This window comes from Pseudomonas sp. FW305-20 (assembly GCF_058788075.1).
Genome location: NZ_JBYTAJ010000017.1, coordinates 1 through 115343, shown reverse-complemented (window position 1 = coordinate 115343; position 115343 = coordinate 1). Strand labels below are relative to the sequence as shown.

Here is a 115343-nt window from a genome sequence, read left to right as displayed (position 1 = left end):
AGGCTGTTGCGCAGTTCGTCAACGCTGAACATCAACAAGCTGGTCGCGGCATCTTCGACAGTCCATTTCAGCTGCGTAACCTTGGCGACGTCGAGCGTCGAAAGCGCGGGATGCGAATAGAAACGACTGTGCAAGACATGCTTGTCGGGGATCACCTTGTGATGGGAAGTCATGCTGACCGGGTGCCCGGTCAGGTCGGTGAGCACAAACCGCTGATCGTTTCGCTGAAGGATATAGCCGTAATAACCGCGGTTACGGTGGCGGCCGATTCGCTCATGGGCATAACGAGCGGCATCGTCCGCCGAAAGAAACGCCCTTTCCAATATGTTCAGTGCCGATCCCGCCGACTGGGTCGGCGCGAGTTGTTGGGGTTGTTCGTCCATGCAGTGGAACTCCATTGAGTCATTCAAGGGTGATCCCCACTCTCGCACCGCAACGCATTGCCCAGGCGGTACATAGTTACTACTTCGTGCGCTCGGCACCACTTGGACGCATCGCCGTGCCCGCGAGCGTTTTTATGCCCGTTCACGGTGCAACAAGTACCTGCACCGAACGTTCTCGCCCTTGCGCAAAAGCACTTCAGGTCTTAGGCACAGCCCTTGCTAAAGACCCTTTAGTAGTCCGCATCTGCCAACCAAGAAAACTCATAAGTTCATGGAGATCGCACAATGAAGCGTCGCAGTTTGATCAAGGCTTTCACACTCTCGGCAAGCATTGCCGCGATGGGCATGACCTGGAGCATCCAGGCTGCCGAGACCATCAAGGTCGGTATTCTGCATTCGTTGTCCGGGACCATGGCGATCTCCGAAACCTCGCTCAAAGACATGGCGCTGATGACCATCAATGAGATCAACGCCAAGGGCGGCGTGAACGGCAAGATGCTGGAACCGGTGGTCGTCGACCCTGCATCGAACTGGCCGCTGTTCGCCGAAAAGGGTCGGCAGTTGCTGACCCAGGACAAAGTCGCCGTGGTGTTCGGCTGCTGGACGTCGGTGTCGCGCAAATCGGTGTTGCCGGTGTTCGAAGAGCTCAATGGCCTGCTGTTCTACCCGGTGCAGTACGAAGGTGAAGAGATGTCGCCAAACGTGTTCTACACCGGCGCCGCGCCGAACCAGCAAGCGATCCCGGCGGTGGAATACCTGATGAGCGAAGAAGGCGGCAGCGCCAAGCGCTACTTCCTGTTGGGCACCGACTATGTCTACCCGCGCACCACCAACAAAATCCTGCGCTCGTTCCTGCACTCCAAAGGTGTGGCCGACAAGGACATCGAAGAGGTCTACACCCCGTTCGGCCACAGCGACTATCAAACCATCGTGGCCAACATCAAGAAATTCTCGGCCGGTGGCAAGACTGCGGTCATCTCCACCGTCAACGGCGACTCCAACGTGCCGTTCTATAAAGAGTTGGCCAACCAGGGCCTGAAAGCGACTGACGTTCCGGTTGTAGCGTTCTCGGTCGGCGAAGAAGAACTGCGCGGCATCGACACCAAACCGCTGGTGGGCAACCTCGCGGCCTGGAACTACTTCGAGTCGGTCGAGAACCCGACGAACAAGAAATTCGTCGCCGACTGGAAAGCCTACGCCAAGAAACACAACCTGCCGGGCGCCGACAAAGCGGTGACCAACGACCCGATGGAAGCCACGTACGTGGGCATCCACATGTGGGCGCAAGCGGCCGAGAAAGCCAAGTCCACCGACGTCAACAAAGTCCGCGAAGCCCTCGCCGGCCAGACCTTTGCCGCGCCGTCGGGTTACACGCTGACCATGGACAAGACCAACCACCACCTGCACAAACCGGTGATGATCGGCGAGATTCAGGCCGACGGTCAGTTCAACGTGGTGTGGCAGACCGAAGGACCGATCCGTGCTCAACCGTGGAGCCCGTTCATCCAGGGTAACGACAAGAAGCCCGATTATGCGGTGAAGAGCAACTAAGCCACCCCGCACAGCCTGATCGTTCCCACGCTCTGCGTGGGAATGCAGCCAGGGACGCTCCGCGTCCCAAAAGCGGACGCGGAGCGTCCGGTGAGGCATTCCCACGCGGAGCGTGGGAACGATCAATACGCAAGGCCAATGACATGCCCACTGCCCTTTACCGTTTCATCCTCGCCATCGCGCTGTTATTGCCGATGGCCGCGCATTCTGGCGACGCCGAAGACTTCGTCGTCGCCAATCCCATGCAGCAAGCCAGGCTTCTGGAAGCCTGGGCCGCGCGGCCCGATGCCGCCCGTATCGAGCTGATCAACGCCCTGCAACAAGGCGAGTTGACGGTCGATGGCCAACCAAAAACCCTGCGCCTGAACAATCGCCTGCGGGGTCTTATCGATACCGCGCTGGCCAGCCATCAATTGCTCGCCGCCGACGCCAAAATCCGTCTGGCCGCCGCGCAGCAATTGCAGAAAAGCGCCAAACCGGCGCAGTTGAAATTCCTCGACCAGCAACTGGCTGGCGAAAAAGATGAAACCGTACACGCCGCGTTGAGCCTGGCCCTGGCCAATCTGCAACTGGTGGACACCGACCCGGCCGTACGCCTCGCCGCGGTGCGTCTGCTGGGTGAAACCGGCGATCCGCTGGCTCGCACCCGCCTCGAAGGCTTGCTCCAGCCCGGTGTCGAAGCCGATGCCAATGTGCGCACCGCTGCCGAAACCAGCCTGGCCCAGGTCAAACGCAAACTGCTGATCGGCGAGATGCTTGGGCAGGCCTTCAGTGGCATGTCCCTGGGTTCGATTCTGCTGCTGGCGGCGTTAGGTCTTGCAATCACCTTCGGCCTGCTCGGCGTGATCAACATGGCCCACGGCGAGATGTTGATGCTCGGCGCGTACTCGACGTATGTGGTGCAGTTGATGTTCCAGCGCTTCGCCCCGCAAGCCATCGAGTTCTACCCGCTGATCGCGTTGCCGGTGGCGTTTTTCGTCACCGCCGCCATCGGTATGGCGCTGGAGCGCACGGTGATTCGTCACCTCTACGGCCGCCCATTGGAAACTTTGCTGGCCACCTGGGGCATCAGCCTGATGCTGATTCAGCTGGTGCGACTGCTGTTCGGCGCGCAGAACGTTGAAGTCGCGAACCCGGCCTGGTTGTCAGGCGGGATTCAGGTGTTGCCGAATCTGGTGCTGCCGTACAACCGCATCGTGATCATCGCCTTTGCGCTGTTTGTGGTGGTGCTGACCTGGCTGCTGCTGAACAAGACGCGCCTGGGCTTGAACGTGCGCGCCGTCACCCAGAACCGCAACATGGCCGCCTGCTGTGGCGTGCCGACCGGGCGCGTGGACATGCTCGCCTTCGGCCTCGGCTCGGGCATCGCTGGCCTTGGTGGCGTAGCCCTCAGCCAGATCGGCAACGTCGGCCCGGACCTCGGCCAGAGCTACATCATCGACTCGTTCCTGGTGGTGGTGCTCGGTGGCGTCGGTCAATTGGCCGGTAGCGTGCTGGCGGCGTTCGGCCTCGGTATCGCCAACAAGATTCTCGAACCGCAGATCGGTGCCGTGCTCGGCAAGATCCTGATCCTCGCGCTGATCATTCTGTTCATACAGAAACGTCCGCAAGGCCTCTTCGCACTGAAAGGACGGGTGATCGACTGATGAATCAGCCCCTGCTCGTTACCGCAACACAAAAAGCCGGCCCCAAAGTCACGATCGCTGTTGGCGCGGTGATCCTCGCTCTGTTGCTGGCGTTGCCGCTGCTGTCGTTGTTGTCGCCGGACAGCACGTTTCACGTCTCGGCCTACACGCTGACGCTGGTGGGCAAGATTCTGTGCTACGCCATCGTCGCCCTCGCGCTGGATCTGGTCTGGGGATACGCCGGCCTGTTGTCCCTTGGTCACGGCTTGTTCTTTGCTCTTGGCGGTTATGCGATGGGCATGTACCTGATGCGCCAGGCTTCGGGCGATGGCTTGCCAGCGTTCATGACCTTTCTGTCGTGGACTGAATTGCCGTGGTACTGGACCGGCACCAGCAGCTTCCTCTGGTCGATGTGCCTGGTGGTGCTGGCGCCGGGGTTGCTGGCGCTGGTGTTCGGTTTCTTCGCCTTCCGTTCGCGGATCAAGGGCGTGTATTTCTCGATCATGACCCAGGCCCTGACCTTCGCCGGGATGCTCCTGTTCTTCCGCAACGAAACCGGGTTTGGCGGCAACAACGGCTTCACCAATTTCCGCACCATTCTGGGCTTCGGCATCACGGAACCGGGGACTCGCGCGGTGCTGTTTTTCGCCACGGTGGTGTTGCTGGTGGCGAGCCTGTTCATCGGCTGGCGTCTGGCGCAGAGCAAGTTCGGCCGGGTGTTGACCGCCCTGCGCGATGCGGAAAACCGCTTGATGTTCTGCGGCTACGATCCACGCGGTTTCAAGTTGTTTGTCTGGGTGTTGAGCGCGGTGTTGTGCGGCCTGGCCGGCGCGCTGTATGTGCCGCAAGTCGGGATCATCAACCCGAGTGAAATGTCGCCGACCAACTCCATCGAGGCCGCCGTGTGGGTGGCGCTGGGTGGTCGCGGCACGCTGATCGGCCCGCTGCTCGGCGCCGGGGTGGTCAACGGGATGAAGAGCTGGTTCACCGTGGCGTTCCCGGAATACTGGCTGTTCTTCCTTGGCGCATTGTTCATCGTCGTGACCCTGTACCTGCCCAAAGGCGTGATCGGTCTGCTGAAAAAAAGGGGTGAACAATGAGAGTCACTGCAACGGCTGAATTCATGCTCGAACCGGCGTTTTTTCCACCACTGGAACCCAACCGGGACGCCGGCAGCAGCCGCGATGCCATCGGCCTCGGCCAGCGCGCCGGCCCCGGCCTGAACACGCGCCATGGCACGATCCTGACCCTGGAAGACATCAGCGTCAGCTTCGATGGCTTCAAGGCGCTGAACGCTCTGAACCTGTACATCGGCGTCGGCGAACTGCGCTGCATCATCGGCCCCAACGGCGCGGGCAAGACCACGCTGATGGACGTGATCACCGGCAAGACCCGGCCCAGCCACGGCAAGGCCTGGTTCGGTGAAACCCTCGACCTGACGCAAATGAGCGAAGTGCAAATCGCCCAGGCCGGCATTGGCCGCAAGTTCCAGAAGCCGACGGTGTTCGAAGCCTTGAGCGTTTTTGAAAACCTGGAGCTAGCGCAGAAAACCGACAAATCGGTGTGGGCCAGCCTGCGGGCGCGCCTGAGTGGCGAACAGAAAGATCGCATCAGCGAAGTGCTGGACACCATTCGCCTGACCACCTCGGTCAACCGCCCGGCGGGCTTGTTGTCCCACGGTCAGAAGCAGTTTCTGGAAATCGGCATGTTGCTGATGCAGGACCCGCAACTGCTACTGCTCGATGAGCCGGTGGCGGGCATGACCGACGCCGAAACCGAATTCACCGCCGAACTGTTCAAGAGCCTGGCCGGCAAGCATTCGCTGATGGTGGTGGAACACGACATGGGCTTCGTCGGCTCCATCGCCGACCACGTCACCGTGTTGCACCAGGGCAGCGTGCTGGCCGAAGGGTCGCTGGAGCAGGTGCAGGACAACGAGCGCGTGATCGAGGTGTACCTCGGCCGCTGAGAGCTGTGGAGATGATCGTTCCCACGCTCTGCGTGGGAATGCCGCCGGGGACGCTCCGCGTCCCGCTGACAATGCAGGGCTCAAGTCCTGCGCACGGGTGACGCGGAGCGTCACGGGATGCATTCCCACGCAGAGCGTGGGAACGATCACTGGGGGAGGAATTTGAAAATGCTGCAAGTCGACAAGCTGCACCAGTTTTACGGCGGTAGCCACATCCTGCGGGGTCTGACGTTTGAGGTGAAAGTCGGTGAGGTCACTTGCCTGCTCGGACGCAACGGTGTGGGCAAGACCACCCTGCTCAAGTGCCTGATGGGTTTGTTGCCGGCCAAAGAAGGCGCGGTGAACTGGGAAGGCAAAACGATCACCGCGTTCAAGCCACACCAGCGGGTTCACGCCGGGATCGCTTACGTGCCTCAGGGCCGGGAAATATTCGGCCGGCTGACCGTGGAAGAAAACCTGTTGATGGGCCTGTCGCGATTTCCCGGTGCTGAAGCCAAGGAAGTCCCGGCGTTCATCTACGAGCTGTTTCCGGTGCTGCTGCAGATGAAACAGCGTCGCGGCGGTGACTTGTCCGGTGGCCAGCAGCAGCAATTGGCGATCGGCCGAGCGTTGGCCAGCCGTCCTCGCCTACTGATTCTCGACGAGCCCACCGAAGGCATCCAGCCCTCGGTGATCAAGGAAATCGGCGCGGTGATCAAGAAGCTCGCCGCCCGTGGCGACATGGCAATTTTGCTGGTGGAACAGTTCTACGATTTCGCCGCCGAACTCGCCGATCAGTACCTGGTGATGTCCCGGGGTGAGATCGTGCAGCAAGGTCGCGGAGAAAACATGGAAGCCGAAGGTGTGCGTGGCCTGGTTACGATCTAATCTGAAGCGTCCTGACGATAAATAGAAACTATGAATTCACCTCTCCCCACTGCCCTGTTCACCCCCAGCTGGCACGCTGAGCTGGAACTCGGCTACGCCCGATTCGGCGACAGCACGCGCCCGGTTCAGCGCTGGCACAAAGGCCCGCTGCGGGTGCAGAAACATCTGTATGCCGAAGGGCCCGAGGTTTGCCAGCACATCATCGTGCACCCGCCGGGCGGGATTGCCGGCGGCGATCGGCTGGATATCTCGGCCAGTGTCGGCCGCGATGCCTGGGCGCAAATCACCAGCCCCGGCGCGGCCAAGTGGTATCGCGCGGCGGGGCCCGCTTATCAGAAGCTCGACTTGAAAGTAGCCGCCGGCGCGACACTGGAGTGGCTGCCCCAGGAAACCATTATCTTCAGCGCCGCCCAGGCTGAGCTCAACACTTCGATTGATCTGGAGGGCGATGCGCGGTTGTTTTACTGGGACGTCGTGGCGTTGGGCCGGCCGGCCAGCGGCGAACGTTTCGACCTCGGGCATTTTCAGGCGCACCTGGACATCCGCCGCGACGGTCAGTTGCTCTGGCATGAACGCCAGCGCATTGTCGGGGCTGATGGTTTGCTTGATTCGCCGATTGGCCTGGATGGACAACCGGTGTTTGCGACCCTGTTGGTGACTGGCGACATCGATAGCGATTTGCTGGAGAAATGCCGCTCGCTGCCCCATGACGTGCGCGGAGACCTGACCCAGTTGCCCGGACTTTTAGTCGCCCGCTGCCTGGCCGGTGAAGCGTTGTTGGCCAGGGGGTGGTTGATCGATTTGTGGCGATTGCTCAGGCCTGCGTTGCTCGGCCGCGAAGCCGTCCCCCCCAGAATATGGAGCACCTGAATTGCTTTTCTGTGGGAGCGAGCCTGCTCGCGATGGCGGTCTCAAAGCCAACATCTTCACTGGATGTGACGACCTCATCGCGAGCAGGCTCGCTCCCACAGGGGTTTTGTGTTTACAGATCCGAATACCTTTTTTATCTGCCGATATGGATTCCAAACGATGGACCTGACCCCACGCGAAAAAGACAAGCTGTTGATTTTCACCGCCGGCCTCGTGGCCGAGCGGCGTTTGGCGCGCGGCGTGAAACTCAACTACCCGGAAGCCATGGCCTACATTTCCGCTGCGCTGCTCGAAGGCGCGCGCGACGGCCGGACCGTGGCCGAACTGATGCACTACGGCACCACCCTGCTCAGTCGTGAACAAGTGATGGAAGGCATCCCGGAAATGATCCCGGAGATCCAGGTCGAAGCGACCTTTCCCGACGGCACCAAACTGGTCACCGTCCACCAACCGATCGCCTGAGGCCGCGCCATGACTTTCCACATCCGCGATGCAGCGCACGCCGACTTGCCGGCGATCCGCGACATCTACAACGACGCGGTGCTCAACACCACGGCCATCTGGAACGAACAGGCCGTGGATTTGGCTAACCGTCAGGCCTGGTTCAGCGCCCGCCAAGACCAGGGCTACCCGATTCTGGTGATTGCCGACGGCGATAACACGGTGCTGGGCTACGCTTCATTCGGTGACTGGCGGCCGTTCGACGGGTTCCGCCATACCGTCGAGCATTCGGTTTACGTGCGCAACGACCAGCGAGGCAATGGTCTCGGCCCGCAATTGATGACCGCGTTGATCGAACGCGCCAAAGGCTGCGACAAACATGTGATGGTCGCCGCCATCGAAAGCGGTAACGCCGCTTCTATTCGCCTGCATGAACGAGCCGGTTTCGTGACGACCGGCCAGATGCCCCAGGTGGGCACCAAGTTCGGTCGCTGGCTGGACCTGACTTTTATGCAACTGACCCTCAATCCTGGCGCGGAGCCGCCGACTGCCAACAAGGAGTAATTTGCCATGAACGCCGCCCAACTGCGCCGCGTCAATGTTGAAAGCTTTGCGCACTACCGTCAGGGTTTGATTGATCTGCTGCTCGACGCCGTCGGCTATGGCGCCAGCGTCGGGTTCATGGCCGATCTGGACGCCACCCAGGCCCGAGCCTGGTTCGATGAGGTCCAGGAGAACCTGAACAAGGGCAACGTGCTGCTGTGGGTGGTGGTCAAGGACGAACAGGTACAGGCCAGCGTGCAGCTGACCCTGTGCCAGAAAGCCAACGGCCTGAACCGCGCTGAAGTGCAAAAACTGTTGGTACGTGAACACGCGCGTCGCCGCGGTCTGGGCCAACAGTTGATGAGTGCTTTGGAACAAGCTGCCCTTCAGCACAAGCGCGGCATGCTCTACCTCGACACTGAGGCCGGCTCCCCTGCCGAAGACTTCTACAAAGCCCTGGGTTACACCCGCGCCGGCGAAATCCCCGACTATGCCTGCGACCCGAGCGGTCGCTATAAACCGACCGCCTTCTACTACAAGATTCTCCAAGGAGCCCATTGATGATTCCCGGTGAGTACCAGATCCAGCCCGGTGACATCGAACTCAACGTAGGCCGCCGCACCCTCAGCCTGAAGGTGGCCAACAGCGGCGACCGGCCGATCCAGGTCGGCTCGCATTACCACTTTTTCGAAACCAACGATGCGCTGACGTTCGACCGCGCCGCCAGCCGCGGCATGCGCCTGAACATCCCCGCCGGCACCGCCGTGCGCTTCGAGCCGGGGCAGAGCCGGGAGGTCGAGTTGGTAGAGCTGGCCGGGCATCGGCGGGTGTTCGGGTTTGCCGGGCGGATCATGGGTGATCTCGACTGACTGATCGTTCCCACGCTCCGCGTGGGAATGCATCCCGTGACGCTCCGCGTCACATAACGGCGGACGCAGAGCGTCCATGGCGGCATTCCCACGCAGAGCGTGGGAACGATCAATGAAGGAACTGCAATGAAGATTTCCCGTCAGGCCTACGCCGACATGTTCGGCCCCACCGTCGGCGACAAGGTCCGTCTGGCCGATACCGAGCTGTGGATCGAAGTCGAGAAAGACTTCACCACCTACGGTGAAGAAGTGAAGTTCGGCGGCGGCAAAGTCATCCGCGACGGCCAGGGTCAAAGCCAATTGCTCGCCGCAGAGGTCGTCGACACGCTGATCACCAACGCGCTGATCATCGACCACTGGGGCATCGTCAAGGCCGATGTCGGCCTCAAGGACGGGCGCATCGCCGCCATCGGCAAGGCCGGCAACCCGGACATCCAGCCGAACGTGACCATCGCAGTCGGTGCCAGCACCGAAGTCATCGCCGGTGAAGGAATGATCCTCACCGCGGGCGGCATCGACACGCACATCCACTTCATCTGCCCGCAGCAGATCGAAGAAGCCTTGATGAGCGGCGTCACCACCATGATCGGCGGCGGCACCGGCCCGGCCACGGGCACCAACGCCACCACCTGCACGTCCGGACCGTGGCACTTGGCGCGCATGCTCCAGGCCGCCGATGCGTTCCCGATGAACATCGGTCTCACCGGCAAGGGCAACGCCAGCCTGCCGGAGCCGTTGATCGAGCAGGTCAAGGCCGGCGCCATCGGCCTGAAGTTGCACGAGGATTGGGGCACCACCCCGGCGAGCATCGACAACTGCCTGACCGTCGCTGACCAGTACGATGTACAAGTGGCGATTCACACCGACACCCTCAACGAATCCGGTTTCGTCGAAACCACCCTCGCCGCGTTCAAGGGCCGCACCATCCACACCTACCACACCGAGGGTGCGGGCGGCGGTCATGCGCCGGACATCATCAAGGCCTGCGGCTTTGCCAACGTGCTGCCGAGTTCCACCAACCCGACCCGGCCGTTCACCCGCAACACCATCGACGAACACCTCGACATGCTGATGGTCTGCCATCACCTGGACCCAAGCATTGCCGAAGACGTGGCCTTCGCCGAAAGCCGCATCCGTCGCGAAACCATCGCCGCCGAAGACATCCTCCACGACCTCGGTGCGTTCTCGATGATCAGCTCCGACAGCCAGGCCATGGGCCGGGTTGGCGAAGTGATCACACGCACCTGGCAGACCGCCGACAAGATGAAAAAACAGCGCGGCCCGTTGCCCGGTGATGGCGAAGGCAACGACAACTTCCGCGCCAAACGCTACATCGCCAAGTACACGATCAACCCGGCAATCACCCACGGCATCAGCCATGAAGTGGGCTCGGTGGAAGTGGGCAAATGGGCCGATCTGGTGCTCTGGCGTCCAGCATTTTTCGGCGTCAAACCGACGCTGATCCTCAAGGGTGGCGCCATCGCCGCCAGCCTGATGGGCGATGCGAACGCGTCGATCCCCACACCGCAACCGGTGCACTACCGCCCGATGTTCGCCAGCTACGGCGGCTCCTTGCATGCCACCAGCCTGACCTTCATCAGCCAGGCGGCACAGGACGCCGGATTGCCCGAAGCGCTGGGTTTGAAGAAGAAAATCGCCGTGGTCAAAGGCTGTCGCGAGGTGCAGAAAACCGACCTGATCCACAACGATTACCTGCCGAACATCGACGTCGATCCGCAGACTTATCAGGTCAAGGCCGACGGGTTTCTGCTGTGGTGTGAACCGGCGGATGTGCTGCCGATGGCGCAGCGCTATTTCCTGTTCTGAAGGTTCAAGGCACAAAAAAAACCCTGAGTGCGTCAACACACACTCAGGGTTCTTCTGTTGTATCACCCGTTCCTTGAAGCGGGGTTTCAGCCAGGTCAGCTATTGGTGTCCACAGTAAAGAGCGGAGGTTCAACCCGCTGCAGTTTTGCCCGGTCCATGGCTTGCTGGGTCAGTTGTTTGAGAAGGGTTTCACGCGCCTCCTTGATCAGGTCAAGCTCGGCGGCAAACGCTTCATCGGTCACGACTTGCCCCGGCGCAAAGGCACTTTCAGGTTTACCGAGTTCGGCGGCCAGTATCCTTATTTCTTCCTTCAGCTTCTCTCGCTCTTCCAGGGTCAGGTCCGTGCGGGAGGCTCGTTCGTCAAGAGCAACCTTGAACTCGGTCGTGGCTACCGTCTTGCGATCAAACGCCCTGAAACGTGCGCGATTCGAACGCTGCACATAGGTCCGCCAAAATGGCTGCTCGGCAATCGAATCACGCAGCAGATCGCCCTCCTCCAGCCCCAAGATCCGCTGGTAGGCGTTTTCGATCATTTCGCCGGTAACGCCCGCGATCTGGCGAAACTGCATTCCACGCGCCTGCCAGGGCAGGTCAAGCCGTTCTGCCAGGTCCGTCATGAACGCGAGGTGAACCTCGACCTCGTCAATGGTCCCGCTGACATTGCCTTCAGCGTCGACGCGTCGAAAACGTTCACCCGCGGCCTCGCGGTCGATGATATGGCGACGGGCGATTCGCTCGACTTCATCCAGGCGGCTCTTACCCCTGGCCAACTCGATCAACTGCGCTTCAGTCAAACTGGGGTTGCCCAATTCAAGGGCTTCCTGGACCAGCACATCTACCCCCAGAACGTTGAATAGCTGGGTCGCGCCATCCACGCATTGGCTGCGCGCCGTGGCTTCGGTGAAAAACTTCGTGCGCAGTTCAGCGTCCTTGGCCATGGTCTCGATCATCCGCCACATCTTGGCTGTCAGATCGGTTCGATAGGCGCCACCAGCGGTGAAGTCCGCCGATTGGGTCAGTCGCCTGATCTCGTCGAAGAAACCGGCCGAGTTGAACTCGTCTTCAAGCGCATCCCAGAGCTTTTGTTTCTCTACCCACTCGTCAAAGGTAATACCTTGTTGCCAGTTCAGGGTGTCACGCACGCCCCGTGGAGGATAAGGGCGCTCAGGATCCAGCCCCGCTGACCTGATGTAATCCTTGAGCAGCTCCAGGTTTTCCGGTGACATAAAGGGCGGTTGGCGGCTGAGCAACGTACGTGCCAGCAACTCCGCATCGGCCGAACCTGGCGTGACTTCGGGTATGTGTGTGAGCAGGTTGCGCTGCAGGTCCAGATGGATATGCCGGGGGCGCGGAAGGTCGAACAGCCCTGGTGGCCAGGTGGTCGCTCCGGTGTCGTACAGAAGCAGTGTGTGCAGGTCGGGCATGCGACCGATGTTCGGCAGCAGACTCAACGGATTGCCGGCCAGCCCCAGGGTTTGCAGCTTCGTGCAGCGGCTTAGCATTTCGACATCGGCAGGCGTCAATACAATCCGGTTCGCCGAGAGTTCGAGGAAATTGAGGTGCGGCATGTCGGCGATGTGTCGCGGCAAAGTGGTCAGTTTATTGCGACCAAGGTCCAGGGCACGCACCTTGCGAAACGGTTTTAGAAAGGACTGTTCCGCATCGGTAATACCGGCGTTATATAGTTTCAGGTACGTGACATGGTCGAAATTGCCCTCCAGCGCCGGCATTTTTTTGAAATGCAGGTTCAACGGAAAGCTGCTCAGGTCGAGCTTCTGCCCAACCACATTGCCGAACGAGTCAAACTGTTTTGGCCCGGTACGCTGCCAGCACTGCCTGATTTTTCGGGCGAATTGATTCCTGGCATTCCACTCCCCGACGCCACTGGGACTCAAACGAAAATCCCGGGTCGGCGAATTCACCCACCGCTTCAGCGTTGTATTCAACCGTTCGAATTCAAGTTCAAGCTCTTCGAGCTGCATGTCGACCGGAATCCCTTGTTGGTTGAAACGCTCCAGCAACGCAGTGGATTCTTCCTCCGTGAAAGCGGGGTAGAGCTTTCTGATCCGCGCCTGCGAACTTTGCTCCCCAGGCCCGCCAGCGAGTTCACGCAAATACCCCAACATGCCGCCTGGCAAGCGCATGGCTTGCGAGTCGTACACCGGTTTACGAATCGGCTGCTCAAGCAGGATCGGTTCGAATTGCTCGTGGCTGAGTGGTGAACGCCGTACCGCATCCTTGAGCCGTGCACTTTCGTGAATGTCATAACCCAATGCGTTGCGTTCGGGATCCGGCAGGGCATGCAACACCGAGGCGTAGAGGTCGTCGGTACCGTGCAGGTGCTGATCATTCGCGTCACGCGCCTGATAACGACCACCCTCATCCAGCACCAGTACTTTGCGGATCGGCGCATCCGCCGCCCCTGCGCTTGCGAGCAGATCCCCGGAAAATCCCAAATGACGGATTTCGATCCGGACTTGCGTCGACCATCCGGGCAGGCTGGCCAGCGTGGCCAGTTCGAGCCGGCGAGTATCGGTACTTTCCAGTTCATCGAGGTAGAGCCCTTCATACGCCCGGTTCAAGCGCACGCGCTCCTGCGCCCGGCGTGCCTGCTGGCGCAAACGCAGCGGCAGGCGCTGTTTCCCGGCCAGGTGTTGCAGGTCGGTGGGCTCGGCGCTATCGAGTAATTCTTGCGCCACGCTGGCGGGCAGTTGCGGGGAATCGTCCACCAGCAAACGCACCTGCGCGCTGTCGGACACATTGCGGCTCTTGTATAGCGCGTCAAACAGGCGCTTGTGTTGTTTGCGCGCCTGCATGGCCAATCGGCTGCGCAACGCGTCGATCCGTGAGGGCGTGTCATTGGCAACCTGTGCGCCAAGCATTTCCCGCAGTTCGGTCGGGCTCAGGGATTCAATCACTCGCTCAGGCAGTTTCCCGGCCACCACCTCCGAGCGGCTGATTTTGATGGTCTGCGGCTCAGCGGCCATGCTGTTGCCATGTTTGACGGATGCCCCGGTGCGATCATCGCCTTCGAACACCTCCAGGGCTCGGGACTCCGGCCAGCGTGGCAGCTCGACCAGAGTCGCCGGCAGAAAACCGGACATTTCCTCCGGCACCTGATTCGACAGGATTTGCTCGGGATAGCGTTGCGCGTCGGCGTAGGTATTGAAGCGCTTGAGGGTGTCGCGCAGCAGCGCCGGCGGTGTTTCATGCTCGGCATGCAACCGGCGCAACACGCCCTCTTCAACGCCGCTCACCTTCTGGATTTTGGCCAGGGTAGCGGCCGAGTAATCCTCCATAGAGTCGTCCAGTCGACGCATCAGGCGAGTCGTGTCCCAGCCCAGCGGTTGCTCGGTTTCGGCTTTCCAGGCACCGGCGCCGTTATGCTCCACCACAGGCTGATAGGCGTTGGGCCGGGTCGGATGTTGCAGGCGATGCTCGCCCGTCGCCGGGTCCTGGCGCACCTGGTAATGCTTTTGTTCCAGGCGCAGCCATTGCTGATCGTTGTGCTTATACAGCCCCACGTCATCGGGTTTGGCCTCGGTCGGCAGCGTCAGCGGGTGCTCGTACGGGGTCAGGTCCGGCCTCCACAGGCGGGTCTTGCCCGTGGGCAGTTCCACCGGTTTGAGGTTGTCGATCAGCGGACTGGGTTTGACCGGGATCCGGGCCGCCTGCGGGATGACGTGCCCGGCGCTCATCAGGGCCAGTTGCGCAAAGTTGATGATCACTCCGTTGATGTGCGCCGACGCCTCGTCGCGGTCGCCCTTGCTCCAGTCTTCGATGCCTTCCAGCAGCTCGGCGGCCATCTGCGCCACCATCAGCGCCAGCATGGCTTCGCCCAGCCCCGGCACCAGCATCGCGGCAAAGTTGAAGACGTTCCAGCCGATGTCCAGATAGCTGCTCAGGCGCTTCCAGCGCGTGGTGGCGTCTTCATCGCCGGTCGGGACGGCAATCGCGCGCGCGTCGCTAAGTGCCTTGTCGCGCTTGAGTCGATACAGCTGCGGCCACAGCTCGCCCGTCAGCCGGTTGGTAATCGGCTCGGCATTCGGGTTCTCCACCGCGGTTTCCCGCCACCAGGGCCCCATGTCCAGCGGTTCGCGCTGCTGCCAGGTGATCCGGCTCAGACGCTCGCGGACCCGGGCAAAGAACCGGCCCTGGTCCTTGTGCGCGACGAAGCGGCTGAAGAATGCCTGATAGTCCGGCTCGCGCAGTTGGCGGATCAGCGTTTTCATGAAGTCCGCCAGCGAGGCGTACTCTTTCAGCGGGTGCTGCGGGTCGTCCGGCATATAGGCAATCACCGGGCCGCTCAAGCGGCTTTGCCGGTAGATGTCGCGCTGGCGCAGCATCTCTTCGCTGACCCCGGTCGGGCCATTGGCGAAAAAAGCCTGCAGCAATTTGAACTTGTCCAGGTCGAGGCCCGGTGACATCGTCGACAACACGCTCGACCAGTCGAGCCAGGAGGCCCGCGCATCAGGGGCCAGGGCCTCCACCGCCGCCTGGATCATGCCCGCATCGCCCTCGGCGCTGAACAACACCACACCGTGCAACTTGAACCCCATCAGCGACAACCGATGCGGGTGCAGCGGTCGCCGATGAAACCGGATATCGCTTGTATGCTCGCGGACCTGGCGCAACACCCCGTAGGCGTTGGAGCTGATGTCGTCTTTCAGCAGGGCGATCAGCGAGGCCAGTTCGAACGCCGCTTTTTCACTGGCGGCGCCATGCTGTTCCAAGGTTTGCCTTTTCTGCGCATCGGCGGGCAGCAGCCGGGCTTGCAGATGGGCTTGATACTGCCCGCCGAGGTCCAGCCGACGACACAGCGCGGCGATTTTACTCACCGTCATCGCGGGTATCAGCGACGGTTCTCCCCTGAAGTTGCTGCGATAGACCCCGGAGCCGGTCCGGAAATAATCGGCGGCGGTTTCCGGCTCTTCGAAGTTATGCAGCGCCGCGTCCAGGAGGCTGGACTCGCGCAGATGGCTGGCGCCGCGATCGATACCGAAGATGATCCGGTCCGGCACATACAGCTTAAGGGTCAGTTGGCTGACGTCCTCATGGCTGTTGAAGTTCGAACTCATCGACAAGGACAGCAAGGGTTTGGCAAAGGCCCTGATGTCCTGTTGCAGGTCTTGCAACGGTGCATCCACCAACCGCTGCAACAACCAGCGCTTGTCGAGCAATTCCTTGAGGTATTGCCGGTCGATTGCGGAAGCTTTGAGGTACCAGCCCGGTGTCGGGACCGTGGTGCTGGTGAGCAACGACATCCTCACCGGCGGGGTCGCTGTTATAGCGGGAGGAAGTGCCTGAACGATACGTTCATAATGAACACCGTTGTTGTTCGCCGGTAATACTGGCGAACTTGAAACATCGTTAACATCCTGTAACTCATCCATAGACTGACAATCCAAGACAACTTGAAAAGCCCTCAGCTTAAATCCTGCGCAATAAAACAAAAGACTAAAAATCCGCTAAATTTTGCGGGCAGTAGTTGAATAATCATTCGAACATTAAAGAGATGGATATATATAAATACCACCACACCTTGCCGATACATCAACTACCAGAGTATCAATCTCAAAAAGGCCAGATCTTTTGATGTTGAACTACTCGATCACCAACCGGGCCAACCGCTGCTTGAGCATGCGGTTCTCGGCCCGCAGTTGCTGGACCTCTTCCAGCAGGTCCAGCGCCAGGGCGACGCCTTCCCATTCCAGCTCAAGGTCGCGCCGCAGCTTGGCGGCACGTTTGGCCAGCACCAACTCATAATCGGTGAAACGCCAATCCTTGGGCTGCTTGCCCTGAGGTTCGAGGATGCCGTGCTCGACGATTTCGATCACGTAGACGTCCGGCAGGTCGGTCGCCTCGCAGAATTCTGCCAGGTCCAGTTGAACGATCAGGGGGTTGCTCATGATGGGCTACTCCGTCTCTTGGATCAGAAGTTTTCTCTGGGGTTGAAAGCCGCTTTTTTCGCCAGTTCCTGCCACAGCGCCTTGACCTCGTCGTCCGAGGTTTTAGGCATGACTGCCTTGAGCTGTACAAACAGATAACCGCGATGACCGGCCTTGTTCAGCAAACCGTGGCCCTTGGCGCGCATGCGCTGGCCGTTCTGGCTGCCGGCCGGGATCTTGAGGTTGATCTTGCCTGTCAGGGTAGGCACTGCCACCTCAGTCCCTAATGCCAACTCCCACGGCGCCAGCGGCAAGGTAATGATCAGGTTCTCGCCTTCGACGTCGAACTTGGGGTGCGGCGCAAAGCGAATGATCAGGAACAAGTCGCCATTGGCCCCGCCACCCGTGCCCGGAGCCCCCTGGCCCTTGAGGCGGATGCGCTCGCCGTCGGCCACGCCGGCCGGGATCTTCACGTTCAGGCTTTTGCTGGTGTTGCTGACATGCTGGCCGGCAGCGTTGTACTGCGGCACCTGGAAGGTGACCTTCTTCGATTCGCTCGAAAGGGTTTCTTCCAGGAAAATCCCGAGTTCCATTTCCACGTCTTGCCCTCGACGCCCGGCGCTACGGCCCGACTGTCCACCACCAAAACCAGGGCCACGGTTGCCGAAGATCGAACTGAAGAAGTCCGAAAAATCGCCCGTGTCCTGACCACCACCGAAACCACCTGCGCCACGCCCCTGCCAACCCGGCGGGCCCTGGAACGGTTGGCCGTGCTGGCCGTATTTGCGCAAGTCGTCGTATTCGGCGCGCTTGTCGGCGCTTTTCAGCGCTTCATAGGCTTCCGAGGCGTCCTTGAATTTGGACTCGGCGTCCTTTTCCTTGCTGACATCCGGGTGATATTTACGCGCCAGCTTACGATAGGCGGCCTTGATCGTCTTATCGTCCGCGGTCGGTTCCACACCGAGAATCTTGTAATAGTCTTTGAAGTCCATCTAAGGATCACCATCCGTTATCGATATCGCGCCACTACCGGCAGCATGCGCTCTTTGGCAGCCGCCAGGTTGATCGATCTCAAGGTGGCAGCGCATCAGAAGTTTTTCGGCAGCAGTGGGCGGTTCTTGCGACCGTCCGAGGGCTGCCAGGGCCAATGCAGACAAGTTTGGGGCATCTGGCCGTCTTATCAAGGCGCTAATCGCTGAGATTTAGCGGATAGTCGGCCTTCGAATCTGCGCCGCACTGACATACACTGCGCGGCCGTTTTTTAACCGGAACTCGATAGACATGAAAAACGCATCTCCAGCCCGTGCCTGTGGTATCGACTTCGGCACGTCCAACTCCACCGTCGGCTGGCTGCGCCCCGGCATGGAAACGCTGATCGCGCTGGAGGACGACAAGATCACCCTGCCTTCGGTGGTCTTCTTCAACATGGAAGAACGCCGCCCGGTGTACGGCCGCCTCGCGCTGCACGAGTACCTGGAAGGTTATGAAGGCCGGCTGATGCGCTCGCTCAAGAGCCTGCTGGGCTCCAAGCTGATCAAGCACGACACCAGCGTCCTCGGCACGGCAATGCCGTTCAAGGATTTGCTTGGGCTGTTTATCGGCCAACTGAAGAAGCGCGCCGAAACCGCCGCCGGTCGCGAGTTCGATGAAGTGGTGCTCGGTCGTCCGGTGTTTTTCGTCGATGACGATGAATTGGCCGACCAGGAAGCCGAAAACACCTTGGTGGACGTGGCCCGCGCCATCGGCTTCAAGGATGTTTCGTTCCAGTACGAACCGATTGCGGCAGCCTTCGACTATGAGTCGACCATCGAAAAAGAAGAGCTGGTGCTAATCGTCGACATCGGCGGTGGTACCTCGGACTTTTCGCTGGTGCGCCTGTCCCCTGAGCGCCGTACCCACGACAACCGTCACGATGACATCCTCGCTACCGGCGGCGTGCACATCGGCGGGACCGATTTCGACAAGCAGCTGAGCCTGCAAGGCCTGATGCCGCTGTTCGGCTATGGCAGCCGGATGAAGAGCGGCGCCTATATGCCGACCAGCCACCACATGAACCTGGCGACCTGGCACACCATCAACTCGGTGTACTCGCAAAAGTCGACCCTGGCGCTGGGCAGCATGCGTTACGACATCGAAGACACCGGCGGCATCGATCGCCTGTTCAAGCTGATCGACCAGCGCGCCGGCCATTGGCTGGCCATGGAAGTGGAAGAAACCAAGATCCAGCTGACCCACGCCGACAGCCGCCATGTGCCGCTGGACCGCATCGAACCGGGGTTGAGCGTGGAACTGAGCCGGGCACTGTTCGAATCGGCCATCGACAACCTGCTTGAGCGCGTGCGTAACAGCGTGACCCAGCTGTTGAACGACGCCAATGTACGAGTCGATCAGGTCGATACGGTGTTTTTCACCGGCGGTTCGAGCGGTATTCCGGCACTGCGCAACAGCGTCTCGGCGATGTTGCCGAACGCGCGGCATGTGGAAGGGAACATCTTCGGCAGCATCGGCAGTGGCTTGGCGATTGAAGCGATGAAGCGCTACGGCACGATGGACTGACCCAATACCCTGTGGCGAGGGGGCTTGCCCCCGTTGGGTCGCGAAGCGCCCCCCTTAGCCCAAAAGAAGGACTGCTGCGCAGTCCAACGGGGGCAAGCCCCCTCGCCACAGTAGATCAGTAGCGGATCAAACCATCCCCACCTGCTTCAACTCACTCTTCAGGTACGCGTAATAAATCGGCCCTGCCACCACCCCCGGCAGGCCGAACGCGGCCTCGAACACCAGCATCGCCAGCAGCAACTCCCACGACTTGGCACTGATCTGCCCGCCAACGATGCGCGCGTTGAGAAAGTATTCGAGCTTGTGGATAACAATCAGGTACCCCAACGCCGCCACGGCCACCCAGATCGACAGCGACAGACCGACGATGGTGATCAGGGTGTTCGACATCAGGTTGCCGATCACCGGCAACAAGCCGAGCAGGAACGTCAGCACGATCAGGGTTTTGGTCAGCGGCAGCTTGATCCCGAACATCGGCAGGACCACTGCCAGGAAAATCCCGGTGAAGAAGGTGTTGAGCAGGGAAATCTTGATCTGGGCGAACACGATGTTGCGAAACGCCTGGACCAGCAGGTGCAAGCGGTCGAACAGCGCAGCAGCCAATGGTTTGCGCTTGGTCACGTCCGGCACGCGCTGCAAGGCAATGATCGCCCCCAGCACCATGCCGATCAGCAGCGTCACAAACATGTGCGCCGCATCCTTGCCCACCAGTTGCAAATCGCTGAGATGCTTGCTGACCCATTCGCCAATCGCCACGCGGAACTCGGCGGCGCTGGCGGGCAGATAGGCGTCGATGAACGGCGGCAGTTGCCCGCGTGCCCGATCAACCACGACCATGAATTTGTCGAGAGAAGCGCCGGGATTTTCCGCTTCATGCAGCAGAAAGCTGAAGGCACCGGCAAAGATCAGCGTCAACACACTGACCACTAGCGTCCCCAACAACGCCACCGCCAGCCAGCGCGCACGCCGACCTTCAATCAGCCGCTGCAATTGCGGTGTGAGCATGTTGACCAGTTCGAACACCAACAGGCCGGCCAGCAAACTCGGCAGTAATCGCAGCGGGATCACCAGCAACAAACCGCCGAAAATGATGACCCAACTGATGGCTTGCAAGACTTGGCGTTGAGAAAACGTTGGCATACAGCCTCAAAACGAACGGCGTAAAAGGATTGGCAGTCTGCCAGCGTTCCGGTGCAAGCACTAGGGATTGTGCAGGTTGGCCTAAGTGGGGGCACTGGCGGTTTTTTTCAGTGCCCTTGCCGGCCTCATCGCGAGCAAGCTCGCTCCCACAATGGATCTGTGCCCGCAGGACAAATGTGGGAGTGAGCCTGCTCGCGATGAGGCCCTCCCAGCCCCCACAACTTGCGGCCCAATGATTATTTTTTCTTCAGGCATTCGCTCATGAAGGCTTTACGCGCATCGCCTTTCAACGCCTGAGTGGCCGCATCGGCATTACAGGTTTTCATCTTCTCTTGCTGAGGGGTAAGGGGTTTGGCGGCATCGGCGGCGGGCGCCGCTTTGAGGCAATTGCTCATGAAAGCTTTGCGTTCGTCTCCCTTGAGGCTTTTCGCGGTAGCGTCAGCATTGCAGGTGGTCATCTTGTTCTGTTGCTCGGTGGCGGCAAAGCCCTGGGCGCAGAACAGCAGACCGATCATCAACAAAGGGACACGCAACATCTTCATGGAGTTTTCTCCTTGTTGCCGCGCCGACGAGCACGGCCTCGCTCAGGAGTGTAGACAACACCTGTTACACCTTCCTGGCCTCAAGGTGACTGCGTCGATACTGTTCCGGCGTGCACTGCGCCTGGCGTTGAAACATCGCGATAAACGCAGAGCCAGTGCTGTAGCCCATGTCGAATGCGATCTCCTGAATGCTGCGGTGACTGTCCAGCGCTTCGATCGCCGCCAGAAACCGCAGCCGCTGCCGCCACTCGCCAAAACTCATGCCCAACTCACGCACGAACCGCCGCGCCAGGGTGCGTTCGCTGACATGGATCTGCGCGGCCCACTCCGCCAAAGGTCGGTTATCACCGGGCTCGGCCTGCAAGGCTTCGAGTATCCCGAACAAGCCAGGGCTGCTGGCGTAGGGCAAATAACACTCCTGCACTGGCGCCTGCTGCAGTTGGTCCACCAACACCTGGGCCAGACGTTGGTCGGCTTCGCGCTCGGGAATCTTCACATCGCGGCTGGCGAAGTCTTTGAGGATCGCTTTAAGGATGTCGCTGATGGCCAGGGTGCAGGCCTGTTGCGGCAGGTCGTGGCACATCGGCGGAGCCAGGCAGACCGCGCGATAGTTGATCGGCTGATGGCTATAGAAGCTGTGTTCGGTCTGTGGCGGCACCCACACCGCGTATTGCGGCGGTGACATGAAACGGCTGCCACCGATTTCCATGTGCAATACGCCGTGGGCCGAATACTCCAGCGTGCCCCATGGATGACGGTGCGCCGAGGCATAACGATGCGCATCAAAGTCGGCGTAACGGAAGTACACCGGGGCAGGCAGTTCGCTGAAGTCGAGCAGATCGATGTGTTTACTGTTCATGCTGTCCGTCATCAGGGGCAGGTTGTCTGGATCGAAGTATAGACTTGTATCCAGACAGGTGATAATCACCCCTCATTAACGCTCTGGTTTTCTCTGATGCAATACGCTTATCCCCTGCTGGCCATTTTCATTTGGGCCGGCAACACCGTGATCACCAAGATGTCGGCCGGGGCGATCTTCCCCGCCGAGATCGGCTTCTACCGCTGGCTGCTTGCCGGACTGCTGTTCACCCCCTTCATGCTCAAACCGGTGATCGCCCATTGGCCAGCGATCCGCCCGAACCTGGGCAAGATCTTTGTCCTCGGCGTGCTCGGCATGGCGGTTTACCAAAGCCTGGCGTACTTCGCGGCGAGCCTGACCTCGGCCACCAACATGGGCATCATCCTGTCGCTGATGCCTCTGATGTCGCTGGCCATGGCGATCATTAGCCTCGGCCAGCGCCTGACCGTCGGCGCACTGGCCGGTGCGGTGCTGTCGTTCGCAGGGGTATTGGTGGTCGTCTCGTCCGGCAGCCTGGGTGCGTTGCTCGAACACGGGGTGAACCTGGGTGACGCGATGATGCTGATCGCCACCCTGGCCTACGCGATCTACAGCACGCTGCTGAAAAAGTGGCAGCTGCGTTTGCCGCCGCTGGTGTTGCTGTACTTGCAGGTATGGGTCGCGGTGGTGGTGCTGTTTCCGCTGTTTGTCGCCTCGCCGAAAATTGGCCCGACCTTGCAGAACATTCCGCTGGTGCTTTACGCCTGCCTGCTGGCCTCGATGGTTGCACCGCTGGCATGGATGCAGGCCGTGATCCGCCTGGGGCCGAGCCGGACCACGCTGTTTTTCAATCTGCTACCGTTGATTACTGCGCTAATTGCGGCGGTGGTGCTGCATGAGCAGTTGGCGATGTATCACCTGGTGGGCGGGATGTTGACGTTGGGTGGGGTGATTCTTTCGGAGCGCTGGACCACGGTTCTTGGCCGCGCCTAATCCTTTGTGGCGAGGGAGCTTGCTCCCGCTCGAGCGCGAAGCGGTCGCAATTCGGGGCCGCTTCGCAGCCCAACGGGACGGTGCGGCGTTCCGACAAGCCCCCTCACCACAGGGGTCTAAACCCCAGCCGCTTTCAGCCGCGCCGCATGCTCGACAAACAACCGCACCGGCTCAGCCCCTTTGCCCACCAAACCCAGCGACTGATTGACGATATCGAAGTGATCCATCGGGTACTCATCGCCAATCACCGTCCCCAGATGGGAGCTGTAGCGCCCGACCATCCCGTCGCAATGCCCGACCTCTCGAACGAAGGTCCTGGCAAACAACCGACAACTGCGGTTGGTCCCATCAAACCGGTTTCGCCCGCCATCGGTCTTGCCCGGCTGCAAGGTCCCGGACCAGGAGTAATACCGCACGCCATTGACCTCTTCCGGCCCATGCCCACCCCAGGTTTCAGGCAGGCCCTGTGGATAACGCTGATTGAACAGCGCCACCCCTTCGCTCGTCAGGGAATGATGGGAGGCAGGGATATCCACCGGCAATTTCGGTCCGCGATACCCGGTTTCCAGCAGGCACATCAACGCACTGATCCAGCGCAGCAAAACGCTGAGCAAACGCCCCTTGGCACTGTCTCCCGGATAGTGTTTGTGCAGGTAATCCGCCAGTTCCGAACCGTGATTGGGCCCGGCCACCGACGTCACCGACGCCACCTGATCCGGACGCTTGGCAGCGGCGTAACGGGCGGTGAGCGAGCCTTGGCTATGGCCGATCAGGTTGACTTTCTCGGCCCCGGTTTCCCGCAGGATTTCCTCGATCCGCGCCAGCAGCTGCTCTCCACGCACCTCGCTGGAATTGAGCGGCGAGACCTGTACCGCAAACACCGTCGCCCCACCCCGGCGCAGCGCAGAAATGATCCCGTACCAATACGGATAGATCAGCAGACGGATAAACCCGAGCATTCCCGGGACCAGCACCAACGGATAACGCGTGGCGGAACCTTGCGACATGGGCGAACGTCCTTGTGATCGGTGAGGTGAAGCAAGGCTTGAATGCAAGACATCAGCCAAGCATCGGCATTGAAGATGACAACTCGACGACCAGTCTATGACATCCCGCCCTACTTGAGCCCCACCACCCCCGCAACGATCAATCCGACCGATACCAGTTTGACCGCCGTCAGGCTTTCACCGAGCAACGCAAACCCGAGAAACACCGTGCCCAGCGAGCCGATGGCGGTCCAGATCGGGTAAGCGATGCTCACCGGCAACTCGCGCATGGCCAGGGTCAGGAAGTAGATCCCGCCCACCGCGGCCACCACGGTGATCATCGACGGCCAGAGCCGGGTGAAGCCCTCGGCGTACTTCATGCCCATGGCAAAGGTGACTTCGAAGCCGGCGGCGATCAGCAAAAACAGCCAGGCCATCTAGAACACCCTGGCCAACGCCAGCAAGCGCTGCTCGGCCTCGGCGGCGGAGATCCGAAAGGTGCGTTCCTCGGACTCTTCGCCTTCGGCGGCCACGACCGTGATGTCGGTGATGCCGATGAAGCCCAACGCCGTTCGCAACAACGGATCGGCATGGTTCATCGCCTCAAGTGCTCCACCGGGCCCGAAACCGAACCCACCGCGACTGGTAATGATCAACGCCTTTTTGCCCTGCACCAGCGGCTCGTATTGAGCGACGCCATTGTCCAGGGTGTGATTGAAGGTCAGCCCCAGCCGCACAATCTGATCGATCCAGGCCTTGAGGCCGCTGGGCACGCTGAAGTTGTGCATCGGCGTGGAAATCACCAACAAATCGTGACCGAGTAACTCGCCCACCAGTTCATCGCTGAACGCCAGGTCGGCCTGCATCGACAGTGGTCGCGCATCGGGCTCGGGGTAAAACGCGGCGGCCACAAACGCCTCGTTGACCGGCGGAATCAACGCCCGACCGACTTCGCGACGGGTCAGGTGCGACTGCGGATTGGCCGCCTGCCAGGCTGAAAGGAACACCTCGGCCAAGCGCCGGGAGTGAGAACGCTCGCCACGGGGGCTGGCATGTACGGCAAGAATTGTGCTCATCTGTATCTCCTGAAGAACTAAACTCAAACTGCTGGTGACTTGCAGCTTGAAGCGCATCGCAGTCTTTCTTCAAATGAGAAAAAATCAGTTTGGATGAATTGATTTCATCCATGGAGCTTTCAAATGTTTGCCTCGCTGCCGCTGACCGCCTTGCGCGCCTTTGAATCCGCCTCGCGCCTGCTGAGCTTCAAGGCGGCCGCCGAAGAACTCGCGGTGACGCCGACGGCGGTTTCCCATCAGATCCGTTCGCTGGAGACCTGGCTCGGCGTGCCGCTGTTCGAGCGACTGCCGCGGCAAGTGCGCCTGACGGACTGCGGTGAACGGCTGTTCCACAGCTTGCACGGTGCCTTGCTGGAAGTGGCGCAAAGTGTCGATACCTTGCGCCCGCAACGTAGCGGCGCGAGCCTGACAATCTCCACCACCGCCGCTTTCGCCGCGTTGTGGCTGGTGCCACGACTGGGCCGGTTCTACGCCCGGCACCCGAACATCAGCCTGCGGCTCGACACCCATTGTGAAGTCATCGATCTGCATCAGGACGCCAGCGTCGATCTGGTGGTGCGCTACAGCCTCGATGACTACCCGAACCTTTATGGGCTGTGCCTGTTCGACGAATCCTTCGGCGTCTATGGCTCGCCGGAGCAAGTCGCCTTGGCCGCCAGCCGGGCGCCGACGCTGATCAGCGTGCGCTGGCACAACTCCAAGCTGTACGCTCACGGCTGGGAGGCCTGGTGCGCAAAATCCGGCGAAAACTGGCTTGCCGGGCAACCCGCGGTTCGCGAATACGACGAAGAGCACTACGCCCTGCAAGCGGCAATTGCCGGGCAAGGCCTGGTGCTGGCGAGCAATATTCTGGTGTCCGAGAGCGTGGCCAATGGTTTGCTGGTGGCTTACAAGGGTGAAGTTCAGGTCGATGGCGCCGGTTACGCTGCACTGTGCGTGCCGGGGCGCGAACGGCACCCACCGGTGCGGGCATTTTTTGCCTGGTTGCAGGAAGAAGCAGCGTTGTCAGGGTTATTGCCAAGGTCGCAGCTTTCGGCAACTGACTGATCGCTCCCACGCTCTGCGTGGGAATGCAGCCCGGGACGCTCTGCGTCCCATAAAGGCCGAACGTGGAGCGTCCGTAGAGGCATTCCCACGCAGAGCGTGGGAACGATCTGTGGCTACCGGGTGGGTTTGACGGTGACCGGCGCCTTGCCGGCCTTCATCTGTTCCAGCAACGGCGCGCACTGGTTCGGTTCGCCAGCGCTCGGCGCTATCAGCGCCAGCAAGCCCGCCGCCGGCGCGGCAAGCACACCCAACGCCACCATTCCGGCCCCCCGCAGCATGAGCGGTACAGCCTTCACACCGGCATCAGGCTTGATGAACTTGCCCCGCACATACAGTGGGGAACGCAGCGAAATCACGCGCCAGCCCTTGGATTCCGGGGTGATGGTCAGGTCCAGTTGCTCAGTCGCCATGTTGGCGGTGCCATCAATGTAGACGATCGCGTTTTCGGTATCGAAGACGAACAGGCGCGTAGTCGCCAGACCCGCCTGGATGTCGAAGTCGGCGGCAGCGCAGTTGATCTTCACTTCCTTGTCGCCAAAGATCTTGCCGACCACATAGTTGCCGACGTTCAGCCCGGCCAGCTCCATCAACTCACGGCTGATGGCCCCATCGTTAATCAGCAACTTCAGATTGCCATTGGCAGTGCCCAGCAGTTTTGCCACCGAGTTGCCGCGACCGGTGATGTCGGCGTCACCGTTGAGCTCGCCGAAACTGGTTTTCATCAGCTCAAAGGTCGGGAACAACTGCTTGAGTTTGAACTTGCGTGCGGTGAGTTTGGCGCGGCCTTCCAACGGTTCGGTTCGGCCATTGAGGCGAATCTGAGCGTCCAGGTTGCCGCCGGCCACGCCGAAGCGCAGGGGTTCCAGGCTGAGTACGCCGTCAGTCAGTATCAGATGAGTGTAGAGATCGTTGAACGGCAGTTTTTCGCTGTGGACGATGCGCTTGCCGGTGAACTCGACGTCCGCGTCCATAACCCGCCAGCGCTCGGTTTTGAACTCTTCGACCGGCAACACCTTGTCGGTCGGCTGCTTGCTTTCGCCGCCACGAGCCTTTTGTTCGGCGTTGGAATCGGCACCGATCAGCGGGGCGAGGTCGGCAAACAGCAATTGGTTGGAAACCAGCGATCCACTCAGTTTCGGGCGCGGCTGACTGGCGACATACACCAGGCTGCCATGGATATCGCTCTGACCGATCTTGCCGTTGAATTCTTCGTAACGAAACACTGCACCGCCCGCTTCCTGCAACTTGGCGATCAAGTGCCCGTCAGTTTCGTACGGCGGTGTGTCCGGCAGGGTTACGCCGATCAGCGGGTAGAGATTGCCCAGGCTGGTACCCGCCAGTTTCAGGCGCAAATCCAGGGCGCCGAGGTTCAGTGGATCGGTGAGGGTGCCCGCCAGTTCCACGCGGGTGTCAGCGATTTTCACCTGTGCCTGAAGCGGGAGCGGTCTGGACGCATCCTGCAACGCCAGCAAGCCGCCGACCTTGCCTTCGCCCGCGAGTGTCTGGCCGTGGTACTGACCTTTGACCTTCAGCGCGAACGCGTAATCCTGCGGCGCGGCGCCCTTTTCCGCGGCGGTTTTCGCGGCTTTGTCACCGACGATGTCACTGAACGGAATCGGTTTACCCAGCGGGTCGATGATCAAGTTGAGCTGAGTCTTGAGGTTCTGGTCGTCGAGGATGACATGGCCTTTGTCGAAGCCGATCGCACCGATGTCCACCACCCAGTTTGAAGGCTCGGCGTTCGGGTCCTTGGGGTCGAACTTGAAGGTCCAGTTAGCACGACCGTCGGCCAGGCGCTGGAGGTCGGCATTCGGTTCGGTCAGGTCAATGCGCGGAATGACCAGGCGCTGCGCCAGCAAGGCCAGGGGCGAGATGCGCAGCTCGACGCGTTTGAGGGTGACCATCTGCGGTTTCTTCGACCAGTCCGGGTTACCCAGGCTCAAGTCTTGCGCCACGACATGCGGCCACGGCACCCAGGCGCGCCAGCCTCCCTCCTCGGGCTCACGCTGCCAGATCACCGCCAGGTTGCCGTTGATGGCGAACGGGCGGTGCAGCTCTTCGGAAACCTTGGCGTTAAGCGATGGTTTGATCCGGTTCCAATCGAAGAACGCAATGATCACAACCAATGCAGCCAGCAGGACAACAAGGCTGGCGAGGGTCCAGATAAATGCTTTACGAGTGCGCGTCATTGCACAGGGCTCCTGATACGACTGAGCGCCCTGACTGCGACGCACGTTTGAAACGTTAGGCCAGAACCGGCCTGCCGTTGAGTTTAGGACTTGGAAATGGTGCGCAGGTTTAACCGAAATTCCGCTTAACGTTCAAATAATCGGTCGGCGAGAGGATGCGCCCCGAGTCCAGCGTTACCGGCCCCGCACTTTTGCAATGCGCAGGTGAGTGGAAAATACCCATCCCAGCGCAAAAACATCCGCCGGAAACGCCCGATTTAGAGCTGTCTCACGGAACAATCAATTCCGTTGATTATTACCATTGCGTTTATGAACTTTTGTATCGACTTATCGAGAGTAGCATTGCCCTCGTACCCACTTTACCGCCCTCCTACGGAGCACCCGATCATGAAACGCCAATTACTGCTTAGCCTTACCCTCTCGATGCTGGCCAGCACTGCTTTCGCCCTGCCAGCGGCTGACCAAGCAACCCCACAAGTCAAATCCACCCACTCGGTGTTCAGCCAAACCGTTGCCGAAGGTGGCAATGATCGCCTGAAAGAAAAAGGCCTGATCACCCAGGATGGCTCGGACCGCACTCCACAAGGCCAGACCCTGGCTGCTGATGGTTCCGACCGTACCCCACAAGGCCAAACCCTCGCTGCTGACGGTTCCGATCGTACTCCACAAGGTCAGACCCTGGCTGCTGACGGTTCCGATCGCACTCCACAAGGTCAAACCCTTGCTGCTGACGGTTCCGATCGCACTCCACAAGGCCAGACCCTGGCGGCTGACGGTTCCGACCGCACTCCACAAGGTCAAACCCTGGCCGAAGGTGGTGGTGACCGTGTCATCGAACGCAACAGCGCCTTGAGCTGAGCCCATGGCGGCCCTGAAAAAAAGCCCAATCCCCGGATTGGGCTTTTGACGTTATAGAGGCCTCACTTCCCCGCTTGATTCCCTGATAGTCATTCGACGCCGGCAAAGCCGATTTGCTAGAGTGCGCCGCTGTCTTATCCAGAAAACACCCTTGCGATGCTGCCCCGCGCCGAACAGAAACAACAGACCCGCAACGCCCTGATGGACGCTGCCCGCCACTTGATGGAATGCGGCCGAGGATTCGGCAGCCTGAGCCTGCGCGAAGTCGCCAGAACCGCCGGCATCGTGCCCACCGGTTTCTACCGGCATTTTGCCGATATGGATGAACTGGGCCTGGTGCTGGTAAGTGAAGTCGGCCAGACCTTCCGCGAAACCATTCGCCTGGTGCGCCACAACGAGTTCGTCATGGGCGGCATCATCGACGCCTCGGTGCGGATCTTTCTCGACGTGGTCAGCGCCAATCGCTCGCAGTTCCTGTTCCTCGCTCGCGAGCAGTACGGCGGTTCGCTGCCCGTGCGCCAGGCCATTGGCCGATTGCGTGAAGACATCAGCTCGGACCTGGCGGCCGACTTGTCCTTGATGCCGAAGCTGCAACACCTGGACCTCGCCGGCCTGAGTGTCATGGCTGACCTGATTGTCAAAAGCGTGTTCGCGACCTTGCCGGACATCATTGATCCGCCTGCCGAGGCGCTGCCCGAACATCTGACCCCGCAGGCAAAAATCACCCAGCAGTTGCGCTTTATCTTTATCGGCCTCAAACACTGGCAAGGCCTCGGCAGCACCGAGTAAATACCCCCCTGTGGGAGTGAGCCTGCTCGCGATAGCGTCGCAACAGTCAACACTTGATGTGACTGATACTCCGCCATCGCGAGCAGGCTCGCTCCCACATTGGTGCGCGAAAACCCCGCACGCACCAACATGATCCAAAATTCTGAAACATCCACTGAGCTCCGACAGGCATTTCCTACGCATCACCCGATTGGCAAGCCCCTTGCTCTAGCCTAAGCATTGTCCATTGCTGGAAGCCTTCCGATGTTGGTGATTCATCGCAGAATCGACCCTCAACCCGTCTGGGCCGCCGAGTTGCACCTCAACTTCGAAGCCCGGAGCAAAAGCCGTTTGCGCTGTTTCAGTGCCGAGGGTGAAGACGTCGGGCTGTTTTTGGAGCGCGGTCAGCCGCCGCTGCATGACGGTGAATGCCTGCAAGCCGAAGACGGGCGCATCGTGCGCATCTGCGCCCGGGCCGAACAACTGCTGCACGTCACCTGCGCCAATGCTTTCGAACTGACTCGCGCCGCCTATCACCTCGGCAACCGCCACGTCGCCCTGCAAGTTGGCGATGGCTGGTTGCGCCTGCTCGACGACTACGTACTCAAGGCCATGCTCGAGCAGCTTGATGCCAAGGTCGAGAACATCGAAGCGCCGTTCCAGCCGGAACACGGTGCTTATGGCGGCGGCCACCACCATTCCCGTCACGGCGATGAAGACTTCAACTACCCGCCGAAATTGCATCAGTTCGGCGTGCGGCTATGAACCCAGCCTGGGCGTTGTTGCGCCTGGCCAGTCCGCAGTTGCCGATTGGCGGTTACAGCTATTCCCAAGGTCTGGAAATGACGGTGGATAACGGCCGAGTGAATGATCCTGACAGCGCACGTCGCTGGATCAGTGATCAGTTGCTGCTGAACCTGGCGCGTTTCGAAGCGCCGTTGTTGCTCGCCCATTGCGTGGCCGCAGCGGAAGAAAACTGGGGCGAACTGCTGCAACGCTGCGAAGAGCATCGCGCCAGCCGGGAAACCCGCGAGCTGCATCAGGAAAGCCGGCAAATGGGCTATTCCTTGCAGCAACTGCTCAACGGTTTGCCAGAACTCGATGCGCCCGCCCGTGCTTTTCTCGAACAACGTCCAGAACCGCACCTGGCCCTCGGCTGGGCACTGGCCGCTCGCGCCTGGAATATCAGCCCGCAAGACGCCCTGGCCGCATGGCTCTGGAGCTGGCTGGAAAACCAACTGGCAGTACTGATGAAAACCCTGCCGCTGGGCCAGCAAGCCGCGCAACGCCTGACCAGCGAACTGCTGCCGCTGCTGCAACAAGCCCAGCAGAACGCCAGCCGAATCAACCCCGAACACTGTGGCAGCGCCGCTTTCGGCCTGTCCCTGGCGTGCATGGCCCATGAGCGCCAGTACAGCCGTCTATTCCGTTCCTAGGGCCTGTAATTTTGGCCCTGTTATTTTGGAGAAGCACATGAACACACAACCTCTGCGCGTCGGCATCGGCGGCCCGGTCGGTTCCGGCAAAACCGCTTTGACGTTGGCCCTGTGCCTGGCGCTGCGCGACCGCTACAACCTGGCGGTGGTCACCAACGACATCTACACCCGCGAAGACGCCGACTTCCTGGTGCGCAACGAAGCCCTGGCGCCGGAGCGAATCATCGGCGTGGAAACCGGCGGCTGCCCGCACACGGCGATTCGCGAAGACGCCTCGATCAACCTCGAAGCCGTGGACCAATTGAACCGCCGCTTTCCGGGGCTTGACCTGATCCTTGTGGAGTCCGGTGGTGACAACCTGTCCGCCACCTTCAGCCCGGAACTGTCCGACCTGACCATCTACGTGATCGACGTCTCGGCCGGCGACAAGCTGCCGCGCAAGGGTGGGCCAGGGATCTGCAAATCGGATCTGCTGGTGATCAACAAAATCGACCTCGCGCCCTTGGTGGGTGCGTCGCTGGAGCTGATGGACAGCGATACCAAACGCATGCGCAACGGCAAACCGTTCGTTTTCAGCAACCAGAAAACCGGACTCGGCCTGGAAGAAATCATCGCCTTCATCGAACGCCAGGGCCTGCTGATAGCGGCGTGAACACGATCAACTTTTATCAACAAGGAAGCTTATCCATGACACTTAAACGCATTCTGGGCGCCATGGCCCTGCTGCTGGCCCCAGCCATCGCCTTCGCCCACCCGGGGCATGACGATAATGGTTTGATCGCCGGGATCAGCCACCCGATCGGCGGCCTCGACCACTTGTTGGCGATGCTTGCAGTCGGTTTGTGGGCGGCACAACAGAAAGGCGCTGCACGCTGGGCGCTGCCATGCACGTTCGTCGGCATCATGCTGATCGGCGGGTTGCTGGGGTTTGAAGGTCTGAACCTGCCAGCACTTGAGAGCGGCATTGCGGCGTCGGTGCTGGCGCTGGGTCTGGCGGTGGCTTTGGCCGTGCGTCCGCCGTTGAGCCTCGCCGTTGCGGCAACCGCTTTGTTTGCGCTGTTCCATGGGGTGGCGCACGGACTGGAGTTGCCGCAGATGTCGAGCCCTTGGCCGTACGCGGCGGGTTTTGTAGCAGCGACGGCTGCGTTGCATGGATTGGGTTACGCCGTAGTGCGGGTGTTGCCGCAAGCGGCGGCGCCGTTGGTTCGGTTGGCGGGAGCGGCTTCGGCGGCGACTGGCGTGTGGTTGCTGGCGGGCTGATTTCTTTATCGCCTGTGATGGCTTCATCGCGAGCAGGCTCGCCCCCACATTTGTTCTGTGTGCACAGTTCTAGTGTGGGAGCGGCGGTGCGACGATTCGACTTGCTCGCGAAGGCGGCCTGACAAACACCGCTTCTCTCAGGCCTGCTAACATGTCGCGCATTCAACCCTGCCGTGACGACGCCAGCCAATGCCGCCTGTTTCCCGCTCCGCCTCCCAGCCTGAATTGACCGCTCTGTTTGCCTCGGTGCAACAGCACTTTTTGGACGTGATCGTGCCGCTCTGGCAAGGGCCCGGCTGGAATGCCGACATGGCGCTGCCCTATGAAGCGCTGGACGCCGAGCATCAACCCTTGCAGCCCCAACGCTACCGGGCCATGGCCTGCGCGCGTCAGCTCTATCTGTTTTCCAGCCTGATCGGCCAGGTACCGGCCGCCGAAGAGCGCGCCGCAGCGCTGTTCCGCTCCTTGCAGCAGTATTTCCACGATGCCGAGCATGGCGGCTGGTTCTACAGCGTCGATCCGCAAGGTGCGCCGCTGGATCAGCGCAAAGACCTCTACACCCACGCGTTCATTCTGTTCGCCTGCGCCCATTACTGGGACAAAGTCCGCGAGCCACGGGTGGAATCGGTGCTCAACGCCGCATTGGAAGTGGTTGCGCAGCGCTTTGCCACGGGCGACGGCCTGTATGAAGCCAGCCTCGACCGCGACTGGTCCTCGCTAAAATCCGGCCCACTGCAAAATCCCCTGATGCACCTGGCTGAAGCCTTCCTCGCCACGCTGTCGGTACGCGATGACGTCGCAGTGCAACACGCGCTGGTCGAGTTATGCACAGCCCTGCAGCAACGCTTTATCGATCCGCAATACGGTGTGTTGATGGAACAGCCGTTGGAGGCTGTGGATAACTGGTTTGAACCAGGGCATCAGTTCGAATGGTATTTCCTCCTGGAATCGTCGCCGTTGCTGCGCGGCTCGGCACTGCACACGTCACTGGAACGCGCGTTCGCGTTCACTGAACAACGGGGCGTCGATCCACAGACCGGTGCTGTTCGGGCGATGCTCAAACCGGGTGGCCCTACGAAAGACGCCACCCAACGAATCTGGGCTCAAGCCGAATACCTGCGGGCGCTGACCTTGCGGCCTAATAGCGAGGACGCGGTACTGCGCCAACTGCGGGCGTTGCAGCAGCGTTTCCTGCATTCGGGCGGCTGGTATGAGTGCAGGGATCAGAACGGTGACGTGAGCCGACAGGACATGCCGTCGACCACGCCTTATCACTTGGCGACTTGTTATCGCAGCTTGGTCGACTATCTCGGTTGACTGCTCGCGAAGGACCTCAAAGAGGTCACCGACTGATCACGCAATCCATTTTCGATCACCGGTAAAGCTGATGGTCAGCCATCGCGCCGCATCCGGCTTGCCGAGCTTCGCGGAAATCTCCTCCCGCAGGCTGTCCAGCTGTCCCACGCTGTTCAGCGGATACTCCACCGGCAATACCACATGAATCTCGATAAAACGGGCGCGCCCGTGCTTCTGCACGTAGGAAACGTAGTCGTCGAAGCCATGCTCAAGTTTCGCCGCGTCCATCACTTGGCGCACCTTGTCGTCCAGTTGATCCGGCGCAATCCCCAGCACGTCGCGCAAGGCCGGGCCGAGGATTTTGAAGGCCGGTGCAAGCATGCTCAGGGCTAAAAGAATCAGGATCAGCGGGTCGACGTACACCGCCCACTGGCCATAACCCTGCGCCTTGAGCAGCAGCGCGGCGAGAAAACTCACCAGCAAGCCCACCGACAGCATCGCGTCCACCAGCCAGCTGATGTTGTCGAACTGGATCAGCGTTGATTTGAGCCGCCGATTACGGTGGCGGATGTAGAAGAAATACGCGAACTCGACAACGGTAAACACCGCCGCGTAGATGATCACCAGTCCAAGTTCAATCTCGCGTCCGCCGTTGATGATGCCGAACACACCGTTGAGAAAGGCATAGATCGCAATCAAGAACAGAAAGCTGCCTTCGATCAGCAGCACCATCGGCTCCAGGTGCCAGAAGCCGAACTGGAAACGCTGGTTGCTTTCCTTGGCGATCAGCTTGGCGGTGATCAGCATCAGGACTTTGATAAAGGTCGCGATCAACGAAAAAAAGCCATCGAACAGGATGGATTGGGCACCCGAAACAAAACCGGTGACGATCCCGGCAATCGCCACGGCGAGCATCAGGAGGGTCGATTGTTTGAGCAGCGACTGCTCACCTCGGTTACTCACATAACCTCCTCTGAAAACCTTGAAACCGCGGGGTGCGGTGGGGTTATTGGACGAGGAGTCTAGCTTATGTGTTGTTTTGCCTGTGCCGGCCTCTTCGCGAGCAAGCCCGCTCTCACACTGGAATGCGTTCCCTGTGGGTTCAAAATGCGTTCCCTGTGGGAGTGAGCCTGCTCGCGATTGGCCGTTACGCGGTCTTACGCCTTGGCATTACGCTCAATGGCAAACCCGCTCCACGTCTGGCTCACCGGCATCAGCTCAAGGCTGTTGATGTTGATGTGAGCCGGGGCATTGAGCACCCAGAAAATGGTGTCGGCGATGTCTTGCGGCTGGATCGGCTCGGCACCTGCGTAAGTCGCGTTGTAGCGCTCCTGGTCACCGGCGAAACGCACCAGCGAAAACTCGCTTTCGCACAGGCCCGGTTCGATGTTGCTGACCCGCACGCCCGTACCTTGCAGGTCGCAGCGCAGGTTCAGGGAGAACTGTTTGACGAATGCCTTGCTCGCGCCATACACATGGCTGCCCGGGTACGGGTAGTTGCCGGCGATGGAGCCGAGGTTGACGATGCCGGCACCGCGACCGTGAGCAATCAGGCGGGGCAACAACAGACGAGTGCTGTACATCAGGCCTTTGATGTTGGTGTCGACCATGGTGTCCCAGTCGTCGAGGTCGCACTTGGGCGCCGGGTCAACACCCAGGGCCAGGCCAGCGTTGTTGATCAGCCCGCGCAGTTTGGCGAAGGACGGCGGCAGGTTGGCAATCGCCTCCTCCATGGCCTTGCGATCACGCACGTCGAGCACCAGGCCATGGACCTCGGTCTGCTTCGACAACTCGGCGCACAACGCATTGAGGCGCTCTTCACGACGGCCGGTCAGCACCAGTTTCCAGCCGGCTTCGGCAAAACGACGGGCGCAGGCTTCACCAAAACCGGAGGTCGCGCCGGTAATAAACAGGGTGTTGGACATCGTGTTCTCCTTGCTTCGGCTGATCGGCAGCCACGGGAATAGAAAATCAGCAGCCAGCATGCCCGGCCTTGCCCACAGCAGCAACTACCGCAGAAGCTGTACAAAAAACGATCAAACGTCGCAGCGCCTTACCGGCCGTGGCTTCCAGCCATGTGCGCGCACCTTATCCACAGGCCGGTCCACAGTTTCCGGGGGCAAGTGAAAAAGCTGAAAGCCGCTGTGCACAAGGCTTTGCGGGCAAATTGGAAATTTATTTGCTTGACCGTGGAACGCGCGGTGTGTAGCCCATGGCATTTTGCACGATTGACCGGTCATACCGACGATGGCGCCAAGCCAGTAACTACGGCCTTCAGCCGAGTCTTTCCAGAGTTTAACCACAGACTTATCCACAGGCAGCCTGGCCCGGTTTCAGCCCGGTTTCATCGCCAACAAAAAGGTTGACAAAGCCCGCTCGACGCCGCTTAAAAACCCCTGATCAAAAAACAACCACAACTCTGCAAGCCACGGTTTCAAAGGCTTTCAGCCAGCTACTCCCACGTTATTCACAGCCAGCTCCACAGCAAACGGGGACAAGTCAAAACCGTGACAAAACAACTATTTGCAGCGGCTTTATGTCGCGGTTTCAGAGCTTGTGAATATTGTTTTCCACAATTTCCCGAAAGCACACAGAGACACCTGTGGAAGATCCCTGTGGGAGTGAGCCTGCTCGCGATAGCGATAGGTCAGTCGACGTTGAAGTGACTGATCCACCGCTATCGCGAGCAGGCTCACTCCCACATTGATTTGTGATGTTTTGAAGGTGTAAAAAAGCCCCGGCGATTGCGCGCCGGGGCTTGGTGCTACAACAGCGAACTCAGTGCCCGCCGAGATAGGCGTTGCGCACTTCCTCGTTAACCAGCAGCTCCTTGCCGGTGCCCGTGAGGCGGATCTCACCGTTGACCATCACGTACGCCCGATCGGACAGTTTGAGGGCGTGGTTGGCGTTCTGCTCCACCAGGAAGATGGTCATGCCGGTTTTCGCCAGCTCCCGCAGGGTCGCGAAGATCTGTTTCACCACAATCGGCGCCAGACCCAGGCTCGGCTCATCGAGCAACAGCAGTTTCGGCCGGCTCATCAACGCTCGTGCGATGGCGAGCATTTGCTGCTCGCCGCCGGACATGGTCATCGCCCGCTGATTGCGCCGCTCTTCGAGTCGCGGGAACAACTCGAACATGCGTTGCATGTCTTCCTTGGCGTACTTGTCACCGATAGGAATGGTGCCCATTTGCAGGTTTTCCTCGACAGTCATGTCAGGGAATACCCGCCGGCCTTCCGGCGATTGAGCGATGCCGTTGGACGCGATGTAGTGGGACGACTTGTGGGTGATATCCACACCCTGATAAATGATCTGCCCGTCCGCCGCCCGCGGTTGACCAAAAATCGACATCAGCAGCGTCGACTTGCCGGCGCCGTTGGAGCCGATCAGGCTGACCGTTTCACCTTCATTGATGTGCAGCGAGACATTCTTCAGAGCCTGGATCGGCCCGTAAAACACATCCAGATCCTTCAGTTCGAGGATGGGTTGGCTCATAGCACCACTTCCTCTTCATCGGCGCCCAGATAGGCCGCAATCACTTTCGGATCGTTACGAATCGCATCAGGCCCGCCCTCGGCGATGACGATGCCGTGGTCCAGCACCACGATGTGGTCGGAAATGCTCATTACCATGCCCATGTCGTGTTCGATCAGCACCACGGTCAGATCGTGCTCGTCGCGCAGCAGCCGGATCATCGCGCTCAGCGCTTCGGTTTCCTGAGGGTTGAGGCCGGCAGCCGGTTCGTCAAGACAGATGATCTGCGGCCGGGTGCACATGGCCCGGGCGATTTCCAGACGACGTTGCTGACCGTAGGACAATTCACCGGCCAGACGGTTGGCGCAGTCCACCAGATCCACCACTTCCAGCCAGTAGAACGCATGGTCCAGCGCATCGCTTTCGGCCTTGCGATACCCCTTGGTGTTGAGAATGCCGGCCAGCAGGTTGCGGTTGACCCACATGTGCTGGGCCACCAGCAGGTTTTCCAGCACCGACATTTCCTTGAACAGGCGAATGTTCTGGAACGTCCGCGCCAGGCCGGCCCGGTTCACCAGGTGGGTGCCGCCGAACATCTTGTAGAACATCCGACTGGCGAAGGATTTCGGCGAAACGAAATCGACCGGTTTGAACGATTCGCCCAGCAGCTTGATGACGTTGGTCTGCTCGCCGCGGATGTTGAGTTCGATCTTGCCGCCCGAGGCCTTGTAGAACCCGGTCAGGCAGTTGAACACGGTGGTCTTGCCAGCGCCGTTGGGGCCGATCAGGGCGAAGATCGAGTTGCGCTTGACCTTCAGGCTGACATCGTTCAACGCCTTGATGCCGCCGAAGTGCATCATCAGCTTCTCGACCGAAAGTACGACTTCGCTCATGGCGCTACTCCTTTACGCGGGGTCACACCGGTACGGCTGATCCGAATCAGGCCGCGCGGTCGCCAGATCATCATCAACACCATCAGGATGCCGAACAGCAGCACGCGGTATTCCGCGAACCCCCGCAGCAGTTCCGGGGCGACGGTCAGCACGAAAGCCGCAATCACCACACCGATGGTCGAGCCCATCCCGCCGAGTACCACGATGGCGAGGATCAATGCCGATTCGAAGAAGGTGAACGAGGTCGGGTTGACGAAACCTTGATAGGTGGCGAAGAACACGCCAGCCAGACCGGCCGTCGAGGCACCGATGGTGAACGCCGAAAGCTTGACCAGTACGTGGTTCAGGCCCATGGAGCGGCAAGCGATTTCGTCTTCACGCAAGGCTTCCCAGGCGCGACCAACCGGCATCTTGACAAGACGATGCTTGATGTACAGCACGGCCAGTACCACCAGGAACAACACCGCGTAGATGAAGTAGTACTTCACGTCCGGGTTATAGGCGATACCGAAAAACTCATGGAACGGAACCCCACCCTCCTTCGCCCGTTTACCGAACTCGAGGCCGAAGAACGTTGGCAATGGAGCCGCCATGCCATTCGGGCCGCCAGTCAGGGACAGCCAGTTATTGAGGATCAACCGGATGATTTCACCGAAGCCCAGGGTCACGATCGCCAGATAGTCCCCGTGCAGGCGCAGCACCGGAAAACCGAGGATGCAACCAGCAAGTCCCGCGGTGATCGCCGCCAGCGGCAGCACCGTCCAGAAGCCCAGACCGAGGTATTGGTAACCGAGCGCCAGGCCGTAGGCACCGATGGCGTAGAACGCCACGTAACCCAGGTCGAGCAGACCGGCCAGACCGACCACGATGTTCAGCCCCAGGCCCAGCAGCACGTAGATCAGCCCGAGGATGACCACGCCCAGCAGGTAGGAGTTGGAGAAAAACGGGAACACCACGGCAATGACGATCACTAGCGGGATGATCCAGCGCAACCGGGTTTTGTAATCAGGCGGCAGTACATGAACCCCGGAGCCGGTGCTTTCAAAGCCTTCGAGAATTCTCAGGCCCTTGGGGGTTTGCAGGAACAGGCTCAAGGCAAAGCGGCCGGCCATGACGATGGCGACAATCCATGCCACCCGGGTCGTTTCCAGGTTGAAGCCGTAGCCGTCGAGGACCACGCCGACAATCGGGCCGAACACAATCAGGGCGACAAGGCCGGCAAGAATCGCGTCAACCAGGCTTCTTTTGAGATCAATGGTTTTTTTAGTGGTTGAAGACATCGCTTACACCTTCGACACAAGAGGACGGCCGAGCAGGCCTTGGGGCCGAAAGACCAGAACGAGAACGAGCAGCGAGAAGCTGAAAACGTCTTTGTAGTCCGAGTTCACCAGACCAGAGAACAGCGATTCGGAAATCCCCAGAATGATCCCGCCGAGCATGGCACCAGGTAATGAGCCGATTCCGCCGAGTACCGCTGCGGTGAACGCTTTGATCCCGATGATGAAGCCCGCGTAGAAGTCGAATGTGCCGTAGTTCATGGTGATCAGCACGCCGGCCAGGGCCGCCATCGCTGCACCGATGATGAACACGTAGGAAATCACCCGATCGGTGTTGATCCCCAGAATCGAGGCCATCTTGCGATCTTGCTGAGTGGCGCGGCACATGCGGCCGAGCTTGGTGTACTTGATGATGTAGGTCAGCAGGGCCATCCCGGCAAACGCTGCGACCAGAATGAAGATCTTGGTGTAGGTCAACTGCACAAAACCTGTACCGATTTCGACGCGCCAGGCCCCCGTGAGCAAGGTGGGAACACCTTGTTGCTTCGCGCCCTGGGCGATCTGTGCATAGTTTTGCAGGATCAGCGAAATGCCGATGGCGCTGATCAGCGGTGCCAGTCGGGTGGAGTTACGCAGGGGTTTATAGGCAACCCGTTCGATGACCCAGCCATACACCGCCGTGACGATGATGGTGAAGATCAGTGTGCCAAGCATCAGCAGAGGGAAGGATTCAATACCGAAGTATGCCAGCAGAGCCAGACTGATCGCCGCGAGGTAAGCAGAGATCATGTAAACCTCGCCGTGGGCGAAGTTGATCATGCCGATGATGCCATAGACCATTGTGTAGCCGATGGCGATCAGGCCATAGACCGACCCGAGGGTCAGACCGTTGACCAGTTGCTGCAGGAAAATACCATCCATAACGCAATCTCACGCATTTGAGAGACTGCACAGAAGCCGGATGCGACGGACCGGGGTTCAGCCACCGGCGCAACACGGTTGTGTGCAGCTCTACGAGAAAAGACAGGTACTGCACGGACATGTTGATTGATGGCCCGGCGCACGAGGGGCCGAGCCATCAGCAGTTCATATCACTTCTGTTTTTCCAGTTGGTGGTATTTGCCGTCCTTGTCCCACTGGTAAACCACGTAGTCGGAGACTTTCAGGTCGCCCTTGGCGTCCCAGGTCTTCTCGCCCATCACGGTTTTGACCGGGTTCTTCTTCAGCCACGCGGCAGCCTCTTCGCCCTTGTTGGACTTGGCGCCATTGAAAGCAGCTGCCAGGGTCTGAACCGAAGCGTAGGCGTACAAGGTGTAGCCTTCAGGTTCGGTGCCTTTCTTGCGGAACTCGTCCACTACGGTCTTGCTGTCTGGCAGCAGTCGCGGGTCGGCGCCGAAAGTCATCAGCACGCCGTCGACGAATTGCGGACCGCCAGCAGTGGTCACCAGTTCATCGGTCACGATGCCATCATCGGACATGAACTTGACGTCTTTGAGGCCTTGTTCACGAAGTTGACGAACCAGAGGACCGGCTTCCGGGTGCAGACCACCGAAATAGACGACGTCGGCACCAGCGCCGCGGATTTTGGTCACGATGGTGCTGAAGTCTTTTTCACCACGAGTCAGGCCTTCGTACAGCACCGGCTTCACGCCGCGTTTTTCCAGCTGGGCCTTGGTAGCGTCCGCCAGGCCTTGGCCGTAGGTGTCCTTGTCATGCAGGACAACGACTTTTTTGCCCTTGAGCACATCGACGATGTAATCACCGGCCACGATGCCTTGCTGGTCGTCACGCCCGCACATACGGAACATGGCGCTCAGGCCACGCTCGGTAACGGCCGGGTTGGTGGAGCCTGGAGTGATCGCGATGATGCCCGCTTCGTCGTAGATCTCCGAAGCCGGGATGGTCGAGGAGGAGCAGAAGTGACCGACTACCCCAGCGACTTTCTGGTTGGTCAGGTCCTTGGCGACCGTCACAGCCTGTTTCGGTTCGCAGGCGTCATCGCCTTTGACCAGTACGATTTTTTCCCCGTTTACGCCGCCCGCTGCGTTGACCGCATCGGCCGCAGCCTGTGCACCCTTCATGTACTGCTCGCCAAATGCCGCGTTGGCGCCTGTCATCGGTCCCGCCACACCGATTTTCACATCAGCCTGTGCAAACGCAGAAACACCCAACGCAGTTGCCACTGCGAGGGCCAAAAAGCCTTTTTTGTAAAACGTCTGGGACATGAGGTGGTGCTCCAAGGGTTTTTTTTAGTTGGCACTGCGACTTCCTGAATGCTCAGAGCAAGGGCCGTGCCATCGGTTTTTTATTCTGAAAAAAGTCGCTGCTTTATTGTTATTTCGACTGTTTCGATCCCATTTTCATTGGGCGTGCAACCGTCTAAACCGCGGAAGGTGAAACCATTTATTTTTAAAGGCGCAACCCGAGCGCGCCATCATTGCAACCGCGGCGCCAAACGACGTGCAACCAGCCTGTAACAACGTGCGTCACCGAAGTGCACACTGCTGGTGCGCAACTGCTACAACCCGCACCTTTTACAGGCTAGCCGCTGCGCGAAAAAGCGCCGCTTTCAGCAACAAATTTCAACAATCAAATAACGATCCGCAAGCACTGGCCTGCGTGATACAGCGAGAATCCGGCCTCGTACAGGCAGCTGCGCAATCCCACACCGGCCAATGGCTGCATGGGCGCGAAGGGAATCGGCAGCGCCTGAGGATTCCCGTGACACAGATAATCGGCAAAGGCTTTGCCGACGACAGTGCCAGTCGTGACGCCCCGGCCGTTGTAACCGGTGACTGCCACTAAACCGGGCGCCGGCTCGAACAAACGCATCAAATGATCGGGGGTAAAGGCAATGCAACCGGTCCAGGTGCACTCCCATTCCACCGGTTTGAGGTAAGGGAAATAGTGCTGCTGAACCCGATCGGCCCAGGCTTTGAGAAACCAGGTTGGTTTCTGATTGCCATTACCGAGACTGCCGAGCAGCAGACGACCGTCCTTGTCGCGACGAACACTGCTGAGAACCTGGCGGGTGTCCCAGGAACCCTGGCCACCGGGGAGAATTTGCTGCGCCGCCTCTTCGGTCAGTGGGACCGAGGCCACTTGATAGTAATAGCCGGGGAAGAAGTTACGCCGCAATTCCGTCCAGTCACCTTCGGTGTAGGCGTTGGAGGCAATCACGACTTGCTCGGCAAGCACCGAACCCTGAGCGGTTTGTACCGACCAGCGCTGGCCCTGGCGTTCGAGCCGGGTTACCGGGGAATGATCGAACAACTGACCGCCCAGACCGATGGCCGCTTTGGCCAGCCCCGTCGTGTAAGCCATTGGGTTGATCGTGCCGGCTCGACGATCGAGCAACGCAGCGGCGATCTTTTTGGTGCCCGTTGCTTGTTCGCAGGCTTGACCGGTCAGCAGTTCCACCGGCGCGCCGCGACGTTTCCATTGTTCTTCACGACTGCGCAAGTCCGCTTCGCCACGGGCGTTGTGCGCCATGTGCAGCGTGCCTTCGCGACGCAGCTGGCAATCGATGTTGTACTTGTCCACAAGGCTGAACACCAGGGACGGTGCCGCACCGAGCATGCGATTGAGCTGACTGCCGACCGCTTCGCCAAATCCGGCTTCGATCTCGTCCGGTGGAATCCACATCCCGGCGTTGACCAGCCCGACGTTGCGCCCCGATCCGCCATGACCGGCGCGATGGGCTTCCAGCACACAGACGCTTTTGCCTTTTTCCAGCAGATGCACCGCCGCCGACAGACCGGTAAAACCAGCGCCGATGACGCAGACATCCACCGTCACCTCCCCCTTGAGCGCCGCGTTGTCAGGCCTTTGCGGCGTCAGTTTTTCCCACAGACACTCTTCGCGTAACGGCATTGCCAGACTCCAACAGAAACCTAACCAACACACACCATTCATTGTGGGAGCGAGCCTGCTCGCGATTGCTATCTGTCAGCCACATTGATGTCGGCTGACAGGCCCTCATCGCGAGCAAGCTCGCTCCCACAGGGTTCTTTATGGGTTCAAGAACTGTGTTTAATCGAAGGTAATACCCTGAGCCAACGGCAACTCCAGCGAGTAGTTCACGGTGTTGGTCTGACGGCGCATGTAGCCGCGCCATGCATCGGAACCGGACTCACGACCGCCGCCCGTTTCTTTCTCACCGCCAAACGCCCCGCCGATTTCCGCGCCGCTCGGGCCGATGTTGACGTTGGCGATGCCGCAGTCGCTGCCCACCGCCGACATGAACTGTTCGGCTTCACGCACGTCAGTGGTGAAGATGCACGACGACAGGCCTTGTGGCACGGCGTTGTTCAGGCGCAACGCTTCGTCGAAATCCTTGTAACCGACCACGTACAAAATCGGCGCGAAGGTTTCGTTGCAGACCACGTCGCTCTGCTCCGGCATTTCAACGATGGCCGGCGAGACGTAATAAGCATTAGGGAATTTGTCTTCCAGTTGGCGCTTGCCACCGAACACCCGGCCGCCTTCGCTCAAGGCCTGCTCAAGCGCGTCCTGCATGTTTTCGAAGCTGTGTTTATCGATCAGCGGACCGATCAGATTGCCTTCCAGTGGATTGCCGATGCGCACTTTGGAGTACGCGGCTTTCAGGCGGGTGACGATTTCTTCTTTCACCGATTCATGGGCAATCAGGCGACGCAACGTGGTGCAACGCTGACCGGCAGTGCCGACGGCGCTGAACAGGATGGCTCTTACGGCCATGTCCAGGTCGGCGCTTGGACCGAGGATCATCGCGTTGTTGCCGCCCAGTTCCAGAATGCTGCGAGCGAAACGTGCGGCGATTTTCGGCGCCACTTCACGGCCCATGCGGGTGCTGCCGGTGGCGCTGATCAGCGCGACACGTGGGTCATCGACCAGGGCTTCACCGGCATCGCGACCGCCGATGATGACTTGGCTCAGGTGTGGCGGCGCATCGCTGAAATTCTTCAGTACACGGTCGAACAGTGCCTGGCAGGCCAGTGCGGTCAGGGGCGTTTTTTCCGATGGCTTCCAGATCACCGGGTTGCCGCAGACCAGCGCCAGCGCAGTGTTCCAGGCCCAAACCGCAACCGGGAAGTTGAACGCGCTGATCACGCCAACGACGCCCAGCGGGTGCCAGGTTTCGCGCATGTGGTGGCCCGGACGCTCGGAAGCGATGGTCAAACCGTACAACTGACGGGACAGGCCGACGGCGAAATCACAGATGTCGATCATTTCCTGAACTTCACCCAGGCCTTCCTGAGTGATCTTGCCGGCTTCCCAGGACACCAGCTCGCCGAGGTCGGCCTTGTATTCACGCAGGATATCGCCCAGTTGGCGGACCAGTTCGCCACGGCGCGGGGCCGGGACCTTGCGCCACAATTCGAACGCATGATCTGCACGACTGATGTGCTGCTCGACTTCAGCGGCGCCTTCCCAGTTCACGGCGGCGATCCGGCTGCCATCGATCGGCGAATGCACCGGCACTTTGCCGTTCTGGTACAGGGCCGGGTTCACACCAAGACGATCAAGCAATGCGGCAACCATGGGTCACTCCTCAAGCGAAAAACAGAAAACGTGCAGCCGGATTGATTCGGCTGGTGAGGCCTGTAGTTTTAGCGCTCCCGACGTTACCCAACAAACGACCTTTAAGAGAGATATCATTCCGTTTATTCATGCTGCGAACTGCTGGTAGAAAGAAACAAGAAAAAAGGACAACCAATGCTGAATAAACGCTACTTGCCGTCGATCACCGCGCTGCAGTGTTTTGAGGCCGTCACCCGGCATTTGAGCTTCACCCGGGCGGCTGAAGAGCTGAACCTGACCCAGAGCGCTGTCAGCAAACAGGTCGCGCAACTCGAAGAATTGCTGCAGCACCTGCTGTTCCGCCGGGTGCGCCGACGCCTGCAAATGACCCCGGCCGGTGACTTGTACCTGGTGGAGGTCAGAAAAATCCTCACGCAGGTCGAGATGTCGACCCACTACCTTCGCTCCTACGGCGGTGAAACCGAAGTCCTGCGCGTCTCGACGCCTCCGACCTTCGGCGCGCGCTGGCTGGTGCCACGCTTGAAAGGCTGGCGCCTGCGCCATCCGTCGATCCATCTCGACTTGTGCAGCGAACAGGAAGCCGACGATCTATTGCAAGGTCGCAGCGACCTGGCGTTTTATTTCGGCCAGGGCTCTCGGCCCGGCACCGAATGCCTGAAGCTGTTCGGCGAAGAACTGGTGCCGGTCTGCGCACCGGGCAGCCTGCCGGACACGCCGTTCACCGATCCTACGCAGCTCACCGACCTGGTCCTGCTGCAAAACGCTTCCCGACCCCAGGCCTGGCACGACTGGTTTGACAGTCAGGGCTACCACACCGAACACAGCTACCATGGTCCGCGTTTCGAAACCTTTTATATGTGCATCCGCGCCGCCCAGGTCGGCTGCGGCGTGGCGCTGTTGCCGCGGTTTCTGGTGGAAGAGGAATTGGCCGACGGCAAACTGGTCATACCCTGGCAGCACGCGATGCCCAGCACCGACGCCTATTACCTGGCGTATCCGGAGCACTCGGCGGAAGTGCCGAAGGTGCGCGATTTTGTGAAGTGGATGCTGGAGCAGATTGATAGCCCGGAGACAGCACAAATTTAGGGTTACACCACAATACCTGTGGGAGCGAGCCTGCTCGCGAAGACGGCGGCACATTCAACATAGATGTGACTGAAAGACCGCTTTCGCGAGCAGGCTCGCTCCCACAGTAAACCGTGGCGGTTTAAAAAATCACTGGCAATACCTGCCGTTGATATGCGCCACTAGCCCCATTCATTGAAACAGCTGCAACGTCGCTGCCACAGGCCGCGGCCAGCCGGAGAACCCCGTTATGAGCGAGAGCGTGTTTGGCGATCGCATCGTGCAGAACCTGCTCGACACCGACTTCTACAAACTGACGATGATGCAGGCGGTGCTGCACAACTACCCGAACGTGGAAGTCGAATGGGAGTTTCGTTGCCGCAACAGTGAAGATTTGCGCCCGTACCTGGCGGAAATCCGCTTCCAGATCGAGCGCCTCGCTGAGTTGAGCCTGAGCGCCGACCAGTTGAGTTTCATGGAGCGCATCAGCTTCATGAAGCCGGATTTCCTGCGCTTTCTCGGGTTGTTCCGCTTCAATCTGCGCTACGTCCACACCGGTATCGAAAACGGCGAGCTGTTCATCCGCCTGCGCGGGCCATGGCTGCACGTGATTCTGTTTGAAGTGCCGCTGCTGTCCATCGTTAGCGAGGTGCGCAACCGCTATCGCTACCGTGAAGTCGTCCTGGAACAGGCGCGCGAGCAGCTCTACCGCAAGTTCGACTGGCTCACCACCAACGCCAGCGTGGAGGAATTGTCCGAATTGCAGGTAGCCGATTTCGGCACTCGTCGTCGCTTCTCGTACCGCGTGCAGGAAGAAGTGGTGAACGTGCTCAAGCACGATTTCCCCGGGCGTTTTGTCGGCACCAGCAACGTGCACCTTTCACGGGAGCTGGACATGAAACCGTTGGGCACCATGGCCCACGAATGGATCATGGCCCATCAGCAACTCGGCCCGCGGTTGATCGACAGTCAGATTGCCGCCCTCGATTGCTGGGTCCGCGAGTACCGTGGCCTTTTGGGGATCGCCCTCACCGACTGCATCACCACCGATGCCTTTCTCAGCGATTTCGACCTGTATTTCGCCAAGCTGTTTGACGGCCTGCGCCATGATTCCGGGGACCCGGTGCTCTGGGCAGAAAAGGCCATCGCGCACTATCACAAACTGGGCATCGACCCGATGAGCAAGACGCTGGTGTTCTCCGATAGCCTGACGCTGCCAAAATCCCTGGAGATTTTTCGGGCGTTGCGCGGTCGGATCAATGTCAGCTTCGGTATCGGCACCAACCTGACTTGCGATATTCCGGGTGTCGAACCGATGAGCATCGTGCTTAAAATGGCCGCCTGCAACGGCCAGCCCGTGGCAAAGATTTCCGATGAGCCTGGCAAGACTCACTGCAAAGACCCGAATTTCGTCGCCTATTTGCGACACGTTTTCAAAGTACCTGCTGCCATTTCCAGCACATCAAGCAAGGAGTGAATTCATGCAAGCCGAACAGCGTGAGATTGCTGAACAGCTCAAGGTCCAGCCGCCGTTCGCTGACCAGGCCGCCCTCGAGGCTGAAGTCGCCCGGCGGATTACCTTCATCCAGGATTGCCTGGTCAATTCCGGGCTCAAGACCCTGGTGCTCGGTATCAGCGGCGGCGTCGATTCCCTGACCGCCGGCCTGCTGGCCCAGCGTGCCATGCGCGAACTTCGCGAGCGCAGCGGTGACGACAGCTACAAGTTCATCGCCGTGCGCCTGCCGTACGAAACCCAGTTCGACGAACACGACGCCCAGGCCTCGGTGGATTTCATCGCCCCGGACGAGCGCCACACCGTGAACATCGGTCCGGCGGTCAAATCCCTGGCCAGTGAAGTCGCAGCCTTCGAAGGCAAGCACGCGGTCTCGGTGGATTTCGTGCTCGGCAACACCAAGGCGCGGATGCGCATGGTCGCCCAGTACACCATCGCCGGCGCAGCCCACGGCCTGGTGATCGGCACCGACCACGCGGCGGAAGCGGTGATGGGTTTCTTCACCAAGTTCGGTGATGGCGCCTGCGACCTGGCACCGCTGAGCGGCCTGGTGAAAAACCAGGTCCGGGACATCGCCCGCAGCTTCGGCGCACCGGAATCATTGGTGGAAAAAATCCCGACGGCGGACCTTGAAGACCTCTCGCCCGGCAAGCCGGATGAAGCGTCCCACGGCGTGACCTATGCCGAGATCGACGCGTTTTTGCACGGCGAGCCAGTGCGTGAGGAAGCGTTCAAGATCATTTGTGACACGTATAAAAAGACTCATCACAAGCGAGTGATGCCGTTTGCGCCTTGATTTCACCCCATAGGCGCCTGTAGGAGCCTGTAGGAGCTGTCGAGTGAAACGAGGCTGCGATCTTTGGACTTTGATTTTTAAGATCAAGATCAAAAGATCGCAGCCTCGTTTCACTCGACAGCTCCTACAGAGATTGGCGTTGACGGGATTTGCGTTGGCCAATAAGTAAACAAAAAAAAGCGTCCCAAGTGGACGCTTTTTTTATGCGTTCGATTCGATTACTTAAGCACAACAGTGCCTTTCATCATCGAGATGTGGCCAGGGAACGAGCAGAAGAAGCCGTACTTCTCGGCAGCATCGAGCTTCGACACGTCGAAGGTCACCGAGTCGGTTTCCTTGGCGCCGATGATTTTGGTGTGGGCGATGATGCGCGCGTCACCTTCCGGCAGGTAGTTCTTTTCGATGCCTGCGGCCAGACCCGCGGTGGCGATCGGCTGCATATCAGCTTCTTTACTCAGCACCCAGTTATGGCCCATGACGTTTTTAGGCAGGTTGCCGGAGTGTTTCAGCTCCACGGTGAACGTCTTGCAGCTCTTGTCGATGCTGATTTCCTTGGTATCGAAGGACATCTGGTCAGTCGAGTCGACAGTGACCTTGCACTCGGCAGCCATCAATTGGCTGCTGGCCAGAGTCAGCAGGGATACTGCAACAAGTTTGGCAAACATGGTGAATCTCCAAGGCAGGGTTAATAAAAGTGCGAGTGGACAGAAGACTGCCTGAAAACTTCGCAAGTTCCTATGACCTGAATCAAAAATTGTATACAACTTTAGAGCTATGACACCTATCGAAACAATCTACCAGCCAGACGTCTGGGACGGCCCTATCATCAGCGCGTCCCCACCCATCTGGAGCGTCAGTCATGTCCCTTAACAGCCTGTTGCGCAGTTTGCTCGCCGCCTACGCCTGTGGCGCCAGCGGAACCTGTGGAACACCTGAAAGCGAAGTGTAGACCTTGGAACGCCGCGTGCCTGCCTTTACTCTGTGGCCATCCTGACCATGGAGTAAGGCATGTCTTTAGCGTCCGTTTGTGTATTTTGCGGTGCCAGCACTGGCACCAACCCGGCTTATCGTGAAGCGGCTGTCGCCTTGGGGCGAGCATTGGCCGAGCGTAAATTGACTCTGGTTTATGGCGGCGGCGCGGTCGGGCTGATGGGCATCGTCGCCGATGCTGCGCTGGCAGCCGGCGGCGAAGTGATCGGGATCATCCCGCAAAGCCTCAAGGACAAGGAAATCGGCCACAGCGGCCTGACTCGCCTGGAAGTGGTCGACGGCATGCACGCACGCAAGGCGCGAATGGCCGAACTCAGTGACGCCTTTATCGCCCTGCCCGGCGGCCTGGGCACGCTGGAAGAACTGTTCGAAGTCTGGACCTGGGGCCAGCTCGGCTACCACGGAAAACCACTGGGGCTGCTGGAAGTGAACGGTTTCTATAGCAAATTGACGTCTTTTCTCGATCATATCGTCGGCGAAGGCTTCGTTCGCGAACCGCACCGTGACATGCTGCAAGTGAGCGAATCGCCGCAAACCCTGCTTGATGAACTCGATGCCTGGCAGCCGACAGTGGTGCCAAAGTGGATCGAGCAAAAACCCAGCTAACGGCTGGGCATCGATACAGGGCAGAATACGCGCCGCTCAACCTCACCTTCGACCCCAGAGGATCGCCCATGGCTAAACCCAATTATTCCTTCGCCAAACGTCAGAGAGACTTGGCCAAGGAGCAGAAGAAAGAGGAAAAGCTTCAGCGCAAGAAAGCTACAGCTGAAGAAGAAGCCGCCGCACTGAACCCGGATGCAGAAGGTGAAGTGGCCGCAGAAGACGCAGTTGAAACACCGAAAGATCAGGCGCCCGACGCCTGAGACCCTCAGGGCCCGATGATCTGATCAGGCCCACCGGATCTGTGTCCAGGGTCAGCAGTCTCTTTGCTGACCCTCACAGTCCCATCTGAAATGCCCCCTCCAGAACTGACTTGCCCATTCCCTTGTGGGAGCGAGCCTGCTCGCGATGACGGCGGCACGCTTGGCAATTATTTGACTGATGGACCGCTATCGCGAGCAGGCTCGCTCCTGCAGTGGATCGTGGTCACTCCAGTGGCATCACTGTGACGCGGACTTCCGGGTCATGATTACCCCCTCCCAGAATCACCCCGCGCAACGGCGATACATCGGAAAAATCCCGGCCCCAGGCCAAGGTGATGTGCTCCAGCGCCGGCTGCACGTTGTTGGTCGGGTCGAAATCCACCCACCCGAGCACCGGGCAAAACACTGAAACCCAGGCATGTGACGCATCGGCGCCGATCAGTCGCGGCTGGCCCGGTGGTGGCTGGGTCAGCAGGTAGCCGCTGATGTACCGCGCCGCCAACCCACGGGAGCGTACGCAGGCGAGCATCAGGTGAGCGAAGTCCTGACAAACACCGCGCCGGCGCTCCAGCACTTCCACCAGCGGCGTCGCCACTTGGGTCGCCTCGGCATCGAAGGTGAACTCGCTGAAGATCTTCTCCATCAGCGCCTGAACACCCAACAGCAGCGGCCGACCCGGTGGAAAACAGCTTTCGGAAAACTCGACGAAGTTGCGTTTCAAATGCACGTAGGGCGATTCGAACCGGTAACGACACGCTTCCAGCAATTGGGGGGAAAGCGGCTGACTGCTGTAGGTCAACGCGTTGCGGGTTTCTTCCCACGCGGGGGATTGATTGAAATCCAGCGCAGGCCGGGCCAGCACTTCGACGGTGAGCCGGGCATTGACCAGCAATTCATCATGCGGCCGTTCGAACGCCAACCGGGTCAGCGGATTACCGAACACATCCAGTTCATCGCGGCGGCTCGTCGGGTCGGGACTGATCTGCAGTTGCTGCTCGGTGCAGCGCTGCCAGGCACACGCCCGTGGCCACAGGTGCGCAAGTTGCTGGGCCAGAGAGACCGGGCTGTCGTAGTGATAATGGGTGTCGTGGAGAATCTGGTAACGGGCGCTCATCAGACGGACACCGTGCGCTGGCTGACGTCATCGACGTGGGCGAAATGGCGCAACGCCAGACGATCCGACACTTGTCCGCTGGCGTCGGCGATCTCTTGTAACAGGTCGGCCAGCCCCTCGATGGCTGCCCGCACGCTGGCTTCGCCGAACAGCGAGTTCTCCAGGCATCCCAGATCGAACTGTGCCAGGCGTTCCACCAACTGCGGCAACCCCACTTCGCGAGGCACGCCGAAGTCGTCATTCAAGCGTTTCAAGGTACGAGTCACCAGTTTCAACTGAAAAAGCACGGCATGAGGGTTCTGCTCGTCGAGCAGTAACAGGTCAAGCACCGGAATCAGTTGCGCCACCGCCAGATACCGCGAACGGTAGGTGATGCTGCTGTTGCCCAGCTCCAGCAGCCACTCCAGTCCGGCCTGATCGAAAGCACCGGCACCGCGCAAAAATGCCGCCAGGCTGGCGCTGAGAAATTGCAGGCGTTCGATCCGGCGACCGATCATCAGGAAGCGCCAGCCTTCGTCCCGGGTCATATCGTCGAGGGCAAACCCGGATAACGCCGCCAGGGACATCACCAAACGGTTGAGGAAATCCAGCAATTCGCCGAAATCCGGCGCTTCGGCTTCCAGCTCCAGGGCCTCGCGCTGCAGCTCCACCAGCGCTTGCCAGTTTTCCCGTGAGAGCTTGCCGCGAACCTGCGAGGCCGCCCACTGCAAACGCTGCAGGTTGGAGCGCAGGCTGAACGACCAGTCATCGCCGAGCAATGCCGCCAGCAAACGCTCCGGCAACTCGCCTTCATCGGGCAACAACATCAACCGTTCGCCCAGATCGACCGCCGCCTCAAGGGCTTGAGGGTCATCGCCATCGACATACCGCGCCAGCATGATTCGCAGCAGCCGCGCGCTGTCATCACAGCGTTCGCAATAACGGCCGAACCAGAACAGGTTTTCCACCACCCGCGAAGGCAGATACGGATCCCGTCGCACCAAATCGTGTACGCCGATTGTGCGCTGGGTTTTCCATTGCTCACCGCTCGGCGGGCGATCGCCCAACACCCAGGTGTCCTTGCTCGCGCCACCGCGTTGCATCGACACCACTTCGGCGTCAGCCTCGGCGGCAACCCGGGTAAGGCCGCCGGGCAAAACCCGATAGCCCTCACGGCTGGCCACTGCGTACACGCGCATGCCAATGGCTCGAGGTTGCAGATGACCGTCTTCAGCCTGCCAGATCGGCGCTTGAGAGAGCTGAGCCAATTCTTGCGCGACATAGGCGTAAGGCCGCGCTTGCATGCGCTCAGCCAGTTCCTGCCGCTGTTTTTCACTCAAATCACGGCCAAATACCGGAGTAAAGCTCTGCGACGGAAAAGCCGGTTTGATCAACAACTCCGGCAATTTTTCCAGGGCCTGGGCCAGCACCGGCGCTTCACCGCACCACCAGGTGGCGATGGAGGGCAGGATCAATTCTTCGCCGAACAGGAATTGATTGATCCTCGGCAGAAAGCCTAACAACCCCGGCGACTCCAGCACACCGCTGCCGAGGGCGTTGGCCACCAGCACCCGCCCTCGGCGTACCGCTTCCAGCAATCCCGGCACGCCAAGGGCCGAGTCAGTGCGCAGCTCCAGCGGATCGCAGAAGTCATCGTCGAGTCGCCGCATGATCGCGTGAACCCGGCGCAATCCGCTCAAGGTTTTCAGGTAGACCGTGGCATCCCGGACGGTCAGGTCGCCGCCCTCTACCAGCGGATAACCGAGCTGGCGCGCCAGATAGAGGTGCTCGAAATAGCTTTCGTTGAAACGTCCCGGCGTCAGCAGCACGATCAGCGGCGCGTCATTATCACTGGGCGCCTGACGGGCCAGGGTTTCCTGAAGCGTGCGAAAGAACCCGGCCAGGTGCTGCACTTTCAGATCGCGATACAGCTCGGGAAAGGCACGGGACACGATCGTGCGGTTTTCCAGCGCATAACCGGCACCGGATGGCGCTTGCGTCCGATCCGCCGTGACCCACCAGCGACCGTCAGGCGTACGCGCCAGATCCACGGCGTACAGATGCAGAAAAGCCCCGTCGGGGGGCGTAATGCCCTGACAGGGCCAGAGGAAATTGTTGTGACCGAAGACCAGTTCAGCAGGCAGCAGACCCTCAGCGATCAGCCGTTGCGGGCCGTACAAATCTGCCAGCACAGCATTGAGCAAGCGTGCCCGCTGGGCGATCCCCGCCGATAACTGCTGCCATTCATCAGCCGCAATCACGTGCGGCAGCAGATCAAGTTCCCAAGGTCGATCCGCCCCCTTGGGATCGGCGTAGACGTTATAGGTCACGCCGTTTTCCTGGATCTGCCGAGTCAGCAGCGCCTGACGCTGCACCAATTGTGTTGGCGTGCTGCGCTGCAATTGATCGAACAACCGACGCCAATGCGGGCGTACCGCGCCGTTGTCGTCGAGCAGTTCGTGATAAGTGCCCGCCGTCAGCGGGTAGCGGTCAAGCAGGTCAGGCATGGAAAGCTCGGCAGACAGCTAGGAACGGTCAGACTAACGCAGGCTCATGACGCCCGGATATACGAAAAATCCGAGCGTCGCGTACGGTTTAGAAACGTCGTAAATCGAGAGTCATCGGTAGCTCGTCGTTAATTTCCATATTGGGTATAGGAAGTTTCCCCGGCGTATGTCCGATGCGGAAAAAACGCGCCATTCGACGGCTCTCCGCCTCATTGGCGTTCACCGGCAAGCTGTCGTAGTTGCGCCCGCCCGGATGGGCAACGTGGTACTGACAACCACCCAGCGAGCGCTGCATCCAGGTGTCGAGCAGGTCGAATACCAACGGCGCATGGACCGGGATAGTCGGTTGCAGGCAGTTGGCCGGTTGCCAGGCGCGAAAACGCACCCCGGCGACAAACTCGCCGACCCGCCCGGTGGGTTGCAATGGCACTGGAATGCCATTGCAGGTCAGCACATAACGCTGTGGTGACAGGCCCGTGAGCTTGACCTGCAAGCGTTCCAGCGACGAATCCACATAACGCACCGTGCCGCCGACCGCGCCCTCTTCGCCCAGCACATGCCAGGGCTCCAGCGCTTGACGTAATTCCAGTTCGATCCCGCTGACCGCGTAATCGCCGACCTTGGGAAAACGAAACTCAAGATGCGCCGCAAACCACTCGGCGCGCACCGGATAACCGGCGGCATTGAGGTCGACGATGACGTCGGCGAAATCCTGTTCGATAAAGTGGGGCAACAGGAATCGGTCGTGCAGCTCCGTGCCCCAGCGCGCCAGTTTCGGCGGTGCATAAGGCTCGCGCCAGAATCGAGCCACCAGCGCCCGCAGCAACAACTGTTGTGCCAGGCTCATGCGAGCATGGGGCGGCATCTCAAAGGCGCGTAATTCGAGCAACCCCAGGCGTCCCGTCGCGCCATCCGGTGAATACAGCTTGTCGATGCAGAACTCGGCGCGGTGTGTGTTGCCGGTCACGTCGATCAGCAGGTTGCGCAGCAGCCGATCCACCAGCCACGGCGCGCACTCCTCACCCGGCTCAGGCATTTGGGCAAAGGCGATTTCCAATTCATACAACGCATCATTGCGCGCTTCATCAACCCGTGGCGCCTGAGATGTCGGGCCGATGAATAATCCGGAAAAGAGGTAGGACAAGGACGGGTGGTTATGCCAGTAGCTGATCAGGCTGCGCAGCAGATCGGGGCGGCGTAGAAACGGTGAGTCAGCCGGTGTCGCGCCGCCCAGTACGAAATGGTTACCGCCGCCGGTGCCGGTGTGCCGGCCGTCGATCATGAATTTCTCTGTGGTCAGTCGGGTCTGGCGCGCTTCTTCGTACAGAAACTCGGTGCGCTCGACCAGTTCATCCCAGGTGGCGGACGGCTGCACGTTGACCTCGATCACACCCGGATCGGGCGTGATCCGGAAGTTGCTCAGGCGCGGGTCGCTCGGCGGCTCATAGCCTTCCAGCAACACCGGGCAATGCAATTCCTCGGCGGTGGCTTCGATGGCGCTGACCAGTTCCAGATAATCCTCGACCCGCTCCAGCGGCGGCATGAACAGGTACAACCGGCCTTCTCGCGCCTCCGCGCAGAACGCGGTGCGGGTCAGCCAATCGGCGGACTCGTCGATCTTTGGCGTGCGTTCTTCAGCCACCGCAGGCTCGCCTTGGCGCTGAAGTTGCGCAGTGTCGGGCAGCGCGGGGAAATCCTGATTCGGGTCCACAGGATGAATGAACGGGTATTCCGCCGCTTTCACCCATGGCTGCGAGCCGAGCGGCAAGCGATAGCCCAGCGGCGAATCCCCTGGCACCAGTCGGCAATGCTCGTCGCGCAGATACCAAGGGCCGCTTTGCCATTGATCGCCCTTGGCGGTGCGCGCCAGCGGCAGGACCTGGCCGATGACCTTGTCCAGGCCCTGGCTGAAAACTTTGCGCAGTCGCGCCCGCTCCAGCGGCTCTTCCAGTCGCGAGTCTTCGGCGCTGACGTTCTGCGGCAAAGTGCCTTCGCGCCAGAGGTAATAGAAATTGTCTTCGTAGGCTGGAAACACAAAACGTGTCGGAATTTTCAGGCGCTCAGCGACACTCGCCAGAAAACGCCCGGCCAACTCGCCATCGGCACCGTAGTCTTGCTGCTCATCGGCAATCAGCGCGCTGTTGCGCCAGATCGGTACGTTGTCGCGGCGCCAGTAGAAGTTCAACGACCAGCGCGGCAATTGCTCGCCGGGGTACCACTTGCCCTGGCCGAAATGCACCAGACCATTGGGCGCGTAGTGCCTGCGCATGCGCTGGAACAGTTCGGCGGACAGACGCCGCTTGTCTGGCCCCAGTGCCGCCGTGTTCCACTCGGCGCCGTCTGGATCGTCGATGGAAACAAACGTCGGTTCGCCGCCCATGGTCAGGCGTACGTCACCCTCCAACAGGTCGGCATCGATCTGCCGACCCAACGCCTGGATCGCCAGCCATTGGTCTTCGGTGTAGGGCTTTGTTACCCGTGGTGCTTCCCAAATCCGCTCCACCGACATTTCGTGGGTGAATTCGCACTCGCACGGTTCAACCAAGCCACTGATCGGTGCCGCAGAGCCCGGATCGGGACTACAGGCCAACGGAATGTGTCCTTCACCGGCAAACAGCCCTGACGTCGCGTCCAGGCCGATCCAGCCAGCACCGGGCAAATAGACCTCGCACCAGGCATGCAGGTCGGTGAAGTCCACGTCAGTGCCCGACGGGCCGTCGAGGCTTTTGACGTCGGCGGTCAGTTGAATCAGGTAACCGGAGACGAAACGCGCCGCCAGGCCGAGGTTGCGCAACAACTGCACCAGCAACCACGCCGAGTCGCGGCAGGAACCAGAGGCATGTTCGAGGGTATGTTCGGGCGTTTGCACGCCCGGTTCCATGCGAATCAGGTAACCAATGTCCTCGCTCAGGCGCTGATTGAGTGCGACCAGAAAATCCACACTGGGCAGCGGCGTGCGGTCGATGCCATCCAGATACGCCTTGAATTTCGGCGTCAGGGGCAAGGTTTCCAGATACGGCGCCAGCTCCTTGCGCTCATCCGCGGCGTAGGCAAAAGGAATCTTTTCCGCGTAGGGCTCGAGGAAGAAGTCGAACGGATTGAAGACTGCCATCTCCGCCAGCAGATCGACTTCAATGCGCAGCTCTTGGGTTTTCTCCGGGAACACCAACCGCGCCAGGTAATTGCCCTGGGGGTCCTGCTGCCAGTTAATGAAGTGCTGCTCGGGAGAGACTTTCAGCGCATAGGACAATATCCGCGTGCGGCTGTGGGCAGCCGGGCGCAAGCGAACGATCTGCGGACCGAGTTCGACGGCGCGGTCGTATCGGTAATGCGTGACGTGATGCAATGCGACATGAATCGACACGGCGTGCCTCCTGCGAGCCTGGACGTTATCGAAAGCGGCGCAAGACTTATGCCAGAGCGGCGGTCATTGCGCTTTATCAATAGACCCGGTGCAGTACAGCACCAAAACGGCGCCGTGGCTGCGGTTATAGTGCGAGGGCTGCACATATTTGTGGCGCACGTGTGAGGCGCGGGGGCTGAATCTATCCAACTAACGGGCTTTGTGCTTTGCAATAAAAGCTTGGCGCAAGTGACGTACTTCAAGCAGCTTCTGGCGCATCTCGCGGTGACGTTTGCTGTTGAGCAGCAATAGCGCCAGCAGTGGGAACAGCAACGTCACAGCATAAATCAGGGGATGCACCTCATATGCAATGGTGGGCAATACCCCAAGAAAACAAAGGGCCAGGAGCACGACCAGAGGTCGCACCCATTGCGGGCGACCGCGCGCGACCATGAAATTGCAGTGCACGACGATGAGGGTCAGCGCGATCCCCCCGAAAAAAGAGTACTTGGCGTTTTCAGCCAACGGAAGGTTTCGAAAATAGCTTTCGAAAAACAAAGGCACCGCAAAGACCATGGTAAAAATTGACGCGAATATTGCCCCCATGAAGACCGGGAAATACTTCGATAGAAAATGGCGAATGCTGGGCAGTTCATTCATTGCTCAGCCTCCTCGTACAGGCCTACGGCAATGGTGCGGACATTCCCCGAAATTGCACTGCCGGTAAAACCGATAGCGGCACCCAAGGCGTCTTTTATCTGAGTGACCGTTGCATGCTTGACCTCGGTGGGTGTGAAACGCTTGGGCAATTCACCCGACAACTGCTTCAACTTGATCATCTTCGACGTCAAGCGCGGGTCGTTGATGCTCAATAGTTCTTTGGTCAATTTGGCACGTTCCTGTCGATTCAGCCCCCTGAGCACTTCCCTGACACTTTTCCCGGTCGTGGCCTTATTCAGCCTGACCAGTTTGAGTGTTGTCAGCGCGGATGCGCCTACCCCGACCAAGGACGCAGCATCCAGCGCAATCATGGTGTACTGGTACCACTCTTCGCTGTCGAGCTCATCGTTACGGGCAGGGTTGACGATCTCATTGCGGGTCCGATAGCCGCTGGCAAAACACTGCACGGTGCTGGCAGCCGCAGCGGTATAACCGAGCGCAGCGACCACCGTACTTGCCCCTGCCGAAAACGGAATAGCCACGGAACCACTGAGCACTACGATCCAGCCGATCACTGCACCCACGCACGATAAGCTGGTGTTGACTGCCTCACCCACCAGGCGCGATTCACGCGGATTGTCCCGCACCTGCTGGGCGAACTGAGCAGGCGCAATGTACTTCTGCGCCTCGCGCAAAATGATTCGCTTGGGCCTGATGCTGCAAATCGGCTTGAACTCGCGCAGGGTCACTACGTTGAATTCGGCATCGATGTACACCACGCCCGCGCCGACGATTCCGGGGTCGGCGTCGATGGCGGCGAACAGGCGTGGCAGGTTGATCTGGCTTTCGATGCGTTGGCGGGCCATGAACTGGGAGGGGCTGTAGTCCATGCCGATACCCGGTAAGGGGTTGCTCATGTGAATCGTCCTTGAAGATCGCGGGCTAAATCTTTAATGCCTGTGCAGGCGACTTCCGTCTTCCACAGGGTTGGCGTTGCACGGGAAATCGATTTTCCGGGCAGCCATTGAAGCGAGCGTCACCTTAGCAAACGGGCCGCACAGTCGCTAGAAAACAAAACGCCAGCACTCAGGCTGGCGTTTTGCGATATCGCGGGCAGATTAACGCGGCACGACTGGCTTGCGGGCCGGTTTGGGCCCCTTGCCTTTGGCCGCATCCTTGCGATCCTTGGCCGCCTGCTGGTTGCGGGCGAATGCCGCAGCCTTGGCCTGTTCACGCTTGTCCCACGGGTTGCCGCCATCGCTGGCGCGCGGTGGCAAGCCAGTGTGCTGGGTCAGGATCTTGGTGGTCTTCTCACCCGCAACTTTGTGGCTGCCAGCCGGCGTCGAGTTCTTGCGACGGGCGCTCTGGTAGCTATCGGTCGCCGGTTGGTGCAGCGGGATCAACTGGTTCTTGCCCGGCCCGATCAGGTCGGCGCGGCCCATGCGGGTCAGCGCTTCACGCAGCATCGGCCAGCCTTTGGGGTCGTGATAACGCAAGAACGCCTTGTGCAGACGACGCTGCTCTTCGCTCTTGACGATGGTCACGGCGTCACTCTTGTAAGTGACTTTGCGCAGCGGGTTCTTGCCCGAGTGGTACATCGCGGTGGCGGTGGCCATCGGTGACGGGTAGAACGCCTGCACCTGGTCGGCACGGAAGCCGTTGCCCTTGAGCCACAGGGCCAGGTTCATCATGTCTTCGTCGGTGGTACCCGGGTGAGCGGCGATGAAGTACGGAATCAGGTACTGCTCTTTCCCGGCTTCCTTGGAGTACTTCTCGAACATGCGCTTGAACTTGTCATAGCTGCCGATGCCCGGTTTCATCATCTGATTGAGCGGACCTTCCTCGGTGTGTTCCGGGGCGATCTTCAGGTAACCACCGACGTGGTGGGTCACCAGCTCTTTGACGTATTCCGGTGACTCGACTGCGAGGTCGTAGCGCAGACCGGAAGCGATCAGGATCTTCTTCACACCCGGCAAGGCACGGGCGCTGCGGTACAGCTGAATCAGCGACGAGTGATCGGTGTTCAGGTTCGGGCAGATGCCAGGGAACACGCAAGAAGGCTTGCGGCACGCGGATTCGATTTCCGGGGTCTTGCAGGCGATGCGGTACATGTTCGCGGTCGGACCGCCGAGGTCGGAAATGACACCGGTGAATCCGGGGACCTTGTCGCGGATCTCTTCGATTTCGCGAATGATCGACTCTTCGGAACGGTTCTGGATGATTCGGCCTTCGTGCTCGGTGATCGAGCAGAAAGTGCAGCCACCGAAGCAGCCACGCATGATGTTCACCGAGAAGCGGATCATGTCGTAGGCAGGGATCTTTTCCTTGCCGTACGCCGGGTGCGGAATGCGCGCATAGGGCATGCCGAACACGTAGTCCATTTCTTCGGTGGTCATCGGAATCGGAGGCGGGTTGAACCAGACGTCGACTTCGCCGTGCTTCTGCACCAGCGCACGGGCGTTGCCCGGGTTGGTTTCCAGGTGAAGCACGCGGTTGGCGTGAGCATAAAGAACTGCGTCACCGCGGACTTTCTCAACCGACGGCAAACGAATCACGGTCTTGTCGCGAGTCATCTTGGGGCTGGCCAGAATCTGCACGACCTTGGCTTCGCTCGGATCTTCAACCGGACCTTTTTCCTGCTCGATGGCGCAGGCTTGGGTGTCCTGGGTGTTCACGTACGGGTTGATGATCTTATCGATCTTGCCCGGACGGTCAATACGCGTGGAATCGATTTCGTACCAGTCTTTCGGGGTATCGCGACGAATGAACGCGGTACCGCGCACGTCGGTGATGTCTTCGATCTTGTGACCGTAGGACAGACGCTGGGCAACTTCGACGATCGCACGCTCGGCGTTGCCGTAGAGCAGGATGTCGGCGCAGGCGTCGATCAGGATCGAGTTGCGCACCCGGTCCTGCCAGTAATCGTAGTGGGCGATGCGGCGCAGGGAAGCTTCGATGCCACCGAGAACGATCGGCACGTTCTTGTAGGCTTCCTTGCAACGCTGGCTGTAAACCAGGCTCGCGCGATCCGGACGTTTGCCCGCCATGCCGCCAGGGGTATAGGCGTCATCGGAGCGGATTTTCTTGTCGGCGGTGTAGCGGTTGATCATCGAGTCCATGTTGCCGGCCGCGACACCGAAGAACAGGTTCGGCTCGCCGAGCTTCATGAAGTCGTCTTTGGACTGCCAGTCTGGCTGGGCAATGATGCCGACGCGGAAGCCTTGCGACTCCAGCAGCCGGCCAATGATTGCCATGCCGAACGACGGATGGTCAACGTACGCATCACCGGTGACGATGATGATGTCGCATGAATCCCAGCCAAGCTGATCCATCTCCTCCCTGCTCATCGGCAGGAATGGCGCTGGACCGAAACATTCGGCCCAGTACTTGGGATAGTCAAATAACGGCTTGGCTGTTTGCATGACGATGACCGGTGTTGAGATGAAAAATCGCGGGCGCGGAATATAGCACAAAAAATAACCAATTCCGACAACAGCGGTCGGCTTTTACCCTCAGGCCTGCCCCCCTGACCGATACAGCACATTTCGCTGGGCAAAGGTCACTACATAGAGATTCTTCAAGCAAAAAACCCGCGAGTAATCTGGCGCTTCAATTATCAGACTGGCTTATCCAGAGCCACGGAGCGCCCTTGAACGATTCGACTTTACACAATACAGCCCCCGCACCTGCCCCTGCGGCCCTATCTGCTCACGCAAGTTTCATCCAGAGCAAGCTGCCTGGCTGGCTAGTCGAGGGATCCGCCGAACAACGCAAAACGTTTCGCGCTTGCCTGCTCAAAAGCAATGCCGCCAGGCAGGCGCTGGCCTCAGTCTTCGAGGATCTGAAAAACCCCGTGAACTTTGCCCGATCCTTGTTGAGTGAAAAGCTTACAGGGCACCTGGGATCGCTGGACGCTGAAAAATCCACATTGCTGCGCGAGTGGAAGAACTCCCATCTCCTGGGCCTGATCAAAACACATCATAAAACCACCGAACAAACGCTTGTAGACGCCGCTCTGCAGAACTTCGAACCTTCCGAAGCCCTGAGCGGTGGTTTTGAAGCGGGATCGGCCATCTATTTGTCCGGGTACGTCGAAAAGAAAAAAAGCGCTGTCAGCCCAGAAAACTTCGCCGGGGTTTGCCGCGAGCTGGACATTGGCATGCAGTACCAGAGACACATCAGCGAAATACTGGAACCTTCCGCGACTGCGGGAACAACCGTCACTCAGTCGGCAAACCAGATAAAGGCCCTGATCAGGAACGACGATCAAAATACTTTTGAGGCGGCGATCCACATCGCCCTGATGAAGAAATCCATCAACAACGATCTTTACACGCTATTACTCGAACTGAAACACGCCGGCAGCCACAAGGACTTGATCTGCTCACAGCTGACACTGGACGGCATAGCCCTTCCGGGCATCCTGATACTTCGGGATAAATGGCCTCAGATCAAACACGTCCTTTACATTCCCGATGATCCCGATCACGCGATCAAACGATATGACTCATATAACGAGCTTCAAAAAGCCTTGGCAATCAAGCTGGACACACCCTCTTACCGCAAGTTCTTCAATCGCTTCATTCCGTTCGAGCGCCAGGGAACGCCGCTGACCACAGGCACTTTGTGGTCAGGCGAATCCCGCCTGAGTAATCCGTCTTTTGCCAAACCCTTAGTGCGTGTCGATATTGCCGGTGACATCTATGAAACGGCCTTCAAGCAACGCATTGCCCACCTGAAAGCTGATGCACGTGTGCTGGCGGTCCCCACGGCAGATGCCAACACCGCCGGCAGTTTGAAAAAACGTCAGGAGCTCGAGGCAGCAGGAGAGTCGCTGTTGGTTTTCGCCGCGTCCTTCATACCGGTCATCGGTGAAGTGATGCTGGCGGTAACAGCCTTGCAGTTACTCCACTCGGTCTATCACGGCGTTGCCGCCTGGAGTCGTGGCGATACCGATGAAGCGTTGAATGATCTGCTCGACGTCGCAGACGCCGCAGCCCTGGGCATCATCACGGCCGGCGCAATAAAAACCACCGGGATCGCCACTCATCTGGTGAGAATCAGGTTGAGCGACAATAGCGAGCGACTCTGGCACCCCGATCTGACGCCCTACCGGAATACACTTCAACTCCCTGAAAACATCCATCCCAACGCTCAAGGCTTGTACAAACACAACGCAAAAACCTATGTAGCACTGGAAGACCATTTCTATGAAGTAAAGGTCGACATCGCCACCCAAAAGTGGGAGCTGCAACACCCTTCTGACCCAAACGGGTATGCACCACAGATGGTACAAAACGATGCCGCCGGATGGCGCCATCTACACGAGGACCCGCGCACCTGGGATGGGTTGAAACTGATCAGGCGTCTTGGCCCTGTCGCACGCAATATCCGCCAAGAAGCCGTCGAGCCCATTCTGCTGGTCAGCGGACTAGACCGATTGGCTCTCATTGAACTTCATCTGAACACCCAACGTCCGCCGCCCCTGCTGACCGATGTGTTGAAGCGCTTTGATTTGAGGCAGGAAATAAATGATTTCAAGATAGAACGCAGCAAAGGCACTAAAACCGGCACTTACTCACCGTTCATCTTGATGCACCTGCTCACCACACTGAGCGGCTGGCCAACCACTCGATACCTGACCGTAGTCGACGGGACTGAAACGCTCTTTGCTTTTGGTGACTCCGCCAATGCAACACTGCCAGAACTTAGATTGACCTACGCCCAAATCAGAAACGGCGAACTGACTGACGCTGTTGTCGAGAAGTTGGAAACTGAAGAGCTCAGTGAGCTGTTCAAAGGGCTGGCACCCTCCACTGCCTCTAACGCAGAGCGCCTGGCGCAGTGTCTCGAGATCAAACTTGCGGCAACAAAAGATCTGCTGTTTCCAAAAATTTATGCACTGACCGATCAACCGGAAAACTCGATACAGGAACACATTCGCACCCAGTATCCAACGCTGCCAAAAAGCTATCTGCAACAAATGACACTCAGCCTCAGCACACTGGAAAAACAACAAATCGTGCGGGAACGGCAGTTGCTGCCACTCATGGAAAAGGAAGCAGCCGAATATTCCAAGGAAGTTGAAACAGCACGTACTTATGAGGGGCTTTATCTTGATTCGGCTCGCCCGCTCGACACCGACAAACTCATCCTCACGAACCTCAGGCACTTGCCTGACTGGGCCGACTCGGTGCACATCGAAATGCGTGATGCAACTCTCAACGGCACATTGCTGAGCAGCGTCGGCAGTGACACAGCCGTTCATCGCAGGGTTCTGGTTCGAGTAGGCGCGCAGTTCAGGGCTTACGATGCTGCAGGAAATTCGCTTAATGGATTGGCCGACCTCTATACCTCGATCAAAGCGGCCCTGCCTGAAGCCGAGCGCTTTGCCATCGCCAATCGCTGGACTGACCGTGTCAAAACCGCGCTCAACAACGTTATTGAGCATTTACACAAACAACCTTTGGCTATTCGGGAAGCTGATGCGTCATGGGCTACCGAGCCCGTAACCCCAGGCTTGCCTCTTGATACCTATTTTGCCCGGCAAGAAACACCGACGAACCTGTCGCTGCGCGCAGATGGCGTTTATGAACAGCGCCCCGGACAAGGTGGAACGCACACGTATTACGTGCAGGAAAACCGCCTGTACTATCAAGTGCAATACGCCAAACCGGGCTGGCAAGTCATCGATGCGCGCAGCCCCTATCGAGCGTACAAGCCTTATGTGCGGAAAAAGGTTGGGGGTGGTTGGGAGATCGATACCGATAGCGGATTACCGGGCGGCACCCCGGGCGTTGGCTCGTCAAGGCACCTCGATATTCCGGAGGAGGCGAGCGGCAGCTATCACAGCGCCACCGAATACATCATGCCTGTGCCATTCACTGCCGCCGAACGCGAGCGAATGTCCAGCATCAGATCCTTTCAACAGGCCATCAACACACGCGGCAACTATGATCGCGCCAACAACGGCCGTTACCCCCTCAGGGACTTGAAAGGGCAACCGTTACGCATCAAAAAAATTCAGCAGCAGGCCAGATCGGCTGATGGCAGTACCCGCTACCAGGCCGCGGCAATCAAACCTTACATTCAATGGGAGGGCTTCGAAGACGTAGCCAACCTGTACGAAGAGAAACTGGCGCTACGTACATTCACCGCTGCCGACTGCAAGATGCCTGAGGAAAGGACCTTGATCGGACAAGACATGGTGAGCAACAAAAAGCCGCTGGTTAAAGGGGAGATTCTTGGGGTCTATGGGGGAGGATTGATACCCGGTTATGTCGGTGTCGCCAGAAAGGACCCGTTCCTCATCGATGTACTGCCCGGGAAGCTGTTCACCCACGCCAGACCCTCTACCGTTCTGTTGTCTGGAGACAATGTGCTGTCCCGAATGAATACGCTCTTCGAGTATGAACAGCGCAAGCCGGCACGACAGGCAACAACGGGTTACAACGTCGAAGCCGTGCCGTTCGATGTGGTGGTTCAAGCCCAAGGCGCAGGCACGGAAAAATACTTGCTGTACGCCTTCTTTGCCACCGACGACATTCCCGTCGATAACGAGCTGCGTTGGAACTATGGCTACACCGAGCAAGCGATCAGAGCCCTGTTCGCCTGAAACACAGCTATCAACCGGACATCCTTGACGTTACTCGTCGTCGAAGTTGTAGCTACCCGGCGCCAGGTTTTCGAAGCGGGTGTACTTACCGATGAACGCCAGTCGTGACGTGCCGATCGGGCCGTTCCGCTGCTTGCCGATGATGATCTCGGCGATGCCTTTGTGCTCGGTTTCCGGGTGATACACCTCGTCCCGGTACACGAACATGATCACGTCGGCATCCTGCTCGATCGCTCCGGATTCCCGGAGGTCGGAGTTGATCGGGCGTTTGTTCGGTCGTTGCTCCAGGGAGCGGTTGAGCTGGGACAGCGCCACCACCGGGCAGTTGAATTCCTTGGCCAGGGCCTTCAAGGAACGGGAGATTTCAGAAATCTCGTTGGTTCGGTTGTCGCCGCCAGAACCCGGGATCTGCATCAATTGCAGGTAGTCGATCATGATCAGGGCGATGTCGCCGTGTTCACGCACCAGACGCCGGGTCCGTGCGCGCATTTCCGACGGGCTGATACCGGCCGTATCGTCAATGAACAGCTTGCGATCGTTGAGCAAGTTGACCGCCGATGTCAGGCGCGGCCAATCGTCGTCTTCCAGGCGACCGGCACGAACCTTGGTCTGGTCGATCCGGCCGAGGGACGACAACATACGCATGATCAGCGATTCGCCTGGCATCTCCAGCGAGTAGACCAATACGCATTTGTCACTGCGCAGCACGGCGTTTTCCACCAGGTTCATCGCAAAGGTGGTTTTACCCATGGATGGACGGCCGGCAACGATGATCAGGTCAGACGGTTGCAGGCCGCTGGTCATACCGTCGAGATCGGTATAACCGGTGGACAGGCCGGTAATCGCGTTGTCGGTGTTGAACAAGGTGTCGATGCGGTCGATGGCCTTGGTCAACAGGTCATTCACGCTCACCGGGCCGCCGGTTTTTGGCCGGGCCTCGGCGATCTGGAAAATCTGCCGTTCGGCTTCGTCGAGAATCTCTTCAGCCGAGCGGCCTTCCGGGTTGAAAGCGCTGTCGGCGATTTCTGTGGCGATGCCGATCAACTGTCGCAACGTTGCCCGTGCACGGACGATCTGGGCATAAGCCTTGATGTTGGCGACGGACGGCGTGTTTTTTGCCAGTTCGCCAAGGTATCCGAGACCGCCGACTTGCGAGGTCTGACCTTCCTTGTCCAATTGCTCGGCAAGGGTCACGACATCGATCGGGGAGTTCTGGTCGGCGAGCTTGGCGATCGCGCGGAAGATCAGGCGGTGGTCATGTCGATAGAAATCACCGTCCGACACTTGATCGAGCACGCGTTCCCAGGCGTTGTTGTCCAGCATCAAACCACCGAGCACGGCCTGTTCGGCCTCGATGGAATGCGGCGGCACCTTCAGGGCAGCGGTTTGCAGATCGTATTGCTCAGGAGCGGAGATATCGTTCATGGCCACTTGAAATAGTTTTGTGAAAATCAGGAACTGCAGAAAGACAAAGGGCACGACCTGTAAACAGGATCGTGCCCGATGTTACCGGCAAGTACCCGAGGGTACCAGCCGACAAGTGCTGCTTAAGCTGCTACCACGACAACGCGTACGGTGGCTTCAACTTCGGCGTGCAGGTGCACGGCTACGTCGAATTCGCCTACGTTGCGGATAGTGCCGTTCGGCAGACGAACTTCGCTTTTTGCAACTTCAACGCCAGAGGCGGTCAGTGCATCAGCGATGTCGTGAGTACCGATCGAACCGAACAGCTTGCCTTCGTCGCCAGCGGTGGCAGTGATAGTCACTTCCAGCTCAGCCAGTTGGGCAGCGCGGCTTTCAGCCGAAGTTTTACGATCTGCTGCGGCTTTTTCCAGCTCAGCGCGACGCTCTTCGAACGCAGCCAGGTTGGCAGCGGTCGCAGCGGTAGCTTTGCCGTAAGGCAGCAGGTAGTTACGACCGTAGCCAGCCTTAACGTTCACTTTGTCACCCAGGTTGCCCAGGTTGGTGACTTTTTCCAGAAGGATCAGTTGCATGTGAAAATCCTCTTAACTTTTAACCTTCACCGTTCGCGCTATCGACGTCTTTCGGCGTCGAACGACCGCGAAAATCAATCAGGCTGTCGACGATGGCCAAGACCACCAGCAACGGATAGATCAGCTGCATGAACAGCAACAGCGTGACGTACAACCCCACCAGCCAGAACCTGGCCAGTCGCTTTTGCGCCACCAGCCCATGAATCAGGGCCAGCCCGGCGAACACCAGCGGTACACTGCACAACGGCGTCAACATGGCCATCTGCGGACCGATGTTCGGCCCCAGAAGCATGAACGCCAGCAGTAACATCGCCAGCCCCAGCGGGAATCGGATGGCGCGAAACTCGCGACCAAAACCACCCGGGTTGTACAACAACGCCTGCCAGTAGCGCCCGACAAGCAGGCTCAGCACACTGACGATTTGCAACAAAGCCGCAATCAGGCCGGTCAGGACCGGTGCGATCAGGGACGCAAATTGCGCTTGCTCGTCTACCGACAACTTCTGGTAGACATCACCGAGTAGCGACGGCATGACTTTTATCAAAGCCTGCGCCAGCATCTCGATTTGGGGAGCAAAAACTGTCCCCAGCACCACTGAAAACACCACTCCCATCGCTATGCTGACCAGCAGCACGCGGTTCCAGGACTCGCTTGCGCGCAAAACCAACGCAAGGCTCCAAGACCCCAGCAGCACCAGAAGTGCCCGTGGGTCATCGGAATAAAACCACCAGATCAACGCCGGCAGCAGTCCCAGAGCAAGAACGCCCAGGGCGTCCTTCAATCCGCGCCGCAGGAGCACAAGGCAACCCGCGGCAGCACCCAACCAATACAACAACGGCAACGTTGCGCATCCGGCCACTACCAGAGTGGCCTGCATACGGCCGCGCATGATGAACTCAGCTATGGCACGCATGCTTTCAATCCTTTGCTACGTGTCGACTGCCCGGTCTCAGCGGCCGTGGCTGTCGGTGTAGGCCAGCAGGGCCAGGAAGCGGGCGCGCTTGATAGCGGTGGCCAGCTGACGCTGATAACGTGCTTTGGTACCGGTGATGCGGCTTGGAACGATTTTGCCGGTCTCGGATACATAAGCTTTCAGAGTGTTGAGATCTTTGTAATCGATCTCTTTCACGTCTTCAGCGGTGAAGCGGCAGAATTTACGACGACGGAAGAAACGTGCCATGTAATAGGCTCCTCAAAAGGTCCGTGGATTACTCGTCAGCGTTATCGCTGTTGTCGCTGTCATCACTATCAGCGCTTTCAGCGCCTTCGTGCTCAGGACGGTCGCGACGCTCACGGCGCTCACTGCGGTTTTCTTCAGCCTTGAGCATCTCGGATTGGCCGGTAACGGCTTCTTCGCGACGGATGACCAGGTTACGGATCACTGCATCGTTGTAGCGGAAGTTGTCTTCCAGCTCGGCCAGGGCCTTGCCAGTGCACTCAACGTTCAGCATCACGTAGTGAGCCTTGTGAACATTGTTGATTGCGTAGGCCAGTTGACGACGGCCCCAATCTTCCAGACGGTGGATTTTGCCGCCGTCTTCTTCGATCAGCTTGGTGTAACGCTCTACCATGCCGCCGACTTGCTCGCTTTGATCCGGGTGGACCAAAAAGATGATTTCGTAATGACGCATGAATGCTCCTTACGGGTTGTAGCCTGCCGCTCAAAAGCGGTCAGACAAGGAGTGAATGACACTTATGGACTTGCTTGCGATAGACACATGCGTGCCTGCCGTCACAGCAAGGGGCGCAATTGTAGAGAAGGGACGGAAGAGGCGCAAGGCAATTGGTGATTATTTGAACAACCACGACTAATTGCCCAAAACACAAACCACTGTGGGAGCTAGCCTGCTAGCGATGAGGAAATAACATTCAATATTGATGTTGAATGTGACTCCGCCATCGCTAGCAGGCTAGCTCCCACAGGAGGGTTTAGCGCTGGATCAGGACTTCTTGGCAGTTCCGGCAGCCTTGACACTGCGCTGGCGCCGGGCTTCGAACAGGCAGACGCCGGTTGCCACGGAAACGTTGAGGCTGCTGACGCTACCCGCCATCGGCAGGTGCACCAGGTAGTCGCAAAGATCGCGAGTCAGGCGACGCATGCCGCTGCCTTCAGCACCCATGATCAAGATGGTCGGGCCGGTCATGTCTTGCTGATACAGACTCTGCTCAGCCTCGCCCGCCGTACCGACGACCCACAAGCCGCGCTGCTTGAGCTTTTCCAGGGTGCGCGCCAGATTGGTCACCGCAACCAACGGAATCACTTCCGCCGCGCCGCAGGCCACTTTACGCACCGTCGGAGTCAACGTCGCCGACTTGTCCTTTGGAACGATCACCGCCAGTGCGCCCGCCGCATCGGCAGAACGCAGACAAGCGCCAAGGTTGTGCGGATCGGTCACGCCGTCGAGCACCAGCAACAGCGGCGCGCCTTCGGTGCGATCGAGCAGTTCGTCGAGCATCGCCTCGCCCCAGACCTGGCTCGGACTCACCTCTGCCACCACGCCCTGGTGCACGCCTTCAACCCAGGCATCCAGCTCACGGCGCTCGGCATTACCGACGGCCACACGATTTTCGCTCGCCAACTCGATCAGCGTCTGAACACGCGGATCACTGCGGCCTTCGGCCAGCCAGATCTGCTTGACGCGTTTTGGGTGGTGACGCAGCAACGCTTCTACAGCATGCACGCCGTAGATCTTTTCCAACTGACTCATGACTTGGCCTTCGGTTTACGCGCCCCGCCGCTTTTGGCGGCTGGAGCAGAACCCGCTTTTGGCGGGCCTTTACGGTGTTTGCTCGGTTTGGCTGGCTTGCCGCCGGGAGCCTTGTCAGGCGCCGACCGTCCGGTCTTTCCCCCAGACGCCGCTTTACCGCCGCTTTTCGCTTCAGACAGCAACGCCTGCTTCAATTCGCGGCTTTTGCGCAGCTCGGCATTTTTCGCCGCGGCATCGCTTGGGCGATAGGCTTCGACAGCCTTTTCCTTGGCAGGACGACGACCGGTTTTCGCCGGGGCCGGTTCTGCAGCCGTTTTGGCAGCCGGTGCAGCCGTTTCAGTCCCGCGCTTCTTGCGACCGATCGGCGCACTGATGGTCTTTTCAGCCATCTCGAAGTCGATCTTGCGTTCGTCGAGATCGACGCGCATGACCCGCACTTCAACGGTATCGCCAAGACGGAAGCTGCGACCGGTACGCTCACCGGCCAGGCGATGGTGCACAGGATCGAAGTGGTAGTAATCGCCCGGCAGCGCGGTGACGTGCACCAGGCCTTCGACGTAGATATCGGTCAGCTCGACGAACAGGCCAAAACCGGTCACGGCAGTGATCACACCCGGGAACGACTCGCCCACACGGTCTTTCATGAACTCGCACTTGAGCCAGTTCACGACGTCGCGGGTCGCTTCGTCGGCACGGCGCTCGCTCATCGAGCACTGCTCGCCGAGCTGTTCCAGGATCGCTTCGTCGTACGGATAGATGCGCGCTTTCGGAATGGTCATCGCGCCGGCGCGGCGAACGTGCGGGGTGTCCATTTTCGAATGGATGACGCTGCGAATCGCCCGGTGCGTGAGCAAGTCCGGGTAGCGGCGGATCGGCGAGGTGAAGTGGGTATAGGCTTCGTAATTCAGGCCGAAGTGGCCCTGGTTATCGGCGCTGTACACCGCCTGGCTCAACGAACGCAGCATGACAGTCTGGATCAAATGGAAATCCGGACGGTCCTTGATGCTCGCCAGCAATGCCTGGTAATCCTTCGGCGACGGGCCGTCCTTGCCTTTGTGCAGGGACAGGCCGAGCTCGCCAAGGAAAGCGCGCAGCTTTTCCAGACGCTCCGGTGGCGGGCCATCGTGGACGCGGTACAGCGCAGGGATTTCGTGCTTTTTCAGGAATTCGGCGGTGGCCACGTTGGCCGCCAGCATGCATTCCTCGATCAGCTTGTGCGCATCGTTACGAACGGTCGGACGGATTTCGGCAATCTTGCGCTCGGTCCCGAAGATGATCCGGGTTTCCTGCGTTTCGAAATCGATCGCGCCACGCACGTGACGAGCGGCCAGCAGCACTTTGTACAGTGCGTAAAGCTGCTTGAGGTGCGGCAGAACGTCGTTGTACTCGCCACGGAGCTCACGCGCCTCGGTGAGTTTCGGCGTTTCCAGCATCGCGCTGACTTTGTTGTAGGTCAGGCGAGCGTGGGAGTGAATCACCGCTTCGTAGAAGCAGTAGTCGGTCATCTCGCCGGATTTGGAGATGGTCATCTCGCAAACCATGGCCAGGCGATCGACGTGCGGGTTCAGCGAGCACAGGCCGTTGGACAGCTGCTCAGGCAGCATCGGCACGACGCGCTCGGGGAAGTACACCGAGTTGCCACGAACCTGGGACTCGTTGTCCAGCGCCGAACCAATTTTCACGTAGCTGGAAACGTCGGCGATCGCCACGTACAACTTCCAGCCGCCGGAGAACAGGCGCAGCTTGCCCGGCTTGGCTTCGCAATAGACCGCATCATCGAAGTCACGCGCATCTTCGCCGTCAATGGTCACGAACGGCAGATGGCGCAGGTCGATGCGCTTCTCTTTGTCTTTCTCTTCGACTTCCGGCTTGAGCTTGGCGGCTTCTTTCAGCACAGCCTCAGGCCAGACGTGGGGAATATCGTACGTGCGCAGGGCAACGTCGATTTCCATGCCCGGCGCCATGTAGTTACCCACGACTTCGACCACGTCGCCTTGCGGCTGGAAGCGTGGCGTCGGCCAGTGAGTGATCTTCACTTCGACGAACTGACCGATCTGGGCGTTGGCGTTACGGCCCGGCGTCACCAGCACTTCCTGCTGGATCTTCGGATTGTCCGCAACGACAAAACCAATACCGCCCTCTTCGAAGTAACGGCCAACGATGGTCTCGTGGGCACGGGACACCACTTCGACGATCATGCCTTCGCGGCGACCGCGACGGTCGAGGCCGGAAACACGGGCAAGGGCACGATCGCCATCGAACACCAGACGCATTTGCGCCGGGCTCATGAACAGGTCGTCACTGCCGTCGTCCGGGACCAGGAAGCCGAAACCGTCACGGTGACCGCTGATGCGGCCCAGGATCAGGTCGAGCTTGTCCACCGGCGCATAGGTGCCGCGACGGGTATAGATGAGTTGAGCGTCGCGCTCCATGGCGCGCAGGCGGCGGCGCAGGGCTTCGATCTGGTCTTCTGTGGTCAGACCAAACTCTTCAACCAACTGCTCGCGGTTAGCAGGCGAACCCCGATCAGCAAGATGCTGAAGGATCAGTTCGCGGCTAGGGATAGGGTTATCATATTTTTCCGCTTCACGAGCGGCCTCGGGATCGAGGGACTGCCAATCGGCCATTAGAGAGTTTTCACCTTGTCTATATGCGGGTTAGTTTGGCATAGGCGTAATGAAACGGGAAATTTCAGGCTGTGACAGCCCATCTAAAGCCCTATATCGACACCGAGAAGCTGAATTAAATGCCACTGGTAAAATTTTCCAGGTTTTTTCGACCTCAGGGGTTTACAGTTAAAAAGACGCTCCGTATAGTGCGCGCCATCGACGACGCAGACGCATTGCCGATAATGCCCAGATGGTGAAATTGGTAGACACGCCAGCTTCAGGTGCTGGTGACCGCAAGGTCGTGGAAGTTCGAGTCTTCTTCTGGGCACCAATTCAAATTTCAGAGTCGATCTGAAATTTCACAAAAACCCGCGAAAGCGGGTTTTTGCGTTTCTGGCTTTCGAAAAACCAGAGGCCGCACGTACGCTGGGCACGGCGTTTGCGCTGGTGCTTCTGGAGCGATGAGGGAACTGACGGCGACGCTGCTGCTGAGTCCAACCGGGCTCAATACGCTGGCGACGGAAGTCTGGGCACATACCGCGAATGTGGAGTTTGCGGCGGCTGCGCCTTATGCGGCGTTGTTGATTTTGGTGTCGGGTTTGCCGGTTTATCTACTCAAACTACCCGGGTGTATTTGAGCCGCTGAGATTGCCATCGCGAGCAGGCTCGCTCCCACAGGGAAATGCATTCCCATGCGGGAGCGAGCCTGCTCGTGAAGAGGCCAGCCCAATCAATACACATTTAAGCCCTGAACTGCCCCAGGCTGGCCTTCAATTGCGCCGCCAACCCATCCAGCACCTTGCCGCTGGCCGTGGTTTCCACCACTGCCTGAGCCGCTTTCTCAGCCTGTGCATGAATGGTCTCAACCCGACCGCGTACCGCTTGCGCGCCTTGCGCCTGATGCGCCGCTGCCTGCGTTGCCAGACCAATCGCCGCATGAACTTGCTCGACTGACGCCTGCACCGATTGCTGCAACCGCGCACTGTCACGCAGCACCAGCAAACCTTCGCTGGCCTGACGCCCGGCCTGACCGATCGCTGCCACCGCTTCACGCGCACCTTGCTGCAAGGCAACGATGTGCGCCTGAATGTCGCCAGTGGAGCTCTGCGTCTTGCTCGCCAGCGCTCGCACCTCGTCAGCGACCACGGCAAACCCGCGACCAGTCTCGCCCGCACGCGCCGCTTCGATGGCGGCGTTCAGCGCCAGCAGGTTGGTTTGCTCGGCGATCCCGTGAATCACCGTCAACACCACTTCAATCTGCTCACTCTGCTGTGCCAGCCGCTCGATGACTTTCGCCCCGGTGTCGACCTGCCCGGCCAACGCCTCGATCAGGCCGCCGACTTTCGCCGAGGTCCGCGTGTTTTCATCTGTCGCCGAACGAATATCCACCACTTGCTGCAAGGCCGCCTGCATGGCATGACTTTCAGACTGTGCTTCGTCAGCCATTTGCGATAGCGCACGCAGGCTCTCGGCCACTTCATCGCGTTGCATGCCTGCCGCTTTGTCGGCCCCGGCATTGCGCAAGGTCATCGCGCCGATTTCCACACCGGTACGCTGAGCCACATCGCCCGCTTCGCGCACGATCGGCTGCAACTTATCCACAAAGCGATTGACCGCCGAGGCCATGTCGCCGATCTCATCCTTACTGTTGATCTGCACGCGCTTGGTCAGGTCGCCCTCGCCCGCCGCCAGGTCATCCATGGCCGCAATCAGCAGCTTCAGACGATTGAGCACGCGACGACCCAGCACCACAGCCAGCAACAGCAATACGCCGAAGCCCACCACCGCCAGGCCCATGCCGATGCGCCAGCGCAAGGTGCCCGCTGCTTCCTGCACGGTGCTGGTGGTGTTGGCCTGCATCTCTGAAGCCGTTGCCTGCGCCGACTTCAGGCGCGCGCCCATCGCTGCTGCACTATCAGCCGCCGCGCCTTTGAGGCTGTCGCCCACCAATTGATCACTGCTGGCGATCAGCGCCGAGAAGCGCTTGTCGAGGGCGGCCAGATCGACTTCCACGGAAGCAGTCGAGACGCCCATCAAGACCTTGCCGATTTCCACGCCATTGGGGCTGATGGAGGCTTCGAGGTAGTAGACCGACGGATCGTTCTTCGCCGCATCCAACACTTTGTCCAATGCGCGCTCGCCCTGGCCTTTCTCCAGCAGCGCTTTGTTGATCGGGTTCTCGCGGTTCAGATAGCGCGTCAGGTGCTGGCCGGTAGCGTCGTCGTAGATTACGAACAGCACGTTGGGATTGCGCTGGGCCCGGCGGGCGAATTCGGACAGGGTTGGAACGTCGCTGTCCCACATGGCCCGAGGTGCGACCGAAGCCAGAAGCTGCGCCATATCGTTGGCGGAGTCCTTCAGATCCTTCTCCAGCGTCGCACGCAGCTGTGCTTGTTCGTCCTTCAATCGCGAGGACAAACCCACCGCAAGACGCTGACGCGTGCTGGTAGAAAGGCTATCGAGGCTCGACGTGACTTCACGCCCTGCCTGCTCAAGTTCCCCGGAAAGTTTTTGACTGTCGGCACCCAGGCGCACACCCAGATCGGCTTCGAGCGCGGTCACTGTGCTCCGAGTCAGAGCGACAGCTACAAGCACTTGCACCAAAAGGGCGATACCCAGGGTAACGAACACAGGCCGCAATAGACGGCTTTGTAACAATGAGAGAATGGCTGACACTTAAAATCCCTCTGCTTGGCGCCATTAAATTGATGGCGCACTGGAAGCGATGCTTTTAATCAACATCACAGCAAAGGTCGTGCCGCCCGACAGGCAGATACGACAAAGGCCCCAAATGAGGGGCCTTTGTGTTTTACATCAACGACTTATTAAGCGAACGGATGACGCAAAACGATGGTTTCGTTGCGGTCCGGGCCCGTCGAAATAATGTCGATCGGCGCACCGATCAGCTCTTCAACGCGCTTGATGTAAGCACGGGCGTTAGCTGGCAGCTCTTCCATAGTTTTGGCACCCACAGTCGACTCGGTCCAGCCCGGCACTTCTTCGTACACAGGCTGCAGGCCCACGTAGCTGTCAGCATCAGTCGGGGCAACGGCATTGCCTTGCGCATCTTTGTAGCCGACGCAGATGTTGATGGTTTCAAGGCCGTCGAGCACGTCGAGCTTGGTCAGGCAGATGCCCGAGATGCTGTTCACATCGATGGCACGACGCAGGATAACGGCGTCGAACCAGCCGCAACGGCGGGCACGGCCGGTGGTAGCACCGAACTCGTGACCTTGCTTGGCCAGGTGAGCGCCCACTTCGTCAAACAGCTCAGTCGGGAATGGACCCGAACCAACGCGAGTGGTGTAAGCCTTGGTGATGCCCAGGATGTAATCCAGGAACATCGGGCCAACGCCCGAACCGGTCGCCACGCCACCAGCGGTGGTGTTGGAGCTGGTCACGTACGGATAGGTACCGTGGTCGATGTCGAGCAACGAACCTTGGGCGCCTTCGAACATGATGTCTTTGCCGGCGCGACGCAGGTCGTGCAGCTCGGCCGTCACGTCCAGCATCAGCGGCTTGAGCAGCTCAGCGTATTCCTTGCACTCGGCCAGGGTTTTTTCGAACTCGATGGCAGGCTCTTTGTAGTAACCCACCAGCATGAAGTTGTGGTAATCCACCAGTTCACGCAGCTTGTCTTCAAAGCGCGGCATGTTGAGCAGGTCGCCCACACGCAGGCCACGACGTGCAACCTTGTCTTCGTACGCCGGGCCGATGCCGCGACCGGTCGTACCGATCTTCAGTTCGCCACGGGCCTTTTCACGGGCCTGGTCCAGCGCTACGTGGAAGGACAGGATCAGCGGGCAGGACGGGCTGATACGCAGGCGCTCGCGCACCGGTACGCCTTTCTCTTCCAGCTTGATGATTTCCCGCAGCAGAGCGTCGGGTGCAACCACCACGCCGTTGCCGATCAGGCACTGCACGCCTTCGCGCAGCACGCCCGACGGAATCAGGTGCAAGACGGTTTTTTCGCCGTCGATCACCAGGGTGTGACCAGCATTGTGGCCACCTTGGTAGCGCACTACGGCGGCAGCATGTTCGGTCAGCAGATCAACGATCTTGCCTTTGCCCTCATCACCCCATTGGGTGCCCAGGACTACGACATTCTTACCCATAACACTTGTCCTCATTCGCGCAAACTTGGTGCCGGCGGCAGCCGGCAGGAAAACTCAAGAAGCCAGTGGCGATACTTGCCAAAGCCCGTTCTGCTGAATCAATTGCCGGTCGCAGTCCGCTTCACGGGCGGCGGCCAAAGGCTGTCCAGGCAACGCCTGAACGACACGCTGACCCTCACTGCGCAACTGGCAAACCTGCTGCCAGAGAGCGGCATCCGTACTGTCAGGCATCCAGATACCGCCAGACGGTAACTCGATCTCAGCACGCCCCAGGGTCACCAGGGTTTTCAAATCGGTAGAGAAGCCGGTTGCCGGACGGGCGCGACCGAAGTCGGCACCGATGTCGTCGTAACGACCACCCTGAGCAATGGACTGGCCAACACCCGGTACGAATACCGCGAACACCACACCGGTGTGGTAGTGGTAGCCGCGCAACTCGCCCAGGTCGAAATACAACGGCAACTCAGGGAAACGCGTGGACAGACGCTCGGCAATCGCCAGCAGGTCGTCCAGAGCAGCCAATACTGGCGCCGGCGCATTCGCCAGGCGCTCGCGGGCAGCGCTCAATACTTCACGGCCGCCACACAGGTCGACCAGCGCCCGCAGCATGTCCGACAGATCAGCTGGCAGGCCTTCGGTCAAGGTAATGACCTCGTCGATGGCCTTACGTTGCAACGCATCGAACAACTGTTGCTCGACTTCACCGGACAGACCGGCGGCGCGAGCCAGCCCGCGGTAGATACCCACATGACCGAGGTCCATGTGCACATCCGGCACATCGGCCAGTTGCAGCATAGCCAACATCAAGCTGATGACTTCCACGTCGCTGCTCGGGCTGGCATCGCCGTACAGCTCGGCACCCAGCTGGATCGGGCTGCGCGAGGACGACAAGGCGCGCGGCTGAGCGTGCAGCACGCTACCGGCATAGCACAGACGGCTCGGGCCTTCGCGTCGCAAGGTGTGCGCATCGATGCGCGCCACTTGCGGCGTGATGTCGGCACGGAAACCCATCTGCCGGCCCGATTGCGGGTCGATGACCTTGAAGGTACGCAGATCGAGGTCCTGGCCCGCGCCGGTCAGCAGGGATTCCAGGTACTCGATATGGGGAGTCACGACAAACTCGTAACCCCAGCTCTGGAACAGATCCAACACCTGACGACGCGCGACTTCAATGCGCGCCGCTTCTGGTGGCAGTACTTCTTCGATGCCATCTGGCAGCAGCCAGCGGTCTACCGTTGCCATTACGCCATTCCCCTATGATCCGGGCGGCCAGCCTTTGGGCGAGCCTTGAGTGAAGCAGAAAATGATCGGTTCATGCGCAAACCACGCGCATGAACAACGCGGCGAAAAGCCCGAATCGGCTTCACCAACCACTTTCCTCGAAAAACCTGTCGAGTCATTCAACTCGCACGCCTGCATAAAAACAGCAATCAAACGTGCAGACGCAAAAAAGCCGGGAATTTCCCGGCTGCCGCATCATACACACGTTTTCCCAAAGGATCACCCCGCCCGAGGCGTTAGCCGCCAGGCGGGGGATGATTCAGGTCAGCGCCGTATCAAGGCTTGGCTTTTTCCAGGTAACGGAAGAAGTCGCTGCTTGGGTCCAGGACCATGACGTCGGATTTGTTCGCGAAGCTTTCACGGTAGGCACGCAGGCTACGGTAGAAACCGTAGAACTCCTGGTCCTGGCCGTAGGCCTTGGAGTAGATCGCAGCGGCCTGGGCATCACCATCACCGCGAACCTCTTCAGATTCACGATAGGCTTCAGCCAGCAACACGCGGCGTTGACGATCAGCATCGGCACGAATGCCTTCTGACAGCTCGTTACCCTTGGCGCGGTGCTCGCGAGCTTCACGCTCACGCTCGGAACTCATGCGTTCGAACACGCTGCGGTTCACTTCTTTCGGCAGATCGATGGCCTTGACCCGAACATCGACAACTTCGATGCCCAGCTCTTTTTCCGCCATCTTGTTCAGCGAAGCCGTGATATCGGTCATCAGCGCATCGCGCTCACCGGACACCACTTCATGCAGCGTGCGCTTACCGAACTGGTCACGCAGGCCCGATTCCAGACGACGGGAAAGACGCTCGTCGGCAATCTGCTTGAGGCCGGAAGTCGCGGTGTAGAAGCGCTCGGCATCTTTCACGCGCCACTTGGCGTAGGCATCGACCATGACGGCTTTCTTTTCCAGCGTCAGGAAGCGTTGTGTCGGCGCATCGAGCGTCATCAGGCGTGCGTCGAATTTGCGCACCTGGTTGACGTAAGGCACTTTCACATGCAGGCCTGGCTGAACATCAGCCTGGACCACGCGACCGAACTGCAGCAGCACCGCACGCTCGGTCTGAGCCACGATGTAGAAGCAGTTCCAGGCAGCGATCGCCACGACGACGCCGACAATAAGGGCGATCAGCGATTTATTGCTCATCAGCGACTCTCCCTGGTACGTGCTGGCTGTTGCTGCAGATCGGCTGCCGCACGCGCATTCGCTTCATTGCTGCTGGCTGCCGCACCGGTCACCGAAGTGCTGGTGTTGCGACCACTTTCGACCATTTTATCCAGCGGCAAGTACAGCAGATTGCTCTGGCCATTCTTGTTCCCGGTTACGAGAACCTTGCTGGTATTGCTGAAGACTTCCTGCATGGTGTCCAGGTACAGACGCTCACGGGTGACTTCAGGTGCCTTGCGGTACTCGGCCACCAGTTTGGTGAAGCGATCGGCCTCACCCTTGGCGCGCGAGACGGTTTCGTCACGGTAGCCATTGGCATCTTCGATGATGCGCTGGGCCTGACCACGTGCTTCCGGCACGACGCCGTTGGCATAGGTTTCAGCCTGGTTGCGCGAACGCTGCTCGTCTTCACGGGCGCGGATCACGTCATCGAAGGCTTCCTGCACTTCACGCGGTGCGGCTGCGCTCTGTACGTTGACCTGGGTGACGGTGATGCCGGTGCGATAGGTATCCATGAAGCGTTGCAGACGCTCCTTGATTTCGCTGGCCATCAATTCACGACCTTCAGTCAGCACCTGGTCCATCGCGGTGGAACCCACTACGTGGCGCAAGGCACTTTCGGTCGCGTGCTGAAGGCTGATTTCCGGCTGGTCAACGCTCAACACGAAGTCCTGCAGGTTGCTGATCTTGTACTGCACGGTCAGCGGCACTTCGACGATGTTTTCGTCTTCAGTGAGCATTTGACCCTGCTTGGTATAGGCACGCTCACGCGTGACGTTTTCCAGGTACTTGCGATCCAGCGGCGGGAAATAGATGTTCAGACCCGGGCCGACAGTCTCGTAGTACTTGCCGAAGCGCAGCACCACGGCTTGCTCCTGCTCGTCGACGACATACACCGCGCTGTACAGCCACACCGCTGCCAACACGACCAGACCGATGCCGAGCAGACCGCCGAAGCCGCTACTCCTGCCCGAACCGCCCCCGTCATCACCGCGTTTCTTACCACCACCGAACAACCCGTTCAGGCTTTCCTGCAGCTTTCGGAAGGCCTCGTCGAGATCCGGCGGTCCCTTGCGGTCGCCGTTATTGCGGCGCTTGCCACCCCAAGGATCCTGATTATTCGAGTTGCCACCCGGCTCATTCCAAGCCATAGCGCTCTCCATCTGATAAAGCAAAGACGCACCCACGGCGCGCCGACCAATGCTACAGAATGCCTGTCACCGCGGCACAACCGCTTTTTCAGGCTTTTATTGCAAAGTGTGTTGTTCGATTATTGCAAAGTGTGTTGTTCGATGAACTCTGTCGGCACAACGCCTTCACGGCTGACCAGCCGATTGAGCTCCGAGCGCGGTAATCGAACGGCCAGCAAGCTGACACCTTCTTCGTCGTGTTCTTCTTTCTGCACCGCTCCGAGCTCGAAAAACTGCGCACGCAGTCGAGCGAATCGTTGCGGCAAACGCAAGGTACCGATAAACAACTCACTGCCCAGCAACTCGGCAATGGCTTGCTCAAGCAATTCCAGACCACTGCCATCACGCGCCGACAGCCAGACCCGTTGAGGCTTACCGTTTTCGTCTCGCTGGATTTGTGGCTCAACGCCTTCAAGCAAATCGAGTTTGTTATAGACCTCGAGGATCGGCAAGTCCTGGGCACCAATCTCGCCCAGCACCACCATCACCTGCTCGATCTGCAACATGCGATCCGGTTCGGCCGCATCGATCACGTGCAACAGCAGGTCTGAGTTGCTCGACTCTTCGAGCGTAGACCGAAATGCCTCGACCAGTTTGTGGGGCAAGTGGCGTATGAAACCCACCGTATCGGCCAGGACAATCGGCCCCAGGTCGTCGAGTTCCAGACGGCGCAAGGTCGGGTCCAGCGTGGCAAACAACTGGTCAGCCGCGTAAACGTCGGATTTCGTGACGTTATTGAAGAGCGTGGATTTGCCGGCGTTGGTATAGCCCACAAGGGACACGGTAGGAATATCCGCACGCGAACGGCCGCGTCGCGACTGTTCGCGCTGACTGCGTACTTTTTCCAGTCGGCCCTTGATCTGTCGCAGGCGTACCCGCAGCAAACGGCGGTCGGTTTCCAGCTGGGTTTCACCCGGGCCACGCATACCGATACCGCCACCCTGACGCTCAAGGTGGGTCCAGCCACGAACCAGCCGGGTGCTCATGTGATCAAGCTGGGCCAGTTCTACCTGGAGCTTGCCTTCATGGGTACGGGCGCGCTGGGCGAAAATATCGAGAATCAGACCGGTACGGTCGATCACGCGACACTCGAAAACACGTTCGAGGTTACGTTCCTGACTGGGCGTGAGGATGTGATTGAAGATGACCAGATCGGCCTCTTTGGCATGGACCAGGTCGCGCAACTCTTCGACCTTGCCGCTGCCAATCAGGAATTTGGCGGTTGGCCGATGACGCGGCACGTTAAAAAACGCAACGGTCTCGGCGCCGGCCGAATTAGCCAATTCCTGAAACTCCTGCGGATCTTCGCGCGCCTCAGGGTCCTGTCCATCCAAGTGAACGAGGATCACTCGCTCACCACCACCGTGGCGCTCAAAGAACAAAGGAGACTCCTATCAGGCGTTACCTGGCTCAGCATCACCTGCTTCGGATTCGGTTGCGCTAGGCAGACGAATTGGACGAACCGGCACCACTGTAGAGATAGCGTGTTTGTAAACCATCTGGCTGACGGTGTTTTTCAGCAGGATAACGAACTGGTCGAAAGACTCGATCGTGCCTTGCAGCTTGATCCCGTTGACCAGATAGATGGAAACCCCCACTTTCTCTTTACGTAAAGTATTCAAGTAAGGGTCTTGTAGCGAATGCCCTTTTGACATGTGCCGCACTCCTTTAAGGATTCAATATTAAAAAATAGGTAATCAGATGACTTGTGGCCGTCACACCCCCAAGGATAGACGGCAATTGCAAGGACTCAGCTCAATATGGAGATGGTCCCAAGGTATTTCAAGGCGCGCGGCAGATTGTCGCAATCGAGGCTGTCCAACCAATGTAAATCAGCCCAACTGCGCAGCCAGGTGAACTGGCGCTTCGCCAATTGGCGCGTGGCAATGATTCCACGCTCCTGCATCTCGGCTTGCGTCAGCTTGCCATCCAGGTAATCCCAGACTTGTCGGTAGCCTACTGCACGTATAGACGGCATCCCCGAATGCAGGTCACCTCTATCTCGCAGGGCTACGACCTCGTCGATGAATCCCTGTTCCAACATATTCGTGAATCTTTGTTTAATTCGCTCGTGCAGTACCTGGCGATTTGCCGGAGCAATGGCCAAGTTCGCGACAGTATAGGGCAATTGTTGCAGTCCAGAGGCGGCTGCTTCAGTACTTTGCGCAGATTGTTGCAACCTGAGTGCAGTCATGCTCTGACCACTGACGCGATAAACTTCCAGCGCTCGACTCAGTCGCTGCGGATCGTTCGGATGAATACGCGCCGCAGATTGCGGATCGATGACTGCCAATTGATCGTGCAAGGCTTGCCAGCCAAGGCGTGCGGCCTCTTCTTCGATCTGTGCGCGAATGGCCGGGTCAGCCGCCGGCATGTCTGCCAGACCTTCGACCAAAGCCTTGTAATAGAGCATTGTGCCGCCCACCAGCAGCGGAATTTTGCCCCGCGCGGTGATCTCGGCCATGGCTTCGAGGGCATCGCGACGGAAATCGGCGGCCGAATAGCTCTCTGCCGGATCAAGAATATCGATCAAACGGTGTGGAAATTCAGCCAGAAGCTCTTTTGAAGGCTTGGCGGTGCCGATGTCCATGCCACGGTAGACCAGCGCCGAATCGACGCTGATCAGCTCACACGGCAAGACTTTGGTGAGTTCGATAGCCAGGTCGGTCTTGCCGGCGGCGGTCGGGCCCATCAGGAAAATCGCAGGAGGGAGCTGGTTCATCAACGACCGCGCAAGAACAGTTTGTCCAGATCGTCCAGGCCCAGTTGGGTCCAGGTCGGTCGGCCATGGTTGCATTGACCGCTGCGTTCGGTGTTTTCCATATCGCGCAGCAGACCGTTCATTTCGGGGATCGCCAGACGCCGATTCGCCCGAATCGCGCCGTGGCAGGCCATGGTGCCGAGCAGTTCGTTCAGGTGCGCCTGAATCCGGTCGCTGGTGCCGTATTCCATCAAGTCCGCCAGAACGTCACTGACCAATCGATTGGCTTCAGCTTGCTTGAGCAAGGCCGGAATCTGCCGGATCGCCAGGGATTCCGGGCCCAGACGCTGCAATTCAAAGCCCAGGCGCTGGAACCACGCGACGTGTTCTTCGGCGCAATCGGCTTCACGCTGACTGACCGCCAGCGACTCCGGCACCAGCAGCGGCTGACCGCTCAGGCCTTCGCTGGCCATGGCGATTTTCAGGCGCTCGTACATGATCCGCTCATGAGCCGCGTGCATGTCCACCAGCACCAGGCCCTGGGCGTTTTCCGAAAGAATGTAGATGCCTTTGAGCTGCGCCAGCGCATAACCCAGCGGCGGAATGTCGTCCTGCCCGGCTGGCAGCGCTACCGCGTTGGCTTCTGGCAATGGTGCAAAAAACTCACGATACGCTGCCTGGGCCTCAGCAACCGGCACACCGGATTGAGGCCGTGGCGAGTACTGATATTGATAACCGGCACCCGCGCCCGAGCCGGCCGGCGTATTGAACGACGGCTGGGCTTGAGGCTGTTCCAGCAAGGCATTGGCCGCCAGACGCATTTCGCCCTGTGGACCGAATTCGCCAGCATCAATGCCGGTCGGCCGAACGATGGCCGTCGCGACAGGCGCGGCCAGATGGTCTTCCGGCCGCACATCGCCCAAGGCGCGGTGCAGGGTGCCGTAGAGGAAATCGTGAACCATGCGTCCGTCACGGAAGCGCACTTCGTGCTTGGTCGGGTGCACGTTGACGTCAACGCCGGCCGGATCGACTTCGAAAAACAGCACGAACGTCGGGTGCCGGCCGTTGAACAGCACGTCGCGATAGGCCTGGCGCACCGCGTGGGCCACCAGTTTGTCGCGTACGGCGCGGCCATTTACGAAGAAGTACTGCAAGTCCGCTTGGCTGCGGTTGAACGTCGGCAAACCGACCCAGCCCCACAAATGCAGGCCATTGCGCTCGATCTCGATCGGCAGCGCCTGCTCGAGGAAACCCGAACCGCAAATCGCTGCCACACGCCGGGCACGGGCCGCGTCGTCATGGGCTTCATGCAGGCTGAGGATGGTCTTGCCGTTGTGCCGCAGATGGAACGCCACGTCGAAACGTGCCAGCGCCAGACGCTTGATCACTTCTTGCAGGTGATCGAATTCGGTTTTTTCGGTTTTGAGAAACTTGCGGCGTGCCGGAGTGTTGAAAAACAAGTCACGCACTTCCACCGAGGTGCCCACCGGATGGGCCGCCGGCTGCACGCGAGGCGCCATGTCCCGGCCTTCGGTTTCGACCTGCCAGGCCTGATCAGCGTCTTTGGTGCGGGATGTCAGGGTCAGGCGCGCCACAGAGCTGATCGACGCGAGTGCCTCACCGCGAAAGCCAAGGCTCATGACCTGCTCGAGGTCTTCCAGATTGCGGATCTTGCTGGTGGCGTGTCGCGCCAGGGCCAGCGGCAGGTCATCGGCAGAAATGCCGCTGCCATCGTCGCGCACCCGCAGCAACTTGACGCCGCCCTGCTCCACATCGACATCGATACGCCTGGCGCCGGAGTCGAGGCTGTTTTCCAGCAGTTCCTTGATCACCGAAGCCGGGCGTTCAACCACCTCACCGGCGGCAATCTGGTTCGCCAGTCGCGGGCTGAGCAGCTCGATACGAGCCGTATTGGTCAGCACCTGGTTCATTCTTTGGCCGCCAGCTCAGTGCCAGGGATGGTCAAGTGCTGACCGACCTTGAGCTCATCACTCGACAGCTTGTTGGCGCTGCGCAGCGTGGCCGGAGAAACCTGATATCGCACGGCAATCATCGCCAGCGTCTCGCCGGGGTTCACCCGATGGTCACGCGGGCCTTGGGCGATCCCGCCGGAGTCGCGCAGCCAGGCAATGTAGGTGCCTGGCGGCGGGTTCTGCTGGAAGAACTGGCGCACGCCGCTGCTGATCGAACGCGCCAGCGCTTGCTGGTGGTTCGCTGCGGCAAGCTTGGACGCTTCGTTGGCGTTGGAGATGAACCCGGTTTCCACCAGGATCGATGGAATGTCCGGCGACTTCAGCACCATGAACCCGGCCTGCTCCACGCGCTGTTTGTGCAACGGCGTGACGCGGCCGATGTTGCTCAGGACTTTCTGGCCGACGTTCAGGCTAGAAGTCAGGGAAGCCGTCATCGACAGGTCAAGCAGCACGCCCGCCAGCATGCGGTCCTTGTCGTCGAGGCTGACGTTGCCGGCACCACCGATCAAGTCGGAACGGTTTTCGCTATCAGCCAGCCAACGGGCCGTTTCCGAGGTAGCGCCGCGATCAGACAGGGCGAACACCGAGGCACCGAAGGCTGCGGCCGAAGGCGCGGCGTCGGCGTGGATCGAAACGAACAGGTCGGCGCCCTTCTTGCGGGCGATTTCGGTACGGCCGCGCAACGGGATGAAATAGTCGCCGGTGCGGGTCAGTTCGGCGCGGAAGCCTTTCATGCCGTTGACCTGACGCTGCAGTTCACGGGCGATGGCCAGTACCACGTCTTTTTCACGCTGACCGCGAGAGCCGGAGGCACCCGGGTCTTCGCCGCCGTGACCGGCATCGATGACGACAATAATGTCGCGCTTGCCGGCCGGGGCTGGCGGCAGTTTTACCGGAGGCTCCACCGGAGTGACCGGCACCGGGGCTACCGTCGCGACGTTGGTCGGCGCCGGAATTGGCGCGGCATCGGCAGCGTTGTCGAACAAGTCGACCACCAGGCGATTGCCGTACTGGGCGTTTGGCGCCAGGGTAAAACTTTTCGGCGTCACGGCTTTTTTCAGGTCGATGACCACCCGCAGATCGGTTGGCGTACGTTGAGCCGAGCGCATGGCGGTGATCGGAGTGTTCGAGCTGTTGACGTTCAGCGGCGCCCCCAGAGTCGCGCCATTGATGTCGATGACCAGCCGATCCGGGGCGGTCAGGGTAAAGACGCTGTGCTGGACAGGCCCGGTCAGGTCGAACACCAGTCGCGTGTTGTCCGGAGCCCGCCACAGGCGAACGCTGTTGACCTTCGTCTCGGCCACAGCATCGACGGTCACCGCCAAAAACAACAATCCTACGGCAGCTACCATCGCGCGAAAGCGCATACCTAACCCCATCATTTAATTGGTTTCCAATGCCAAAGCGGCACACCACGACTCGCCACGCGAGCCCTGGGACAAAATTTTCAGCGAACGCCCGCCATCTTGCGGGCTAATGGTAATGGTCAGGTCGGGCTTTGGCAAAAAGCCTGCACCCTTTTCGGGCCACTCGATCAAGCACAACGCGTCGTCTTCGAAATAGTCGCGGATGCCGAGGTACTCCAACTCCTCAGGGTCGACCAAGCGATAGAGGTCGAAATGGAAGGCACGGATGTCACCAATCTCGTAGGGTTCGACCAAAGTAAACGTAGGGCTTTTTACCGACCCTTGATGCCCCAGCCCCCTGATGATGCCCCGGGACAGCGTGGTTTTCCCCGCGCCCAGATCACCCTCGAGAAAAATCAGACCGTGCCCTTCAGTGGTTTGTGCGATGCGTGCGCCAAACGCAGTCATCGCCTCTTCATCAGCCAGGTACAGGGTTACTTCAGACACGGTGTTTGCTCCTCCAACAACTGACGAATGGCTGGAATCAGATCACTGGCCGCCAGCCCACGGCCCGATTTACCTTCTTTCGCGCCAGCATTGGCGTGCAGCCAGACGGCCAGGCAGGCGGCGTCGAACGCTTCCATGCCTTGTGCCAGCAATGCGCCGACCAGACCGGCCAGCACATCACCCAAACCGGCGGTGGCCATGGCCGGATGGCCCTGATGACACAACGCCAATCGCCCATCGGGGCTGGCGATCAAGCTGCCGGCGCCTTTCAGCACCACGACAGCTGTATATTTTTTGCTCAATGCGTGAGCCGCCGCAGGACGATCGGCCTGCACTTGGGCAGTGCTCATCCCCAACAAGCGCGCCGCCTCGCCCGGATGCGGGGTGATCACACAATCCCTGGGCAAGCTCACGTGCTCTGTGGCCAGCAGATTCAATGCATCGGCGTCCCAGACTTGCGGCAGCGGCGCAGTGGCAGCCGCCGACAAAAGGCTGCGCCCCCAGGAAGCCTGACCCAAGCCTGGGCCGACCACCAGCACGGAAACCTTTTGCAGCAGTTCCATCAGCTGATTGGCCGACGAAGTGCCCAACACCATGGCTTCAGGAATTCTCGCCAGCGCGGCCGGAACATGTTCACTGCGCGTCGCCACGGACACCATGCCCGCACCGCTGCGCAGGGCACTTTGCGCGCTCAGCAGGATGGCGCCACCAAAGCCGCGATCGCCGCCGACCAGCAGGACGTGGCCGAATTTGCCTTTATGGGAGGTTGGAGCACGGCCCGCCAGACGCGGCAAGGTACTGGCCGTCAGGCGACGCGCACTGATGGCGACTCCGTTGAACGACTCGGGGGAGGCCTGCAGATCGTTGAATACCAACTCGCCGACCACGTCCGCAGCATCGCCGGTGAACAGACCCAGTTTCAGGCCGATGAACGTCACCGTCAGGTCCGCCCGCACCGCCGCGCCGAGTATTCGGCCGGTATCAGCGCACAACCCCGAAGGGATATCCACCGCCGCAACTGGCAACCCGCTGCCGTTGATCGCCGCGATGGCGCCAGCGTAGGGCTCTCGCACCTCCCCCGTCAGACCGGTGCCGAGCAAGGCATCCAGCACGACACCGCGCAATTCGGACTGCGCGCTCCAGGCTTGAACCGCGACACCTTCAGACACAGCCTCAGCATGGGCCAATGCCGCATCACCTTGTAAACGCTTGGGATCACCGACCGCGAACACCCGCACATGCCAGCCAGCACGTCGGGCCAGCACGGCCACCAGATAACCGTCGCCAGCGTTATTGCCATGACCGGCCACGACACTCAATTCATTCGCCGACGGCCAATGGCGGACCAGCGCACGCCAGGTCGCCCGCGCCGCGCGCTGCATCAATTCGAAGCCCGGTGTGCCGGCCGCGATCAGGCTCGCATCGAGGGCTCGCACTTGCGCGGCGCTATACAGCGCGTCGGGTAAATCATCTTTAGTGTGCGGCATGCGTCTTCGGGCTCCGATGTCTGGCAGAATTATACGCACCTCAGCTCCGGTTTCTCTCGCCTCATGCCCGCAATTACCACAGACCTGCCCGCCCTCGCCCAATCCATCAAGGACTGGGGCCGCGAGCTGGGCTTTCAGCAAGTCGGCATCAGCGGCCTCGACCTGGCCGAGCATGAGCAGCACCTGGAGCGCTGGCTCGCGGCCGGCTACCACGGCGAAATGGACTACATGGGCGCCCACGGCAGCAAACGCTCACACCCGGAAGAGCTGGTGCCCGGCACGCTTCGGGTGGTTTCCCTGCGCATGGACTACCTGCCGGGCGATACCGAAATGGCCAAACGTCTGGCACAACCGGAAAAAGCCTACGTCTCGCGTTATGCCTTGGGCCGCGATTACCACAAATTGATCCGTAAACGCGTGCAACAACTGGCCGATAAAATTCAGGCCGAAATCGGCCCGTTTGGTTTCCGCGCCTTCGTCGACAGCGCGCCGGTGCTGGAAAAAGCCATCGCGGAACAGGCTGGTCTTGGATGGATCGGCAAAAACACCCTGGTCTTGAATCGAAAGGCCGGCAGTTACTTCTTTCTGAGCGAACTGTTTGTCGACCTGCCGCTGCCGGTTGACCCGCCACACAGCACCGAACACTGCGGCCGTTGCACCGCGTGCCTCGACATCTGCCCGACCAACGCCTTCGTCGGCCCGTACGTGCTGGATGCCCGACGCTGTATTTCCTACCTGACTATCGAACTGAAAAGCGCGATCCCGGAAGATCTGCGGCCACTGATCGGCAATCGGGTATTTGGCTGTGATGACTGCCAGATCGTCTGCCCGTGGAACCGCTTCGCCCGCCCCTCCGGCGAAAGCGACTTCAAGCCACGGCACAATCTGGACAACGCGGAGTTGGCAGAGCTGTTCATGTGGGATGAGGAGAAGTTTCTCAGCAGCACTGAAGGTTCGCCGTTACGCCGGGCGGGTTATGAGCGTTGGTTGCGAAACCTGGCGGTTGGCCTGGGCAATGCCCCGTCGAGCATTCCGGTAGTTGAAGCGCTTAAGGCGCGCCGTGAATACCCTTCAGAACTGGTCCGCGAACATGTGGAATGGGCCCTGAAACAACACGGACTTGTGTAGCAGCTGCCGAAGGCTGCGTTCGGCTGCGGAGCAGTCGTCATCCTGCAAAGCGAGTCCTGCGGCCTCGAACGCAGCCTTCGGCAGCTGCTACAAAGGCTGCGCGATGTCAGGCTTCATCGTTGTAGACGAATTTAGGCATTTCCCAGTGAAACCGGATCGCCAGTAACCGCAGCAGGAAACCGCCAAACAGGGTGATCAAAATCGCCTGTTCCCCCGGCAATTGCAGGTAAATGCACAGCATGTAGCACCACGCCGCGGCGAACGAGACGCTGGCGTAGAGTTCGCGGCGGAAGATCAGCGGGATGTCGTTGCAGAAGATGTCGCGCAGGATGCCGCCGAAAACCCCGGTGATCACACCGCTGACCGAGGCCACCAGCATGCCGTGGCCCATTTCCAGCGCGGTCATGCAGCCGATCAGGGTGAATGCCACCAGGCCCACGGCGTCGAGCACCAGAAACAGCGAGCGCAGGTGGCGCATCCAGCGTGCAGCGAAGACCGTGAACATCGCTGCCACCGAGGTCAGCACCAGGTATTCCGGGTGTTTGACCCACGTCAGCGGGTAATGGCCGAGCAGCACGTCACGCACCGAACCGCCGCCCAACGCCGTGACGCAGGCAATCAGCACCACGCCAAACCAGTCCATCCCGCGACGACCGGCAGACAGGGCACCGGTCATGGCTTCGGCGGTGATGGCAATCAGGTAAAGCATCAGCAACATGGTGGCGGTCCTTGCAGGAAGGCGCGCAGTCTACTCACTTCGCTGAGGTACCAAAAGAGAGCGTCGAAGCATTCACGCATACCTGTGGCGAGGGGGCTTGCCCCCGTTGGGTCGCGTAGCGGCCCCAGAACCTGGCACCGTGTTTTGTCAGGCAGTACGCGCCAGCCGATTTACGACTGCTTCGCAGCCGAACGGGGCGGTGCGACGTTTCGACAAGCCCCCTCGCCACAAAAGCCCTCACCGCTCTGCATCAGAACTTGATGAAATGCTTGCGATAGTGCTGCAGCTCGGCGATCGATTCGCGAATGTCGTCCAGGGCCAGGTGAGTGCTGCCCTTTTTGAAGCTGTCGCGCACGTCCGGCGCCCAGCGTGCGGCCAACTCTTTAAGAGTCGATACGTCGAGGTTGCGGTAGTGGAAGAAGCTTTCCAGGGATTTCATGTGCGTATAAAGGAAGCGACGGTCCTGGCAGATGCTGTTGCCACAGATCGGCGATTTGCCCTTCGGCACCCATTTTTCCAGGAAGGCGATGGTTTCGGCTTCGGCTTCGGCCATGCTGATACGGCTGTCGCGAACCCGCTGGGTCAGCCCGGAGCCGCCGTGTTGACGGGTGTTCCACTCATCCATGCCAGCGAGAATTTCGTCGCTGTGGTGGATGGCGATCACCGGACCTTCGGCCAAGGTGTTCAGGTCACTGTCGGTGACGATGGTGGCCATTTCGATGATGACGTCGGTATCAGGGTTCAGACCGGTCATTTCCAGGTCGATCCAGATCAGATTCTGCGGGTTTTGCATGTGTCGGCTCCTAGGCAATGCTGCGCAGTTTAGCCTAGGGCGGCGGCCGGGCGTGCTAAACTCGCGGCCGTTTTACCTAATCGCTGCATTCTTGATACGGAACACCCATGGCCAAACGCCAACTCAATCGTCGTCAAAACTGGCGCATCGAAAAGATTCAGGGCGAACGCGCTGCCCGCGCCGCCAAACGCGAGTCCTCGGCTGTCGAGGCACTTGAAGGTGGCGACCTGGGTCCGGAACAAACCGGCCTGGTGATCGCGCACTTCGGTGTGCAGGTCGAAGTCGAAGCCCTCGATGGCGATCTGGCCGGCCAGGTGTTCCGCTGCCATTTGCGCGCCAACCTGCCTGCGCTGGTGACCGGCGATCAGGTGGTCTGGCGTGCCGGCAACCAGGGTATCGGCGTGATCGTGGCGCAACTGCCGCGTAAAACCGAACTCTGCCGTCCGGACAGCCGTGGCCAGCTCAAGCCTGTCGCCGCCAACGTCGACATGATCGTCATCGTCTTCGCGCCGCTGCCCGAGCCCCATGCCAACCTGATCGACCGTTATCTGGTCGCCGCTGAGCACGCCGGGATTCGTCCGCTGCTGCTGCTCAACAAGTTCGACCTGATCGACGAGCAGAACGCCCCGGCGTTGAATGCCTTGCTGGCGGTTTACCGCACGCTGGGTTACCCGGTACTGGAAGTCTCGGCCCACCACGGCAATGGCATGGAGCAATTGCAGGCACAACTGGACGGGCACATCAGCGTATTCGTCGGCCAATCCGGCGTCGGCAAATCCTCGCTGGTCAACACTCTGCTGCCGGAAGTCGAAGCCCGTGTCGGCCCGCTGTCCGAGCTGTCCGGCCAGGGCACTCACACCACCACGACCGCGCGGCTGTTCCACTTCCCCGGCGGCGGTGAGTTGATCGACTCCCCGGGTATCCGCGAATTCGGCCTGGGCCACGTCAGCCGTGCCGACGTCGAAGCTGGCTTCATCGAGTTCAACGACCTGATCGGCACCTGCCGCTTCCGCGACTGCAAGCACGACCGCGAGCCGGGTTGCGCATTGCTCAAGGCCCTGGAAGAAGGCCGCGTGCAGCAGCAACGGATGAACAGCTATCGCTCGATCATCGCGAGTTTGCCGGAAACCAGCTACTAGACCGGCACAAAACCTGTGGGACCGTGCACACACTGAAAATGAAGTGGCTTCCAAACCAGTGAAAGCCGCAAAAAAAAGCCGACATCACTGTCGGCTTTTTCATGGGTCACTGCTTCGGCGGCTCACCCGGCTTCGGTGCCGGATCCTCGAACAGATTCAACCGCTGCCGAAGCTCATGCGCCGGCAACGGCTCTTTATCCGCCGGCAGCGCATTCGGATCGGCTGGCGTGGCGGGCACTTCGCCCGGGCCGCCCTGCCCTTGTGTCGGCGCTGGCTCTGGAGCCGGTTCCGCACCTTGCGAGCCTTCAATGGCACGCTGGGCTTTCTTGGTCAGCACCACGATGTCGATACGGCGGTTGACCGGGTTGAACGGGTTCTTGCGATCGAACAGGGCTGACGAGGCATAACCGACGACCCGCGCCACCTGAGTGTCCGGATAACTACCTGCGACCAGCGCACGACGTGCTGCGTTGGCGCGGTTGGCCGAGAGTTCCCAGTTACCGAAATCACCCGTGCCCGAATACGGCTTGGCATCGGTGTGGCCGCTGATGCTGATCTTGTTCGGCACCGCTTTGATGGTGTCGGCCATGGCCAGGAGGATGTCTTCGAAGTACGGCTTCAAACGCGCCGAGCCTGAGTCGAACATCGGCCGGTTTTCGGCGTCCACGATCTGGATGCGCAAACCATCCGATGTAATTTCGAACAGGATCTGGTCTTTGAATTTCTTCAGTTGCGGGTTTTCTTCGACTTTGTTCTGCAGTTCTTGCAGCAACAGCTCGAGACGTTCCTTCTCGACCTGTTCGGCCATGCCCTCAACCTGCTCGGCGTCGATGGTGACTTTGTCCGGTTGCGGCTGGGATTTCACCTCGGGGTTGAGGGTGCTCTCCGGCGCCAGGGTCGGTGTGCCGCCCAGGTCGATGATGTACGGCGTGCCGCTTTCGGAAAAGCCGACCGGGTCCTTGAAGTAACCGGCGATGGCGATCTTCTGTTCAGGCGTTGCGGTGGACAGCAGCCACAGCACCAGGAAGAACGCCATCATCGCCGTTGCAAAGTCAGCGAAGGCGATTTTCCAGGCGCCCCCGTGATGCCCGCCGGCGATGCGCTTGACGCGCTTGATGATTATCGGCTGGTTATTTTCCATGATCTAAGTGCTCTGTCTCACAAATACTGTTCCTTTTTGGCGGTGCCTGTTGTCGCCATACGGCGTTGCCGCTCCTCGCCATAGCGGGCTATGACTCGTCGCGGCGCCTTGTCTGGCAACAACAGTCACTCGCCAAAAAAGGAACGTATTTACGAAACAGAGCACTAGCGACCGCGAACCGCTTGTTCCAGCTCAGCGAAGCTAGGACGGTGCGCCGGGTACAGAACCTTGCGACCGAACTCCACCGCCAGCGATGGCGGCATACCGGAAGCCGAAGCGACCAGCGAGGCCTTGATGGCTTCGTAGACGTTGAGTTCTTCCTTGGCATCGTGCGCCAGGGAATGAGCCAGCGGACCGAAGAAACCGTACGCCGCGAGAATACCGAAGAAGGTACCGACGAGGGCCGCACCGACGTGCAGGCCGATGGATTTCTGATCGCCCTCACCCAGCGAAGCCATGGTCACCACGATACCGAGTACCGCCGCGACGATACCGAAACCGGGCATGGCGTCGGCAATACCGTTCACCGCGTGGGACGGATGCTCGAGGTCTTCCTTGAGGCTGTAAAGCTCCATGTCGAACAGGCCTTCAAGCTCATGGGGCGCCATGTTGCCGGAGGACATGATGCGCAGGTAATCGCAGATGAATGCGGTCATGCGTTCGTCTTTGAGCACGGCCGGATACTTGGCGAAGATCGGGCTCGCAGCAGCGTCTTCGATGTCGCCTTCGATGGCCATCATGCCTTCGCGGCGGCTCTTGTTGAGGATCTCGTAGATCAGGCCCAGCACTTCCAGATAGAACGTGTGGCTGAAACGCGAAGTGAACATGCCCAGGGATTTCTTGAGCACGTGCATGGTCATGTAACTGGGGTTGGCCTGGAGGAATGCGCCGAGGGCCGCACCACCAATAATCAACACCTCGAAGGGCTGAATCAGGGCGGCAATTTTGCCGTGGGAGAGCACGTATCCGCCGAGCACGCTCGCGAATACGACGATGATGCCGATTATTTTAGCCATAGGTAGGAGAGCACTTACTGAGTCGGGTTCAAGGTCATATTCGGAAGTTAAAAAATCTCTTCTTCTACTTATCGGCAAAACTGCGCCAGACTATAGCCAGTTCAGGCGAAAAGCCAATTTGGCCCGCTCCGGGCATAGGTAATGCAGACGGTGATCGCGTCCAGACATGGCTAACGAAACGAACGTTCCAATTCCAAAACCGACCACTCTCGAAGGCTGGGTCAAGCTTCTCGATGGCGTGCGCCTGCCGGTTCCGCAAGCCAGTCATGACCGTGTCTGCAAGGCCATCGCCAACAGTCGCAGCTCTCTGCGCGATATCGCCGAACTGATACAGGACAGCCCGGCGCTGGCCTTGAGCGTGATTCGCGAAGCCAATCGCCACACCCATGGCAGCATGACCGAACCTGCGGAAAACCTTGAGGTGGCGATCAATCGCCTCGGTTTGAAACGCACCGAAGAACTGCTCGCCCGGTTGCCTGCCCTGCCGCAATCGGAGATCCCGATTGCCCTGCGTCAGCTGCAGCTGATCAGCCAGCACGCGACCCAACAGGCCAACGGTTTTTTCGCCAGTCGCCTGGCGCGACTGTGGCAGGACATCCACTGGGGCAGCCTGCTGTTTCTCTCGCCGCTGTGGCCGATGGCATTGACTCATCCGCAGTTGCTCGAAGAGTGGGAACTGCGGGTCATGCACAAAGGCGAGTCGGCGCACAACGTTGAAAAGCAATTGTTCGGCACGCGTCTGCTGGAAATCTGCCTGGCGCTCGTGGACATCTGGCGCCTGCCGATCTGGGTGCAGCAGGGTTATCGGCTGCTGCTCAACGAGCAGCGTGAGCTGGTGAAAGTGCTGCGCATCGCGCGCGACAGCGATCATCCATTGCGCCAGCAGAACCGCCTCGATGACGACCCGACGCTGCGTCGCTGGCTCAATCAGCCGGCCAATACGGTGCTGCTGGCCAACGGTCTGGCGCTGTCGGCGCAGCAGTCCTGGAACAGTCCACACAGTGAGCGCTGGCAGTTCCTGACCAGCCTTTACCTGCAAATGCCGATGGACGAAGTGCAGCAGCAGTTGCACCAACAGGCCGCCAACAGCGCCCGCCATCACGCCATGCCAGACCTTTGGCACCCCGCCGTTTCGCTGATCTGGCCGTGGGGCATGAACCGCGTGCACGCAGGCTTGCTGCCGGCCCCGGCGCCGACCGCCGAAGACCTGGCGAAATGGCGCAGACAATGCGCCGAGCTGCTGGTCGAGCCCAGCCGCTTCACCAATGCCATGCACTTGACCACGTCTGCCCGGGACGCTTTGGTCGCGTGCGGCATGCGTCGGGTGATGATCCTGATGGCCGACCGCACCCACGCCAATCTGCGAGTGCACCAGACGGCCGGGCTGCCAAAGGAAGCGGCCGGCCTGAATTTTGTCGTCAGCCAAAGCACCGTGCTGCAACGCCTGCTCTCGCAACAAGCCCAGGTGCGCCTGACGCCGACCAACAACGCACAATTCTCGGCCATGCTGCCGGCCAGCCTGCGCTCGCAGTTCGGCGGCGAACACCTGCTGCTACGCTCACTGGTCAATAACGGCCGGGTGATCATGATTGTGGTGGCGGATCAGGGCGGCGGACCGTTCTCTGAAATCACCGTACAAGCCTTCGGCAAAACCGCGCAGTGCATCGAAAAGGCACTGCACAGCTTTAGTCACCGCTAGCAACGAAAGCAGCATCGGCCTGTAGCAGCTGTCGAGCCCCGGCGAGGCTGCGTTCGGCTGCGAAGCAGTCGTAAAATCAGGGATTGCGGTATATCCGGCAGATCGCATTCGCCAGGTTCACGACTGCTTCGCAGCCTCGCCGGGGCTCGACAGCTGCTACAAGCCCCGTTGTTTCCCCTGCCGAAATAACTGATAACAGGCCCTCATGACGCTGCTATACAATCCTCCCCTTTGTGCTCTGGAGACCTCACATGTCTGACTTCTCTGGCTTGCCGCTGGTGATCGAGCCGAGCGACTTGCTCCCGCGTCTCGACGCCCGCGAACTGATTCTGGTAGACCTGACCAGCAGCGCCCGCTATGCCGAAGGGCATATCCCCGGTGCGCGTTTTGTCGATCCGAAACGCACGCAACTCGGTCACGCGCCTGCGCCGGGACTGATGCCGCCGCAAGCGGCGCTCGAAGCGTTGTTCGGTGAGCTGGGACACAACCCTGATGCGGTCTACGTCGTCTATGACGACGAAGGCGGCGGTTGGGCCGGGCGCTTTATCTGGCTGCTGGATGTCATCGGCCACAGCAAGTACCACTATGTCGACGGCGGCCTGAAGGCCTGGCTGGCAGAAGGCTTGCCCATGTCGATCCAGATCCCGGCGCCGGTCGGCGGCCCGGTTGCGTTGACCCTGCACGACGAACCCACTGCCACCCGCGAATACCTGCAAAGCCGTCTCGGTGCCGCCGACCTGGCGATCTGGGATGCACGCGGGCCGCTGGAATACTCCGGTGAGAAAGTCCTGGCAGCCAAGGGCGGGCACATTCCCGGCGCGGTCAATTTCGAATGGACCGCGGGCATGGATCAGGCGCGCAACCTGCGCATCCGCACCGACATGCCGCAGATCCTGGAAAAACTCGGGATCAGCAAAGACAAAGAAGTCATTACCCACTGCCAGACTCACCATCGTTCTGGCTTCACCTATCTGGTGGCCAAATCCCTCGGTTATCCGCGGGTCAAAGGCTACGCCGGTTCCTGGGGCGAATGGGGCAACCATCCCGATACGCCCGTAGAGCTTTAAGGTTTTTAAGGACAGTTAATGAATAAGCGTTTGTTTATCCTCAGCCAATACCTGCTGCCCCATCACTTGCTGTCGCGCCTGGCCGGCTGCATTGCCGAATGCCGCGTGCGCTGGTTCAAGAACGCCTTCACCGCCTGGTTCGCCAAGCGTTATCAGGTGGACATGTCCCAGGCGCTGGTCGAAGACCTGACTGCCTACGAACACTTCAACGCATTCTTCACCCGCGCCTTGAAGGACGGCGCTCGCCCGCTGGACGAGACGCCTGGCGCGATCCTCAGCCCGGCCGACGGTGCGGTCAGCCAACTCGGCCCGATCGAACACGGTCGCGTGTTCCAGGCCAAGGGCCACAGCTTCAGCGTGCTGGAATTGCTGGGCGGCGACGCTGCCAACGCAGCGCCGTTCATGGGCGGCGATTTCGCGACTATTTATCTGTCGCCGAAGGACTACCACCGCGTGCACATGCCGTTGGCCGGCACCTTGCGCGAGATGGTCTACATCCCGGGCCGGATCTTCTCGGTCAACCAGACCACCGCCGAAAACGTTCCGGAACTGTTCGCCCGTAACGAGCGTGTGGCGTGCATTTTCGACACCGAGCGCGGGCCGATGGCCGTGGTGCTGGTGGGCGCAATGATCGTTGCGTCGATCGAAACCGTCTGGGCCGGGCTGGTCACGCCGCCGAAACGCGAGCTGAAAACCTTCCGCTACGACGAAGCTGCCCGTGCGCCGATCCATTTGGAGAAAGGTGCAGAACTGGGTCGCTTCAAACTGGGTTCGACCGCTGTCGTGCTGTTCGGGCCTGATCAAGTGAAGTGGGCTGAAGAGCTGGCGGCCGGTTCGCCGGTGCAGATGGGCCAGGGCATGGGCCTGGCAAAAGCCTGATCCCTGATCCGACCCCGCGAACGTCTTCGCGGGGTCGGACATTTCGGTGGTGCCGTTACTCTATCTGTCCACGGAAGCCGATCGGCCCTTCGTTGGCGTAGGTATTGGTGCCACTGAGGTTTTTCCCTCCATCACTGGAGGTCACGCTCAACGCCACAACGTTCTGATTATCACGGCCGCCGATGACCCATTTGCCACCCGGATGCCATGGAGCGTCGTTGCCGCCCCACTGATTTTCAACGTTGTACTGGTTCTGGCCCGTGCGCTGAGCCTTGAAGCCAATGGGACCTTCACCCGCATACGTCATGGTGCCGGTGAAACTCTTGCCGCCATCGCCCGATTTGATCTCGATCGCGACAACGTTCTGGTTGTCCCGCGCGCCTAGCGTCCAGTCTCCGCCCGGATGCCAGGGTGCCGAACTACCGCCCCATTGATTTGCCACTACGTATCTAGACATAAACTTCATCTCCTTGAAGTTACAAGAGACCTGCCCTGCGTAGGCAGCAGGCCGTACGACTGTGCGTATCCAGTCGCACGACTGTCAGATTAGTAGTACGCCCGGATGACACTCGACTGACAGACAAACGGTAAAAATCCATAGCTGCTACAGTCAGATCATTCACTGCCCATTTACCGGTTGGAGTTTTTTCACGGCATGAATGAGACCAGCCCCCATCTTCTGCTACGCGCGCCCGTTCCGCTGCAGGTGCGCCTGTCGTTCTGTGAAGCCACCCCGCGCGATCTCAAGCGCTGGATCGCCAATCTGCCCAAAGCCAACATCGGTGAAACCGCTCGTCAGCTATATAAAGGCTTGAGCGAACTCAATCAGCTGTTCACACCCAGCGACAATCGCCTGCAATTGCTCGAACTGCTGCGGCCTGAGGTGTATTACGTCTGCAAACACCTTGAGCAGCATTTCCTGCATCAATCGATTGTCCTCGACGAGCGTTCCCGCAAGATCGCCAACCTCTGCCAGGCGCTGCAAAGTCACTTGGCCATTGGCTATAAACAGATCGTGGTGCGCATTACACCGAAGTTCAGCAAGGACCGTGCGCCGCTGCTGACCCAGGCGCTGCAACGGGCGATCCATTGCCTGAACGGGCCGCTGATTCGCGCGACCAAACTCTATTGCCCGGTGCCGGAAGGCTTGTGGCTGGAGTTGCATCAGCTCTACCGGATCGCCTGCGCGCACCGGCTCCAGCACACGAGCCTGCGCGATGAGCTGGCCAGCCAGACGCAAACCCTGAGTATCGAACAGACGTACGTGGTCGCCTTGCTGCTGGGCGCCTCACGCTGCAACCAACTGCGCCAGCATCAGATAGCCCGGGTGGCCGAGGTGCTGGAGCCCTGGAGCCGATGGATCAAGCTGCAACCGGGCATGCCGGCCACCGGGTTGTTTGCCGTCGCGCAAGACCTCGACACCGGGCCGCGTTACCGCACCAAGTTCCGCGCAGAACAGCAGGAGAGTTTGCTGGGGATCGATCCGCAGCCGTTGGTCGCGGCAATTGAAGCTCATCTGCAAAAAAATGACAGTTCATCGCCACTGCCCGTGCCGGCGGGATTAAGCCTGGACACGTTGCAACACCTTCATGCCGCCTGGGGCCAGACGGCCGAGCGCGGTTTCCAGCGTACCGTGGGCCATGGCACGCTGACCCTGTGCCTGGGCATGAGCGCGCTGCATTTTTATCTGGGTGGGCAACGCTCATTCAGCGACATCCTGAAAAACCCCGGCGCCCGGCCTGCACAGTTTTCGGTGACGCCTGTGTCCGGCCGGGAAAAGGACCAATGGCACCATGCCTTCGACGCTGCACCCCAAGGCAATGCAGACGCTTTATTGCCCTACGAAGAGATCGAATATCCACAACTTCAGAATGACGACAGTCGCGAAGCGTCCGACCGCAATCAGCACTTCCCGACCCATGTCCTGTCAGTGGTCAATCACAGCCCCGGCGGTTACTGCCTGGCCTGGCCTGGCGCAGTGCCGGCCGAGTTGCAGGCCGGTGAGATGGTCGGTATCGAGGATGCTGCCGGTCAGGGTTGGAGCATCGCGGTGGTGCGCTGGATCCGCCAGGTGCGCGGCGGTGGCACGCAGATGGGTATCGAGCAGGTTGCCCCCTGCGCCGAGCCTTGCGGCCTGCAACTGGTGCGTACCCACGATGACCACAGCCAATACCTGCGCGGCCTGTTGCTGCCGCAAATCAGCGCCATCGACGTGCCGGCCACTTTGCTCGCGCCGCGCCTGCCCTTTCAGGAGGGCAACAAAGTCATGATCAATACCCACGGCGAGGAACGTCGAGTCGGGCTGGAACGGCGGCTGGCGAGCACCAACAGTTTCAATCAGTTCGCCTACCGTCCACTGGAGGTAGCCAGAAACGACAACGCCGCGGTGAGCGGCGCTGAGGAGGATTTTGATTCGCTGTGGAAAACACTTTGAGGAAGTAGCCGATCCCTGTCAGTCAATACGAGACTTAAAGCTGCCCGTCGCGATCCCGGAAACCCAGCAGATACAGCACGCCATCCAGCCCAAGGGTGGAAATCGCCTGCTTCGCCGACTGCTTGACCAGCGGCTTGGCACGGAACGCCACGCCCAATCCGGCAATCGCCAGCATTGGCAAATCGTTGGCGCCGTCGCCGACCGCAATGGTCTGCTCCAGACGCAAACCTTCCTTGTGCGCCAGTTCCTTCAGCAGATCCGCCTTGCGTTGCGCATCAACAATCGGCTCGACCGCCACGCCAGTCACTTTGCCGTCCACGACTTCCAGTTCATTGGCGAACACGTAGTCGATGCCCAGCTTGGCCTGCAATTGCTTGGCGAAATAGGTAAAGCCGCCCGACAGGATGGCGGTCTTGTAGCCCAGACGCTTGAGTTCGGCGAACAGTGTTTCGGCACCTTCGGTCAACCGCAGGGAGGCGCCGATGGAATCCAGCACGCTGACGTCCAACCCTTTCAACAAGGCCAGGCGCTCCTTGAAGCTGGCGCGGAAGTCCAATTCGCCGGCCATCGCCCGCTCGGTGATCGCAGACACCTGATCACCGACGCCGGCAGCCTTGGCCAGTTCGTCGATGACTTCGGCTTCGATCAGCGTCGAGTCCATGTCGAACACCGCCAGGCGACGGTTACGACGGAACAGTGAATCTTCCTGGAAGGCGATGTCGACGTTCAGTTCCTGCGCGACGCTGAGGAATTCGGCCCGCAGCGCTTGCGGATCAGCCGCTTCACCACGAACGGAAAACTCGATGCAGCCCTTGCCCTGATCGGCCGGGGTGTCCAGCGGCATGCGCCCGGACAGACGATCGATGTGGTCGATGTTCAGGCCATATTTAGCAGTGATCGAACTCACGGCCTGCAATTGTCCGGCGGTCACTTTGCGGGTCAGCAGGGTCACGATGTGGCGTTTCTTGCCTTGATTGCCAACCCACTGCTGGTAATCCTCTTCGGACACCGGTGTGAAGCGCACCTGCTGATCGAGCTTATACGCCGTGAACAGGATGTCCTTGAGCACCGACTTGCCTTGCTCGGTGTCAGGAATTTCAACCAGGATGCCGAACGACAGGGTGTCGTGGATCACCGCCTGACCAATGTCGAGAATGTTCACACCACCCTGGGCCAGAACGCCGGTAATGGCCGCAGTCAGACCCGGACGGTCGACTCCCGTGATGTTTATCAGGACGATTTCGCGCAAGGCGCACCCCCGCAAGTGGAAAAAAACCGCATTCTACCTACATTCAGTGACCATCGGGCACCGTGAGCGCTTTGACGGTCTAGGGCCTGTCGCTATACTGCGCGTCAACTTCACGGACAAAAGAGCCGAGCTCAAGTGAACCGGCCCACGCCAGTAAAAACCGATAACTTCTTTCTGCTGATCTTCCGTGCACTGCGCCACCGCCGTGTACCGATTGCATTGCGCATCGCCAGCCATAACGTGATCCTGGTCGCTCTGGCCCTGGTGATCTATGCCTGCGTGATGGGTTTGCAGTTCAAGCAGGCCATGCACGAGCAGGCGGATGCGCTGGGCGAAAGCCTGACCACCCAGACGGCCACCTCCGCCACGGAGCTGTTGGTGTCCAACGACATCCTCAGCCTCAACGTGCTGCTCAACAACCTGACCAAAAACAAGCTGGTGGCTCACGCTGCCATCTACAGCGTGGATAACCGCATCCTCGCCGAAGCCGGTCAGCGCCCCAAGCACAGCCTGCTGGGCGAAGCCGAAGGCATGTACCAGAGCAAGATCACCTTCCAGGACGTGACCGCCGGGCAACTGCGCATCAGCCTGGACATGGATCAGTTCCAGCAGCCGATGACCATCAGCCTGCAAAGCATGGGCATTTTGAGCGCGATTCTGCTGGCGCTGTCCCTGGCCTTGAGCCTGCGCCTGGGTCGGCACATCTCCACGCCGTTGCTGCAATTGCGAGTGTGGCTGCGCCATATCGACGAACACACCCCGGCCACCGAGCGTCAGGATGAGATCGGCGATCTGGCCCGCCAGCTGCACGCCGACTTCGCGCCAGAGCCCGCCGAGCCGGAACCCGCTCCCGAGCCTGAATACAACGAAAGCGACTACGAAGACGCGGACGATAACGAGCCAACCTTCGAAGTGCGCAATTTGCGTGACCCGAGTTTCGATGAAACCAAGCCTGTGGCCGGCCTCAAACCTGCACCACGGCGCATTGTCAGCACCGTTGAAGACGATGATGACGACGATGCCTTTGCCGACTTGCGTGATGAATCAGCGGCGACCGCGCCGAAACCGCTAGTCAAACCGCAACTGTCGAACGTGCCGCAGCACAGCGCAGTGCTGGCCGTGCAACTGGGCGCCCAGGATCAACTGCGTCGCCTGCCCCGCACACGCCTGGAAGAACTGCTCAAACGCTATCGCGACTGCCTCGATCAGGCCGCCTCGCTCTACCAGAGCGAACTGCACACCCTGAACGATGGCAGCACGCTGATGCTGTTCCACACCGAAGACAGCGGCGACGACTACCTGACCAACGCCATCTGTTGCGGTGAGCTGTTGCGGGCTCTGGGCCATCAATTGCAGATCGAAGTCGCCGACAGCGGCATCACCCTGCAATTGCAATTGGGCCTGACCCTGGGTGACGAGCTGTTCGGCCTGAGCCAGATCGATCTGCTGCTGACCGAATCCGCCCAGGATGCGTTGGCCCTGTCGCAACACAGCCGCAACCTGTTGCTGGTGGAGCGCAAGATCGGTGACGACGCGCTGATCCGCCAGCGCGCACGAATCCGACCGATCGCCAGCCCGGAAGGCGCTTGTTGCGTAGAGCGGCTGATGGAGCCTTATCCGTCGATGCTCGAGCGGCAACTGGCGCGGATGCACGAACGCCGGGCGTAACTAGCCCCGTTATGAAAAAGCCCGCAGACGAGTGATTGTCTGCGGGCTTTTTTGTTGCCTGTCCTGGCCTCAGCAGCAAAGGAGATCCCCAACCCGCAGAAACAACAAAGCCCGCACATGGCGGGCTTTGTTCCTGGATCAATCCAGGCTTAGAACCTGAACACTTCCATATCGGTCCTGATCGGCGAAGCCATCGGGATCTTCGGTTGTTTGTCTTGCCCGGCTGCCGGTGCCGCAGGCTTTGCAGGAGCTTTACGTGGCGCCTCGGCGATCGGTGGCTGATTCGCCAGCGGCTTGAGCGCTGTCGACAGTTGCTCGGCCAGACGCTGCAACAACACACCCTGGGCCTGAACCTGAGCCGCCGTCCCACCCGCATGTTGCTCTTGCAGATGAATGATGCGGTTATCACGAACCTGGCCACGACGGTCGATCAGACGCCATTGCGCATCAAGGATCGCCGGTTGCGACTCACCCGAGTCCAGGCGAGTAATCGTCAGGAGAACCTGCACATCCGGCGTGAAGCCCACTGTCGCTGGCGCCAGCACCACGCGCTGGCTGTCCAGATGACCGGCGACCTGACGCAGCAGCAGCTGGTCAATATCCGACGACAGGCTACCCGCCCAACGACCATCCGTCGAAGCTTGCAAGCTGCCATCCGGCTGTCGCTGCAACAATGTTTCGCGTTGCAGGTAATCGGCAACCGTTACCGGACCCAACAATACCGCCATGCCCGCGCTTTGCGCAGGTTGAGCCGGACTTCCGCTGTCCAGCTGATACAGCGACACCGGTTGGTGAACGCTGCAACCCGCCAGGCCAAGAACGCCGGCGAGCATCAAAATAAAAGGAAGGCGCAGAGCAGTCATCGTCCCATCCAGGTGGTTGCCACAAGGCTAACCACAGTGAAAATACTCAAAAAATGTGAAGAACGCTCGGCCACGCCGGCGCTTGAAAGGCCATATCATCCGTGAATATGCGTTCCGACTCCAGCGGCAAAGCGTCGATCTACGCGTTAAATCGTAGATCGAGCGCTCTAGGACGCTTAATTGAGGTTTTCGACGAGCAGTGCATCTACCCTCTGAAAGCCACGTGGCAGTTTGTTACCACGACGTCCACGCTCACCTTTGTAGTGTTCGAGGTCGTCTGCTTTTAGTGACAAGGTACGTTTTCCGGCCTGCAACACCAATGTGGCGCCATCCGGCAGTACGGCGATGTCCGTGACATATTCTTCGCGGCTGGCCACACGCTCGCCGGAAATCCCGATGATCTTGTTGCCTTTGCCCTTACCTAATTGTGGCAGGTCGCTGATTTTGAAAATCAGCAGGCGACCTTCGGTAGTCACCGAAGCCAGCCAGTTCTGTTCACGATCAGCCACCGGACGCGGCAGAATCACCTTCGCGTTGTTCGGCAGACTCAACAGAGCCTTACCCGCCTTATTCTTGGCTTGCAGGTCTTCACCTTTTACCACGAAACCGTAACCGGCATCGGACGCAATCACGTACAGCGAGTCGTCTTCCGGCATCAGCACGCATTCAAAGCTCGCCCCCGGTGGCGGCGTCAGACGACCGGTCAGCGGTTCACCCTGGCCTCGGGCCGATGGCAGCGTGTGCGCGGCCACCGAATAGCTGCGACCGGTGGAGTCGATAAACACCGCAAACTGGTTGGAGCGCCCGGGCGCCAGAGCCTTGAAACCGTCCCCGGCCTTGTAGGAAAGCCCGGTGGCGTCGATTTCGTGACCCTTGGCGGACCGAACCCAGCCTTTTTCCGACAGGACGACGGTCACTTTCTCGTTTGGCAGCAGATCGTGCTCGGTCAGGGCCTTGGCTTCGGCGCGTTCGACGATTGGCGACCGGCGGTCGTCGCCGTACGTTTCGGCGTCCTTGATCAGTTCGGTGCGCACCAGTTTTTTCAGTTTGGCTTCGCTGCCCAGCAGGGCTTGCAGCTTGGCTTGTTCCTTGAGCAGTTCATCCTGCTCGGCACGCAGCTTCATTTCTTCCAGTCGCGCCAATTGACGCAAACGGGTGTCGAGAATGTAGTCGGCCTGGATTTCGCTCAGGGCGAAACGCTCGATCAGCGCGGCTTTCGGGTGCTCCTCGGTGCGGATGATGTGAATCACTTCATCCAGGTTGAGGTAGGCGATCAACAAACCGTCCAACAGGTGCAGGCGACGCTCGACCTTGTCCAGGCGGAATTGCAGGCGACGACGCACAGTCTGCACCCGGAATTCCAGCCACTCGACCAACAGCGCGCGCAGGTTTTTCAGTTGCGGCTTACCGTCCAGACCAATGATGTTGATGTTGACCCGGTAGCTCGACTCCAGCTCGGTGCTGGCGAACAGGTGGGTCATCAATGCATCGTGGTCAAAGTTTTTGCGTGCGCCGGGAATAATCACGATCCGGCACGGGTTTTCGTGGTCGGACTCGTCTCGCAGGTCGGCGATCTGCGGGGCTTTCGACGGTTTGGCCTGCATCATGGCCGCGATCTGTTCCAGCACCTTGGCGCCAGACACCTGATGCGGCAGCGCGGTGACGATGATGTCGCCGTCTTCGACGTGGTAAACAGCGCGCATGCGCACCGAGCCCTTGCCGGTTTCGTATATTTTCAGCAGGTCGGCGCGAGGCGTGATGATTTCCGCTTCGGTCGGGTAATCCGGGCCCTGGATGTGTTCGCAGAGTTGCTCGACCGTGGCTTTGGGCTCATCGAGCAAACGCACGCAAGCCGTGGCGACTTCGCGCAGGTTGTGCGGCGGTACGTCGGTGGCCATGCCAACGGCAATGCCGGTGGTGCCGTTGAGCAGGATGTTGGGCAAACGCGCCGGCAACACCAGCGGCTCTTCCAGCGTACCGTCGAAGTTCGGCCCCCAGTCCGCAGTGCCCTGGCCCAGTTCGCTGAGCAGCACTTCGGAATAACGCGACAGCCGCGCTTCGGTGTAACGCATGGCGGCGAAGGATTTGGGATCATCCGGCGCACCCCAGTTACCCTGGCCGTCGACCAGCGTGTAGCGGTAGCTGAACGGCTGGGCCATCAGGACCATGGCTTCGTAGCAGGCCGAGTCGCCGTGCGGGTGGAACTTGCCGAGCACGTCACCGACGGTACGCGCCGATTTCTTGTGCTTGGAATCGGCGTCCAGCCCCAACTCGCTCATCGCGTAGATGATGCGCCGCTGTACCGGTTTCAGGCCGTCGCCGATATGCGGCAAGGCACGGTCCATGATCACGTACATGGAGTAGTTGAGGTAGGCATTTTCGGTGAAGTCAGCCAGTGACCGGCGTTCTACACCGTCCAGGCTGAGATCAAGGGAGTCGCTCATGCGGGCCTCATCGGTTCGTTGTCTGGCGCAGCAGCATGGTGCCACCGCGCTGGGTAAATTCAAGTTTGTTCAGCGCGCTCATTCCGAGCAGCACTTGCTTGCCATCCAGGCCCGGCACGACGAGGGCGCGCACATCACGCAGCACAATGTCGCCCAGTTGCAGGCGGTCGATGCGGGTTCGGTAACCCTGGGCTCGACCGTTGGCTGTGCTCAGGGTCACCCCGAAGCCTTTTTCCAGCTTCAGCCGTTCGGCCAATTCCGCCGGGATCGACACGTCGGTCGCCCCGGTATCGAGCATGAAATCCACCGGTTGGCCGTTGATCTGGCCGCTGGCGACGAAGTGACCCTGGTTGTTACTGGCCAGTTTCACCTCGATAAAACCTTCGCCCTGCTCCGAGCTGACCACAATATTAGGATTCTGCTGACGCGCTTCCCACTGGCCGAAAAATCGAGTGGCCAGAAACAGCGCCGCGCACCAGGCCAGCACCATTAACACACGACCGACGCGTTTGCCTGGCGGCTGCTGACTCATGACTTGGCACTCCAGCCACCTTCAGGCGCGGCAAAGCGCCAGACGATCGGACGTTCCTCGCCATCGGCTCGGGCATCGTTGTTGTTGTCAGTGCCAATCCACGCGCCCTCGGCGTCAACAATCAACGCTTCGGTCAGGCCGTAGGGATTTGAATAGCGGCGCTGCACCTGCAAGGCTTCATCAGCAAAGGACCAGCAGCGCTCGACCTTGGCCGTCACCGAATCACGGCGGCAGATCTGGTAGGCGTTGCGCTCAAGGGTAAACAGCTTGCCGTTGAACAGCGACAGGTCGGCGAAGTCTCGGGTCACCGCTTTGGCTCGGGGAAACGGCGCCGGCTGCATTTCTTTCCCGGCTTCACTCAGCAACACACAGCCACCATCGCAATCCCAGACCGTCTGTTTGCGCTTGATCAGCAACAAGCCACGGCTTTGACGCTCAGAGGCGAGCCACAATTGATCACCCGCCGGATTGATCGCCAGACCCTCGAACAACGCATTGAAGTGCAACAGCATGCCGCTGGCCCGGGCTTCGCGAATCAGCATCGGCGAGATTTTCAGCCAGGACGATGGCCCAACGGGTGGCACTTGCAGAATCGCGGCATGGGATTCGCTGACGAGGTAGCGATTACCGGCGCTGTCGCAGGTGATGCCTTCAAAGTCCAGATCCCCACCACGGACAAACGACGCCACCCAGGTTCGTGAACGCAAGCCCCAGGGCAAACCGCTGTCTGGCACCGGTGGTACGCCGATGGCCACGGTTTCGGCCTGCCATACCTTGTCGCGGGTATCGAGCCGGTAAATCTGGTCGTCGTCGCGATCCGATACCGTCCACAGGTCATTACCGCACTGGGCCAACCCTGACAGGTTGCCGCCGCGCATACCTTCAACGGGATGCTCGGACAACAGGCGCAGTTCCGGCACCGGCTCGGCAACCGCCGAAATCGAGGTCAGAAGCAACGCACACGCCAGGGCAAAGCCAACCCGCATCAGCCAAGAACCTCGGCCAGGTTGCCTTTGGATTCCAGCCAGGATTTGCGGTCACCGGCGCGTTTCTTCGCCAGCAGCATGTCCATCATTTCAGAGGTTGCGTCGAAATCTTCCAGCGTCAACTGCACCAGACGCCGAGTGTTCGGGTCCATGGTGGTTTCGCGCAGCTGCGGCGGGTTCATTTCACCCAGGCCTTTGAATCGTGTGACCTGCGGCTTGCCGCGTTTCTTCTCGGCCACCAGGCGATCGAGGATGCCATCGCGCTCGGCTTCGTCCAGGGCGTAGTAAATCTCTTTGCCCAGGTCGATTCGGTACAACGGCGGCATCGCGACGTAGACGTGACCGGCATCCACCAACGGGCGGAAATGCTGGACGAACAACGCGCACAGCAACGTGGCGATGTGCAGACCGTCGGAGTCGGCGTCGGCGAGGATGCAGATCTTGCCGTAACGCAGCTGGGCGATATCCGCCGAACCCGGATCGACACCAATGGCCACGGCGATGTTGTGCACTTCCTGGCTGGCCAGCACTTCGCTGCCGTCGACTTCCCAGGTGTTCAGAATCTTGCCGCGCAACGGCAGGATCGCTTGAAATTCTTTGTCTCGCGCTTGCTTGGCCGAACCGCCGGCGGAATCACCTTCCACCAGGAACAGCTCGGAACGCATCGGGTCCTGCCCGGCGCAGTCGGCGAGTTTGCCCGGCAGTGCCGGCCCCGCCGTGATGCGCTTGCGCTCGACCTTCTTGCTGGCCTTCAGACGTCGGCCGGCGTTGTTGATCGCCAGCTCTGCCAGCAACATGCCGGTTTCCGGGTTGGCGTTGAGCCACAGGCTGAACGCGTCCTTGACCACACCGGAAACGAATGCAGCCGCTTCACGGGACGACAGACGCTCTTTGGTCTGGCCGGAGAATTGCGGCTCTTGCATCTTCATCGACAGCACGAAAGCAATGCGCTCCCAGACGTCTTCCGGCGCCAGCTTCACGCCGCGTGGCAGCAGGCTGCGGAATTCGCAGAACTCGCGCATCGCATCAAGCAAGCCCTGACGCAGACCGTTGACGTGGGTACCGCCCTGCGCCGTCGGGATCAGGTTGACGTAGCTTTCCTGAACGCTGTCGCCACCTTCGGGCAACCACAACAGCGCCCAATCGACCGCTTCTTTGTTACCGGCCAGGCTGCCGCAGAACGGCTCGTCCGGCAGGCGCTCGAATTCGTTGACCGCGTCCACCAGGTAGGAGCGCAGGCCGTCTTCGTAATGCCACTCAACTTTCTCGCCGGTGGCCTTGTCTTCAAAACTGACCAGCAGCCCCGGGCACAGAACGGCCTTGGCCTTGAGTACGTGCTTGAGGCGGCTGATGGAGAATTTCGGCGAATCGAAGTACTTCGGGTCCGGGGCGAAGAACACGCTGGTACCGGTGTTGCGCTTGCCGACGGTACCGATGATTTCCAGCTCGGTTTTCTTGTAACCGTCGGCGAAAGTCATCTGGTATTCGTTGCCGTCACGCTTTACGCGCACCCGGACTTCGTTCGACAAGGCGTTGACCACGGAAATACCCACCCCGTGCAGACCGCCGGAGAACTGGTAGTTCTTGTTGGAAAACTTGCCGCCCGCATGGAGCTTGGTGAGGATCAGCTCGACGCCCGACACGCCTTCTTCGGCGTGGATATCCACCGGCATGCCGCGGCCGTCATCGCTGACTTCCAGGGAGTGATCGGCGTGCAGGATGACCTGCACCGAGGTCGCGTGCCCGGCCAAGGCTTCGTCGACGCTGTTGTCGATGACTTCCTGGGCGAGGTGGTTGGGCCGACTGGTGTCGGTGTACATGCCGGGGCGTTTGCGCACCGGGTCGAGGCCCGAGAGGACTTCGATGGCGTCTGCGTTATAAGAGCTAGCGCTGGGAGTGGCCATGGGGTCTCGTCGTCCGCCTGTAAAAAGAGTGTTCGTTGAAAATAGGAGCGACGGTTCACAAAGCAGTGAAATCAATCGCCTGATACAAATCTGCGCCGATGCCGGCAAAACTCAGCATTGCCGGCAATTGCTCGGCAAAACCCCGGAAGCTATGGTCGCCGCCGGCCTGGATGCGCAAGGCACAGGCCCGGTAATACTGCTGGGCGAGGCGGTAGTCCAGCGTTTCATCGCCGGTCTGCAACCATACCTGATACCGCTGCGGGTCCTGGGGCGCCGGCACTTCCAGCTCGGCCAAGGCCGTCACGTGGTCGTGGGTCAATTCCCAGGCCTCATCGGTATACAGGTTTTTCTGCGTCCCCAGATACCCGTCGAACATCCGGTGCGGGCTGACGGCAGGGTTGATCAACAGGGCCTTGAGGCCATGGCGCTCGGCCAAGTGAGTCGCATAGTAGCCGCCGAGTGAGCTGCCGACCAGCAGTGGCCGTCCAAGCTCCTCAATCGCCTTGTTTAGCTGACCGATGGCCTCACGCGGATGGTGATGCAAGGCCGGGACGCGCAACTGTTCGCTCAAGCCCAGACGTTCCATTACTTGAACCAACTGCGTGGCCTTTTTAGACGAAGGCGCGCTGTTGAAACCGTGGATATAAAGGATCGAACCAGACATTTGAGCTCCCTGTGCGTCGGGTAAAGAAGGCGGAGTTTACAGGGAGTCGGGGGGATCGGGGATATCCGTGGGAACCAGGTTGTCTTGGCGGACGCCATCGCGAGCAGGCTCGCTCCCACAGGGATATGCATTCCAATGTGGGAGCGAGCCTGCTCGCGATGGCCGCGCCGCGGTCTTTCTGAGAGTTCAGTAACCGTTGGAACCGTAATCGACCTCAAAGTCGAAACCGGTAACGCGTTCCACGCCCGTTTCGAGCTGACCATCCGGCAAAAGCCGCAACCACCGATACCCTGGCGCCTGGTCACTGACCTTGAAATCATCACTGCCCGGTTCGAACTGAATACAGGTCGAAGGCGAGGCAATCAGCCGCACGCCATTGCGAACCTGATCGATCTCTTGATGCACATGCCCCCATAAAACAGCGCGCACCTGCGCAAACCGATCCAGCACGGCAAACAATGCGTCTGGATTGCGCAATCCGATCGGCTCCATCCACGCACACCCGATCGACACCGGATGATGATGCAAGCACACCAGATGATGCCGTTCTGGCGCCTCGCTCAACGAGCGGACCAGCAACTGTAACTGCTCATCCTGCAAATACCCCGGCACCGAACCCGGTACGGCCGAATCGAGCAATGTGACGCGCCAGTTACCGACATCCACCACCGGCTCCAGCAACGCACTCTGCACGGCGGCCTGCGCCATGATCTGCGGCTCATCGTGATTGCCGGGAATCCAGCGCGCCGGCGCATCGAGTTGCCGCGTCAGGTCACGAAACTGCTGATAGGACTCCAGCGTCCCGTCCTGAGAAAGATCGCCACTGGCAATGATCAGGTCGATCTGCGGCTGCTGACGCCGCACCAGCTCGATGACTTTTTGCAGGCTGTCCCGGGTATTCATGCCCAGCAACGTTTCGTCCGTTTCGGCAAACAGATGACTGTCGGACAGTTGCACCAGCAACGCCGGATCGGCGGTGGTCAAAGTGGATACGCTCGGCAAGGCGTTCTCCCAGGGCTGAATCACGGGATGGATGAGTGCCGCAATTATGCTGGGGGATGATCAAAAGGGGAAACCTGTGAACCTGACGCAGTTCACATCTACCGCTACCGCACCACCGCGTACTCGTGTCCGCAGGCCAGGCAATGGCTCAGCCACTCGCCCAGGAACATATTCAGCTGGGCCTTTTCGTCCGGCTGATGCATTGAGGCATTCGGGTAAGGATAGATGCCGCGAAAGCGTCGTGCATGTTCGGCGCTGACCACTTCGGCCATGCACGCGTCGTGATAGACCTGAACTTCCAGTTGCGGCACCGGCAGCCACGGCAGGCTGTGTTCCTGGCGTACTTGCAGGGTTGTGGTGTACGGGCAGACTTGAAGGACTTCGAGGGCCAGTACGCCGAGCATCTGCTCGCCGTGGGTCACGGCTATGCGCCGCGCCTCCGGTTCGTTGCGCATGTCGGGCAGCAATCGCATCAGGCGCGCGTAGTTGGCCTCGCAGGAGGCTTGCAGCCCCACCAGGTCGACCCTATAGCGATCGCGCAACTTGTTTACGACCATAACCCCCTCACTTCAACGCGGTTCAAAGCTAACCATTGCAAGGCAATGATGCTGGCCGCGTTGGCAATTCGTCCGTCGCGTACGGCTTGCAAGGCATCTTCGAACGCCCAGACCGTGACGCGGATATCTTCTGCTTCTTCCTCCAGCCCATGCAGGCCACCGACCCCTACACTGTCACAGCGCCCTAGGTACAAGTGCACAAATTCATTGCTGCCGCCCGGCGATGGAAAATATTTGGTCATCGGCCAAAGCGCCCCGAACACAAGCCCAGCTTCCTCCTGCGCTTCGCGGTGAGCAACTTCTTCCGGCACCTCATCCTTGTCGATCAGACCGGCGACCAGTTCGATCAGCCATGGATTGTCGGTTTTGCTCATGGCGCCGACGCGAAACTGCTCGATCAACACCACTTCATCGCGCTGCGGATCGTACGGCAGCACGCACACCGCATCGTGGCGAACGAACACTTCACGATTGATCTCGCGACTCATGCCCCCGGCGAACAATTCGTGGCGCAAGTGCACACGATCGAGCTTGTAGAAACCCTCGTAGCACTTTTCGCGCCGAACGATATCAACGGCGGTCGGAACGGCGTTGGCAAAATCAGTCATGACTATCCTCGTTTACTGCAAATCCGTTATGAGGCTCCTTTTTGTTACTTGCAACCTCGACTTCGCGCCATCCTAACGCGCCCGCGATGTTTGATGCAGCCCCTTTCCAGTCAGCGGGATAGACGGTGAGAGCAAAACCAACTCTAATCAGCTTAGTGGCGAACTGACTGCTTCGTTGAGAGTCGAAGCGGATAACTTTTTGCCTTTCCCAGTTTCATGAAGGACGCCCATGTCGCTTTTTAAAATCGCCTCCGTGGCTGCAATCGCCCTGACTTTGGGCGCCTGCCAGAGTTTGTTCCAACCCAACTACCGGGCGCCGCTGGAAACTACCCGCGATGCATCCGAACAGCTGAAACCGGGTTGCACAACCGCTGACTGCCCGCTGGTTAACATCGATACGCTGCGCTTCCCTGCCGAACCTGCGCTTGACGGCATCGTCGAAAAACGCCTGCTGCAACTGACTCGCACCTCGCCCGACGCCCCGGTGGCGCCGACGCTGGCCGCGTATCGCGAGCAGTTTTTGAGCAGTGCCGGCCCGCGTAACAGCAGTTACTTGCAAGCCAAGGTACGTGAGCAGCATGACGGCTTGGTGATCGTCGAATTTTCCAGCTACCTGGACACTGGCGGTGCCCATGGCACGCCGGGCCGCAGTTTCATCAACTATTCACGCCAGCAGCATAAAGTGCTGACGCTGTCGGACATGTTGGTCCCGGGGCAGGAAGAAGCGTTCTGGAAAGCGGCGCAAGTAGCGCACAACAGCTGGCTGATCAGCACCAAGCTTGATCAGGAGCCAGAGTTCGTGAAGAGCTGGCCCTTCGTCAAAACCCAAAACATTGCGCTGACGTACGGCGGGGTGATCCTCAAGTACGAAGTGAGCACCATCGCGCCATACGCGCTGGGCCACGTCGAACTGAAGATCCCCTACCCGCGCCTGAACGGTATTCTCAAGCCCGAGCTGTTTCCCGGCCGTAGCTGAAGGCTCGACCGAGCAGCAGTTGCAGCAGCCCTGCCAGGATCAGCGACGGCAGGGTTGCGCCGATGTCAGGATACAGATTGGCCAGCAAATGATAGGTACTCACCCCGCCCAACCAGGCGAGCAACGCCGGCCAGCGCAATGCGGCTGACGCCACGCGAGCACTGCGCTTGCGCAGGATGAAGTGATCCACCAGCACCACGCCGAACAGCGGCGCAAACACCGAACCGATCAACAGCAGGAAGTTCTGATACTGGGCCAACGGCGCCAGGCAGGCGATCAGTGTGCAGATCACGCCAATTGCCAGCGCCAGATGCTCAACTTTCAAGCGCAGCAGTATTCCGCTGGAAACGGCCGCCGAGTGAATGTCGGCGAAGGCGTTTTCCGACTCGTCCAACAGGATCAGCAGCAGCGGAATCCCCAAGCCGGCACCTGCCAATGCCAACAGCAAGGCATTCACTTCTCCGCTCGGCGCGAACGCCAGGGTGTAGGCCACGCCCAGGCTCATCAACCAGAAGTTACCGATAAAGAAGCCGATCGCTGTACCGCCGAACACGTTTTTTGCACGCTTGCCGAAACGTGAGTAGTCGGCAATCAGCGGCAACCACGACAGCGGCATGGCGATGGCAATGTCGAAGCCCACGGCGAACGGCATCGAACCATCACCGGCCTGCGCCCACAGCGCCGCCAGATCAGCTTTGGCGAACAGGTTCCAGGTCAGCCAGATGCACGCGGCCAGCAGCAACCAGATGCCCCACTTGCGCAGGATCTGACGGACGAATGTCAGCGGACCACTGACGGCCAGCAAGGTCGCCAAACCACCAAAAAACACAGTCCACAGCAGTGGATTGGACAGCAGGCTGCCTTCGCTGAACGCCCGCGCACCGAGCAGGCTGGCGGCGTCGCGCATGACGATGATTTCGAACGAGCCCCAACCGATCAGTTGCAGCAGGTTCAGCACGGCCGGCAGGCTCGCGCCTTTTGCACCGAGGCTGAGTTTGAGAGCGGCCATCGACGACAGACCGGTGTCGCTACCGATCACGCCGACCGCGGCCAGCAGCAAAACACCGACCAGCGTTCCGAGAAAAATTGCCAGCAACGAGCCGGACAGGCCCAGACCTGGCGCGAGCAGAGCGCCGGTCTGCAACACCATCAGACCGATGCCGAGGGAAAACCACAGGGAAAACAGATCGCGGCCGCCGAAGACACGTTTGTCTTGGGGCACCGCGATATCAGGGGAATACGTGCTGGGTTGAATGCTCAAGGGTGTTATCTCAGAGGGGCATTTGTTGTGATCGTTCCCACGCTCCGCGTGGGAATGCCTCTAGGGACGCTCCGCGTCCAGTGACGCGGAGCGTCACGGGCTGCA

The 115343-nt window shown here is 59.8% G+C and carries 97 protein-coding genes, 1 tRNA gene and 1 pseudogene (1 of these 99 running past the window's edge); 37 read left to right on the top strand and 62 right to left on the bottom strand.

Annotated features, from left to right (window positions below):
* On the bottom strand, positions 1 to 383 hold the beginning of the coding sequence (locus AC3WP4_RS16640; RefSeq protein WP_102615305.1) for a hypothetical protein. It extends 2971 nt beyond the left edge of the window; the window shows 383 of its 3354 coding nt (coding positions 1–383); it begins with the start codon at positions 381 to 383; its stop codon lies off the left edge, out of view.
* Between the two features lie 285 nt (positions 384 to 668).
* Here AC3WP4_RS16640 and urtA point away from each other — a divergent pair, with 285 nt between their 5' ends.
* The 11 genes from urtA to ureC all read left to right on the top strand — a co-directional run bounded on the left by urtA (position 669) and on the right by ureC (position 10945).
* Positions 669 to 1934, top strand: a complete 1266-nt coding sequence (gene urtA, locus AC3WP4_RS16635; protein WP_102615306.1) for an urea ABC transporter substrate-binding protein — start codon at positions 669 to 671, stop codon at positions 1932 to 1934.
* Between the two features lie 143 nt (positions 1935 to 2077).
* Positions 2078 to 3580: an urea ABC transporter permease subunit UrtB gene (gene urtB, locus AC3WP4_RS16630; RefSeq protein ID WP_102615307.1), complete on the top strand. Its 1503-nt coding sequence runs from the start codon at positions 2078 to 2080 to the stop codon at positions 3578 to 3580.
* Positions 3580 to 4659, top strand: coding sequence for an urea ABC transporter permease subunit UrtC (gene urtC / locus AC3WP4_RS16625; RefSeq protein WP_102615308.1), 1080 nt, complete (start codon positions 3580 to 3582; stop codon positions 4657 to 4659). Before urtB ends, urtC begins: the two co-directional genes overlap by 1 nt.
* Positions 4656 to 5528 (top strand): urea ABC transporter ATP-binding protein UrtD, encoded by an 873-nt coding sequence (gene urtD / locus AC3WP4_RS16620; protein WP_102615309.1) that lies wholly within the window; start codon positions 4656 to 4658, stop codon positions 5526 to 5528. The genes urtC and urtD overlap by 4 nt, the downstream gene beginning before the upstream one ends.
* 168 nt (positions 5529 to 5696) lie before the next feature.
* Positions 5697 to 6395, top strand: coding sequence for an urea ABC transporter ATP-binding subunit UrtE (gene urtE / locus AC3WP4_RS16615; protein ID WP_074873355.1), 699 nt, complete (start codon positions 5697 to 5699; stop codon positions 6393 to 6395).
* A 30-nt stretch (positions 6396 to 6425) separates the two neighbouring features.
* A complete protein-coding gene (locus AC3WP4_RS16610) occupies positions 6426 to 7265 on the top strand; it encodes an urease accessory protein UreD (RefSeq protein WP_102615310.1) in 840 nt (279 codons plus the stop codon).
* A 159-nt stretch (positions 7266 to 7424) separates the two neighbouring features.
* A complete protein-coding gene (gene ureA, locus AC3WP4_RS16605) occupies positions 7425 to 7727 on the top strand; it encodes an urease subunit gamma (RefSeq protein WP_074873350.1) in 303 nt (100 codons plus the stop codon).
* A gap of 9 nt (positions 7728 to 7736) precedes the next feature.
* The gene (locus AC3WP4_RS16600; protein ID WP_102615311.1) at positions 7737 to 8270 is read left to right on the top strand and encodes a GNAT family N-acetyltransferase; all 534 of its coding nucleotides are present in this window, start codon (positions 7737 to 7739) and stop codon (positions 8268 to 8270) included.
* Positions 8271 to 8276: 6 nt separating this feature from the next.
* Positions 8277 to 8810, top strand: a complete 534-nt coding sequence (locus AC3WP4_RS16595) for a GNAT family N-acetyltransferase (RefSeq protein ID WP_074873345.1) — start codon at positions 8277 to 8279, stop codon at positions 8808 to 8810.
* Positions 8810 to 9118: an urease subunit beta gene (locus AC3WP4_RS16590; RefSeq protein ID WP_074873342.1), complete on the top strand. Its 309-nt coding sequence runs from the start codon at positions 8810 to 8812 to the stop codon at positions 9116 to 9118. The genes AC3WP4_RS16595 and AC3WP4_RS16590 overlap by 1 nt, the downstream gene beginning before the upstream one ends.
* A 126-nt stretch (positions 9119 to 9244) precedes the next feature.
* Positions 9245 to 10945 carry an urease subunit alpha gene (ureC, locus tag AC3WP4_RS16585; RefSeq protein ID WP_102615312.1) on the top strand — a complete coding sequence of 567 codons (1701 nt, stop codon included), beginning with the start codon at positions 9245 to 9247 and terminating at the stop codon, positions 10943 to 10945.
* 95 nt (positions 10946 to 11040) lie between these two features.
* On the opposite strand, the gene AC3WP4_RS16580 is transcribed toward ureC, so the two are convergent.
* The 3 genes from AC3WP4_RS16580 to AC3WP4_RS16570 form a co-directional block, all read right to left on the bottom strand.
* Positions 11041 to 16209: an NEL-type E3 ubiquitin ligase domain-containing protein gene (locus AC3WP4_RS16580; protein ID WP_256581212.1), complete on the bottom strand. Its 5169-nt coding sequence runs from the start codon at positions 16207 to 16209 to the stop codon at positions 11041 to 11043.
* 339 nt (positions 16210 to 16548) lie between these two features.
* On the bottom strand, positions 16549 to 16854 hold the full coding sequence (locus tag AC3WP4_RS16575) for a chaperone modulator CbpM (protein WP_074873330.1): 306 nt from the start codon (positions 16852 to 16854) through the stop codon (positions 16549 to 16551).
* Between the two features lie 23 nt (positions 16855 to 16877).
* Positions 16878 to 17825 (bottom strand): DnaJ C-terminal domain-containing protein, encoded by a 948-nt coding sequence (locus AC3WP4_RS16570; RefSeq protein WP_074873327.1) that lies wholly within the window; start codon positions 17823 to 17825, stop codon positions 16878 to 16880.
* Between the two features lie 289 nt (positions 17826 to 18114).
* Between AC3WP4_RS16570 and AC3WP4_RS16565 the strand changes: the two genes are divergently transcribed.
* The gene (locus tag AC3WP4_RS16565) at positions 18115 to 19389 is read left to right on the top strand and encodes an Hsp70 family protein (RefSeq protein WP_076028828.1); all 1275 of its coding nucleotides are present in this window, start codon (positions 18115 to 18117) and stop codon (positions 19387 to 19389) included.
* Between the two features lie 126 nt (positions 19390 to 19515).
* Here AC3WP4_RS16565 and AC3WP4_RS16560 read toward each other — a convergent pair whose 3' ends face one another.
* The 3 genes from AC3WP4_RS16560 to AC3WP4_RS16550 form a co-directional block, all read right to left on the bottom strand.
* A complete protein-coding gene (locus tag AC3WP4_RS16560) occupies positions 19516 to 20529 on the bottom strand; it encodes an AI-2E family transporter (protein WP_074873320.1) in 1014 nt (337 codons plus the stop codon).
* A 236-nt stretch (positions 20530 to 20765) separates the two neighbouring features.
* A complete protein-coding gene (locus tag AC3WP4_RS16555) occupies positions 20766 to 21071 on the bottom strand; it encodes a PsiF family protein (protein WP_074873318.1) in 306 nt (101 codons plus the stop codon).
* A 64-nt stretch (positions 21072 to 21135) separates the two neighbouring features.
* Positions 21136 to 21930 carry an AraC family transcriptional regulator gene (locus tag AC3WP4_RS16550; RefSeq protein ID WP_173860461.1) on the bottom strand — a complete coding sequence of 265 codons (795 nt, stop codon included), beginning with the start codon at positions 21928 to 21930 and terminating at the stop codon, positions 21136 to 21138.
* A 96-nt stretch (positions 21931 to 22026) separates the two neighbouring features.
* Between AC3WP4_RS16550 and AC3WP4_RS16545 the strand changes: the two genes are divergently transcribed.
* The gene (locus tag AC3WP4_RS16545) at positions 22027 to 22902 is read left to right on the top strand and encodes a DMT family transporter (protein ID WP_102615314.1); all 876 of its coding nucleotides are present in this window, start codon (positions 22027 to 22029) and stop codon (positions 22900 to 22902) included.
* Positions 22903 to 23018: 116 nt separating this feature from the next.
* Here the strand turns inward: AC3WP4_RS16545 and AC3WP4_RS16540 are convergent, their stop codons facing one another.
* From AC3WP4_RS16540 to AC3WP4_RS16530, 3 genes are all read right to left on the bottom strand, one after another.
* Positions 23019 to 23909, bottom strand: coding sequence for an esterase/lipase family protein (locus AC3WP4_RS16540; protein ID WP_074873313.1), 891 nt, complete (start codon positions 23907 to 23909; stop codon positions 23019 to 23021).
* A 110-nt stretch (positions 23910 to 24019) separates the two neighbouring features.
* Entirely contained in the window at positions 24020 to 24325 is a 306-nt protein-coding gene (locus AC3WP4_RS16535) for a DMT family transporter (RefSeq protein ID WP_008157366.1), read from the bottom strand.
* Positions 24326 to 24964, bottom strand: a complete 639-nt coding sequence (locus AC3WP4_RS16530; protein WP_102615315.1) for an FMN-dependent NADH-azoreductase — start codon at positions 24962 to 24964, stop codon at positions 24326 to 24328. It lies immediately after the preceding gene.
* A 123-nt stretch (positions 24965 to 25087) separates the two neighbouring features.
* Here AC3WP4_RS16530 and AC3WP4_RS16525 point away from each other — a divergent pair, with 123 nt between their 5' ends.
* Positions 25088 to 26011, top strand: coding sequence for a LysR substrate-binding domain-containing protein (locus AC3WP4_RS16525; RefSeq protein WP_074873307.1), 924 nt, complete (start codon positions 25088 to 25090; stop codon positions 26009 to 26011).
* Positions 26012 to 26124: 113 nt separating this feature from the next.
* Here AC3WP4_RS16525 and AC3WP4_RS16520 read toward each other — a convergent pair whose 3' ends face one another.
* A complete protein-coding gene (locus AC3WP4_RS16520; protein ID WP_102615316.1) occupies positions 26125 to 28200 on the bottom strand; it encodes an AsmA family protein in 2076 nt (691 codons plus the stop codon).
* A gap of 387 nt (positions 28201 to 28587) precedes the next feature.
* On the opposite strand from AC3WP4_RS16520, the gene AC3WP4_RS16515 reads away from it, so the two are divergent.
* The 7 genes from AC3WP4_RS16515 to AC3WP4_RS16485 all read left to right on the top strand — a co-directional run bounded on the left by AC3WP4_RS16515 (position 28588) and on the right by AC3WP4_RS16485 (position 33839).
* Positions 28588 to 29058 (top strand): hypothetical protein, encoded by a 471-nt coding sequence (locus tag AC3WP4_RS16515; protein ID WP_008157373.1) that lies wholly within the window; start codon positions 28588 to 28590, stop codon positions 29056 to 29058.
* A 156-nt stretch (positions 29059 to 29214) separates the two neighbouring features.
* Positions 29215 to 29847, top strand: coding sequence for a TetR family transcriptional regulator (locus AC3WP4_RS16510; protein ID WP_074873302.1), 633 nt, complete (start codon positions 29215 to 29217; stop codon positions 29845 to 29847).
* Positions 29848 to 30090: 243 nt separating this feature from the next.
* On the top strand, positions 30091 to 30591 hold the full coding sequence (ureE, locus tag AC3WP4_RS16505; RefSeq protein ID WP_102615317.1) for an urease accessory protein UreE: 501 nt from the start codon (positions 30091 to 30093) through the stop codon (positions 30589 to 30591).
* Positions 30588 to 31262: an urease accessory protein UreF gene (locus tag AC3WP4_RS16500; RefSeq protein WP_102615318.1), complete on the top strand. Its 675-nt coding sequence runs from the start codon at positions 30588 to 30590 to the stop codon at positions 31260 to 31262. The genes ureE and AC3WP4_RS16500 overlap by 4 nt, the downstream gene beginning before the upstream one ends.
* Before the next feature lie 37 nt (positions 31263 to 31299).
* Complete coding sequence (ureG, locus tag AC3WP4_RS16495; RefSeq protein WP_074873292.1) at positions 31300 to 31914, top strand: urease accessory protein UreG; 615 nt, start codon at positions 31300 to 31302, stop codon at positions 31912 to 31914.
* A gap of 35 nt (positions 31915 to 31949) precedes the next feature.
* Complete coding sequence (locus AC3WP4_RS16490; protein WP_074873290.1) at positions 31950 to 32522, top strand: HupE/UreJ family protein; 573 nt, start codon at positions 31950 to 31952, stop codon at positions 32520 to 32522.
* A gap of 189 nt (positions 32523 to 32711) precedes the next feature.
* Positions 32712 to 33839, top strand: coding sequence for an AGE family epimerase/isomerase (locus AC3WP4_RS16485; RefSeq protein ID WP_102615319.1), 1128 nt, complete (start codon positions 32712 to 32714; stop codon positions 33837 to 33839).
* Positions 33840 to 33875: 36 nt separating this feature from the next.
* Here the strand turns inward: AC3WP4_RS16485 and AC3WP4_RS16480 are convergent, their stop codons facing one another.
* From AC3WP4_RS16480 to amaB, 9 genes are all read right to left on the bottom strand, one after another.
* A complete protein-coding gene (locus tag AC3WP4_RS16480) occupies positions 33876 to 34781 on the bottom strand; it encodes a cation diffusion facilitator family transporter (protein ID WP_102615320.1) in 906 nt (301 codons plus the stop codon).
* Positions 34782 to 34975: 194 nt separating this feature from the next.
* Positions 34976 to 35743, bottom strand: coding sequence for an SDR family oxidoreductase (locus AC3WP4_RS16475; RefSeq protein ID WP_056746308.1), 768 nt, complete (start codon positions 35741 to 35743; stop codon positions 34976 to 34978).
* An 853-nt stretch (positions 35744 to 36596) separates the two neighbouring features.
* Positions 36597 to 37313 (bottom strand): ABC transporter ATP-binding protein, encoded by a 717-nt coding sequence (locus AC3WP4_RS16470; protein WP_074873278.1) that lies wholly within the window; start codon positions 37311 to 37313, stop codon positions 36597 to 36599.
* The gene (locus AC3WP4_RS16465; RefSeq protein ID WP_074873276.1) at positions 37310 to 38185 is read right to left on the bottom strand and encodes an ATP-binding cassette domain-containing protein; all 876 of its coding nucleotides are present in this window, start codon (positions 38183 to 38185) and stop codon (positions 37310 to 37312) included. Before AC3WP4_RS16465 ends, AC3WP4_RS16470 begins: the two co-directional genes overlap by 4 nt.
* Entirely contained in the window at positions 38182 to 39465 is a 1284-nt protein-coding gene (gene livM, locus AC3WP4_RS16460; RefSeq protein WP_074873274.1) for a high-affinity branched-chain amino acid ABC transporter permease LivM, read from the bottom strand. The genes AC3WP4_RS16465 and livM overlap by 4 nt, the downstream gene beginning before the upstream one ends.
* Before the next feature lie 3 nt (positions 39466 to 39468).
* The gene (locus AC3WP4_RS16455) at positions 39469 to 40383 is read right to left on the bottom strand and encodes an ABC transporter permease subunit (protein ID WP_074873272.1); all 915 of its coding nucleotides are present in this window, start codon (positions 40381 to 40383) and stop codon (positions 39469 to 39471) included.
* A 170-nt stretch (positions 40384 to 40553) separates the two neighbouring features.
* The gene (locus tag AC3WP4_RS16450; RefSeq protein ID WP_074873270.1) at positions 40554 to 41687 is read right to left on the bottom strand and encodes an ABC transporter substrate-binding protein; all 1134 of its coding nucleotides are present in this window, start codon (positions 41685 to 41687) and stop codon (positions 40554 to 40556) included.
* 364 nt (positions 41688 to 42051) lie between these two features.
* Positions 42052 to 43335 carry an L-pipecolate oxidase gene (gene amaA, locus AC3WP4_RS16445; RefSeq protein ID WP_074873267.1) on the bottom strand — a complete coding sequence of 428 codons (1284 nt, stop codon included), beginning with the start codon at positions 43333 to 43335 and terminating at the stop codon, positions 42052 to 42054.
* Between the two features lie 159 nt (positions 43336 to 43494).
* Positions 43495 to 44985 (bottom strand): L-piperidine-6-carboxylate dehydrogenase, encoded by a 1491-nt coding sequence (amaB, locus tag AC3WP4_RS16440; protein ID WP_076028846.1) that lies wholly within the window; start codon positions 44983 to 44985, stop codon positions 43495 to 43497.
* A gap of 174 nt (positions 44986 to 45159) precedes the next feature.
* Here amaB and AC3WP4_RS16435 point away from each other — a divergent pair, with 174 nt between their 5' ends.
* The 3 genes from AC3WP4_RS16435 to nadE all read left to right on the top strand — a co-directional run bounded on the left by AC3WP4_RS16435 (position 45160) and on the right by nadE (position 48359).
* Complete coding sequence (locus AC3WP4_RS16435) at positions 45160 to 46071, top strand: LysR family transcriptional regulator (RefSeq protein ID WP_074873261.1); 912 nt, start codon at positions 45160 to 45162, stop codon at positions 46069 to 46071.
* Positions 46072 to 46300: 229 nt separating this feature from the next.
* The gene (pncB, locus tag AC3WP4_RS16430; RefSeq protein WP_074873257.1) at positions 46301 to 47527 is read left to right on the top strand and encodes a nicotinate phosphoribosyltransferase; all 1227 of its coding nucleotides are present in this window, start codon (positions 46301 to 46303) and stop codon (positions 47525 to 47527) included.
* A gap of 4 nt (positions 47528 to 47531) precedes the next feature.
* Positions 47532 to 48359 carry an NAD(+) synthase gene (gene nadE / locus AC3WP4_RS16425; protein ID WP_074873254.1) on the top strand — a complete coding sequence of 276 codons (828 nt, stop codon included), beginning with the start codon at positions 47532 to 47534 and terminating at the stop codon, positions 48357 to 48359.
* A gap of 218 nt (positions 48360 to 48577) precedes the next feature.
* Here the strand turns inward: nadE and azu are convergent, their stop codons facing one another.
* On the bottom strand, positions 48578 to 49024 hold the full coding sequence (gene azu / locus AC3WP4_RS16420; protein ID WP_046054918.1) for an azurin: 447 nt from the start codon (positions 49022 to 49024) through the stop codon (positions 48578 to 48580).
* A 343-nt stretch (positions 49025 to 49367) separates the two neighbouring features.
* Here azu and AC3WP4_RS16415 point away from each other — a divergent pair, with 343 nt between their 5' ends.
* Positions 49368 to 49955 carry a cytokinin riboside 5'-monophosphate phosphoribohydrolase gene (locus AC3WP4_RS16415; protein ID WP_008157022.1) on the top strand — a complete coding sequence of 196 codons (588 nt, stop codon included), beginning with the start codon at positions 49368 to 49370 and terminating at the stop codon, positions 49953 to 49955.
* A 68-nt stretch (positions 49956 to 50023) separates the two neighbouring features.
* Positions 50024 to 50215 carry a hypothetical protein gene (locus AC3WP4_RS16410; RefSeq protein ID WP_074873247.1) on the top strand — a complete coding sequence of 64 codons (192 nt, stop codon included), beginning with the start codon at positions 50024 to 50026 and terminating at the stop codon, positions 50213 to 50215.
* 223 nt (positions 50216 to 50438) lie between these two features.
* Here AC3WP4_RS16410 and AC3WP4_RS16405 read toward each other — a convergent pair whose 3' ends face one another.
* The 6 genes from AC3WP4_RS16405 to AC3WP4_RS16380 form a co-directional block, all read right to left on the bottom strand.
* Positions 50439 to 51329 (bottom strand): transglutaminase family protein, encoded by an 891-nt coding sequence (locus AC3WP4_RS16405; protein WP_102615321.1) that lies wholly within the window; start codon positions 51327 to 51329, stop codon positions 50439 to 50441.
* On the bottom strand, positions 51329 to 53815 hold the full coding sequence (locus tag AC3WP4_RS16400; RefSeq protein ID WP_074873242.1) for a circularly permuted type 2 ATP-grasp protein: 2487 nt from the start codon (positions 53813 to 53815) through the stop codon (positions 51329 to 51331). Before AC3WP4_RS16400 ends, AC3WP4_RS16405 begins: the two co-directional genes overlap by 1 nt.
* 88 nt (positions 53816 to 53903) lie before the next feature.
* Positions 53904 to 57179, bottom strand: coding sequence for a transglutaminase family protein (locus AC3WP4_RS16395; protein ID WP_102615322.1), 3276 nt, complete (start codon positions 57177 to 57179; stop codon positions 53904 to 53906).
* 189 nt (positions 57180 to 57368) lie between these two features.
* Positions 57369 to 57818 (bottom strand): hypothetical protein, encoded by a 450-nt coding sequence (locus AC3WP4_RS16390; protein ID WP_102615323.1) that lies wholly within the window; start codon positions 57816 to 57818, stop codon positions 57369 to 57371.
* Positions 57815 to 58735: an Ssp4 family T6SS effector gene (gene ssp4 / locus AC3WP4_RS16385; RefSeq protein ID WP_074873232.1), complete on the bottom strand. Its 921-nt coding sequence runs from the start codon at positions 58733 to 58735 to the stop codon at positions 57815 to 57817. The genes AC3WP4_RS16390 and ssp4 overlap by 4 nt, the downstream gene beginning before the upstream one ends.
* 201 nt (positions 58736 to 58936) lie before the next feature.
* Complete coding sequence (locus AC3WP4_RS16380; protein ID WP_074873229.1) at positions 58937 to 61240, bottom strand: YgiQ family radical SAM protein; 2304 nt, start codon at positions 61238 to 61240, stop codon at positions 58937 to 58939.
* A gap of 227 nt (positions 61241 to 61467) precedes the next feature.
* Here AC3WP4_RS16380 and AC3WP4_RS16375 point away from each other — a divergent pair, with 227 nt between their 5' ends.
* A complete protein-coding gene (locus AC3WP4_RS16375) occupies positions 61468 to 65433 on the top strand; it encodes a dermonecrotic toxin domain-containing protein (protein ID WP_102615324.1) in 3966 nt (1321 codons plus the stop codon).
* A 30-nt stretch (positions 65434 to 65463) separates the two neighbouring features.
* Here the strand turns inward: AC3WP4_RS16375 and dnaB are convergent, their stop codons facing one another.
* From dnaB to rnr, 7 genes are all read right to left on the bottom strand, one after another.
* The gene (dnaB, locus tag AC3WP4_RS16370; RefSeq protein WP_033055553.1) at positions 65464 to 66858 is read right to left on the bottom strand and encodes a replicative DNA helicase; all 1395 of its coding nucleotides are present in this window, start codon (positions 66856 to 66858) and stop codon (positions 65464 to 65466) included.
* Between the two features lie 122 nt (positions 66859 to 66980).
* Complete coding sequence (gene rplI, locus AC3WP4_RS16365; protein ID WP_003197251.1) at positions 66981 to 67427, bottom strand: 50S ribosomal protein L9; 447 nt, start codon at positions 67425 to 67427, stop codon at positions 66981 to 66983.
* 19 nt (positions 67428 to 67446) lie between these two features.
* Positions 67447 to 68340: a YybS family protein gene (locus AC3WP4_RS16360; RefSeq protein WP_074873225.1), complete on the bottom strand. Its 894-nt coding sequence runs from the start codon at positions 68338 to 68340 to the stop codon at positions 67447 to 67449.
* A 36-nt stretch (positions 68341 to 68376) separates the two neighbouring features.
* The gene (gene rpsR, locus AC3WP4_RS16355) at positions 68377 to 68607 is read right to left on the bottom strand and encodes a 30S ribosomal protein S18 (RefSeq protein WP_002551829.1); all 231 of its coding nucleotides are present in this window, start codon (positions 68605 to 68607) and stop codon (positions 68377 to 68379) included.
* 28 nt (positions 68608 to 68635) lie between these two features.
* Entirely contained in the window at positions 68636 to 69058 is a 423-nt protein-coding gene (rpsF, locus tag AC3WP4_RS16350) for a 30S ribosomal protein S6 (RefSeq protein WP_003217491.1), read from the bottom strand.
* 309 nt (positions 69059 to 69367) lie between these two features.
* The gene (gene rlmB, locus AC3WP4_RS16345; protein ID WP_074873222.1) at positions 69368 to 70135 is read right to left on the bottom strand and encodes a 23S rRNA (guanosine(2251)-2'-O)-methyltransferase RlmB; all 768 of its coding nucleotides are present in this window, start codon (positions 70133 to 70135) and stop codon (positions 69368 to 69370) included.
* Positions 70132 to 72762, bottom strand: coding sequence for a ribonuclease R (gene rnr / locus AC3WP4_RS16340; RefSeq protein WP_074873219.1), 2631 nt, complete (start codon positions 72760 to 72762; stop codon positions 70132 to 70134). Before rnr ends, rlmB begins: the two co-directional genes overlap by 4 nt.
* Positions 72763 to 72988: 226 nt before the next feature.
* Between rnr and AC3WP4_RS16335 the strand changes: the two genes are divergently transcribed.
* A tRNA-Leu gene (locus AC3WP4_RS16335) sits at positions 72989 to 73075 on the top strand.
* Between the two features lie 95 nt (positions 73076 to 73170).
* Positions 73171 to 73390, top strand: a pseudogene (locus AC3WP4_RS16330) (iron ABC transporter permease); the annotation flags it as partial.
* Between the two features lie 95 nt (positions 73391 to 73485).
* Here the strand turns inward: AC3WP4_RS16330 and AC3WP4_RS16325 are convergent.
* From AC3WP4_RS16325 to AC3WP4_RS16270, 12 genes are all read right to left on the bottom strand, one after another.
* Positions 73486 to 75420 carry a methyl-accepting chemotaxis protein gene (locus tag AC3WP4_RS16325; RefSeq protein ID WP_102615325.1) on the bottom strand — a complete coding sequence of 645 codons (1935 nt, stop codon included), beginning with the start codon at positions 75418 to 75420 and terminating at the stop codon, positions 73486 to 73488.
* A 149-nt stretch (positions 75421 to 75569) separates the two neighbouring features.
* Positions 75570 to 76859: an adenylosuccinate synthase gene (locus AC3WP4_RS16320; RefSeq protein WP_074873214.1), complete on the bottom strand. Its 1290-nt coding sequence runs from the start codon at positions 76857 to 76859 to the stop codon at positions 75570 to 75572.
* A 54-nt stretch (positions 76860 to 76913) separates the two neighbouring features.
* On the bottom strand, positions 76914 to 78101 hold the full coding sequence (locus AC3WP4_RS16315) for an ATP phosphoribosyltransferase regulatory subunit (protein WP_102615326.1): 1188 nt from the start codon (positions 78099 to 78101) through the stop codon (positions 76914 to 76916).
* Positions 78102 to 78415: 314 nt separating this feature from the next.
* The gene (gene hflC / locus AC3WP4_RS16310) at positions 78416 to 79285 is read right to left on the bottom strand and encodes a protease modulator HflC (protein WP_056746351.1); all 870 of its coding nucleotides are present in this window, start codon (positions 79283 to 79285) and stop codon (positions 78416 to 78418) included.
* The gene (gene hflK / locus AC3WP4_RS16305) at positions 79285 to 80457 is read right to left on the bottom strand and encodes an FtsH protease activity modulator HflK (RefSeq protein ID WP_074873211.1); all 1173 of its coding nucleotides are present in this window, start codon (positions 80455 to 80457) and stop codon (positions 79285 to 79287) included. The genes hflC and hflK overlap by 1 nt, the downstream gene beginning before the upstream one ends.
* Positions 80458 to 80576: 119 nt before the next feature.
* On the bottom strand, positions 80577 to 81878 hold the full coding sequence (gene hflX / locus AC3WP4_RS16300; RefSeq protein WP_074873207.1) for a ribosome rescue GTPase HflX: 1302 nt from the start codon (positions 81876 to 81878) through the stop codon (positions 80577 to 80579).
* Positions 81879 to 81890: 12 nt separating this feature from the next.
* Complete coding sequence (hfq, locus tag AC3WP4_RS16295) at positions 81891 to 82151, bottom strand: RNA chaperone Hfq (protein WP_007902656.1); 261 nt, start codon at positions 82149 to 82151, stop codon at positions 81891 to 81893.
* Positions 82152 to 82246: 95 nt separating this feature from the next.
* Entirely contained in the window at positions 82247 to 83218 is a 972-nt protein-coding gene (miaA, locus tag AC3WP4_RS16290) for a tRNA (adenosine(37)-N6)-dimethylallyltransferase MiaA (RefSeq protein ID WP_074873204.1), read from the bottom strand.
* Positions 83218 to 85128 carry a DNA mismatch repair endonuclease MutL gene (gene mutL / locus AC3WP4_RS16285; RefSeq protein WP_074873201.1) on the bottom strand — a complete coding sequence of 637 codons (1911 nt, stop codon included), beginning with the start codon at positions 85126 to 85128 and terminating at the stop codon, positions 83218 to 83220. The genes miaA and mutL overlap by 1 nt, the downstream gene beginning before the upstream one ends.
* Positions 85125 to 86552: an N-acetylmuramoyl-L-alanine amidase gene (locus AC3WP4_RS16280; protein WP_074873198.1), complete on the bottom strand. Its 1428-nt coding sequence runs from the start codon at positions 86550 to 86552 to the stop codon at positions 85125 to 85127. Before AC3WP4_RS16280 ends, mutL begins: the two co-directional genes overlap by 4 nt.
* Positions 86553 to 87023, bottom strand: a complete 471-nt coding sequence (gene tsaE / locus AC3WP4_RS16275) for a tRNA (adenosine(37)-N6)-threonylcarbamoyltransferase complex ATPase subunit type 1 TsaE (RefSeq protein WP_074873195.1) — start codon at positions 87021 to 87023, stop codon at positions 86553 to 86555.
* Positions 87011 to 88510: an NAD(P)H-hydrate dehydratase gene (locus AC3WP4_RS16270; RefSeq protein ID WP_102615327.1), complete on the bottom strand. Its 1500-nt coding sequence runs from the start codon at positions 88508 to 88510 to the stop codon at positions 87011 to 87013. The genes tsaE and AC3WP4_RS16270 overlap by 13 nt, the downstream gene beginning before the upstream one ends.
* Before the next feature lie 63 nt (positions 88511 to 88573).
* Between AC3WP4_RS16270 and queG the strand changes: the two genes are divergently transcribed.
* Positions 88574 to 89638, top strand: coding sequence for a tRNA epoxyqueuosine(34) reductase QueG (gene queG / locus AC3WP4_RS16265; RefSeq protein ID WP_102615328.1), 1065 nt, complete (start codon positions 88574 to 88576; stop codon positions 89636 to 89638).
* Between the two features lie 106 nt (positions 89639 to 89744).
* Here the strand turns inward: queG and AC3WP4_RS16260 are convergent, their stop codons facing one another.
* Positions 89745 to 90356 (bottom strand): trimeric intracellular cation channel family protein, encoded by a 612-nt coding sequence (locus AC3WP4_RS16260; RefSeq protein WP_008153267.1) that lies wholly within the window; start codon positions 90354 to 90356, stop codon positions 89745 to 89747.
* Between the two features lie 250 nt (positions 90357 to 90606).
* Positions 90607 to 91149, bottom strand: coding sequence for an oligoribonuclease (gene orn, locus AC3WP4_RS16255; RefSeq protein ID WP_008035288.1), 543 nt, complete (start codon positions 91147 to 91149; stop codon positions 90607 to 90609).
* Positions 91150 to 91256: 107 nt separating this feature from the next.
* Here orn and rsgA point away from each other — a divergent pair, with 107 nt between their 5' ends.
* Complete coding sequence (gene rsgA / locus AC3WP4_RS16250; RefSeq protein WP_074873186.1) at positions 91257 to 92288, top strand: small ribosomal subunit biogenesis GTPase RsgA; 1032 nt, start codon at positions 91257 to 91259, stop codon at positions 92286 to 92288.
* Positions 92289 to 92394: 106 nt separating this feature from the next.
* Here rsgA and motB read toward each other — a convergent pair whose 3' ends face one another.
* Positions 92395 to 93429, bottom strand: a complete 1035-nt coding sequence (gene motB / locus AC3WP4_RS16245; RefSeq protein WP_074873183.1) for a flagellar motor protein MotB — start codon at positions 93427 to 93429, stop codon at positions 92395 to 92397.
* Positions 93430 to 93593: 164 nt separating this feature from the next.
* A complete protein-coding gene (motA, locus tag AC3WP4_RS16240) occupies positions 93594 to 94445 on the bottom strand; it encodes a flagellar motor stator protein MotA (protein WP_074873180.1) in 852 nt (283 codons plus the stop codon).
* Positions 94446 to 94611: 166 nt separating this feature from the next.
* Here motA and AC3WP4_RS16235 point away from each other — a divergent pair, with 166 nt between their 5' ends.
* From AC3WP4_RS16235 to asd, 3 genes are all read left to right on the top strand, one after another.
* Positions 94612 to 96144 carry an HDOD domain-containing protein gene (locus AC3WP4_RS16235; RefSeq protein WP_102615329.1) on the top strand — a complete coding sequence of 511 codons (1533 nt, stop codon included), beginning with the start codon at positions 94612 to 94614 and terminating at the stop codon, positions 96142 to 96144.
* A gap of 251 nt (positions 96145 to 96395) precedes the next feature.
* Positions 96396 to 97211, top strand: coding sequence for a rhodanese-like domain-containing protein (locus AC3WP4_RS16230; RefSeq protein ID WP_074873175.1), 816 nt, complete (start codon positions 96396 to 96398; stop codon positions 97209 to 97211).
* 18 nt (positions 97212 to 97229) lie between these two features.
* The gene (gene asd / locus AC3WP4_RS16225) at positions 97230 to 98090 is read left to right on the top strand and encodes an archaetidylserine decarboxylase (protein WP_046045706.1); all 861 of its coding nucleotides are present in this window, start codon (positions 97230 to 97232) and stop codon (positions 98088 to 98090) included.
* Between the two features lie 55 nt (positions 98091 to 98145).
* Here the strand turns inward: asd and AC3WP4_RS16220 are convergent, their stop codons facing one another.
* Complete coding sequence (locus AC3WP4_RS16220) at positions 98146 to 98547, bottom strand: lectin OAA family protein (RefSeq protein ID WP_042932429.1); 402 nt, start codon at positions 98545 to 98547, stop codon at positions 98146 to 98148.
* Positions 98548 to 98745: 198 nt separating this feature from the next.
* Between AC3WP4_RS16220 and AC3WP4_RS16215 the strand changes: the two genes are divergently transcribed.
* A complete protein-coding gene (locus AC3WP4_RS16215) occupies positions 98746 to 100524 on the top strand; it encodes a cyclic-di-GMP receptor FimW-related protein (protein WP_102615330.1) in 1779 nt (592 codons plus the stop codon).
* Between the two features lie 34 nt (positions 100525 to 100558).
* Here AC3WP4_RS16215 and serB read toward each other — a convergent pair whose 3' ends face one another.
* Entirely contained in the window at positions 100559 to 101773 is a 1215-nt protein-coding gene (gene serB / locus AC3WP4_RS16210; RefSeq protein ID WP_008153333.1) for a phosphoserine phosphatase SerB, read from the bottom strand.
* A gap of 135 nt (positions 101774 to 101908) precedes the next feature.
* On the opposite strand from serB, the gene AC3WP4_RS16205 reads away from it, so the two are divergent.
* Positions 101909 to 103441, top strand: a complete 1533-nt coding sequence (locus AC3WP4_RS16205) for an AhpA/YtjB family protein (RefSeq protein ID WP_102615331.1) — start codon at positions 101909 to 101911, stop codon at positions 103439 to 103441.
* Between the two features lie 149 nt (positions 103442 to 103590).
* Here the strand turns inward: AC3WP4_RS16205 and AC3WP4_RS16200 are convergent, their stop codons facing one another.
* The 9 genes from AC3WP4_RS16200 to AC3WP4_RS16160 all read right to left on the bottom strand — a co-directional run bounded on the left by AC3WP4_RS16200 (position 103591) and on the right by AC3WP4_RS16160 (position 113001).
* A complete protein-coding gene (locus tag AC3WP4_RS16200; protein ID WP_076028869.1) occupies positions 103591 to 104304 on the bottom strand; it encodes a PqiC family protein in 714 nt (237 codons plus the stop codon).
* Between the two features lie 176 nt (positions 104305 to 104480).
* Complete coding sequence (gene parC / locus AC3WP4_RS16195; protein ID WP_102615332.1) at positions 104481 to 106748, bottom strand: DNA topoisomerase IV subunit A; 2268 nt, start codon at positions 106746 to 106748, stop codon at positions 104481 to 104483.
* A 7-nt stretch (positions 106749 to 106755) separates the two neighbouring features.
* Positions 106756 to 107280 carry a retropepsin-like aspartic protease family protein gene (locus AC3WP4_RS16190; RefSeq protein WP_076028870.1) on the bottom strand — a complete coding sequence of 175 codons (525 nt, stop codon included), beginning with the start codon at positions 107278 to 107280 and terminating at the stop codon, positions 106756 to 106758.
* Positions 107277 to 108266 carry an esterase-like activity of phytase family protein gene (locus tag AC3WP4_RS16185; RefSeq protein ID WP_074873158.1) on the bottom strand — a complete coding sequence of 330 codons (990 nt, stop codon included), beginning with the start codon at positions 108264 to 108266 and terminating at the stop codon, positions 107277 to 107279. The genes AC3WP4_RS16190 and AC3WP4_RS16185 overlap by 4 nt, the downstream gene beginning before the upstream one ends.
* Complete coding sequence (parE, locus tag AC3WP4_RS16180) at positions 108266 to 110170, bottom strand: DNA topoisomerase IV subunit B (RefSeq protein ID WP_074873155.1); 1905 nt, start codon at positions 110168 to 110170, stop codon at positions 108266 to 108268. Before parE ends, AC3WP4_RS16185 begins: the two co-directional genes overlap by 1 nt.
* Positions 110171 to 110225: 55 nt before the next feature.
* Positions 110226 to 110834: a YqiA/YcfP family alpha/beta fold hydrolase gene (locus AC3WP4_RS16175; RefSeq protein WP_102615333.1), complete on the bottom strand. Its 609-nt coding sequence runs from the start codon at positions 110832 to 110834 to the stop codon at positions 110226 to 110228.
* A 186-nt stretch (positions 110835 to 111020) separates the two neighbouring features.
* Positions 111021 to 111836, bottom strand: coding sequence for a 3',5'-cyclic-AMP phosphodiesterase (gene cpdA, locus AC3WP4_RS16170; RefSeq protein ID WP_102615334.1), 816 nt, complete (start codon positions 111834 to 111836; stop codon positions 111021 to 111023).
* A 104-nt stretch (positions 111837 to 111940) separates the two neighbouring features.
* Positions 111941 to 112393: a DUF1249 domain-containing protein gene (locus AC3WP4_RS16165; RefSeq protein WP_074873145.1), complete on the bottom strand. Its 453-nt coding sequence runs from the start codon at positions 112391 to 112393 to the stop codon at positions 111941 to 111943.
* Positions 112384 to 113001, bottom strand: coding sequence for an NUDIX domain-containing protein (locus AC3WP4_RS16160; protein WP_074873142.1), 618 nt, complete (start codon positions 112999 to 113001; stop codon positions 112384 to 112386). The genes AC3WP4_RS16165 and AC3WP4_RS16160 overlap by 10 nt, the downstream gene beginning before the upstream one ends.
* A 229-nt stretch (positions 113002 to 113230) precedes the next feature.
* Between AC3WP4_RS16160 and AC3WP4_RS16155 the strand changes: the two genes are divergently transcribed.
* A complete protein-coding gene (locus AC3WP4_RS16155) occupies positions 113231 to 113977 on the top strand; it encodes an RsiV family protein (RefSeq protein WP_102615335.1) in 747 nt (248 codons plus the stop codon).
* On the opposite strand, the gene cytX is transcribed toward AC3WP4_RS16155, so the two are convergent.
* Complete coding sequence (cytX, locus tag AC3WP4_RS16150; RefSeq protein WP_074873136.1) at positions 113946 to 115238, bottom strand: putative hydroxymethylpyrimidine transporter CytX; 1293 nt, start codon at positions 115236 to 115238, stop codon at positions 113946 to 113948. The genes AC3WP4_RS16155 and cytX overlap by 32 nt on opposite strands.
* Positions 115239 to 115343 lie beyond the last annotated feature (105 nt).

Excerpts from the sequence above, each read along its gene's own strand:
- miaA (WP_074873204.1), bottom strand. The coding sequence starts at position 83,218 with ATGAACCAGCTCCCTCCTGCGATTTTCCTGATGGGCCCGACCGCCGCC.
- AC3WP4_RS16200 (WP_076028869.1), bottom strand. The coding sequence starts at position 104,304 with ATGACTGCTCTGCGCCTTCCTTTTATTTTGATGCTCGCCGGCGTTCTT.
- AC3WP4_RS16260 (WP_008153267.1), bottom strand. The coding sequence starts at position 90,356 with ATGTTGCTGATGCTTTACCTGATTGCCATCACCGCCGAAGCCATGACC.
- AC3WP4_RS16500 (WP_102615318.1), top strand. The coding sequence starts at position 30,588 with ATGAACCCAGCCTGGGCGTTGTTGCGCCTGGCCAGTCCGCAGTTGCCG.
- AC3WP4_RS16555 (WP_074873318.1), bottom strand. The coding sequence starts at position 21,071 with ATGAAGATGTTGCGTGTCCCTTTGTTGATGATCGGTCTGCTGTTCTGC.
- AC3WP4_RS16575 (WP_074873330.1), bottom strand. The coding sequence starts at position 16,854 with ATGAGCAACCCCCTGATCGTTCAACTGGACCTGGCAGAATTCTGCGAG.
- AC3WP4_RS16545 (WP_102615314.1), top strand. The coding sequence starts at position 22,027 with ATGCAATACGCTTATCCCCTGCTGGCCATTTTCATTTGGGCCGGCAAC.
- ureA (WP_074873350.1), top strand. The coding sequence starts at position 7,425 with ATGGACCTGACCCCACGCGAAAAAGACAAGCTGTTGATTTTCACCGCC.
- AC3WP4_RS16220 (WP_042932429.1), bottom strand. The coding sequence starts at position 98,547 with ATGTCTAGATACGTAGTGGCAAATCAATGGGGCGGTAGTTCGGCACCC.
- AC3WP4_RS16550 (WP_173860461.1), bottom strand. The coding sequence starts at position 21,930 with ATGAACAGTAAACACATCGATCTGCTCGACTTCAGCGAACTGCCTGCC.
- rlmB (WP_074873222.1), bottom strand. The coding sequence starts at position 70,135 with ATGAGTCAGTTGGAAAAGATCTACGGCGTGCATGCTGTAGAAGCGTTG.
- rpsR (WP_002551829.1), bottom strand. The coding sequence starts at position 68,607 with ATGGCACGTTTCTTCCGTCGTCGTAAATTCTGCCGCTTCACCGCTGAA.
- AC3WP4_RS16415 (WP_008157022.1), top strand. The coding sequence starts at position 49,368 with ATGTCTTTAGCGTCCGTTTGTGTATTTTGCGGTGCCAGCACTGGCACC.
- rnr (WP_074873219.1), bottom strand. The coding sequence starts at position 72,762 with ATGGCCGATTGGCAGTCCCTCGATCCCGAGGCCGCTCGTGAAGCGGAA.
- AC3WP4_RS16230 (WP_074873175.1), top strand. The coding sequence starts at position 96,396 with ATGTCTGACTTCTCTGGCTTGCCGCTGGTGATCGAGCCGAGCGACTTG.
- AC3WP4_RS16525 (WP_074873307.1), top strand. The coding sequence starts at position 25,088 with ATGTTTGCCTCGCTGCCGCTGACCGCCTTGCGCGCCTTTGAATCCGCC.
- pncB (WP_074873257.1), top strand. The coding sequence starts at position 46,301 with ATGAGCGAGAGCGTGTTTGGCGATCGCATCGTGCAGAACCTGCTCGAC.
- AC3WP4_RS16465 (WP_074873276.1), bottom strand. The coding sequence starts at position 38,185 with ATGAGCGAAGTCGTACTTTCGGTCGAGAAGCTGATGATGCACTTCGGC.
- dnaB (WP_033055553.1), bottom strand. The coding sequence starts at position 66,858 with ATGAACGATATCTCCGCTCCTGAGCAATACGATCTGCAAACCGCTGCC.
- AC3WP4_RS16185 (WP_074873158.1), bottom strand. The coding sequence starts at position 108,266 with ATGCGGGTTGGCTTTGCCCTGGCGTGTGCGTTGCTTCTGACCTCGATT.
- rsgA (WP_074873186.1), top strand. The coding sequence starts at position 91,257 with ATGGCCAAACGCCAACTCAATCGTCGTCAAAACTGGCGCATCGAAAAG.
- AC3WP4_RS16475 (WP_056746308.1), bottom strand. The coding sequence starts at position 35,743 with ATGTCCAACACCCTGTTTATTACCGGCGCGACCTCCGGTTTTGGTGAA.
- asd (WP_046045706.1), top strand. The coding sequence starts at position 97,230 with ATGAATAAGCGTTTGTTTATCCTCAGCCAATACCTGCTGCCCCATCAC.
- urtD (WP_102615309.1), top strand. The coding sequence starts at position 4,656 with ATGAGAGTCACTGCAACGGCTGAATTCATGCTCGAACCGGCGTTTTTT.
- motA (WP_074873180.1), bottom strand. The coding sequence starts at position 94,445 with ATGGCTAAAATAATCGGCATCATCGTCGTATTCGCGAGCGTGCTCGGC.
- orn (WP_008035288.1), bottom strand. The coding sequence starts at position 91,149 with ATGCAAAACCCGCAGAATCTGATCTGGATCGACCTGGAAATGACCGGT.
- AC3WP4_RS16390 (WP_102615323.1), bottom strand. The coding sequence starts at position 57,818 with ATGAATGAACTGCCCAGCATTCGCCATTTTCTATCGAAGTATTTCCCG.
- ssp4 (WP_074873232.1), bottom strand. The coding sequence starts at position 58,735 with ATGAGCAACCCCTTACCGGGTATCGGCATGGACTACAGCCCCTCCCAG.
- AC3WP4_RS16175 (WP_102615333.1), bottom strand. The coding sequence starts at position 110,834 with ATGTCTGGTTCGATCCTTTATATCCACGGTTTCAACAGCGCGCCTTCG.
- nadE (WP_074873254.1), top strand. The coding sequence starts at position 47,532 with ATGCAAGCCGAACAGCGTGAGATTGCTGAACAGCTCAAGGTCCAGCCG.
- AC3WP4_RS16540 (WP_074873313.1), bottom strand. The coding sequence starts at position 23,909 with ATGTCGCAAGGTTCCGCCACGCGTTATCCGTTGGTGCTGGTCCCGGGA.
- AC3WP4_RS16450 (WP_074873270.1), bottom strand. The coding sequence starts at position 41,687 with ATGTCCCAGACGTTTTACAAAAAAGGCTTTTTGGCCCTCGCAGTGGCA.
- AC3WP4_RS16485 (WP_102615319.1), top strand. The coding sequence starts at position 32,712 with ATGCCGCCTGTTTCCCGCTCCGCCTCCCAGCCTGAATTGACCGCTCTG.
- AC3WP4_RS16235 (WP_102615329.1), top strand. The coding sequence starts at position 94,612 with ATGGCTAACGAAACGAACGTTCCAATTCCAAAACCGACCACTCTCGAA.
- AC3WP4_RS16510 (WP_074873302.1), top strand. The coding sequence starts at position 29,215 with ATGCTGCCCCGCGCCGAACAGAAACAACAGACCCGCAACGCCCTGATG.
- AC3WP4_RS16490 (WP_074873290.1), top strand. The coding sequence starts at position 31,950 with ATGACACTTAAACGCATTCTGGGCGCCATGGCCCTGCTGCTGGCCCCA.
- AC3WP4_RS16160 (WP_074873142.1), bottom strand. The coding sequence starts at position 113,001 with ATGACTGATTTTGCCAACGCCGTTCCGACCGCCGTTGATATCGTTCGG.
- parC (WP_102615332.1), bottom strand. The coding sequence starts at position 106,748 with ATGAGCGACTCCCTTGATCTCAGCCTGGACGGTGTAGAACGCCGGTCA.
- AC3WP4_RS16565 (WP_076028828.1), top strand. The coding sequence starts at position 18,115 with ATGAAAAACGCATCTCCAGCCCGTGCCTGTGGTATCGACTTCGGCACG.
- ureE (WP_102615317.1), top strand. The coding sequence starts at position 30,091 with ATGTTGGTGATTCATCGCAGAATCGACCCTCAACCCGTCTGGGCCGCC.
- AC3WP4_RS16315 (WP_102615326.1), bottom strand. The coding sequence starts at position 78,101 with ATGGCAACGGTAGACCGCTGGCTGCTGCCAGATGGCATCGAAGAAGTA.
- motB (WP_074873183.1), bottom strand. The coding sequence starts at position 93,429 with ATGGAAAATAACCAGCCGATAATCATCAAGCGCGTCAAGCGCATCGCC.
- queG (WP_102615328.1), top strand. The coding sequence starts at position 88,574 with ATGCCCGCAATTACCACAGACCTGCCCGCCCTCGCCCAATCCATCAAG.
- AC3WP4_RS16455 (WP_074873272.1), bottom strand. The coding sequence starts at position 40,383 with ATGGATGGTATTTTCCTGCAGCAACTGGTCAACGGTCTGACCCTCGGG.
- urtC (WP_102615308.1), top strand. The coding sequence starts at position 3,580 with ATGAATCAGCCCCTGCTCGTTACCGCAACACAAAAAGCCGGCCCCAAA.
- AC3WP4_RS16280 (WP_074873198.1), bottom strand. The coding sequence starts at position 86,552 with ATGATGGGGTTAGGTATGCGCTTTCGCGCGATGGTAGCTGCCGTAGGA.
- AC3WP4_RS16595 (WP_074873345.1), top strand. The coding sequence starts at position 8,277 with ATGAACGCCGCCCAACTGCGCCGCGTCAATGTTGAAAGCTTTGCGCAC.
- AC3WP4_RS16520 (WP_102615316.1), bottom strand. The coding sequence starts at position 28,200 with ATGACGCGCACTCGTAAAGCATTTATCTGGACCCTCGCCAGCCTTGTT.
- AC3WP4_RS16530 (WP_102615315.1), bottom strand. The coding sequence starts at position 24,964 with ATGAGCACAATTCTTGCCGTACATGCCAGCCCCCGTGGCGAGCGTTCT.
- ureG (WP_074873292.1), top strand. The coding sequence starts at position 31,300 with ATGAACACACAACCTCTGCGCGTCGGCATCGGCGGCCCGGTCGGTTCC.
- AC3WP4_RS16155 (WP_102615335.1), top strand. The coding sequence starts at position 113,231 with ATGTCGCTTTTTAAAATCGCCTCCGTGGCTGCAATCGCCCTGACTTTG.
- rpsF (WP_003217491.1), bottom strand. The coding sequence starts at position 69,058 with ATGCGTCATTACGAAATCATCTTTTTGGTCCACCCGGATCAAAGCGAG.
- AC3WP4_RS16535 (WP_008157366.1), bottom strand. The coding sequence starts at position 24,325 with ATGGCCTGGCTGTTTTTGCTGATCGCCGCCGGCTTCGAAGTCACCTTT.
- livM (WP_074873274.1), bottom strand. The coding sequence starts at position 39,465 with ATGTCTTCAACCACTAAAAAAACCATTGATCTCAAAAGAAGCCTGGTT.
- AC3WP4_RS16570 (WP_074873327.1), bottom strand. The coding sequence starts at position 17,825 with ATGGACTTCAAAGACTATTACAAGATTCTCGGTGTGGAACCGACCGCG.
- amaB (WP_076028846.1), bottom strand. The coding sequence starts at position 44,985 with ATGGTTGCCGCATTGCTTGATCGTCTTGGTGTGAACCCGGCCCTGTAC.
- azu (WP_046054918.1), bottom strand. The coding sequence starts at position 49,024 with ATGTTTGCCAAACTTGTTGCAGTATCCCTGCTGACTCTGGCCAGCAGC.
- AC3WP4_RS16215 (WP_102615330.1), top strand. The coding sequence starts at position 98,746 with ATGAATGAGACCAGCCCCCATCTTCTGCTACGCGCGCCCGTTCCGCTG.
- AC3WP4_RS16400 (WP_074873242.1), bottom strand. The coding sequence starts at position 53,815 with ATGCCTGACCTGCTTGACCGCTACCCGCTGACGGCGGGCACTTATCAC.
- urtB (WP_102615307.1), top strand. The coding sequence starts at position 2,078 with ATGCCCACTGCCCTTTACCGTTTCATCCTCGCCATCGCGCTGTTATTG.
- urtE (WP_074873355.1), top strand. The coding sequence starts at position 5,697 with ATGCTGCAAGTCGACAAGCTGCACCAGTTTTACGGCGGTAGCCACATC.
- hflC (WP_056746351.1), bottom strand. The coding sequence starts at position 79,285 with ATGAGCAATAAATCGCTGATCGCCCTTATTGTCGGCGTCGTCGTGGCG.
- AC3WP4_RS16410 (WP_074873247.1), top strand. The coding sequence starts at position 50,024 with ATGGCTAAACCCAATTATTCCTTCGCCAAACGTCAGAGAGACTTGGCC.
- AC3WP4_RS16600 (WP_102615311.1), top strand. The coding sequence starts at position 7,737 with ATGACTTTCCACATCCGCGATGCAGCGCACGCCGACTTGCCGGCGATC.
- mutL (WP_074873201.1), bottom strand. The coding sequence starts at position 85,128 with ATGAACCAGGTGCTGACCAATACGGCTCGTATCGAGCTGCTCAGCCCG.
- AC3WP4_RS16380 (WP_074873229.1), bottom strand. The coding sequence starts at position 61,240 with ATGCAAACAGCCAAGCCGTTATTTGACTATCCCAAGTACTGGGCCGAA.
- hflK (WP_074873211.1), bottom strand. The coding sequence starts at position 80,457 with ATGGCTTGGAATGAGCCGGGTGGCAACTCGAATAATCAGGATCCTTGG.
- AC3WP4_RS16405 (WP_102615321.1), bottom strand. The coding sequence starts at position 51,329 with ATGAGCGCCCGTTACCAGATTCTCCACGACACCCATTATCACTACGAC.
- parE (WP_074873155.1), bottom strand. The coding sequence starts at position 110,170 with ATGGCCACTCCCAGCGCTAGCTCTTATAACGCAGACGCCATCGAAGTC.
- AC3WP4_RS16470 (WP_074873278.1), bottom strand. The coding sequence starts at position 37,313 with ATGAGCCAACCCATCCTCGAACTGAAGGATCTGGATGTGTTTTACGGG.
- ureC (WP_102615312.1), top strand. The coding sequence starts at position 9,245 with ATGAAGATTTCCCGTCAGGCCTACGCCGACATGTTCGGCCCCACCGTC.
- AC3WP4_RS16580 (WP_256581212.1), bottom strand. The coding sequence starts at position 16,209 with ATGTCGTTGCTCACCAGCACCACGGTCCCGACACCGGGCTGGTACCTC.
- AC3WP4_RS16360 (WP_074873225.1), bottom strand. The coding sequence starts at position 68,340 with ATGCGTGCCATAGCTGAGTTCATCATGCGCGGCCGTATGCAGGCCACT.
- AC3WP4_RS16270 (WP_102615327.1), bottom strand. The coding sequence starts at position 88,510 with ATGCCGCACACTAAAGATGATTTACCCGACGCGCTGTATAGCGCCGCG.
- AC3WP4_RS16320 (WP_074873214.1), bottom strand. The coding sequence starts at position 76,859 with ATGGGTAAGAATGTCGTAGTCCTGGGCACCCAATGGGGTGATGAGGGC.
- AC3WP4_RS16590 (WP_074873342.1), top strand. The coding sequence starts at position 8,810 with ATGATTCCCGGTGAGTACCAGATCCAGCCCGGTGACATCGAACTCAAC.
- rplI (WP_003197251.1), bottom strand. The coding sequence starts at position 67,427 with ATGCAACTGATCCTTCTGGAAAAAGTCACCAACCTGGGCAACCTGGGT.
- AC3WP4_RS16560 (WP_074873320.1), bottom strand. The coding sequence starts at position 20,529 with ATGCCAACGTTTTCTCAACGCCAAGTCTTGCAAGCCATCAGTTGGGTC.
- hfq (WP_007902656.1), bottom strand. The coding sequence starts at position 82,151 with ATGTCAAAAGGGCATTCGCTACAAGACCCTTACTTGAATACTTTACGT.
- AC3WP4_RS16435 (WP_074873261.1), top strand. The coding sequence starts at position 45,160 with ATGCTGAATAAACGCTACTTGCCGTCGATCACCGCGCTGCAGTGTTTT.
- AC3WP4_RS16610 (WP_102615310.1), top strand. The coding sequence starts at position 6,426 with ATGAATTCACCTCTCCCCACTGCCCTGTTCACCCCCAGCTGGCACGCT.
- urtA (WP_102615306.1), top strand. The coding sequence starts at position 669 with ATGAAGCGTCGCAGTTTGATCAAGGCTTTCACACTCTCGGCAAGCATT.
- AC3WP4_RS16165 (WP_074873145.1), bottom strand. The coding sequence starts at position 112,393 with ATGGTCGTAAACAAGTTGCGCGATCGCTATAGGGTCGACCTGGTGGGG.
- AC3WP4_RS16190 (WP_076028870.1), bottom strand. The coding sequence starts at position 107,280 with ATGAGTCAGCAGCCGCCAGGCAAACGCGTCGGTCGTGTGTTAATGGTG.
- amaA (WP_074873267.1), bottom strand. The coding sequence starts at position 43,335 with ATGCCGTTACGCGAAGAGTGTCTGTGGGAAAAACTGACGCCGCAAAGG.
- AC3WP4_RS16515 (WP_008157373.1), top strand. The coding sequence starts at position 28,588 with ATGAAACGCCAATTACTGCTTAGCCTTACCCTCTCGATGCTGGCCAGC.